This is a genomic window from Acinetobacter baumannii (genome assembly GCF_009759685.1).
Lineage (GTDB): Bacteria > Pseudomonadota > Gammaproteobacteria > Pseudomonadales > Moraxellaceae > Acinetobacter > Acinetobacter baumannii.
Genome location: NZ_CP046654.1, coordinates 1,959,974 through 2,075,316, shown reverse-complemented (window position 1 = coordinate 2,075,316; position 115,343 = coordinate 1,959,974). Strand labels below are relative to the sequence as shown.

The 115,343-nt window shown below is 39.9% G+C and carries 103 protein-coding genes, 6 tRNA genes, 3 rRNA genes and 2 pseudogenes (2 of these 114 running past the window's edge); 33 read left to right on the top strand and 81 right to left on the bottom strand.

The annotated features are described in order from the left end of the window. From GO593_RS09855 to GO593_RS09835, 5 genes are all read right to left on the bottom strand, one after another. Positions 1-357, bottom strand: partial view of a TetR/AcrR family transcriptional regulator gene (locus GO593_RS09855; RefSeq protein WP_001142565.1) — the 5' portion only. It extends 204 nt beyond the left edge of the window; 357 of the gene's 561 nt are visible here — the first part of the coding sequence; it begins with the start codon at positions 355-357; its stop codon lies off the left edge, out of view. A 684-nt stretch (positions 358-1,041) separates the two neighbouring features. After that, a complete protein-coding gene (locus GO593_RS09850; RefSeq protein WP_000249482.1) occupies positions 1,042-1,533 on the bottom strand; it encodes a flavin reductase in 492 nt (163 codons plus the stop codon). 185 nt (positions 1,534-1,718) lie between these two features. Then, positions 1,719-2,762 (bottom strand): methionine synthase, encoded by a 1,044-nt coding sequence (locus GO593_RS09845; protein WP_000735357.1) that lies wholly within the window; start codon positions 2,760-2,762, stop codon positions 1,719-1,721. A gap of 21 nt (positions 2,763-2,783) precedes the next feature. Continuing rightward, positions 2,784-3,770: a DUF1852 domain-containing protein gene (locus GO593_RS09840; RefSeq protein ID WP_000031355.1), complete on the bottom strand. Its 987-nt coding sequence runs from the start codon at positions 3,768-3,770 to the stop codon at positions 2,784-2,786. A 367-nt stretch (positions 3,771-4,137) separates the two neighbouring features. Next, positions 4,138-5,010: a LysR family transcriptional regulator gene (locus GO593_RS09835; protein WP_000572817.1), complete on the bottom strand. Its 873-nt coding sequence runs from the start codon at positions 5,008-5,010 to the stop codon at positions 4,138-4,140. A gap of 255 nt (positions 5,011-5,265) precedes the next feature. On the opposite strand from GO593_RS09835, the gene GO593_RS09830 reads away from it, so the two are divergent. The 7 genes from GO593_RS09830 to tcuB all read left to right on the top strand — a co-directional run bounded on the left by GO593_RS09830 (position 5,266) and on the right by tcuB (position 13,091). Next, positions 5,266-5,874, top strand: a complete 609-nt coding sequence (locus tag GO593_RS09830; protein ID WP_000807300.1) for a LysE family translocator — start codon at positions 5,266-5,268, stop codon at positions 5,872-5,874. A gap of 117 nt (positions 5,875-5,991) precedes the next feature. Next, positions 5,992-6,921 (top strand): LysR family transcriptional regulator, encoded by a 930-nt coding sequence (locus GO593_RS09825; RefSeq protein WP_000403826.1) that lies wholly within the window; start codon positions 5,992-5,994, stop codon positions 6,919-6,921. Between the two features lie 278 nt (positions 6,922-7,199). After that, positions 7,200-8,510, top strand: coding sequence for an MFS transporter (tcuC, locus tag GO593_RS09820; protein WP_000383636.1), 1,311 nt, complete (start codon positions 7,200-7,202; stop codon positions 8,508-8,510). Between the two features lie 92 nt (positions 8,511-8,602). Beyond that, entirely contained in the window at positions 8,603-9,397 is a 795-nt protein-coding gene (locus GO593_RS09815; protein ID WP_000749500.1) for a substrate-binding domain-containing protein, read from the top strand. Positions 9,398-9,528: 131 nt separating this feature from the next. Further along, positions 9,529-10,458 (top strand): LysR family transcriptional regulator, encoded by a 930-nt coding sequence (locus tag GO593_RS09810; RefSeq protein ID WP_000421143.1) that lies wholly within the window; start codon positions 9,529-9,531, stop codon positions 10,456-10,458. Between the two features lie 103 nt (positions 10,459-10,561). Continuing rightward, on the top strand, positions 10,562-11,968 hold the full coding sequence (gene tcuA, locus GO593_RS09805; RefSeq protein WP_000543959.1) for an FAD-dependent tricarballylate dehydrogenase TcuA: 1,407 nt from the start codon (positions 10,562-10,564) through the stop codon (positions 11,966-11,968). Next, positions 11,958-13,091, top strand: coding sequence for a tricarballylate utilization 4Fe-4S protein TcuB (gene tcuB, locus GO593_RS09800; RefSeq protein WP_000994376.1), 1,134 nt, complete (start codon positions 11,958-11,960; stop codon positions 13,089-13,091). Before tcuA ends, tcuB begins: the two co-directional genes overlap by 11 nt. Before the next feature lie 78 nt (positions 13,092-13,169). Here tcuB and GO593_RS09795 read toward each other — a convergent pair whose 3' ends face one another. Then, on the bottom strand, positions 13,170-13,703 hold the full coding sequence (locus GO593_RS09795; RefSeq protein ID WP_000491374.1) for an HPP family protein: 534 nt from the start codon (positions 13,701-13,703) through the stop codon (positions 13,170-13,172). 97 nt (positions 13,704-13,800) lie between these two features. Between GO593_RS09795 and GO593_RS09790 the strand changes: the two genes are divergently transcribed. Then, the gene (locus GO593_RS09790) at positions 13,801-14,352 is read left to right on the top strand and encodes a TetR/AcrR family transcriptional regulator (RefSeq protein ID WP_002061576.1); all 552 of its coding nucleotides are present in this window, start codon (positions 13,801-13,803) and stop codon (positions 14,350-14,352) included. A 40-nt stretch (positions 14,353-14,392) separates the two neighbouring features. Here GO593_RS09790 and GO593_RS09785 read toward each other — a convergent pair whose 3' ends face one another. From GO593_RS09785 to GO593_RS09775, 3 genes are all read right to left on the bottom strand, one after another. After that, positions 14,393-15,622, bottom strand: coding sequence for a CaiB/BaiF CoA transferase family protein (locus tag GO593_RS09785; protein WP_000501124.1), 1,230 nt, complete (start codon positions 15,620-15,622; stop codon positions 14,393-14,395). Between the two features lie 52 nt (positions 15,623-15,674). Further along, the gene (locus GO593_RS09780; protein WP_001058260.1) at positions 15,675-16,997 is read right to left on the bottom strand and encodes an MFS transporter; all 1,323 of its coding nucleotides are present in this window, start codon (positions 16,995-16,997) and stop codon (positions 15,675-15,677) included. Positions 16,998-17,225: 228 nt separating this feature from the next. After that, positions 17,226-18,446 (bottom strand): acyl-CoA dehydrogenase, encoded by a 1,221-nt coding sequence (locus tag GO593_RS09775; RefSeq protein ID WP_001984166.1) that lies wholly within the window; start codon positions 18,444-18,446, stop codon positions 17,226-17,228. A 245-nt stretch (positions 18,447-18,691) separates the two neighbouring features. Between GO593_RS09775 and GO593_RS09770 the strand changes: the two genes are divergently transcribed. Further along, positions 18,692-19,639, top strand: a complete 948-nt coding sequence (locus tag GO593_RS09770; RefSeq protein WP_001254603.1) for a LysR substrate-binding domain-containing protein — start codon at positions 18,692-18,694, stop codon at positions 19,637-19,639. A 92-nt stretch (positions 19,640-19,731) separates the two neighbouring features. On the opposite strand, the gene GO593_RS09765 is transcribed toward GO593_RS09770, so the two are convergent. Further along, positions 19,732-20,907 (bottom strand): zinc-binding dehydrogenase, encoded by a 1,176-nt coding sequence (locus tag GO593_RS09765; RefSeq protein ID WP_000843792.1) that lies wholly within the window; start codon positions 20,905-20,907, stop codon positions 19,732-19,734. Positions 20,908-21,309: 402 nt separating this feature from the next. Here GO593_RS09765 and add point away from each other — a divergent pair, with 402 nt between their 5' ends. After that, positions 21,310-22,305 carry an adenosine deaminase gene (add, locus tag GO593_RS09760; RefSeq protein ID WP_000629030.1) on the top strand — a complete coding sequence of 332 codons (996 nt, stop codon included), beginning with the start codon at positions 21,310-21,312 and terminating at the stop codon, positions 22,303-22,305. 253 nt (positions 22,306-22,558) lie between these two features. On the opposite strand, the gene GO593_RS09755 is transcribed toward add, so the two are convergent. From GO593_RS09755 to rpe, 14 genes are all read right to left on the bottom strand, one after another. Next, positions 22,559-22,635 (bottom strand) — tRNA-Pro (locus tag GO593_RS09755). 4 nt (positions 22,636-22,639) lie between these two features. Further along, positions 22,640-22,715: transfer RNA gene (locus GO593_RS09750), tRNA-His, on the bottom strand. Between the two features lie 33 nt (positions 22,716-22,748). Continuing rightward, positions 22,749-22,825, bottom strand: a tRNA-Arg gene (locus tag GO593_RS09745). Between the two features lie 56 nt (positions 22,826-22,881). Further along, positions 22,882-22,958, bottom strand: a tRNA-Pro gene (locus tag GO593_RS09740). A gap of 142 nt (positions 22,959-23,100) precedes the next feature. After that, the gene (gene nadA, locus GO593_RS09735; RefSeq protein WP_001278259.1) at positions 23,101-24,165 is read right to left on the bottom strand and encodes a quinolinate synthase NadA; all 1,065 of its coding nucleotides are present in this window, start codon (positions 24,163-24,165) and stop codon (positions 23,101-23,103) included. Positions 24,166-24,311: 146 nt separating this feature from the next. After that, positions 24,312-25,532, bottom strand: coding sequence for a bifunctional glutamate N-acetyltransferase/amino-acid acetyltransferase ArgJ (gene argJ / locus GO593_RS09730; RefSeq protein ID WP_000268123.1), 1,221 nt, complete (start codon positions 25,530-25,532; stop codon positions 24,312-24,314). A gap of 136 nt (positions 25,533-25,668) precedes the next feature. After that, a complete protein-coding gene (locus tag GO593_RS09725; RefSeq protein WP_000927480.1) occupies positions 25,669-26,148 on the bottom strand; it encodes a methylated-DNA--[protein]-cysteine S-methyltransferase in 480 nt (159 codons plus the stop codon). An 11-nt stretch (positions 26,149-26,159) separates the two neighbouring features. Beyond that, positions 26,160-26,480 (bottom strand): DMT family transporter, encoded by a 321-nt coding sequence (locus GO593_RS09720; protein WP_000312237.1) that lies wholly within the window; start codon positions 26,478-26,480, stop codon positions 26,160-26,162. Between the two features lie 149 nt (positions 26,481-26,629). Further along, on the bottom strand, positions 26,630-27,625 hold the full coding sequence (locus tag GO593_RS09715; RefSeq protein ID WP_001131889.1) for a cation transporter: 996 nt from the start codon (positions 27,623-27,625) through the stop codon (positions 26,630-26,632). Positions 27,626-27,653: 28 nt separating this feature from the next. Further along, a complete protein-coding gene (locus GO593_RS09710) occupies positions 27,654-28,409 on the bottom strand; it encodes a copper resistance protein B (protein ID WP_001223266.1) in 756 nt (251 codons plus the stop codon). Beyond that, positions 28,396-30,330 (bottom strand): copper resistance system multicopper oxidase, encoded by a 1,935-nt coding sequence (locus GO593_RS09705; RefSeq protein ID WP_000018539.1) that lies wholly within the window; start codon positions 30,328-30,330, stop codon positions 28,396-28,398. The genes GO593_RS09710 and GO593_RS09705 overlap by 14 nt, the downstream gene beginning before the upstream one ends. A gap of 40 nt (positions 30,331-30,370) precedes the next feature. After that, on the bottom strand, positions 30,371-30,766 hold the full coding sequence (locus GO593_RS09700; RefSeq protein WP_000174929.1) for a hypothetical protein: 396 nt from the start codon (positions 30,764-30,766) through the stop codon (positions 30,371-30,373). Between the two features lie 101 nt (positions 30,767-30,867). Further along, a complete protein-coding gene (locus tag GO593_RS09695; protein WP_000216420.1) occupies positions 30,868-31,689 on the bottom strand; it encodes a Cof-type HAD-IIB family hydrolase in 822 nt (273 codons plus the stop codon). Between the two features lie 356 nt (positions 31,690-32,045). Continuing rightward, entirely contained in the window at positions 32,046-32,732 is a 687-nt protein-coding gene (rpe, locus tag GO593_RS09690) for a ribulose-phosphate 3-epimerase (protein WP_000043046.1), read from the bottom strand. Positions 32,733-32,916: 184 nt separating this feature from the next. Between rpe and GO593_RS09685 the strand changes: the two genes are divergently transcribed. Continuing rightward, the gene (locus tag GO593_RS09685; RefSeq protein WP_000843456.1) at positions 32,917-33,189 is read left to right on the top strand and encodes a DUF2218 domain-containing protein; all 273 of its coding nucleotides are present in this window, start codon (positions 32,917-32,919) and stop codon (positions 33,187-33,189) included. A 5-nt stretch (positions 33,190-33,194) separates the two neighbouring features. On the opposite strand, the gene fghA is transcribed toward GO593_RS09685, so the two are convergent. The 6 genes from fghA to GO593_RS09655 all read right to left on the bottom strand — a co-directional run bounded on the left by fghA (position 33,195) and on the right by GO593_RS09655 (position 38,374). After that, entirely contained in the window at positions 33,195-34,040 is an 846-nt protein-coding gene (fghA, locus tag GO593_RS09680) for an S-formylglutathione hydrolase (protein WP_001176395.1), read from the bottom strand. Beyond that, entirely contained in the window at positions 34,009-35,460 is a 1,452-nt protein-coding gene (locus tag GO593_RS09675) for a C13 family peptidase (RefSeq protein WP_000566251.1), read from the bottom strand. The genes fghA and GO593_RS09675 overlap by 32 nt, the downstream gene beginning before the upstream one ends. Positions 35,461-35,596: 136 nt before the next feature. Beyond that, positions 35,597-36,388 carry a class I SAM-dependent methyltransferase gene (locus GO593_RS09670; RefSeq protein ID WP_000548444.1) on the bottom strand — a complete coding sequence of 264 codons (792 nt, stop codon included), beginning with the start codon at positions 36,386-36,388 and terminating at the stop codon, positions 35,597-35,599. Between the two features lie 11 nt (positions 36,389-36,399). Then, complete coding sequence (tsaB, locus tag GO593_RS09665) at positions 36,400-37,065, bottom strand: tRNA (adenosine(37)-N6)-threonylcarbamoyltransferase complex dimerization subunit type 1 TsaB (protein WP_000770254.1); 666 nt, start codon at positions 37,063-37,065, stop codon at positions 36,400-36,402. Positions 37,066-37,197: 132 nt separating this feature from the next. Then, positions 37,198-37,725: a gamma carbonic anhydrase family protein gene (locus GO593_RS09660; protein WP_100223355.1), complete on the bottom strand. Its 528-nt coding sequence runs from the start codon at positions 37,723-37,725 to the stop codon at positions 37,198-37,200. Between the two features lie 22 nt (positions 37,726-37,747). Next, the gene (locus tag GO593_RS09655; RefSeq protein WP_001984149.1) at positions 37,748-38,374 is read right to left on the bottom strand and encodes a CoA pyrophosphatase; all 627 of its coding nucleotides are present in this window, start codon (positions 38,372-38,374) and stop codon (positions 37,748-37,750) included. Between the two features lie 114 nt (positions 38,375-38,488). Between GO593_RS09655 and GO593_RS09650 the strand changes: the two genes are divergently transcribed. Next, the gene (locus GO593_RS09650; RefSeq protein ID WP_000006663.1) at positions 38,489-39,037 is read left to right on the top strand and encodes an NUDIX hydrolase; all 549 of its coding nucleotides are present in this window, start codon (positions 38,489-38,491) and stop codon (positions 39,035-39,037) included. A 48-nt stretch (positions 39,038-39,085) separates the two neighbouring features. Here the strand turns inward: GO593_RS09650 and filF are convergent, their stop codons facing one another. The 6 genes from filF to filA form a co-directional block, all read right to left on the bottom strand. Further along, positions 39,086-41,011 (bottom strand): putative pilus system protein FilF, encoded by a 1,926-nt coding sequence (gene filF, locus GO593_RS09645; protein ID WP_001034582.1) that lies wholly within the window; start codon positions 41,009-41,011, stop codon positions 39,086-39,088. A gap of 19 nt (positions 41,012-41,030) precedes the next feature. Beyond that, positions 41,031-42,344, bottom strand: coding sequence for a putative pilus assembly protein FilE (gene filE, locus GO593_RS09640; RefSeq protein ID WP_000251994.1), 1,314 nt, complete (start codon positions 42,342-42,344; stop codon positions 41,031-41,033). After that, positions 42,338-44,002, bottom strand: a complete 1,665-nt coding sequence (gene filD, locus GO593_RS09635) for a putative pilus system OmpP1/FadL family transporter FilD (RefSeq protein WP_002134753.1) — start codon at positions 44,000-44,002, stop codon at positions 42,338-42,340. Before filD ends, filE begins: the two co-directional genes overlap by 7 nt. Positions 44,003-44,014: 12 nt before the next feature. After that, a complete protein-coding gene (gene filC, locus GO593_RS09630; protein WP_002134755.1) occupies positions 44,015-45,196 on the bottom strand; it encodes a putative pilus system protein FilC in 1,182 nt (393 codons plus the stop codon). Positions 45,197-45,240: 44 nt separating this feature from the next. Further along, positions 45,241-46,074, bottom strand: a complete 834-nt coding sequence (gene filB, locus GO593_RS09625; RefSeq protein WP_000889482.1) for a putative pilus system C39 family peptidase FilB — start codon at positions 46,072-46,074, stop codon at positions 45,241-45,243. Positions 46,075-46,367: 293 nt separating this feature from the next. Next, entirely contained in the window at positions 46,368-47,243 is an 876-nt protein-coding gene (filA, locus tag GO593_RS09620; protein ID WP_000781576.1) for a putative pilus system protein FilA, read from the bottom strand. A gap of 318 nt (positions 47,244-47,561) precedes the next feature. On the opposite strand from filA, the pseudogene GO593_RS09615 reads away from it, so the two are divergent. Beyond that, positions 47,562-48,949 (top strand): annotated as a pseudogene (locus GO593_RS09615) (anthranilate synthase component I family protein). Between the two features lie 3 nt (positions 48,950-48,952). Here GO593_RS09615 and hisC read toward each other — a convergent pair. The 12 genes from hisC to GO593_RS09555 all read right to left on the bottom strand — a co-directional run bounded on the left by hisC (position 48,953) and on the right by GO593_RS09555 (position 61,381). Then, positions 48,953-50,038 carry a histidinol-phosphate transaminase gene (gene hisC, locus GO593_RS09610; protein WP_000218888.1) on the bottom strand — a complete coding sequence of 362 codons (1,086 nt, stop codon included), beginning with the start codon at positions 50,036-50,038 and terminating at the stop codon, positions 48,953-48,955. A 69-nt stretch (positions 50,039-50,107) separates the two neighbouring features. Then, positions 50,108-51,397: a histidinol dehydrogenase gene (hisD, locus tag GO593_RS09605; RefSeq protein ID WP_001253719.1), complete on the bottom strand. Its 1,290-nt coding sequence runs from the start codon at positions 51,395-51,397 to the stop codon at positions 50,108-50,110. Between the two features lie 105 nt (positions 51,398-51,502). Next, complete coding sequence (gene hisG / locus GO593_RS09600) at positions 51,503-52,186, bottom strand: ATP phosphoribosyltransferase (protein WP_001000724.1); 684 nt, start codon at positions 52,184-52,186, stop codon at positions 51,503-51,505. Next, positions 52,186-53,442, bottom strand: coding sequence for a UDP-N-acetylglucosamine 1-carboxyvinyltransferase (gene murA, locus GO593_RS09595; protein WP_000357157.1), 1,257 nt, complete (start codon positions 53,440-53,442; stop codon positions 52,186-52,188). The genes hisG and murA overlap by 1 nt, the downstream gene beginning before the upstream one ends. 6 nt (positions 53,443-53,448) lie before the next feature. Further along, the gene (ibaG, locus tag GO593_RS09590; protein ID WP_001083680.1) at positions 53,449-53,700 is read right to left on the bottom strand and encodes a BolA family iron metabolism protein IbaG; all 252 of its coding nucleotides are present in this window, start codon (positions 53,698-53,700) and stop codon (positions 53,449-53,451) included. A 138-nt stretch (positions 53,701-53,838) separates the two neighbouring features. Then, a complete protein-coding gene (hpf, locus tag GO593_RS09585; protein WP_001167461.1) occupies positions 53,839-54,177 on the bottom strand; it encodes a ribosome hibernation-promoting factor, HPF/YfiA family in 339 nt (112 codons plus the stop codon). 168 nt (positions 54,178-54,345) lie between these two features. Further along, positions 54,346-55,794: an RNA polymerase factor sigma-54 gene (locus GO593_RS09580; RefSeq protein ID WP_000778198.1), complete on the bottom strand. Its 1,449-nt coding sequence runs from the start codon at positions 55,792-55,794 to the stop codon at positions 54,346-54,348. Between the two features lie 251 nt (positions 55,795-56,045). Continuing rightward, positions 56,046-56,160, bottom strand: a 5S ribosomal RNA gene (gene rrf / locus GO593_RS09575). A gap of 184 nt (positions 56,161-56,344) precedes the next feature. After that, positions 56,345-59,237 (bottom strand): 23S ribosomal RNA (locus GO593_RS09570). A gap of 340 nt (positions 59,238-59,577) precedes the next feature. Continuing rightward, positions 59,578-59,653: transfer RNA gene (locus tag GO593_RS09565), tRNA-Ala, on the bottom strand. Between the two features lie 55 nt (positions 59,654-59,708). Further along, positions 59,709-59,785, bottom strand: a tRNA-Ile gene (locus GO593_RS09560). Between the two features lie 59 nt (positions 59,786-59,844). After that, positions 59,845-61,381 (bottom strand): 16S ribosomal RNA (locus tag GO593_RS09555). The 16S, 23S and 5S rRNA genes sit together here with 2 tRNA genes alongside, the layout of an rRNA operon. A gap of 571 nt (positions 61,382-61,952) precedes the next feature. On the opposite strand from GO593_RS09555, the gene GO593_RS09550 reads away from it, so the two are divergent. The 7 genes from GO593_RS09550 to GO593_RS09520 all read left to right on the top strand — a co-directional run bounded on the left by GO593_RS09550 (position 61,953) and on the right by GO593_RS09520 (position 66,919). Beyond that, positions 61,953-62,852, top strand: a complete 900-nt coding sequence (locus GO593_RS09550) for an MlaA family lipoprotein (RefSeq protein WP_001109856.1) — start codon at positions 61,953-61,955, stop codon at positions 62,850-62,852. Positions 62,853-62,967: 115 nt separating this feature from the next. Then, complete coding sequence (gigA, locus tag GO593_RS09545) at positions 62,968-63,936, top strand: RsbU family protein phosphatase GigA (protein WP_000273590.1); 969 nt, start codon at positions 62,968-62,970, stop codon at positions 63,934-63,936. A 102-nt stretch (positions 63,937-64,038) separates the two neighbouring features. Then, positions 64,039-64,560 (top strand): anti-anti-sigma factor GigB, encoded by a 522-nt coding sequence (gigB, locus tag GO593_RS09540; protein ID WP_000103066.1) that lies wholly within the window; start codon positions 64,039-64,041, stop codon positions 64,558-64,560. 26 nt (positions 64,561-64,586) lie between these two features. Beyond that, on the top strand, positions 64,587-65,411 hold the full coding sequence (locus GO593_RS09535) for a carbon-nitrogen hydrolase family protein (RefSeq protein WP_000177091.1): 825 nt from the start codon (positions 64,587-64,589) through the stop codon (positions 65,409-65,411). Between the two features lie 14 nt (positions 65,412-65,425). Beyond that, positions 65,426-65,803 (top strand): DUF4951 domain-containing protein, encoded by a 378-nt coding sequence (locus tag GO593_RS09530; protein ID WP_000266123.1) that lies wholly within the window; start codon positions 65,426-65,428, stop codon positions 65,801-65,803. Between the two features lie 159 nt (positions 65,804-65,962). Further along, positions 65,963-66,400: a MarR family winged helix-turn-helix transcriptional regulator gene (locus GO593_RS09525; RefSeq protein WP_000371731.1), complete on the top strand. Its 438-nt coding sequence runs from the start codon at positions 65,963-65,965 to the stop codon at positions 66,398-66,400. Between the two features lie 87 nt (positions 66,401-66,487). Then, a complete protein-coding gene (locus GO593_RS09520; RefSeq protein WP_000051124.1) occupies positions 66,488-66,919 on the top strand; it encodes an organic hydroperoxide resistance protein in 432 nt (143 codons plus the stop codon). A 54-nt stretch (positions 66,920-66,973) separates the two neighbouring features. Here GO593_RS09520 and gspE read toward each other — a convergent pair whose 3' ends face one another. Continuing rightward, a complete protein-coding gene (gene gspE, locus GO593_RS09515; RefSeq protein ID WP_001166321.1) occupies positions 66,974-68,464 on the bottom strand; it encodes a type II secretion system ATPase GspE in 1,491 nt (496 codons plus the stop codon). Between the two features lie 96 nt (positions 68,465-68,560). Here gspE and GO593_RS09510 point away from each other — a divergent pair, with 96 nt between their 5' ends. Continuing rightward, positions 68,561-69,382, top strand: coding sequence for a hypothetical protein (locus tag GO593_RS09510; RefSeq protein ID WP_000462729.1), 822 nt, complete (start codon positions 68,561-68,563; stop codon positions 69,380-69,382). A 9-nt stretch (positions 69,383-69,391) separates the two neighbouring features. After that, complete coding sequence (locus tag GO593_RS09505; RefSeq protein ID WP_000785635.1) at positions 69,392-70,309, top strand: mechanosensitive ion channel family protein; 918 nt, start codon at positions 69,392-69,394, stop codon at positions 70,307-70,309. On the opposite strand, the gene GO593_RS09500 is transcribed toward GO593_RS09505, so the two are convergent. Next, positions 70,299-73,100: a DUF2339 domain-containing protein gene (locus GO593_RS09500; RefSeq protein WP_000276871.1), complete on the bottom strand. Its 2,802-nt coding sequence runs from the start codon at positions 73,098-73,100 to the stop codon at positions 70,299-70,301. The genes GO593_RS09505 and GO593_RS09500 overlap by 11 nt on opposite strands. Positions 73,101-73,254: 154 nt before the next feature. On the opposite strand from GO593_RS09500, the gene polA reads away from it, so the two are divergent. Next, on the top strand, positions 73,255-76,026 hold the full coding sequence (gene polA / locus GO593_RS09495) for a DNA polymerase I (protein WP_001134672.1): 2,772 nt from the start codon (positions 73,255-73,257) through the stop codon (positions 76,024-76,026). A 60-nt stretch (positions 76,027-76,086) separates the two neighbouring features. On the opposite strand, the gene GO593_RS09490 is transcribed toward polA, so the two are convergent. The 5 genes from GO593_RS09490 to ppx are packed head-to-tail and all read right to left on the bottom strand — an operon-like array spanning position 76,087 to position 81,186. Next, complete coding sequence (locus GO593_RS09490; protein WP_000501183.1) at positions 76,087-76,656, bottom strand: YggT family protein; 570 nt, start codon at positions 76,654-76,656, stop codon at positions 76,087-76,089. Between the two features lie 21 nt (positions 76,657-76,677). Beyond that, a complete protein-coding gene (gene proC / locus GO593_RS09485; RefSeq protein ID WP_085916948.1) occupies positions 76,678-77,514 on the bottom strand; it encodes a pyrroline-5-carboxylate reductase in 837 nt (278 codons plus the stop codon). After that, positions 77,486-78,769, bottom strand: coding sequence for a tRNA lysidine(34) synthetase TilS (gene tilS, locus GO593_RS09480; protein WP_000377915.1), 1,284 nt, complete (start codon positions 78,767-78,769; stop codon positions 77,486-77,488). Before tilS ends, proC begins: the two co-directional genes overlap by 29 nt. A gap of 56 nt (positions 78,770-78,825) precedes the next feature. Continuing rightward, the gene (locus tag GO593_RS09475) at positions 78,826-79,647 is read right to left on the bottom strand and encodes an acetyl-CoA carboxylase carboxyltransferase subunit alpha (protein ID WP_000710403.1); all 822 of its coding nucleotides are present in this window, start codon (positions 79,645-79,647) and stop codon (positions 78,826-78,828) included. An 18-nt stretch (positions 79,648-79,665) separates the two neighbouring features. After that, a complete protein-coding gene (ppx, locus tag GO593_RS09470) occupies positions 79,666-81,186 on the bottom strand; it encodes an exopolyphosphatase (protein ID WP_001279273.1) in 1,521 nt (506 codons plus the stop codon). A 279-nt stretch (positions 81,187-81,465) separates the two neighbouring features. Between ppx and trxA the strand changes: the two genes are divergently transcribed. Together trxA and rho are read left to right on the top strand one after the other, a co-directional pair. Continuing rightward, positions 81,466-81,792 (top strand): thioredoxin, encoded by a 327-nt coding sequence (trxA, locus tag GO593_RS09465; protein WP_001276875.1) that lies wholly within the window; start codon positions 81,466-81,468, stop codon positions 81,790-81,792. 321 nt (positions 81,793-82,113) lie between these two features. Next, positions 82,114-83,382 carry a transcription termination factor Rho gene (gene rho, locus GO593_RS09460; protein WP_001054522.1) on the top strand — a complete coding sequence of 423 codons (1,269 nt, stop codon included), beginning with the start codon at positions 82,114-82,116 and terminating at the stop codon, positions 83,380-83,382. A 194-nt stretch (positions 83,383-83,576) separates the two neighbouring features. Here the strand turns inward: rho and GO593_RS09455 are convergent, their stop codons facing one another. Then, positions 83,577-83,702 (bottom strand): hypothetical protein, encoded by a 126-nt coding sequence (locus tag GO593_RS09455; protein WP_002127429.1) that lies wholly within the window; start codon positions 83,700-83,702, stop codon positions 83,577-83,579. 94 nt (positions 83,703-83,796) lie between these two features. Between GO593_RS09455 and GO593_RS09450 the strand changes: the two genes are divergently transcribed. Beyond that, the gene (locus tag GO593_RS09450) at positions 83,797-84,042 is read left to right on the top strand and encodes a hypothetical protein (protein WP_000897685.1); all 246 of its coding nucleotides are present in this window, start codon (positions 83,797-83,799) and stop codon (positions 84,040-84,042) included. A gap of 170 nt (positions 84,043-84,212) precedes the next feature. Here GO593_RS09450 and GO593_RS09445 read toward each other — a convergent pair whose 3' ends face one another. From GO593_RS09445 to pheS, 3 genes are read right to left on the bottom strand one after another with little or no spacing between them, the layout of a single operon-like run. Then, a complete protein-coding gene (locus tag GO593_RS09445) occupies positions 84,213-84,509 on the bottom strand; it encodes an integration host factor subunit alpha (protein ID WP_000126166.1) in 297 nt (98 codons plus the stop codon). Next, positions 84,506-86,887, bottom strand: a complete 2,382-nt coding sequence (pheT, locus tag GO593_RS09440; RefSeq protein ID WP_000703089.1) for a phenylalanine--tRNA ligase subunit beta — start codon at positions 86,885-86,887, stop codon at positions 84,506-84,508. The genes GO593_RS09445 and pheT overlap by 4 nt, the downstream gene beginning before the upstream one ends. Before the next feature lie 33 nt (positions 86,888-86,920). After that, positions 86,921-87,901: a phenylalanine--tRNA ligase subunit alpha gene (gene pheS, locus GO593_RS09435; protein ID WP_000050952.1), complete on the bottom strand. Its 981-nt coding sequence runs from the start codon at positions 87,899-87,901 to the stop codon at positions 86,921-86,923. Positions 87,902-88,058: 157 nt separating this feature from the next. On the opposite strand from pheS, the gene GO593_RS09430 reads away from it, so the two are divergent. Next, positions 88,059-89,060, top strand: coding sequence for a hypothetical protein (locus GO593_RS09430; RefSeq protein WP_001207256.1), 1,002 nt, complete (start codon positions 88,059-88,061; stop codon positions 89,058-89,060). Between the two features lie 6 nt (positions 89,061-89,066). Here GO593_RS09430 and GO593_RS09425 read toward each other — a convergent pair whose 3' ends face one another. From GO593_RS09425 to GO593_RS19245, 5 genes and pseudogenes are all read right to left on the bottom strand, one after another. Further along, entirely contained in the window at positions 89,067-89,570 is a 504-nt protein-coding gene (locus GO593_RS09425) for a GNAT family N-acetyltransferase (protein WP_000771519.1), read from the bottom strand. Between the two features lie 58 nt (positions 89,571-89,628). After that, on the bottom strand, positions 89,629-90,186 hold the full coding sequence (locus tag GO593_RS09420) for an NADAR family protein (protein ID WP_000650942.1): 558 nt from the start codon (positions 90,184-90,186) through the stop codon (positions 89,629-89,631). A gap of 90 nt (positions 90,187-90,276) precedes the next feature. Then, on the bottom strand, positions 90,277-90,636 hold the full coding sequence (rplT, locus tag GO593_RS09415) for a 50S ribosomal protein L20 (protein ID WP_000124858.1): 360 nt from the start codon (positions 90,634-90,636) through the stop codon (positions 90,277-90,279). Between the two features lie 11 nt (positions 90,637-90,647). Continuing rightward, entirely contained in the window at positions 90,648-90,842 is a 195-nt protein-coding gene (gene rpmI, locus GO593_RS09410) for a 50S ribosomal protein L35 (protein ID WP_001096359.1), read from the bottom strand. After that, positions 90,830-90,961, bottom strand: a pseudogene (locus GO593_RS19245) (hypothetical protein); the annotation flags it as partial. The pseudogene GO593_RS19245 and the gene rpmI, both read right to left, overlap by 13 nt. Before the next feature lie 129 nt (positions 90,962-91,090). Between GO593_RS19245 and nreB the strand changes: the two are divergent. Beyond that, the gene (gene nreB / locus GO593_RS09405) at positions 91,091-92,341 is read left to right on the top strand and encodes a nickel resistance MFS transporter NreB (protein ID WP_001169059.1); all 1,251 of its coding nucleotides are present in this window, start codon (positions 91,091-91,093) and stop codon (positions 92,339-92,341) included. 39 nt (positions 92,342-92,380) lie between these two features. On the opposite strand, the gene GO593_RS09400 is transcribed toward nreB, so the two are convergent. From GO593_RS09400 to thrS, 4 genes are all read right to left on the bottom strand, one after another. Next, entirely contained in the window at positions 92,381-92,809 is a 429-nt protein-coding gene (locus tag GO593_RS09400) for a YqaA family protein (protein ID WP_000954162.1), read from the bottom strand. Between the two features lie 52 nt (positions 92,810-92,861). Next, entirely contained in the window at positions 92,862-93,482 is a 621-nt protein-coding gene (locus tag GO593_RS09395; protein ID WP_000566575.1) for a glutathione S-transferase N-terminal domain-containing protein, read from the bottom strand. Positions 93,483-93,687: 205 nt separating this feature from the next. After that, positions 93,688-94,239 carry a translation initiation factor IF-3 gene (infC, locus tag GO593_RS09390; RefSeq protein ID WP_012297364.1) on the bottom strand — a complete coding sequence of 184 codons (552 nt, stop codon included), beginning with the start codon at positions 94,237-94,239 and terminating at the stop codon, positions 93,688-93,690. Positions 94,240-94,244: 5 nt separating this feature from the next. Then, complete coding sequence (gene thrS / locus GO593_RS09385; RefSeq protein ID WP_001121795.1) at positions 94,245-96,167, bottom strand: threonine--tRNA ligase; 1,923 nt, start codon at positions 96,165-96,167, stop codon at positions 94,245-94,247. Positions 96,168-96,578: 411 nt separating this feature from the next. Between thrS and GO593_RS09380 the strand changes: the two genes are divergently transcribed. Beyond that, a complete protein-coding gene (locus GO593_RS09380) occupies positions 96,579-98,207 on the top strand; it encodes an acyl-CoA synthetase (RefSeq protein WP_000253055.1) in 1,629 nt (542 codons plus the stop codon). Positions 98,208-98,267: 60 nt separating this feature from the next. On the opposite strand, the gene yjgA is transcribed toward GO593_RS09380, so the two are convergent. The 9 genes from yjgA to mazG all read right to left on the bottom strand — a co-directional run bounded on the left by yjgA (position 98,268) and on the right by mazG (position 104,906). Continuing rightward, positions 98,268-98,804: a ribosome biogenesis factor YjgA gene (gene yjgA / locus GO593_RS09375; protein ID WP_000124014.1), complete on the bottom strand. Its 537-nt coding sequence runs from the start codon at positions 98,802-98,804 to the stop codon at positions 98,268-98,270. Positions 98,805-98,806: 2 nt separating this feature from the next. Beyond that, positions 98,807-99,076: an HPr family phosphocarrier protein gene (locus GO593_RS09370; RefSeq protein ID WP_000567533.1), complete on the bottom strand. Its 270-nt coding sequence runs from the start codon at positions 99,074-99,076 to the stop codon at positions 98,807-98,809. After that, entirely contained in the window at positions 99,073-99,924 is an 852-nt protein-coding gene (gene rapZ / locus GO593_RS09365; RefSeq protein WP_000821671.1) for an RNase adapter RapZ, read from the bottom strand. The genes GO593_RS09370 and rapZ overlap by 4 nt, the downstream gene beginning before the upstream one ends. Before the next feature lie 22 nt (positions 99,925-99,946). After that, complete coding sequence (gene panC / locus GO593_RS09360) at positions 99,947-100,795, bottom strand: pantoate--beta-alanine ligase (RefSeq protein ID WP_000846362.1); 849 nt, start codon at positions 100,793-100,795, stop codon at positions 99,947-99,949. Positions 100,796-100,798: 3 nt separating this feature from the next. After that, the gene (gene panB / locus GO593_RS09355; protein WP_000624763.1) at positions 100,799-101,608 is read right to left on the bottom strand and encodes a 3-methyl-2-oxobutanoate hydroxymethyltransferase; all 810 of its coding nucleotides are present in this window, start codon (positions 101,606-101,608) and stop codon (positions 100,799-100,801) included. A 45-nt stretch (positions 101,609-101,653) separates the two neighbouring features. Next, a complete protein-coding gene (folK, locus tag GO593_RS09350) occupies positions 101,654-102,136 on the bottom strand; it encodes a 2-amino-4-hydroxy-6-hydroxymethyldihydropteridine diphosphokinase (RefSeq protein ID WP_000219224.1) in 483 nt (160 codons plus the stop codon). Then, positions 102,133-103,596 (bottom strand): polynucleotide adenylyltransferase PcnB, encoded by a 1,464-nt coding sequence (gene pcnB / locus GO593_RS09345; protein WP_001194201.1) that lies wholly within the window; start codon positions 103,594-103,596, stop codon positions 102,133-102,135. The genes folK and pcnB overlap by 4 nt, the downstream gene beginning before the upstream one ends. Positions 103,597-103,720: 124 nt before the next feature. After that, on the bottom strand, positions 103,721-104,131 hold the full coding sequence (locus tag GO593_RS09340) for a ComEA family DNA-binding protein (protein WP_001200144.1): 411 nt from the start codon (positions 104,129-104,131) through the stop codon (positions 103,721-103,723). Beyond that, positions 104,100-104,906, bottom strand: coding sequence for a nucleoside triphosphate pyrophosphohydrolase (gene mazG / locus GO593_RS09335; protein ID WP_000359488.1), 807 nt, complete (start codon positions 104,904-104,906; stop codon positions 104,100-104,102). Before mazG ends, GO593_RS09340 begins: the two co-directional genes overlap by 32 nt. 111 nt (positions 104,907-105,017) lie before the next feature. Between mazG and GO593_RS09330 the strand changes: the two genes are divergently transcribed. Next, positions 105,018-105,791: an SDR family oxidoreductase gene (locus GO593_RS09330; RefSeq protein ID WP_000682841.1), complete on the top strand. Its 774-nt coding sequence runs from the start codon at positions 105,018-105,020 to the stop codon at positions 105,789-105,791. 44 nt (positions 105,792-105,835) lie between these two features. On the opposite strand, the gene GO593_RS09325 is transcribed toward GO593_RS09330, so the two are convergent. From GO593_RS09325 to cysM, 4 genes are read right to left on the bottom strand one after another with little or no spacing between them, the layout of a single operon-like run. Further along, positions 105,836-108,142 (bottom strand): RelA/SpoT family protein, encoded by a 2,307-nt coding sequence (locus GO593_RS09325; protein ID WP_000259109.1) that lies wholly within the window; start codon positions 108,140-108,142, stop codon positions 105,836-105,838. A gap of 30 nt (positions 108,143-108,172) precedes the next feature. Next, complete coding sequence (rlmD, locus tag GO593_RS09320; protein WP_000813057.1) at positions 108,173-109,564, bottom strand: 23S rRNA (uracil(1939)-C(5))-methyltransferase RlmD; 1,392 nt, start codon at positions 109,562-109,564, stop codon at positions 108,173-108,175. A 9-nt stretch (positions 109,565-109,573) separates the two neighbouring features. Further along, positions 109,574-110,392 carry a 3'-5' exonuclease gene (locus GO593_RS09315; RefSeq protein ID WP_001212165.1) on the bottom strand — a complete coding sequence of 273 codons (819 nt, stop codon included), beginning with the start codon at positions 110,390-110,392 and terminating at the stop codon, positions 109,574-109,576. 22 nt (positions 110,393-110,414) lie between these two features. Next, positions 110,415-111,329: a cysteine synthase CysM gene (gene cysM / locus GO593_RS09310; protein ID WP_000072604.1), complete on the bottom strand. Its 915-nt coding sequence runs from the start codon at positions 111,327-111,329 to the stop codon at positions 110,415-110,417. A gap of 172 nt (positions 111,330-111,501) precedes the next feature. On the opposite strand from cysM, the gene GO593_RS09305 reads away from it, so the two are divergent. The 3 genes from GO593_RS09305 to GO593_RS09295 form a co-directional block, all read left to right on the top strand. Next, a complete protein-coding gene (locus tag GO593_RS09305) occupies positions 111,502-114,309 on the top strand; it encodes a GacS-like sensor histidine kinase (protein WP_000064534.1) in 2,808 nt (935 codons plus the stop codon). A gap of 96 nt (positions 114,310-114,405) precedes the next feature. Beyond that, the gene (locus GO593_RS09300; protein WP_001196726.1) at positions 114,406-115,194 is read left to right on the top strand and encodes a crotonase/enoyl-CoA hydratase family protein; all 789 of its coding nucleotides are present in this window, start codon (positions 114,406-114,408) and stop codon (positions 115,192-115,194) included. Positions 115,195-115,204: 10 nt separating this feature from the next. Next, positions 115,205-115,343 carry the 5' end (the start) of an NAD(P)-dependent oxidoreductase gene (locus tag GO593_RS09295; protein WP_001008368.1) on the top strand. Its footprint extends 728 nt past the window's final position, so 139 of the gene's 867 nt are visible here — the first part of the coding sequence; the start codon lies at positions 115,205-115,207; the stop codon falls past the right edge of the window.

Below are 115,343 nucleotides of genomic sequence, written 5' to 3'. Positions count from 1 at the left end.
GTAGGCTTGCGGATATAGCCGTTTTATTTCAAAAACTGCTTTAAGCAGCAAATGATATAGGCTGTTTAAATTGGTATGTAAAACAATAATTTCTTTGAGTTTATCTTTTTGGGTGTAGTAACGGCTTGAGTAAATAATCGAGAGCACTTCTTCTTTGAGTAGGCTTTTTTGAAAGGCGATGCACATTTCAATCAGGCGTTCTTTGGAGTGGAAGTAGTTGTAAAACGTGGCTTTCGGTATTTTGGCTTCTTTGATAATGAGGTCCACGCCTGCATTATGAAATCCATGCGTGGTAAAGAGTTGGATGGCGGTTTGGACTACCTGTAATTTTTTGGAAGATATTTCTAAAGTTGGCATCGTTTTACCGTTATAAATTCTTGTTGTTTCTAAATGAGATAAAAAGCCTGTGCCCTTTCTGGGAGAAAAAAAGGCACAGCAAAGCCGTAAGACGGTGCTTGGCACATCTCAAGTGTTATTGTTGATATAAGTTTTTAGCCGTAATGACTTAAAGTCTGAAAAGCGGTTAAGCCTTCAAACTGTTTAAAGATGAATTAAGTGGTGTCGTTATAGCTTTTGGCGCTTAAGGCCAAGAAATGGTGGATGTGCATAGCCAACTCCTGATTTTGGGAGTTCTGCCAAAGCATTCATTTGGAATTATGGTGGCAGAACGAAAGAGGGTTGACAGACTGGCTTCGAGAACCCAGCACGCACAAAGGCGTCCCCCTTCCGTCCTACCGCTACAAAAAGGGAGACGAGTGGGTCTACATCAAAAAAACGAGTTTTTTCAATGTTCTCAAAGATCAGCCTGTCAAAGCCGGCTGGCAATGTGGCCAGCACGCAAAGCATAATCTGAGAGCTGAGATGTGTCAATGTGGCTTTAATGACAAGTGTTTAAATTTCTTATTGTTTTTCATTAGATTAACTTAATTATAATTTAAGATATTATATTTAATTGTATTTTTAAAAATAAACAGAAGCGATCCGTGCTTATTGATTTCTTAATGAGTCTTTTATTATGAAATAACGAAATGATAAGTAGGATTAGACAGTCTCTGTCTGCCCCACTTGGTGATAAGCACGGTTAAAGTAAACCAAACTTTGGTCATGTTGGCTTTGTTTAATCGCCACAATCGGGCATATAAAAATCGTGTGTGTGCCGACTTGTTGAATTTGCTCAATCTCACAATCGAAGCTCACCAAAGCATCTTCCAACACAGGTGCGCCTGTTTCTAACTCAATCCATTCGCCATGTTTAAAGCGTTCTTCGGGTGTGAGCTTAGATGAAAATGCTTTTGAAATATGTTCGTGGTGCGCGCCTAACACATTTACGGTTAAGATTTTGTTATCTAGGAAATGTGCATGTGAACTCGCAGCTTGGTTCATACAGACCAATAATGTCGGCGGTGTGTCAGTCACACTACAAACAGCAGAGGCAGTAAATCCAAAACGGCCAGACATGCCTGCCGTGGTCACAACACTAACCGCACTTGTGAGTAAAGACATTGCATTTCTAAAGTCTGTTGCTTGAACCATGACATTATTCCTAAATTGAACCGTACCTTTTCCTGTGGGTTTGCTATACCGCCCAACTCCATCAGGAAGGTACTATCGACATGCGTTCTGATTAGAGCGACATGTAGTAAGTAAAATGAGGGTTACTTGTTTGATTATCAACCACCATCAAAAAAGTAACCCTTTATACCACTTATTGGTAAATATTAAGCAGTAAGATCAAAACCCGTAAGTTCTCGGCGAACGATTTCTGCACCTGCACTTAAAGCATTTAGCTTGCCGCGTGCCACTTCACGAGAAAGAGGCGCCATACCGCAGTTTGTGCACGGGTAAAGCTTGTCTGAATCTACAAACTGAAGCGCTTTACGTAGTGTGTTGGCAACTTCTTCCGGTGTTTCAATCTGGTTCGTTGCAACATCAATTGCACCCACCATGACTTTTTTACCACGAATGAGTTCAAGTAAGTCGATTGGCACACGAGAGTTGTGACATTCTAACGAGATGATATCAATGTTAGAAGTTTGAAGTTTCGGGAAAGCTTCTTCGTACTGGCGCCATTCTGAACCGAGTGTCTTTTTCCAGTCAGTATTGGCTTTAATACCGTAACCATAGCAAATGTGCACTGCAGTTTCACATTTTAGACCTTCAATTGCACGCTCTAAAGTTGCAATACCCCAGTCATTTACTTCGTCAAAAAACACGTTAAATGCAGGTTCATCAAACTGGATAATATCTACACCAGCAGCTTCTAACTCACGCGCTTCTTGGTTCAAGATTTTGGCAAATTCCCAAGCAAGCTTTTCACGGCTCTTGTAGTGACCATCATAAAGCGTATCAATCATGGTCATTGGGCCGGGTAACGCCCATTTAATTGGCTGATCAGTTTGCTGACGTAAAAACTTTGCATCTTCAACAAACACAGGCTTTTGACGAGACACCGCACCTACCACAGATGGTACGCTTGCATCGTAACGGTCACGAATACGAACTGTTTCGCGCTTCTCAAAATCTACACCATTTAAGTGTTCAATAAATGTCGTCACAAAGTGTTGGCGGGTTTGTTCGCCATCGCTGACAATATCAATGCCTGCAAGTTTTTGTTCGTGAAGTGCTAAACGTAACGCGTCTTTTTTACCTTCGACTAAGCCTTCGTTTTCGAGTTTCCACGGCGACCAAAGTTTTTCAGGTTCTGCAAGCCAAGACGGTTTTGGTAAGCTGCCAGCAGTTGAAGTCGGTAATAACTTTTTCATAATAAATGACCTATATGTTGATTAATTAGGAGCGTAATTCGCAGACCACTGCTCAAGAATCGCTTGGTATGGTTTGATAAATTGCTCTTCAACAAACTTCCCCTGCTCTATAGCCAGACGGCTACGTTCTTCACGGTCATACACAATTCGAGTAAGTGAATAATCTTGGTGCTTCAAGCTTGGTTGATAAGACTTTCCAGCCACTGAATTTGCATTGTAAATTTCAGGACGGTAAATCTTTTGGAAGGTTTCCATCGTACTAATGGTACTAATCAACTCAAGGTTGGTGTAATCACTCAACAAATCGCCAGTAAAGTAGAACGCTAACGGCGCAACGCTATGCGGCGGCATGAAATAGCGAACCTTTAAGCCCATTTTTTGGAAATATTCATCGGTTAATGAATAGTCTTCTTGCTTGTATTCGACACCCAAAACAGGATGTTCGTTTTCAGTACGGTGATACACCTTACTTGTTGAAACGCTTAAGCAAATGACTGGTGCCTTTTTAAAGTTGGCTTTATAAGTCTCAGAGTTAATAAAGCTCTTAAACAAGTTGCCGTGCAATTCACCAAACTTTTCTGGCGTGCTAAACGTAGACTTGTTTTTGTTGTGATCTAACAACAGCACACTAAAGTCATAGTCACGTACATAAGACGAGAAGTTATTACCTACAATGCCTTCGATGCGTTCATTGGTCTTTTTATCAACAATATTGGTTTTCAATATTTCGATGAGAGGAAGCCCGCTAGTACGGTTTTCGGCATCAATGTTCATTTCAACTGAAATGATTTCAAGTTCAACGCCATAGCGGTCGCCCTTAGGGTTGTCCCAATGAGCTAAGGCATTGAAACGATTGTCGATCATCCGTAATGTGTTGCGCAAATTTTCTTCGCGGCTCATCCCTCTCGCCAAGTTAGCAAAGTTGGTTGTAATACGCGTATTGTCTGCTGGACGATAGTTCTCATCGAAACAAATACTCTTAATCGTAAATGTAAATTCTTTACTCATTGTGATCAGTACCCTAATTTCTGAGATAAACCTAAAAAATCTTTTTGCTCTTTTTGAACTTTCCAGCCTTGTCAGTTTTGTGCCTGTTGGTCTTATCAAAAGTGAATAACTGGAGCGCTTCAGAGCATGGATAGATTTATACCGCAATCACAACATGAATAAAAATGATTTAGTCTCATTCAAAACTGAGTAGAATTCATGTTTAGGGTTTTATAAATAAGTATGAAGTTAAATATTTTTCATCTTAGGGAATTTTAGATGGTACAAACGAGACATACGGTACTCTCGTTTTAATGTCTGTAATTTTTATAATTAATGATTATTTTCAATTAATTAAATCATTTTTCTTTGAATAAAACAGATAAGCCTAAAGCAATTTATGTTGACTCTCATTCATCTCTGCTTTTAGCCATTCTAAAAATAGGGTTTTGCGTGGATCTTCCTCAAAAGCACGATGAGAAAGTAGAAAATAGGCTGAACCATCTTGAACGACTGGTGAATTTTTTTGCAGTAAGTTCCATTCAAGCTCTTTTTCAATCATATAAATTGAGATGACTGTCGCGCCAAGTCCCGCCAAACAACCTTCTAAACATAAATAAAAATGTTCGAGTTCAACTTTGGTGTAGCCTTTTAAACTTTGCTTTAGCTCAGCAATGCGACTCATACTTTTGAAAAAATTTGGTCTAGAGGTCGAAATGAGTACGTCGTTGGTTTCCGATGGCTTGGTTGATTGAACTAGAGCGATATATTCATCGGCAATTTTTTCGCTATAAATATGCTCTCCCCAATCAAAGTCATTTCGGCGAATCGCGATATCAATATTATCTTTTTCAAAATCGACCACGCCGCCTGCTGTGAGTAGCACAACCTCAAAATCATGACCGAGCTTTTTAAATTTTGATAAGCGTGGAATGAGCCATTTCATAGAAAGAGTCGGTTCACACGACAAAACCAGTTGCTTGTTTTCGGTTTCGGATTGGCTGAGTTGTATTAAACATTCATCGAGTTGACCAAAAACTTGATGGCAACAACTCAATAAAGTTTCACCCTGCTCCGTCATCACAAGTGTTTTATTTTTTCGGTCAAACAAAGTCGTATTTAAAGCTTCTTCTAAATTATAAATCTGTTTACTGACCGCACTTTGCGTCACAAATAATTTCTTTGCAGCTAAAGTCACGCTGCCATACTTCGCTACAAAATAGAAAAATTTTAATGAATTCAGCGATATTCTTTCAATCATTCCAAAAACTCATAGTTATGTTGTCGTTTTTATCGATTTTTATTTTTAAGTTTCTGTTCAAAATAAAAATCATCTTTATTAAAACCTATTTTAGATGATGAAAAATATTTTAAATATCTATATCTATCTTCATAAATGTAAAGACCCAATCTTTCTCACGAAAAGAATAATAGCTTTCAGTAAAACAGCTCTCCTCTTGAATACATTCCAAAAAGTACAGATAAAACCGTTCGTTTTCAATGAGGGTGCAAGATAATGGCTGAGTTTATTGCGGTTATTCTCATTACGATTTTGGCAGTAGTAAGCCCCGGAGCAGACTTCGCGATTGTTACTAAAAATAGTTACTTGTACGGTCGAAAAATAGGTGTGTTCACTTCACTTGGAATATCGCTTGGCGTGTTGGTACATGTAACCTATACGTTAGTTGCCGTTGCCTTTGTGATGACTTATACGCCGCAAATTTTGACTATTGTTAAGTACATTGGCGCACTTTACCTGATCTATATTGGTTATAAAACCTTTACGCAAAAACCTGTTTTAGATGCTGTTGCTTTAAACGCTATAGGCACTTTTCAAGCCATAAAATACGGCTTTTTTACCAATGCCCTGAACCCTAAAACCACGCTATTTGTGATTAGTACCTATACCCAAATTGTGAGTTTAACCACGCCTGAAAGCATTCTTTTAGCTTATGGCTTTTTTATGTCATTTGCCCATTTTATATGGTTTTCACTGGTGGCTGTGCTTTTCTCTTCAATGCTCTTAAGACAGAAAATGTTAGCCAAACAAGCTCAGATTAATAAGGTAATTGGTTCTATTTTATGTGTGTTGGGTGTGATTCTGCTTTTTACTAAGTTTCAGTAGAGCTAGTTAATTTTTAAGAAACTTTTTTATATATTGCTGTTAGTATTAAAACGCATGATAGATTTCCCAATCCTTCATATCTCTATAAATCAAGGATGATGAGCGAATACATTTATTATGGAAATCAAGCAAATAAAGTATTTTTTGACGGTCGTTGAATCAGGCAGTATTGGAAAAGCTGCTCAAAAACTCGATGTGGGTGCTTCGGCAATTAGTCAGCAAATTAGTAAGCTCGAACAAGAGTTAAGCATTCGCTTATTACAGCGTAATGCTTTTGGCGTCACGCCTACACCCGCAGGTCTTGCCTTTTTAAAGCACTCTCAACTTATTTTGCGTCAAGTGAACTTCGCCATAGATGCTGCACATTCAGCACGGCTTTCCGGTCATGTCAGCCTTGGTTTTCCACCGACCATTACCGCTTTAATTGGCATCCCTTTAATGAAACTAATGTCTGAACGTTATCCAGATATTCGTTTAGAGATTGTAGAAACCCTGTCGGGGAACCTGATTCAGTCGATTAATTCGCGTCAGCTTGATATTGCCATTATTTTTACCAATGAAATTGATAAACAGTGGTCTATACAGCCTTTAGTGCGCGAGCAAATGTATTTAATGGCACGCAAAGAAGTGCTCGAAAAATACGGGCTTAGCGAATGTATTAAAAGTGGAATTATTCAGTCGCAGCAAATTGGCGATATTCCTTTAGTGCTGCCACGTCAACGCCATAGCTTAAGAAAACTGCTTGAGCACAAGATTGGACAGCTCAATGTCGTCTATGAAATTGATGGCTTGCATTTGCTTATGGACAGCCTGATTCATCTTGACCTTGCAAGTGTGAGGCCCGGTAGTGCTTGCTTACAAGAGTATAAACACAAGCTGCAATTGCTTAAGGTCGTCGACCCTGAAGTTGAACGAATTAACTATTTGGTGAGCCTTGCCGAAGAAGAATTATCACCTGCCGCACTTGCTGCCAAGTCAGCCATTAAGGCATGTGTGAAAGAGTTGATTCAAAACCAGATTTGGCCATGTTCTGAAATTATTTTATAAAGGGTCATTAATTTTTCTAAATACCTAATTAATTTTCTCCTCTCACTCCCTCCTGCTTTTTAAGATTACATTTTCCTTCGAATGATAAGTGGTTTTCTGTTTATCGAAACATAGATGTGTAGTTTGAACTGGAAACAAGGCATCACATTTTCTACGAAGGACACCTTTAAATCTCATCTCTAACCCATTTCCTATTTAGGTTTATTGATTGAATCAGTTTACGTCCAAACCTTGAAGATCATGAATGTTTCCATTTTGTTAGGCCAAGGAGGTCTCCAATGGATGTCGTTAATAACCGTAGGGCTACTTTTAAAAAAATATTAAATGTAACGAGTGGCAACTTTTTAGAACAGTACGATTTTTTTCTTTTTGGTTTCTATGCCACCTATATCGCAGCAAAGTTTTTCCATTCTGATAATGAATATGTCTCTTTAATGATGACATTTACCGTGTTTGCTGCGGGTTTTCTTATGCGTCCTCTCGGCGCTATTTTCTTGGGTGCCTATGTCGACAAAGTCGGTCGTCGTAAAGGTTTGATTGTCACTTTAAGTCTTATGGCTATTGGCACCATATTAATTACCTTTGTGCCCGGTTATGAAACCATTGGTATTATCGCACCAATTTTGGTGGTGATTGGGCGTCTATTACAAGGCTTCTCGGCAGGTGTTGAATCTGGCGGTGTTTCAATTTACCTCGCTGAAATTGCAACCGATAAAAATCGTGGCTTTATTACTAGCTGGCAGTCTGGTAGCCAACAAATTGCGGTTGTGTTTGCGGCCTTACTTGGTTATTGGCTCAACACCATTTTAACTCATGCTCAAGTGGGTGAATGGGGCTGGCGTATTCCGTTCTTAATTGGCTGTTTAATTATTCCTTTAATCTTCTTGTTCCGTCGTACTTTAGAGGAAACTGAAGACTTTAAAGCGCAAAAAACTCATCCATCTTCAAAAGAAATTTTCAGCACACTTGTAAGCAACTGGCGCATTGTACTTGCCGGCATGATGATGAGTGCGATGACTACGACAACTTTCTACTTTATTACGGTTTACACCACGGTGTATGCGAAACGTACTTTAGAAATGTCGGTAACAGATAGCCTTTTAGCAACCGTGTTTGTAGGTTTGTCGAATTTCTTCTGGTTACCAATGGGTGGCTTGCTTTCAGACAAAATTGGTCGTCGTCCAGTATTAGTGGGTATTACGACTCTTGCGATCTTTACCAGCTATCCGGTTTTAAGCTGGTTGGTGAGCGACATTAGCTTCTCTAACCTACTTATTACCCTTGCTTACTTCTCGTTCTTCTTTGGTATGTACAACGGCACTATGGTCGCAACGCTTGCCGAAGTGATGCCAAAACGTGTACGTACCGTTGGCTTCTCTTTAGCATTTAGTCTTGCAGCCGCGATTTTTGGTGGTATGACGCCAATGGCTTGTACCTTCCTTGTCGAAAATACAGGTAATGCAAGCACACCAGCGTTCTGGCTCATGCTCGCTGCGGTATGTAGTCTCATCTCAAGCTTGTATTTATGTCGTGGTTCTAAACAGAAAGACCCTGATGCAATTGCTGAACCTGCAAAGGTTAGCGCTTAAAACAACTCATTCCTTAACCTGAAATTTTAATAAACAGTACGGCAGACCTTAAATCTCCGTACTGTGCTTTCTTGCAATTCAAGTGAGGCACCATGAAAAAGTCCCCTATCTTCATAACCATTTGCCTAGCTGGTGCAGGCTTAGGTTCTACATTTGCCAATGCAGATACGCTCGAAGTAATTAGCTCAGGCGGTTTCTATTCATCTATGGAAAAACTCATTCCAATATTTGAAAAACAAACTGGTCACACTGTTCACCTCTCATCTGGTTCGTCTATGGGGGAGTCACCGACTGCAATTCCAAATCGACTTGATCGTGGTGAACGTTTTGATGTCGTTGTGTTGGCTGCTCCTGAACTAAGCAAACTCGCAGAAAAAGGTTATGTTGACCCAAACTCACAAAGCGCTTTGGTGAATTCAAGCATTGGCATGGCTGTGCCTAAAGGCGCACCAAAACCAGATATTAGCTCTGCGGCAAAATTTGAAAAAGTTTTATTAAATGCCAAGCACATAGGCTATTCTGCAAGTGCGAGTGGTACGCATCTTGAAAAAGATGTTTTCCCAAGCTTTCCACCTGTCGAATACAAAGTAATTTCGAGTAAAGCAGAAAAAGTGGTAGGCGACCGCGTTGCAAAACGTATTGCCGAAGGCCAGTTTGATATTGGTTTCCAGCAAATTAGTGAAATCAAACCTTTTACCGGCAAATATGGTCAAGTTGAGTTAGTTGGTCCAATCCCTGCGCCTTACCAAAAAGTTACCGTATTTGCTGCTGGTATTGGTAAAAACTCGGAACATGCAAAAGTCGCAAAAGAACTTATTCAATTTGTGAAATCGCCTCAAGCAACACAAATTATTGAAGAACAGGGTCTTGAGCAGGTTAAACAATAAAAGCTCTAAAAGGCAGCATTTTGAGAGGATGTTGCCTTTACTCTTTGAACGGTTTACTCAAAGCAATAGAACAAAATGTAGAGTAATAAATCAGTGTAGAATAATTAACAAAGGTCAAAGTAGAATTTGCCGTGGAACTTAAACAATTAAAGTATTTTATTGCAGTGATCGAGTCAGGAAGCTTGGGTAAAGCTGCAAAAAATCTCGATATTGGAACGTCTGCATTAAGTCAGCAAATCTCAAAATTAGAAAGCGAGCTTTCTATTCGCCTTTTACAACGTACTGCTTTGGGTACGGTTCCCACCCCTGCGGGTTTAGCTTTTTTTCAACAGGTTCAACTGGCACTTAGACACCTAGACCATGCCGTAGACTCTGCGCACTCCTCACGTTTAAGTGGTCATGTCACCGTCGGTTTTTCACCGAGTGTTGCGGCTGTTATAGGCACGCATTTTTTAAAACTCATGAGAAGCCGTTATCCCGACATTAAAGTCCGTTTAATCGAAGGCTTATCGGGTGACTTAAAAGCTTTAGTTAATGCAAGACAGCTCGATGTGGCTATCATCTTTAGTGATGATGTCGACCCACAGTGGGCCATACAACCTTTAGTCAAAGAACAGATGTTTTTAATCTCGCCTAAAGAAGTACTGGGTCAGTACCATCTTGAAAGCTGTATCGACACTCAAACCATTACTCATTCACAGCTTAAAGAACTTCCCCTAATTTTACCGAGCCAACGACATGGGCTGCGCTTGTTGCTTGAACAGAAAATTCATCAACTTAAAGTGGCATATGAAATTGATGGGCTGCATTTGTTAATGGAAAGTATTAGCCAACTCGAAATGGCAACCATTCAACCTGCGGGTGCATCGTTAAACTCGCGGCAAGACCTGTGTTTACTGCGCGTTGTAGAACCTGCTATTGAACGCATTAACTATTTAATTAGTCTCTCTGAAGAAGAACTCTCGCCTGCTACTTTAGCCACCAAAGTAGTAATTCGTGCCTGTATCACTAACCTGATTAATGAAAAGCGCTGGCCTGGTGCGGAACTCGTAAACACTTAAGCCATTAGTGTTTATTTTTACTAAACACCCATTCAAGCCTAGCCTCTCACTTCATCTTCCCTTTTGAAGCTACATTAGCCCTAGCTGAGAAAGGGAGAAATCCATGCATGATGTAATTGTGATTGGTGGTGGGAATGCCGCACTGTGTGCCGCGCTCACAGCAAAAGAAAGTGGTGCTTCTGTACTGGTAATAGAGGCAGCGCCCAAAGAGTGGCGTGGTGGTAACTCACAACACACTCGTAACCTCCGTTGCATGCATGATGCTCCTCAAGACGTATTGGTCGATGCTTACCCCGAAGAAGAATATTGGCAAGACCTACTTAAAGTGACTGCGGGCAAAACCAATGAGCACTTAGCCCGTCTAGTCATTCGTAGCACGGCAACTTGCCGCGACTGGATGCGTAAACATGGTGTGAATTTTCAGCCACCGCTATCGGGTGCTTTGCATGTTGCACGCACCAATGCCTTTTTTATGGGTGGCGGTAAAGCCCTTATTAATGCCTACTACCGTAGCGCCCAAGAACTTGGTATCGAAATTTTATACAACACAAAAATCAAAGATCTAAAGTTAAATCAAGGACATTTTGAAGCTGCAATTGCTGAAGATGGACGTGTATTTAAAGCAAAAAGCTGTGTCTTGGCCGCAGGTGGTTTTGAGTCAAATCTCGAATGGTTAAGAGAAGCATGGGGACAAAATGAAAACGGCGAATGGCCTGCCGATAATTTTATTATTCGAGGTACCCGCTTTAATCAAGGCAACTTACTCAAATTTATGATAGATCAAGGCGCCGATATTATTGGTGACCCATCACAATCACATTGCGTCGCTGTAGATGCACGCGCACCGTTATATGACGGCGGCATCTGCACTCGTATTGACTGCGTTTCATTGGGTATTGTGGTCAATAACAAAGCCGAACGTTTTTATGATGAAGGCGAAGACTTCTGGCCAAAACGTTATGCGATTTGGGGCCGCCTTGTTGCTAAACAACCCCAGCAAATTGCCTATTCGATTATCGATTCAAAAGCCATTGGTCGCTTTATGCCACCTGTGTTTGCGGGTGTGAAAGCAAATAGCATTCAAGAACTGGCCGAAAAAATCGGGCTGGATGCAAAAACCTTATGCCATACCGTAGAAGAATTTAATCAAGCCTGTGTGCAAGGCACCTTTAACCATACCGTTTTAGATGACTGCACCACCGAAAATATTGTTCCCAACAAAACTCATTGGGCCGTTCCTCTCGACCAACCACCCTTCTATGCCTATGCGCTTAAACCCGGCATTACCTTTACCTATTTAGGCTTAAAAGTCGAAGACGATGCTGCGGTACGTTTTAACAATAAACCAAGCCGTAACCTGTTTGTCGCAGGTGAAATGATGGCAGGTAATGTACTCGGTCAGGGTTATACCGCGGGCGTGGGTATATCGATTGGCACGACCTTTGGACGCATTGCCGGAAAAAATGCCGCCCACTATGCACTTTCACAAGGAGTTGAACATGAATGCTAGTACCAAAGCCCTAATTCCAGTTGTTCAGCTCTCTGACCATGAGCAGGAAGTTCAAAGAGTGCTACAGATTTGTAATGCTTGCCGTTACTGTGAGTCATTTTGTGCTGTTTTTGCGGCTATGACCAAACGTCTTGAGTTTAACCAAGCCGATATTCATTACATGGCAAACCTCTGTCATAACTGTGGTGCTTGTTTACATGCTTGCCAATATGCTCCACCACACGAGTTTGGGGTAAATATTCCAAAAGCGATGGCACAAGTACGTTTAGAAACTTATCAAGAATTTGCTACACCTCAGCCTTTAGGTCGAATTTATAAGTCTGTAGGTATTCCTTTTGTCTCGGCTTTAACACTTATTTTCTTTTTTTGCATGTTAGCTGTGGTGTGGTGGAAAGGCACTGACTTATTTGCAGGTTACCAAGGTAATTTCTATGCGATTTTCCCGCATAACTTTTTAGCCCTATTATTTGGAGCGACCTTTACAGTTGCGATTGTTTTGCTCGGCATTGGAATTAGCAAATTCTGGCGACAGACGTCTAAAGTCATTCATGGCAAAGTTGAGAAACCCGATCTGGTTCAAGCTACCCAAAACGTATTAACACTTAAATATTTAGATGGTGGTCATGGCAAAGGCTGTAATGAGCAAGATGACCGGTACACACAAATCCGCCGCGTGTTCCATCACCTGACATTTTATGGCTTTATGCTCTGCTTTGCAGCCACAGGTGTAGCGACTTTATATCATTATTTTCTTGACCTACATGCACCTTATCCTTACCTAAGCTTGCCTGTCATTTTAGGAACTTTGGGTGGAATCGGCTTAGTTGTCGGACCATCTGGCTTGCTCTATTTAAATCTTAAACGTCATCCGTTGCATGGTGACCGTGAGCAAAAACCTGTAGATCGAGGCTTTATCTTCCTTCTGCTTATCGTTAGCGCTTCAGGGCTAGCTCTCATGGCATTTCGCAATGCCCCTTACATGGCACTTTTACTGATTTTCCATTTAGCTACGGTCATGACATTCTTTATTACCATGCCATTTGGAAAGTTCGCACATGGTTTTTACCGCAGCGCTTCTTTACTCAAATTTGCCATCGAAGAGCGTATTTCGAAGAAATCATAAGTTCATTCAAAAGTATTCACTATCTTGACATAGTGAATACTTTTATTATTTTTAAGCTCAAAACACTTCATACCTTCCCTACTTTTTACTATTTAAAATTCCTAAACCATACATTGGCCACTTCGTACTCGCTTTAATATTATTAATGAGCATCGCCACTAAAACTAAAAACACTGCACCGACCAAAACAGGGAAAATTAAGAAATTCCACTCATAATGTATGCTGCTTGCGGTGAGTAAAATAACCAAAGGATTGGCTCCAGCAGGTGGATGAACACATTTAAACACTTGCATGAGCGCAATTGCACAGCCCACTGAAAAAGCAATTGTAAAAATGGAAACACCGACAAATTTTAGAAAAAACAAACCCACAAAAGCCGAGATAAGATGTCCAAATATAATATTTCTGGGCTGTGCTAAAGGTGACTGCGATACGGTATAGAGCAACACACAGGTCGCACCAAACGGTGCCATGATAAAGATATTATGTGTGAGCTTACTTAACCACAGAAGTATAAAAATACTGACCGTCCCCCCAATAAGGCTTCTTAAAACATCAACTTTACTGGGCGATGGTGCTAGTTTTTCTTTGCCATAAAAGATCGAGAACATGGTTTTTTCCTCAAACAAAAATTTGCTTTTTAAAAAGCATATAGATAAAATCTCAAATAGTACAGATCTGTACTATTTTATTTTTTGGAAAAGTTTTATGTCTAAATCTGCCTTAAAAATATTAGATACAGCCGAGAAGTTATTTAATGAAAATAGTTTTGTTGGTGTGGGCGTTGACCTGATTCGCGATGAATCTGGGTGCTCTAAAACCACCATGTACACGTATTATAAAAATAAAAATCAATTAGTTAAGTCTGTGCTCGTTGCGCGTGATGAACGGTTTAAGCAAAGTCTTTTAGGTTATGTTGGAGATGCAACAGGGTTAGAAGCCATCAATAAAATTCTGGATTGGCACACCAACTGGTTTAGACAAGATTTTTTTAAAGGCTGTTTATTTGTAAGAGCAGTCGCAGAATCTAACCAAGATGATCAAGACATTATTTCAATTTCAAAAGCCCATAAACAATGGATTAAAGAACTCATCGCCGCAAACTGTAATATGCCGAATGGTGAAGCTTTATCTGAGCTGATCTATACGGTGATTGAAGGCTTAATTAGCCGCTTTTTAGTCGATGGTTTCGATGAAACACTTGCGATAAACATGAAAAATTCGATTAATCAATTATTTAATATTAACCAAAATTTATAATTGCAGCCCTAGAGCTGCAATTGAATAGATGAGATTTTGATTAAGCAATCTTCCCATCAATAATGCCTTTCTCTTTTAACACAGCTAGCTCTTCTGCTGTTTTAAATCTTGATAAGATTTGAGCGGTATGTTCACCAAGCTCTGGAGGTGCATGATGATATTCAACGGGAGTATCAGACAGTTTGATGGGTGAGCCAATGGTTTGGAAGTTTTCATTTAAACGATGAGGAATATTGACCACCAAATTACGATGCACGATTTGTGGTTCAGCCAAAGCATCTTCAATAGAATTGATAACACCTACGGGTACTTTAAGTGCATGAATCCTCTCGACCCACTCTTTAGCAGTTTTCTGCAAAAAGTGTTCCGACAATAAAGGAATCAGTTCATTTCGATATTTTACGCGGTCTTGGTTGCGCACAAACTTTTCATTTTCGAGTAGCTCTGGATAACCAATCGCAATACACAAATCTTTAAACTGCTTGTCGTTACCACAAGCAATAATAAATTCTTTATCTTTAGCCTTAAAAGTTTGATACGGCACAATACTTGGGTGTTGATTACCCATGCGCTGTGGTGCTTTACCCGAAGCTAAATAGTTCATTCCCTGATTTGCCAGTGCCGCGACCTGTACATCAAGGAGTGACATATCAATATACTGACCGCGTCCCGTGTGCGAACGAGCAATCAAGGCTGCTTGAATGGCAATGGTGGAATATAGACCAGTTTGAATATCTACCACAGCCACGCCAACCTTTTGTGCACCACCACCAGCCACATCATCAGGCTCACCGGTAATGCTCATTAAGCCTGACATACCCTGAATAATAAAATCATAACCGGGTTCTTCTGCACGTGGGCCATCTTGTCCAAAACCGGTAATCGAGCAATAAACAATATTGGGGTTTAACTCACTTAAGGAAGCGTAGTCCAAACCATATTTAGCCAAAGACCCTGTCTTATAATTTTCAATCACCACATCGGCAGTCTTTGCAATTTCATAAATTAAGGCCTGACCTTCGGGTGTGGTAATGTCTACCGCAACAGAATATTTATTACGATTGGTACACTGAAAATAGCCAGATTCACGGGTCATGTTTCCGTCTTGATCGGGCATCCATGGTGGTCCCCACATACGGGTGTCATCACCGACTCTAGGACGTTCAATTTTAATCACTTCTGCGCCAAGGTCTGCCAAGATTTGCCCACACCACGGCCCAGCAAGCACACGACTTAAATCTAAAACCCGAATTTCTTGTAATGCACCCATAACGATACCTTTATCTTTTTAGAAGGTACTTAGAGCACCTCCCTGTCATTGTTTATGATTGTTTTTGCGGATCGTATTGACGATCTTTAATAAATAAGCCCGGCAATACACCCGCAACAAAATACGCAGCGCCCATCACAATAAAGGCCATGGTAAACGTACCGCCCGATGCCAAGAAACCAATGGTAGCTGGTGCAATCGCTGCCCCGACACGACCAATGTTGTAAGCACCGCCAATGGCTGTTCCGCGCACATCGGTTGAAAAACTTTCAGCCATATAAGTCGCATTCACACCGTATGGAATGCCATATAAGAAGCCAAAAGTGATTAATAAATACAGAATATTGTCAGGGGTATTGAAGAAAATAATGATTGGCAAAAACACTGCGCTGGCTATTGTTCCAAACACAAAAACAGCACGGCGGTTAAATTTGTCTGCAAGATAGCCCGCTAAAATTTTTCCTAAAATCATTGCGGTATATGAACCCACCATATAACTGGTTAAGTTTTTAAAGTTCATATGCACTTCTGTTTCTAAATAACTTGGCATCCAGTTGTTAATGCCGTAATAACCAAACTGTAAGAAGAATGCTGTGGTCATCCATAACAAAAACATTTTACGGTGCTTAAAGTTATTAAAGATTTGCTTATAAATGCTGCTACTTTTTGGCTTTTCAACTACTACTCTTTCTTTAGGCTGTCTTTTGCCTTGCAAGCTTTCAATTTTAGTGAGCTGCCAAGATTTTGGCTCTGGCACAAACCGTTGCAGGAAAATATTAACGAAAGCAGGTACTACGGTCAGAAAGAATAAAACGCGCCAGCCATAATCTGGAATAATTGCGCCAGCTAATAACGTTGCAGCAATATAACCTACGGTCTGACCAGTCTGTAATGTGCCCAAGACCGTTGTACGGTAAGTAGTTGGCACATATTCAGCCATTAAGGTATTACACGCCATATAGAGTGCTCCGATTCCTAAAGCACCAATAAAACGTAGAGCCATAAATTGCTCAAAGCTTTGCGTAAAGCCCAATAAACAGGTCGCTACCGAAAAGAAAGTCACCGAGTTGGCAATGGTCCGTACGCGACCAAACTTGTCACATGCCCAGCCACCCAAAATACCGCCAATCCCCATACCTGCTAAAGAAGCACTGCCTAATGCACCAGCCTGAAAGGTACTTAAACCAAACTCTGCCTTTAAACTGGTCAAGCTATAAGACAGCAGCATAATATCAATGCCATCGACCACCATCGCAAAATAGGCAAATAACAACGCCCATTTCCATGTATTTGGTCCAATCTTTTCATATGTTCCAAGGTTACTTGGAAATGTGGTTCTTAATTCTTTCGATATTACTTGAACGTCATTGTTCATCTTTAGTTCCTCATTTTTCCCAAATGAGTCATCGATAGCTTACTTATGTTTTCTGTATGACTTAATCTTTTATATTTTCAACATCTTACATTTGGTTTTAAGTACACAGAGGCACATCTTCACATGAGTATCCTTACGATGAATCTTGTCATTATCCATAAATTTTTGTGTAAAAAATCCCTAAAGGTGCTCCCGAAAGAACACCTCTATCTTAAAAAAATGAGTGAGTTAGTTACTAAATGCGGCAATGCCTGTTTGTGCACGACCTAAAATCAAGGCATGAACGTCATGTGTGCCCTCGTAGGTATTTACAACTTCAAGATTGACCAAATGACGTGCTACGCCAAACTCGTCACTAATGCCGTTTCCACCCATCATGTCACGTGCCATGCGGGCAATATCAAGCGCCTTTCCACAGTTGTTACGCTTAATGAGAGATGTACCTTCAACCGATGCAATACCTTCATCTTTCATACGGCCAAAACGTAAAGCTGCCTGTAAACCCAAAGCAATTTCAGTTTGCATATCTGCCAGTTTCTTTTGAATCAATTGATTTGCAGCCAGCGGGCGACCAAATTGTTTACGGTCCATGGTGTATTGATGTGCAGTATGCCAGCAGAACTCGGCAGCCCCCATTGCGCCCCATGCAATACCATAGCGGGCGCTATTTAGACAGGTAAATGGGCCTTTTAAGCCTCGAATTTCAGGGAACGCATTTTCTTCAGGTACAAAAACGTTATCCATCACGATTTCACCCGTAATCGAGGCACGTAAACCGACCTTGCCATGAATAGCTGGCGCAGATAGGCCTTCCCAGCCCTTTTCTAAAATGAAGCCGCGAATATCACCGACATTGCCTTCAGCAGAAACTTCTTTTGCCCAGACGACAAATACATCGGCAATCGGGCTATTGGTAATCCACATTTTTGCGCCAGTTAAACGGTAACCACCTTCAACTTTTTTAGCACGGGTAATCATACTGCCCGGATCTGAACCATGGTCAGGTTCGGTCAAACCAAAACAACCAATGTATTCACCAGTAGCCAGTTTAGGTAAGTACTTCTGCTTTTGCTCTTCAGTACCAAATTCATGAATCGGAACCATGACCAATGAGCTTTGCACGCTCGCCATAGAGCGGTAGCCCGAGTCGACATATTCAATTTCACGCGCAACCAAACCATAACTCACATAGTTCAAACCCGCGCCGCCATATTGCTCAGGAATGGTTGGGCCAAGTAAGCCAAGCTCTCCCATTTCACGGAAAATAGATGGATCTGTTGTTTCATGACGAAATTGTTCAAGTACACGTGGTTGTAAACGTTCTTGACAATAGGCATGAGCCGCATCACGAATCATGCGCTCATCTGGGCTAAGCTGTTGCTCAATTAAAAATGGATCTTGCCAGTTAAATTGAACTTTTGCTTTTTTTGTTGTCACCATGTGATTCATCGCATCCTCTGCTTGATTGGATCTTCTTTATTTAACTCGATGTTATGCGTGAAAAATGCAGTAATCAAACGATAAATGTTCATGCAGATATGCGCTTTACGCATATTTAAAATAAGAGGCATTAAATTTACATATTTAATTCGTTGTATTTCATTAAAAATGACTTATTTTTATACTAAACTCGGATTTCTGCATTTAGGTCATATGCTGTTTTGAAATATGATGACAAATAAAAGGATTTATTTATGCGAAGAAGTATCCCGTCCATTCAGGGTCTAATTTGCTTTGAAAGTGCAGCAAAACATCTAAGTTATACCTATGCTGCGCAAGAGTTATGTATTACCCAAAGTGCAGTCTCGCGCCAAATTCAGCAATTAGAAGATTTCTTGGCCGTTGAACTCTTTATACGTACTCGGCATGGTGTTGAACTCACCATTGCAGGTCAGCAATATTTTAAAAGCATCAGGCCCTACTTATTGGGTTTAGAGAAATGTACAGCCGATGTGATTTCTCATAAGGGTTTAGGTGGAACATTAAAGTTAGGCGTAGTTCCTACCTTTGCAACACGCTGGCTATTACCCAAGCTTCATCTTTTAAATCAAAAACACCCTGAAATTACGGTTCATTTAGAAACCAGTACTAAACCTTTTTTATTTAATGACAATATTTTTGATGCTGCGATTTTTGCAGGTACGCAGCAGCAAATTGACCACTGGCCCGGCATACAAGCGCATTATTTAATGGATGAAGAAATTGTACCTGTGTGCTCGCCAAGGCTAATCGAAAAGTATTTTCCAGATGCGGTCATGATTAATGAAAATACCTATGATTTAAGCCCAGAAGATCTGCTGAAAATCCCCCTACTTCAACAAACCACTCGACCTAGCATTTGGCAAGAATGGTTTCTCACTCATCACATGCAGCACCCTAAGCCTTTTGATGGACAGCGCCATGAGTTATTTTCGATGCTTGCCGTTGCTGCCAGTCATGACATGGGAATGGCTTTAATTCCACAAATGTTGATTGAGTCTGAACTACAAAAAAAAGAACTGGTGATTGTTTCCAATAAAAAATTAAAAGGCAGCCGAAAGTACTACCTCATCCATTCGAGCCAAGACATCTCACCGACTATTCAAAAATTTGTTGAGTGGATTTATCAAGAACTAGAACAACTAAAGACTAATACGAATTAACTCAGCAGCTTTCATTTACGCCCAATACTCATAAAAAAGGTTGTGATTAATCAAATCACAATCTTTTTAGTTAAGCGTAAATGACTTTGAAATTAATGACTCATTAATTGAATATCTGAACCACTACGTTTCGGATCAATCAGAATCTTGGCATGCTGTTCAGGGTCACGTAATGCTTCAAATGCATTAGTTACGCCTTCTAGGCCAACAACACCTGTAATGAGCGGTGAACAGTTCACTTTACCTTCTGCAATCATATGCAGCGCATCTCTAAATTCAAGCGGTGTATAGCCCAACACAAACTGAATTTCTAGCTCTTTATTAATCGCAAGTGCGGGCTCGATTTTGTCACTTTGCATGCACACGCCCACCCCGACAATTCGGGAAAACAGAGGTGCACCTTCAATAATTTGCTGCAAAACACTCGGCACGCCGACGCACTCAAAAATAACAGGACGTTTTGGCAGAGCGCCCAATTTATCAATCATGCGCCATCCATGCCACCACGGTAAGCGAGTCGCTTGCAACTTATCAAACAGCCCCATGCCCATGTTAATCGCATCTGATACATTGCCAAGCAAACCAAACTCCTTCCAGTTGGCAAATGGCGATGTCTCTTTAGGGTCTACCACAATATCCGCACCACATTGCTCGGCAAGCTTACGGCGGTTTGGTGAAAAGTCACTTGCAACTACGGTTTTAACCCCAGCAGCTTTAAGCATTAATATGACACCTAGCCCGACAGGACCACAGCCAATCACAATCGCAGGTTCACTTGTTTTTACACGGCTGCGGCGAACAGCATGCAATGCAACCGCCATAGGTTCGGTCATGGCAGCACTATCCGCATCTAGACCATTCGGGACTTCAAACATCAAGCTTGATTGAGCCAATACTTGCTCGGCATAACCACCCGAAGCATTTGGCGAAAGTCCCGTAGACAAATAACCATGCTGATCTACATTCAAAAGCGGCATTGCACAAACGAGTGTGTCGGCTTTAAATTTATGGCGTGTTTTTGGACCGTAGTCTAAAACCTTGCCGCAAAACTCATGTCCTAGTACAAATGGGTCTGTAGACTTGGCTAAACCATTAAACCCGACACGTGCAGCCAAATCATGCATGTGGTCGCAGTGGTGCTGCATATGTAAATCTGAACCACAGATCCCACATCGCACCACTTCCAATAAAACTTGTCCTTTTGCAGGCGTTAAGTTCGGTTGGTCTACTACTTGCAATGTTGCTTGATGACAAAGTACCGACTTCATTTGAGTGCTTCCTATTTCTTCTTTTTCATTTACTTGCCAGAAATAGATTTCTACAGATAAATTAATCGCTTTATCGGTTTGGTCTTTAGCAAGCCTTTATTCATCTTTACAAGTAAAAGGCAAAATACCAATGACCATTCTTCAGCCAATCCACTCTTGAAGAGTCAACAAAAAACAGGCTCAGCGAAATTAAAAACAATAAAAATCTTGGTGCTTGTATCTTACACAGACTGTGTTGTCTTCTTAGGCCAGAACAATGTCATCAAAATTAAAACTTATACAAATATAGTAAGTTCAAAAAACTCAACTCAACCATTTTCACAAAAACATAGCAAATCCAAACTTTTATCAGTGCATCTAAACAGGCATGATGAATTGATGCAAACAGATAAGAAGAAATCTATGATTACAAAAACGCTCCCGCTTACAGATATACACCGCCACCTTGATGGCAACATCCGCATTCAAACCATTTTAGAGTTGGGGCAACAATACCATTTAGATTTGCCTGCTTACGACATTGAATCTTTACGACCACACGTACAAGTGATGGATAACCAACCCGACTTATTAAGTTTTTTATCTAAGCTCGATTGGGGCGTAAAAGTATTAGCCAGTTTAGATGCCTGTAAACGTATTGCTTTTGAAAACATGCAGGATGCAGCACAGCAAGGACTAGACTATGTAGAACTACGTTTTTCACCGGGTTATATGGGAATGACCCATCAACTTCCACTTGAAGGCGTAGTTGAAGCTGTGATTGCTGGAATAAAAGAAGGTAGTCAGGCGTACGGCGTAAAAGCGAATTTAATTGGTATTATGAGTCGTACTTTTGGTCAAGAAGCCTGCGAAAAAGAATTAAATGCCCTCCTTGCCCATAAAAATGATATTAAAGCATTGGATCTTGCTGGAGATGAGCTTGGTTTTCCGGGCAATTTATTTATTGAGCACTTTAAAAAAGCGCGTGATGCAGGTTGGCACATTACGGTACATGCAGGCGAAGCTGCCGGCCCAGAAAGTATTTGGCAAGCCATTGAAGAATTAGGTGCCGAACGGATTGGACATGGTGTTAAAGCAGTTCAAGATTTAAAACTTTTAGATTATTTGGCAAAACACCAGATTGGTATTGAATCTTGTCTCACCTCAAATATTCAAACCAACACAGTGCCTTCTTTAGCAGAGCATCCATTAAAGACTTTTTTAGAACATGGTGTGCTTGCCACTATTAATACGGACGACCCTGCCGTAGAAGGCATTGAGATACAACATGAATATTTAACTGCTGCCCCATTGGCAGGTTTAAGTCCTGAGCAAATTTATACAGCTCAAGAAAATGGACTTAAAATCGCATTTTTATCACATCAAGAAAAAGATGAGTTAAGACAGAAATATCAATAACAGAGAACAGAGAACAGAGAACAGAGAACAGAGAACAGAGAACAGAGAACAGAGAACAGAGAACAGAGAACAGAGAACAGAGAACAGAGAACAGAGAACAGAGAACAGAGCTTATATAAATAAGTTCAGATATTGGAGCAATTTGGAATTAAAATTTTATTATAGAAAACAAAAAAATTCCTTCTATCCATAAGATAAGAAGAAATGATTTTAATATATGGGATATTTTAGAAAGCTTGAACGCTTTTAAATATGGTCGGAGCAGTAGGATTCGAACCTACGACCCCCTGGTCCCAAACCAGGTGCACTACCAGGCTGTGCTATGCTCCGAAATTGGGGTGAATGACGGGATTCGAACCCGCGACAACTGGAATCACAATCCAGGGCTCTACCAACTGAGCTACATCCACCATCAAATAAGTTCTACGTACCAAGCTACCAAATGGCGCGCCTGACAGGATTCGAACCTGTGACCATCCGCTTAGAAGGCGGATGCTCTATCCAACTGAGCTACAGGCGCTTAACCGATGATGCTTATCATGCGATACTTCGCCGATCTTAAAATATTCTTTTAAGTGGTCGGAGCAGTAGGATTCGAACCTACGACCCCCTGGTCCCAAACCAGGTGCACTACCAGGCTGTGCTATGCTCCGATCTATCTCAGCTTTTGCTGTATCGCACATCGTGCGGTACGGTGTGCATTCTAGGCGCGACGCCCTCAGACGTCAACACCTATTGTCAAAAAAAGTTAAAAATCCTTATCAAATGTATATTTAACAAGCATTTTGAGGCTTTTTAACGTTTTAATGATGCACTAAAGGCTAACATTCGGTCTAAAGGCATTTTGGCACGTTCAGCAAGTGCTGGGTCAACGTGTATTTCTTGATCACCTTTTTGTAAAACTTCTAAAATTCCATCAAGTTCATTCATGGCCATCCACGGACAGTGTGCACATGAACGACAAGTTGCACCCTCACCCGCTGTTGGGGCTTCAACCAGAATCTTATCTGGTACGGCTTGCTGCATTTTGTAGAAAATGCCACGGTCCGTTGCCACGATTAAATGTTGGTGTGGCAAAGTTTGTGCAGCTTTAATCAATTGAGATGTACTACCCACTGCATCGGCAATTTCTACCACCGACTCTGGTGACTCAGGATGCACCAATACAGCCGCATCTGGGTACAGTGCTTTCATGTTAGCAATGCCACGTGCACGGAATTCTTCATGCACAATACATGCGCCATCCCAAAGCAACATATCAGCGCCGGTTTTCTTTTGAATATAGCGACCTAAGTGCTGATCTGGTGCCCAAATAATTTTTTCGCCTAAGCTATCTAGATGCTCAACAATTTCAACTGCACAACTTGAAGTCACCACCCAATCCGCACGAGCTTTAACAGCAGCCGATGTATTGGCATAAACCACTACGGTGTGATCAGGGTGCTGATCACAAAATGCCGTGAATTCATCAACTGGACAGCCCAAGTCAAGTGAGCAGGTTGCTTCAAGTGTTGGCATCAGAATTGTTTTTTCAGGAGACAGAATTTTTGCTGTTTCACCCATAAACTTAACGCCAGCCACAACCAGTGTAGAGGCAGCATGATCTCGCCCAAAACGTGCCATTTCTAAAGAGTCAGAAACGCATCCACCTGTTTTCTCGGCAAGTTCTTGTACATCTGGATCGCAATAGTAGTGAGCAACAAGGACAGCATCACGTTTTTTGAGCTCTGCTTCGATCTGTGCAAACTTTTGTTGTTTTGCTTCTTCACTTAGGCGGTTGTCTTTTGGTTCACCTAAACGGTCTAAATGCGCTTGTACAATGTTTTTTGCATCGTTGGCAATTAAAGTCGCATCACTCATAAAACGTCTTCTCTATCCTTCATGCTGGCATACCTGCTCGCATATAACGTTACTGCTTAAACGATTTACTAAATTCAATCATTTAATATCAAAAGATGGGGCTAATAAAAAAGCCTCTTTGTCGAGGCTTGATTATAACTGAATATTTACGAACGGTAATCTGCATTAATCTTGACATAGTCGTAAGATAAGTCACACGTATATACCGTGTCTTTGGCTTGTCCGCGGCCTAAGTCAACACGAATGGTAATTTCGGTTTGTGCCATTACACGAGCACCTGCTTCTTCGGTATAGTCCTCGGCTGCGCCACCATCTTTACAGATTTGCACGTCGTCTAACCATACCTGAATTTTAGACACGTCTAAGTCTTTCACTCCAGCATAGCCGATTGCAGCTAAAATACGTCCCCAGTTCGGATCCGATGCAAAAAGTGCAGTTTTAACAAGCGGTGAATGCGCAATGCTATAAGCAATGTCACAACATTCTTGAGTATTTGCACCGCCTTCAACAGCAACAGTAATAAACTTCGTCGCACCTTCTCCATCACGGACAATTAACTGTGCTAAACGGTTCATTACACGAGCAAGTACTTCTAACACTTTAGCGTAGCGTACATCGCTTTCCGATGTAATTTCAGCGCCACCCGCCTGACCAGTTGCTACAAAAATACAAGAGTCATTTGTTGAGGTATCACCATCAATGGTAATACGGTTAAATGAATGCTCAACTGTAGTCTTTAATAGCTTTTGGACTAAATCACGGCGAATAGGCGCATCTGTTGCCACAAAGCTCAGCATAGTTGCCATGTTCGGGCGGATCATCCCAGCGCCTTTACTAATACCGGTCATGGTATAAGTCATACCATCAAGCTCAAATTGTTCAGATGCGCCTTTAGGCACTGTGTCTGTTGTCATAATGCCAGATGCCGCATCACTCCATGCAGCGTCCTGTACACTATTTAATGCAGGTTGTAAGCCAGCGAGTAAACGTTCCATCGGAAGCTGCTCACCAATCACACCTGTAGAAAATGGAAGTACTTCGAAACTGTTAACGCCAGCAAGCTCCGCTAACTTTGCACAAGTATCCTGAGCATTTTTCAAACCTATAGGACCAGTACCAGCATTGGCATTACCTGTATTAATCACTAAATAGCGCGGATTGCCTTCGGCAAGATGAGCTTTAGAGACATGAACAGGTGCCGCACAGAATGCATTTTGCGTAAATACACCTGCAACATTTGAACCTTCTGCAAATTCAAAAATGACTAGATCTCGTCGGTTTGGGTAACGTACATATGCTTCTGTTGAGCCAATTTTTACACCTTTTACCACATGCATTTGTGGCATTGTTACGTCACCGACAGCCATTTTTAAAACATCCAGAGTTTGTTATGAAAAGATTAATATTTCAGTAAATAGCGAGATTATAAAACACGCTTTATATGAAATATCAGAATTGACAGCTTATTAGAAAAGCCTGAAAAAATCGAGCGCTAAAAATAGCTTATTTTTGCTCTAATCTTAATAAAATATCTTTCTTATCAAGACCACCGGCAAAACCAACCAAAGCGCCACCTACCCCAATGACTCGGTGACAAGGTGCAATAATTGAAATCGGATTTTTGCCATTTGCAGCACCCACTGCTCGCACTGCTTTTTCATTTCCGATCTGAACAGCAATATCTTTATAACTTCTTGTTTCACCATACGGAATCGTCAGTAATGCCGCCCAGACCTGCTTTTGAAATGCAGTCCCTTCAAAATCTAGTGGTAATGTAAACTCACGGCGTTTGCCTTCAAAATATTCTTGTAATTGTTGTTCGGTCTTTAATAAAACTGGATGCTCAAGTTGTTCGACCAGCTCTGCCAGTCGAACACGTTTTGGATTTTCATTGTCCCAAAGTACTGCTACCAAAGCATTTTCATTCGCAACCAGCTTTAATTGCCCAACAGGCGAATTGATATACTTATAAGACAGCAACATACTTGATCCTCTTAGGATGGAGATGAAATTTTCATTAGAACCAGTCCAGATACAATCAGTACAGCGGCAATCATTCTCATCGCACCAATAGGCTCATGAAGAAAGAAAATACCAACTAAAAATGATCCAATTGCACCAATGCCTGTCCAAACCGTATAAGCAGTACCAAGGGGTAAAGTTTTCATTGAAATTGAAAGTAGAACTACACTCAAAATCATAAAAACTACGGTAATAATACTAGGTGTTAAGCGTGTAAAACCTTCAGACATTTTCATAGAATATGCCCAAATCACTTCAAATACACCTGCTAAAATTAAAATAGCCCAAGCCATAACATTCACTAATTTTTATAGTGTCAGGTCGTCCCGACATGATTACCCATTATGGGGGAGGTCGTTCCTCCAGTATGTGAAGACTCAGTTTACTTTAAAATAAAAAATGAAGGCAAACCCGAACTCAAGCTTGCCTCTATCAGAAAATATTATTCATTTTTTAACTGTAAAATTTTTCGTGCACTATTTAAAACGAACAAAACAATAATCAATCCAATAATTAAATCAGGATAACGAGAGCCTGTGATTGCAACCAGTATTCCCGCAATAATGACACCTAAGTTTACGATGACATCATTTGCAGAAAATATATAACTCGCCTTCATATGTGCCCCGCTCTCTTTATGGTCACTCATTAAGTAAAGACAACTAATGTTGGCTGCAAGCGCTAATCCCCCAATTAAAATCATTAAAATTGAAACTGGTTCACTGCCATATATAAAACGGCGCAGCACATCAATTAAAACGATTATGGCTAAACCAAATTGAAACCATCCGGAAAGATGCGCAGCCTTTAATTGAGCGTCGAGGTTTTTACCCACCACGAATAATGCAATACCATAAATTGCAGCATCGGCAAACATATCGAGCGAGTCAGCAATTAACCCTGTGGAGGAGGCAATGATGCCTGCCATTAACTCAATGACAAACATGACCCCATTAATGAGTAACAGCCATTGTAGTACCTGTTTTTGTGCTGCATTAGTTGAGGAACTTGATCGAACCTTTTTGGGTTTTTCAACAGGCTCATAATGTGGTTGGGTTTGTTGTAATTCGGCTCCTAAACCTAGACGTTGCAGGCACTGAGTAATCTTTTCGTCTTGAGTACTGTGATACACCGCTAAGTGGCGGGCGGGCAAATCAAAATAAAGTTCTTGAATATGTTCAGCATAAGAAGCTAAAGCCATTCGTACCATTTGTTCTTCGGCTGCACAATCCATACGGGGGATATGATAATAACTCACCCATTGGGTTTTATTTACCCTAGGTTCACTTGCCACAGAAAAGTCCTGAGCTGCTACATTTGAGCACCCACAGCTAGAACAGCTTTTATTTACATTTATTTGATTCTCTTGTTTTTCTAAAGCCATCTTTGCACCATAACTGACACAAAAAACAATGCCATCAGTATAAACCAATGGCATGTCATTAAGCTTACTTTTTGTTCGGCAATTAGAATTTTAGTGTTAACCCAGCTCCATAATACCAACCATGTTCTGAGTCGGTTTCAGTTTGCCAAGCGGTTTGTTTTAAACCTTTTTCATAACCATAACCGAAATCAACAAATGGCATTACCTTTTTATTGATTTCATAACGGGTTTGAAAGCCAGCTTGTAAACTCGACAGGCCTGTTTTACTGGCATAGCGAGATTCATCTTGTAAAACAACATCTGCTTTTAAATAGGGCTTACCAATCAACTTTTGAGTAAAAAGCAAATCTCTTTCTGTCTCTAGGCTTAACTTCCATAACTGATCTTCACCTACATAAAGATAAGCATCGGTTTCAAAAAAGTAAGGTGCCATGCCATGTAAGCCCACTACACCAGCCCAGCGATCTTCCTTTTCGTCTTCCCGTTGTAAACGTTCATAGTTTATCCCGGCCTGTACATCCCAATAGTCAGCTACATTGCGGCTATAAAGTAATGAACCGCCATAATTAGCATCTTCTGACTCTGCTTTTTCAACGTGGGCTTTAATGAACAATTTATTTTCATCTGTTCCCACCCAAGTTTCTAATTCAGAAGAAAAACTGCTTTCACCCTCTTCATTTTGAGTCCAGCCAGTATCAATCTTTGTTGCTTGATAAACCTGTCCACCATGTTCGCGTAAATGATCGTGTGTTAAAGGTTCTTGAGCAAAAGCAAATACAGATATACCCGAGAAAGCACCGCAACATATCATTTGAGAAAATAACTTAGTGATGCGCATGACTAGCTCCTTTCTCATTTTCAGATTGAACAGTTGGCTGGGTCTGAGCGGGTTGTTGTCCATCGTTGACTTGAGCAACAATTAATTTATTCATCATTCCAGCACTCATGTGATAGAGCAGATGGCAATGAATCGCCCATTCTCCCAAAGCATCGGCTGTCAATAACGCCGTAACGGTCTTTCCGGGTGGAACAATAATGGTATGTTTATTTGGTAAGTTTTCAGCTTGTTGACCATTTTCCAATTGCATAAACATGCCATGTAAATGCATTGGATGAGCCATCATACTGTCATTCACAAATTTCAAGCGTATGCGTTCACCATACTTAACTTGTAAAGGTGTCGTGTCACTAAATTTCTTGCCATTAATGGTCCAGATATAACGCTCCATGTTGCCGCCTAAACGAATGACTAACTCACGTTCCGGTACACGGGTATCTGGCTGAGGTGTTAAAGATTGCAAATCGCTATATTGCAGTGCTTTCATACCCGCTGGCGTTGAAGCATTTGCCCAGCCATAAACTGGTTCATCCTTTTTAGGCTTATTCTCAGATTGAGCAGGCATCTCATGATTCATATTCATCATAGCGTGGTCATGCTCGCTAGATGACATTACCTGCATATCATGGTTCATTTCAGACATCGCTGACATATCATGCTTCATGTGCATCATGGAATGATCATGTTCGCCAGATGACATATTTTTCATGTCATGATCCATTTTCATCATTGTGTGATCATGATTAGCCTGACTCGTCTCTTTTTTCATTTCAGGCATGGCCGACATGTCATGTTGCATGTTCATTTGATGGCCAGCATGTTCATTACTTCCATCACCATGACTCATGCCCATATCATCCATGGTCAATAAAGCACGTGGACGTGGTGCTGGCATTTGGATTGGCCCGACAGCTTGGGTATTTTCATCATGCAGAGTAGCAATGGCAAAACCACTACGGTCAATAGACTCTGCTTCAATCTGATAATTTGATTGCGTAGGTTCCACAATGACATCGTAGGTTTCGGCTGTACCAATACGAAACTCATCAATTGCTACAGGTTTAACTGGCTGCCCATCTGCACTTACAACTGTCATTTTCAAATTTGGAATTCTGACATCAAAAAATGACATTGCTGATGCATTAATAAATCGCAATCGAACCTTATCACCAGCTTTAAAATTAGCTGTCCAGTTTTGCTGAGGAGTCTTGCCGTTGACTAAGAAGGTATAGCCCGTCACATCAGACATATCGGTTTTTAACATCCGCATCTGATTCCACATCGAACGATCTTGCCAAGTTGCTTTTAAGCCCTGTGCTTTAACTTGCTTCCATACATCAGATACAGTTTCACGGCGGTTTTGATAATACTCAGCAGATTTCTTCAAATTCTTCATAATGCTATCGCTAGAAGAATCATGGAAATCTGAAAGCATCACTACATAATCACGATCAGTTTTTTCATGCGCCGCAACTGGTATTTTGCCTTTTGGGTAAATCACAAGCGGCCCATATAAACCGTCTTGTTCTTGGCCTTTACTATGGGCGTGATACCAATATGTGCCATTTTGTTTCACCTTAAAGCGGTAAACAAAATCTCCATTTGGAGCAATCCCTTTAAAATTATTAAAACCCGGCACACCATCCATTAACCCTAGCAGTAACAACCCATGCCAGTGTAAAGAGGTATCTTGATTCTTTAATTGATTATGGACGTGAATAACAGCCTCATCCCCCTCTTCAAACTCAAGGAGTGGTGCTATAAATTTTCCATTTACGGTAATTCGTTTAAGGGGTTTGCCCGTAACATTGACCTGTTGTTCATTAATATTAAGGTGATATTCCTTAATTGCCGCAAGAGTCCATGGTGAAACCAATAGACCAAATACAGCGACGAGGCTGCTAATCGTTTTATGAGACATTGCTTTAATCCTTTTAACTAAAAAAATAAGTAAGAAAGGATTAAACTTTTGGTGGACGTAAGATTTCTTGCCAGTATCCGGCTAAATGCTGTGCCTGATAAATACTACTAAATTGAGATGGAATAGGAATAAATGATGATTCAATACCTGGTACAGCTTGCTGTAAAGCCAGATTTACCATCTGACAATGAACCGGATTACAGTCTTGGCAGTGTTCACCATGTTGGTGAGAAACCTGAGCCATAGATTGATGACACGTTGTCTGCTCATCAGCTTGAATATGCATAGAGTGATGTTTCATTTGCTCACTATGACACGGCATAGTATGAAGATCATGCTGCATAGGTGTCTGAGCAATAGATACACCACTCCACCCAATAACTAAAGTCATCAGGAACACAAACCAAGCATACTTGCGTAAGTGTTGCAGTGTCATCATTTATTGCCTTGAGCAATCTATTTATCTTAGTTGTATTAGCATAACCAAGTTTTTAAACAGATACAATTTTCCATCTTAGTTGATTGTTGTTAAGGTCATTAAGCAAATGGAGGTTGATGCTGAAGAACCAAGTCAATCACCTGTAATGCACCTTCTTGCTCATTATTTGCAGTTGTGTAAGGAGCAACGGCTTTTAAGGCTTCAACTGCATTTTCGACTGCAAACCCATAACCTGCTGCTTTAATCATCTGGATATCATTATTGTTATCACCAATCGCAACGACTTGATCGGGTTGAACCTGCCATTTTTGCAATAATAGCTTCAAACCATGTGCTTTGTGCTGGCCCGGAAGAATCAAATCGATAAAATTAAAGCCACTTGAGACTGGTACCAAAACCTTATCTTTTACAAAACTTTGCTTCTGAAAATGCTCAAAAATTGTAAAACTTTCATTTTCCTGCGCAGTAAAAGTAATTTTACACACCAAGTCATCTAGTGCATAAAAGTCATCTATAACCGTCAGCTTTTCAAAATAGCGAGCGACTTTAGCATAATCTTCCGCGTTCATACTGCTATGCACATAAGCACTCTGTTTTCCGCAGATCACCATTTTAGAGGTATACACTGGGTCAATCGCATTTAAAATCTCAATGAATTGCTCTTTGCTTAAATGGGCAAAAGCTAACTCTTGCCCCGCATCTACAACATGAGCACCATTTTCGGCAATAAAAGCAATCTCATGATTAATTTCTGGAAAATACGTAACAAGCTTTGCAAGCTGGTTACCACTAGCGACTACAAAACGGATATTATTTTGTTTTAGTTGTTCATACTGTTTTAAAAAACGTGCTTTGTTGTACTGCTTCTTAGAATTAAGAAAAGTTCCATCCATATCTACCGCTAAAATTTTTACTGTCATTAATAATCTAGGTCTCTTACTAAAATCTTATTAAATCAAATTTAGCTTTATTTTTCATGACACTTTTACAGTTTTCTATTCAATATATTTTAAAAAGTTTTACACAAGCCCTCTCGTTTTTTGCACAGGTTATTTTTTAGCAAAGCTTAATAAAAAAACAGATCCCAAAATATCCCGATAGAATAGAAAAAGAACGCCAAAGCGTTCTTTTTTCATACATTTTGCTTAGAGAATAAACGGTTGATCTCATTTTGTTTATTTTACCAACATCTTATCCATATGGTTATCAACACAGTTATCCATACAGTTATAAACAAAGTTATCCACAAGTTTACTCTCAGCTTAATATTCTTTTTTTAAGCGTCTACACTACCGACTTTTGCAAGCTCTGCACGCATTTGATCAATCACAACTTTATAATCTGGTTGACCAAAAATTGCCGAACCAGCAACGAACATATCTGCACCAGCTTCTGCAATTTCACGGATATTTGCAGGACCAACACCACCGTCTACTTCTAAACGGATATCACGGCCACTTGCATCAATAATTTTACGCGCTTCACGTAATTTTTCTAAAGTCATTGGAATGAACTTTTGCCCACCAAAACCTGGGTTTACACTCATTAATAAAATTTGGTCAACTTTATCAAGAACATAGTCTAGATAATGCAATGGTGTTGCTGGGTTAAAAACTAATCCTGCTTTAGCACCACCAGACTTAATAAGCTGTAATGAACGGTCAATGTGATAAGAAGCTTCTGGGTGAAACGTAATGATATCTGCGCCTGCTTCTAGGAAATCACCAATAATACGGTCAACTGGAGATACCATTAAATGCACATCAACAGGAGCAGTAATTCCATAATTTTTTAAAGCCTTACACACACCTGCACCAAAAGTTAAATTTGGAACATAGTGATTATCCATCACATCAAAATGCACTACATCGGCACCTGCAGCTAACACTTTGTCTACATCTTCGCCTAAACGAGCAAAATCGGCAGATAAAATAGAAGGAGCAATCAAATAAGGCTTGGACATAGGTGGATGACCTGGCTAAAAATTTAAGGAGAGGCTAAAAATTATAACAAAAAAGAACCTACTTGGCCCGCTCTTCCTTGCTTAAATGACAACATTTCAAACTTGCAACGTAACGTTGCTACTATAGAATGCCAAGTGCCAAACGAATTTGTTAAGGTACATTAAACCAATGTGAGGATTGATAATGAAAAGCACAACTCATCTATTAACAAACGATGGAAAACGCATTGCAAAACGTCTAGTTAATCATTGGAAACATAAATTTGAAGTACAAGAAACTGAACAAGATTTTAAAATCTTAATGCCTACCGCAACCATTACGCTTGCACCAGAAACAGAGCAGTTAAATGTTGCTATTGATAGTCAGTTAGATGACCACAACCACTTAGAAAAAGTTGTTCTTGATCATCTAAACCGCATGGCTCAACAAGAATTTCAAGTTGAATGGCAACACTAAATTAATTAACCAGATACCTTTTCTAACTGGATTGCATGAAACTGTAAGTGCTCATCCATAAAGGTCTGGATAAAATAATAGCCATGATCATAGCCAGCATGTTGTCTTAAAGTTAAAGGCTGTCCTGCCTTTAAACATGCTTGTTTAAATTTTTCAGGGTGAAGTTGTTCATAAAATTGATCATCTAACCCCTGATCAACCAAAATTTCGTCAAATACTGCCCCATTTTTTGAGACCAACGCTGTGGCATCATGAGCCAACCAGCTTTCACGGTCTGCACCCAAATAATGGCTAAAGGCTTTGTCTCCCCATGCACATTCAGTTGGTGCACAGATCGGAGCAAAAGCAGATACCGACTTAAACTTTTCTGGATATTTAAACGCTAAAGTTAATGCACCGTGACCACCCATTGAGTGCCCAAAGATACCGACTTGTTGAGCATTGACTGGAAAACTTTTTAAAATAAGTGGATATAACTCATCGATTAAATAGCTTTCCATCTGATAATGCTCAGACCAAGGTGCTTCTGTGGCATTAATATAAAAGCCTGCGCCTTGACCTAAATCCCAATTGTCACCTACTGCAACTTGTTCACCACGAGGTGAAGTATCAGGTGTAATCAGTATAAGACTAAGCTGGGCAGCCATATGCTGTGCATGTGCCTTAATGGCAAAAGTTTCTTCAGTACATGTTAAACCCGCTAAGTAAAACAAAGTTGAGCAAGGTTTACCTTCTAAAGCAGCAGGTGGCAAATAAACCCCAAACTTAGTAGAGCCTTTTAATAATTGAGAATCAAACTGATAAATGCGCTGCTCACCTTCAAAGCAGCGGTTTTTTTGCAGGAGTTGCATCGTTTTTAGCCTCTGTTTGTGTCTGAGCAATATTTACGCTACCAGTATTTGGTTGAGGAAAAAGATATTTTTCCAACTGAGGTAGCATAAGTTCCATATTCTTACCAATCATCCATTGTGGCTCTGAAGGTTCTACACCTTGAGCTACTTCCCATTTGGTTACGGTTTGCTTAGCGGCATTAAACGAATCTTTCATAGAAGACTGCTCTCGCATCGCCAAATCAAAGAAAGCTCGTCCAAAATAAGTATAGTCAGCTTCGTTATTACAACCGAACGAAGTTTTATCCGCAGCAGATGCCGTAATAATTAAAGTATCAGGTGACTGTAACGCCGGAATAAAACTTCCTGAGTAACAAGCAGAAATGACAATCACACGCCAACGTATCCCCGCTTTATCGAGCGTTTCACGTAACCATTTCGGATCGACTTGCCCCAAATCTAGAGGTGCATTTTCAATTTCAAAATGGTTTTGTTCACCGTGCGATGTCATATATAAAAATAACACATCACTATCACGGTTCATTTGCTGGCCCATACGGCGTAAGGCCAACTCTATACTGGTTTTAGATGCAATCGGGATTTCGGTTCGGGTATCCGGATTATTAACCAGCATCATTGAACGCCCGACTGTACCAAAACGCGTATCAAATTGTTCTTTAATACGAACCACTTCCGATTTAAAAACGTCTTGATAACTATCGCCTGCAACACCCAAGAAATACCAATGACTTTTAGCTAACTCACCATATTGAACTTGCTCTAAAGCATCATGAAGTAATTTACTTTGTGCATAAAAAGCATCTTCGGCAAAAGTAGGTGGAGAATCTTCCACTTTCCAAATAGGCTGATCTTTTACGGAAAGCTGCCAAACCACCATGGTCGCAATGGTCGCAACCATAACCAATGCCCGCTCCCACCAAGGCCACTTAAGCTCACGTGAGAAAACCCAAATGACTGCCAAACTTTGCCACACAAAAAGTGCTACAAACAAACCAGGTAAAATACCGTTATAAATAGCATCCGGAATAAAGTTTAGATAACCATTAGATCCCAAATATTGAATTAAACACTGTATTAATAAAATATTGGTATCTAAAACCAACCACAATAAGGCTGGAACCAACATTAAACGCGGCTGATTAATACGCTGTGATAAGAAAATGCCAACAATAAGCGCAATAAAAGGCCAAAGTGCGTATCCAATTAGACCTTGTGAGTTGAAGTCGCCAATTTGACCGGCAACAAGCCAACTATAAAGTGAGTTGGTACACCCACCTAATATTCCCCAAACAATGAGCTGAAGAATAGAGGGATGTACGATCTGTAAGGAACGTCTTGACCCCAAAAATAACCACATTCCGGCAAGCTGGTTACTTTTAAAATCATGCCAAAAGTTAATGGAAGGTTTGAGATCAATCATAAAAAGGTTTCAAAAATTTCGTTTTTGTCAGGCACCATAAGTGTATGCCTGCTAAGAATTTTAGCAATCATGCTTTTGAACTATATCACATATATTTGTGCATTATTCAAGCAATAAAACTTAACCTTACATAAGCTTACTGAAAGTAAGCATCAAAACGACAAGCATCCCCCTGCCACTGATGGGCTGGCTCTTGATTTGCTAAAAAAATAGCATGTCGTGGACGTTTTACAATCACTCGCTTTGCAACTTTTTTGGCTAGCTCAAGCAAATGATCACCCAAATCCATTTCTCCATCTTCGGGTAAAAGTAAATGCAAAAGCTGCATCTGCTTTTTGACTTGGGCTTGTTTTTTAATTGCTTGTTGATTTTGATCGCGCTGTGGGAACATCGGGTCAAGGTAGACCACATCCACTGTTTTTTCTTCTTGATCTAATTGCTGTAAATAGCTTGCAGAGTCAGCGAAGATCAGTTGAATACGATCCATAAATTGGCTTAAAAATGGATCACGCTGTGCCTGAGCTTTTGAATCCTCAAGTAAAGTAAATAAAATCGGATGGCGCTCAACGAGCTGAATTTGAGCACCTAGATAAGCCATAAGTAAGCTGTCATGACCTAAGCCCGCTGTAGCATCGACCAGTACTGGCTTTTCACCTAACTGACAAGCACGAGCAATCATTTCCGATTTAAGACTTGCTCGTTTTAAACGCGGAATTTCAGCTTTCCAGTCAGGCTGCATTTTCATGCCATTAGCAGATAACCAAAGCCCGTTTTCATCTACACAAAGAGCCAGGTCAGGATTTAAACGTAAAAAACGGGCATTGAGTTTTTCAATAGGCTGTAAATCGACAGTCACGCCTCTAGAATAAAGCACAGCTTGGTAGTGCTGTGCTTGTTCTTGAAAATCTACTTCAAAATATATGTGCATGCGCAGTGCCTTTAATTTGCTTTACCCTGATCCGCAATTTTTTTCCATGCATCATCACGTAAGTAAACTGGTAAAGCATGTTCAGCATCAACCCACTGCTTTTGCGCTGCATACACACGTGCAATCGAAGCAATGTCTTGTGCAGTGGCAATGATTGATTGATGTTCTGCATCAGTTTGAAGGAGCTTAGCACCCGAACCGATTAGGCAATGCTTTGCATAGGCAGCCGCTTGCTCGTAGTTCATTAATTTTTCTTCATCTATACACTGCATGATGCCTTGCTCATCTAGAACAAAACTTGCAATGTAAACTTCATTCATACGTGCATCGAGTACCGCAGTCACCTGCTCTAAACCTTCAAGTCGGTAAGCCGCTTGTGCTAAAGCCTGTAAGGTAGAAACTGGAATTACTGGTAAATCTTGTGACCAAGCTAAAGCCTGAGCAACAGCAGCATTAATTCGAACACCACTAAAAGAACCGGGCCCTCGACTAAAGGCAATTGCATCTAAACCAGCTACGTCAAGTCCGGTTTGTTGTAACCCTTGCTCAATCATTGGCAAAATGGTCTGGGTTTGTGCTTTCGCTCGCGTATCGAGTTGGAAAAAGAGTTCTTGGGTTTCATCGATTAATGAAATGGAACATTGCTCGTTTGCAGTTTCCAACGCCAGCAGTTTCATGCACAACCTTAGTATTCAATCAGATTAAAAACGGAAGTTATGATACCCCACTCGGCTCTGATAGGCGAGTTGTTCCTATCTAAATAAAAATGCCAAGCTGGTGCTTGGCATAGAAAATATCTCGCTAAAATTTTAAAAGTGGAATTCTTTCAAATCGGTATAGCTTTTAAAGTGTTCAGCATAATGTAGTGCGCTCAAGCGTATTTTTGCTGCGCCTTCTTCATCTAAAGTTTTTACAATTTTTCCAGGTGAGCCCATTACCACTGAGTTATCTGGAATCACTTTACCTTCCGGTATTAAAGCATTAGCACCAATAATACAGTTCTTACCAATCACAGCTCGATTTAAAATGACAGCATTCATACCGATCAAACTGTTATCGCCAATTGTACAACCATGCAACATGACTTTATGACCAACGGTGACGTATTCGCCAATATTTAGCTCAAGGCCCTCATCAGTATGTAATACCGAATTTTCTTGAATATTAGAAAAATTACCAATCCGAACAACACAATTATCGGCACGCACTACAGCACCAAACCAAATACTGACCTGACGGCCTAGTTCTACTTGTCCAATAAGCGTTGCGGTTGGAGCAACCCAGCCATCCCATGGCTCATGTAAGGCTTTTGGATGCTGCCCTTGATAGCTATACATCATAATTTATCAGTCCTGATCTTTATTTTTTATGAGAAAATTTTGGCATTCCAAACGTTGGTGCATTCAGTAGAAATGGCCATTCTTTTTGGTAGCCTAAACCATATTTAAATAAGGCAATTAACATTCGCGCTGTGAGACCCCAAATAATTTCATTATCAATCTGCAAGCTTGGGAAGTATAAAGATTGATGAGCATATCGCACTTCATATGGCGTCGGACGTGTCTCTATAAGTTGCTGTAAAGGCACAAAGAAAATTCGATCAATTTCAGTGGGCTGAGGAATTAAAGTTACCTCAGGAGGAATAAGCCCAACAATTGGTTTTACAGACAAGCCACTTCTTGCACGTTGCATCGGCAAATCGCCTAACAACTGCACATCAAATGGATTTAAAGCCGTCTCTTCTTGAGCTTCTCTTAGCGCTACAACAATATTACTAGTATCACTAGGGTCACGCTTGCCACCAGGAAAAGAAACTTCCCCCGCATGGTTGTTCATATGTATTGAACGGCGTGTAAGCAGTACCTTAGGATTATTTTCATTCGTAATCGCAATAAGTACCGCAGCTTGTGCTTCTTGCATGCGGGTGGAAAAGCGCAATCTTTGCTGTAACTTTTGTGTTAGCAAGTGCTCTTCCATACCATTCACCTATTATTCTGTCTCTCTTTGCATCATATCTGAAAATCAAACTTAGGGAATAGAGTTGATGCGTAAGTCTAAAAATTCAGTTATGCTGAGGCATCTCTATACTCGATGATAATTATGAGTTTCTGTGTAGCGTGTGGGCATAAAACCGAACAAAAAATTCCTTTAGGTGATCATAAAGTACGCCGTGTTTGTACTCATTGTGGAAATATTCACTATGAAAACCCCAAAGTAATCTGCGGTGCCTTAGCGTTATGGGAAGACAAAGTATTACTTTGTCGTCGTGCGATTGAACCTCGTTATGGCTTATGGACTTTGCCTGCGGGTTATATGGAATTATTCGAAACCATGGAACAAGGTGCGGCGCGTGAAACTCGTGAAGAGGCAGAAGCCGAGATTGAAATAGAACAACTTTATTGCATGTATAATATTCCCCGTATTGGGCAAATTTATGTGTTGTTCAAAGCACAGCTGAAAGATGGCATTTTCGGTGCTGGCGAAGAAAGTATCGAATGTCGACTGTTTGAAGAACATGAAATCCCATGGGGTGAACTTGCCTTTCCTAGTGTTGAACACACATTAAGACATTATTTCGAAGACCGTAAACAACAAGTTTTTCCAACACATCTAGAGACGTTAGGAACTCGTTTAGACCATACAGGCTAATGAGCTAGATAATAAAAAAGACCGCATTTGCGGTCTTTTTTTAAACCCTTATTTTGTCTTAATTTGATAACAATCAGCGGTTCTAAGGGTTACTGTTCCAGCCATACGCTGTCCCAGTGCTTTTTCAGCTTCAGTTGGTGCAGGTGAGACATTTTCAATATTGTTATAAACTTGTTGATAAAAGGCATATGGATTCAACCAATTAACTGTTTTATTATCATAAGTCGTAAGATTTGCACCACTTGCCTGACCTTGTAATAGATTGGCAACGTTAATTTTTGCCCCACTTACTGTTAAAGATTGGCTACCTGTTTCTTTAATTGCTTGTATGACATTTGAGTTAAGGCCTACCACAATCCCATTCAGATTCCCTAATTGAGGCTCAGCAAGAATCATTCTTACAGTAACGGATTTATCATTTGTGGAAGATTCTGTTCCTCCAGTTGTTCCTATACGATACTGTTGAACCCCATTGTTATCGATCATAGTATTATCAGAAACAACTCCACATTGCCCAGACATATCAGTCGCCGTTGCATTAGGTTTGATATCAGTCCGAATGTTCCCATATTCATCAACCACAATACCTAAATCAATTGGTGCAATACCAGCCGTATTGAACTGGAATCTTAATGTTGCATATAAAGGGAAAATATATGTTTGGCCTGTTGATACATTTTTAGAAGTCTTAAAAATATCTTTTAAGAGGAAACTAGCAGGGCTCACCTTATAAATATCCATAGAGCCATTATAATTTTGGGTACCTACGGACTGTCTCCATAATGCATAATGTTGTGGGTTCGGAGTTTCAGTATTGGTTAAAGCTAAATACGAACTATCATGTCCGGCAATAAGTGAATCATTTAATAATTTACCTTGGTAAATTACTAAATCTTCATTTGTATTATTAGAAGTTTTCAAACGGAACGGCTGAGTTGATCTAATTTCTGTTTTTATTGGGTCAAGCCAAGTAGTCTGTGCATTGGCAATCATTTGAGTTGGCTTAGCTTTTGTTAATACCTCCAACACAGCTCCAATTGCTAGCTGGCTTGAGGTAGTGCTGGTCCCTTTCCATTGTAACCCATAACCAAATGTATAACCTTGACGGTCAGACAGCAAAAATAAGTTGCCAAATACATGTTGGGTATTCGCACTATTTTTTGAGCAATCTTTTAAATTCGTTAAATTACATCCATAAAAGTTTTCAGCAACTAAATTAGGTTTTGCCAAAGTAATATAATCTGATTGATATAATCCAACCAAACTTAAGTTTGCTAACTGGGTTATAAGGTCGAAAGCCTGCTCATCTGAAATCTGGCTTACATCTAACCATGGTTTTAACAAATTGACATAGGCCCCATTTTTCCATTCCGTTGCCGTGATATTTTGCAATACAACATTTAATGTATTTTTCTTATCTTCAGTAAATTGCGTTGGTTGTAAATCACCAACTACATTATCTCCTCTTTCCAAGCCAATGCTTTGGAAAACTTTTACTAATGCCATTGCTACGCGAATAGTAGAGTCACTAGGACTAAGCGATGTTGGAGTCTGCCCTGTTAATCCTATTGCCATATCTATGACTTTTAGACGAGGTGGCACAGTCATTTGAATTTTTGAGACTGAATCTAACTTAACTGAACCTAATTCTACTTTTCTTGGATTCTTAGCACCTTGCAAATAGAAGGTCGCTGTATCACCAACTTTACAAGAACCGATGACAATATTTCCTGAAGCTTTAGTAATAAAACTTTGGCTTCCAGTACTACTACAGGTAAAATTAAGACCAGCAATAGGGTAATCTAAAAAAAATTGTAGACAATCGCTATTCGTTACAGAACAGCTTCCACTAGAACTAGCTCCTCCTGATCCATTAGAAGGATTCTCATTAATTGTCGAACTTCCTCCACCACAACCATTTAACATCAATGCAATTGTGGTAAGAGCAAAAGGCCATAAAAATTTTTTATTCATTTAGTTACCCTACTTATTTTTAACGTAATACCGAAATTTGAATTTGTCCCTGATTTGTTAACTCTTTTTCTGTAACATCCACGGCAGAAGATAAAGGCGTCATCATAATATAATGTGCTGAAGGCGGTACTTTTAAAACTCCTTGAATCGATGCATGCTGTAACATAGTCGAAGGATAAGATTTGCTTTTAAATCCACTCACTCCTTCCAGAATACAGCCTTTATCATCCAAAAATACAACGAGTGGCCAATAATATAGAGGCTTCTCATTACTAGAAGCAAAAGACATAACTTTTAAATGCTGAACAGAAGGATTTAACTGTATCAACTCATATTCGAACTTTTCTTTCAATGGCTTCCGTGGCCATAAATTTACTTCCTTATTTGTGCTAAGCGTTTTAATTGATTTTTTATAATCTTTAATAAAGCACTTATCTTGTTCAAAAGCTGCTTCTAGCTCTTGTGAGGACAAACGCATATAGGTCGGCGCTAAAACAACAGTAGAGTCTTGATCTTGAGTATTTCGATTGAAAAGCTGATCTAAAGTTGATCGACTTACACCCTTTTTCCGCTCTACTGATTCAGTGCGCCCCAAACCATCAGGCATAAGGTAAAACCGCTTCTTACCTTCAATGTTAAATTCTTGATCTTCAAGATATTCATTATTGACATACTCTACGCCATCAATAGTTGTAAATTTAGATTTATCGAGTGAAGAATCGGGGGATGGTGCAGCTTGAGATGTACTCTTTATTGGTGGAGGAACGAGAACTAACTTTTTTTGCCATTCATTATTAGATACTGAAGGGGCATTTCCGCTCTCAATAATTTTATTTTTTTCTGTGGATGTTTTTAAATCATCACTGACTACTGAAACAGTTTTTGTATTTTTCTGAGTTTTTTGCGGTGCAGTCGGTGCAGTCGGTGCAGTCGGTGCAGTCGGTGCAGTCGGTGCAGTCGGTGCAGTCGGTGCAGTCGGTGCAGTCGGTGCAGTCGGTGCAGTCGGTGCAGTCGGTGCAGTATTTAATTTTTCTTGGACATGTTGTTCCAGTTTTTTCGGTAAATTTTTAGTTTGTTCTTTTTCTTTAGATGTTTTTTGTACAGCATCTACTATAGGTTGATTCTGCTGAGTTTGTGGTTTTCTTTCCTCTATTTTAGGGATAGGTTGTTTTTTCTGATCAATTCTTTTACTCGGTACAATCATAGGCCGCCCATCTGGCCCAATAATTGTATAAAAACCGTCTGCATAAGATACAGAAATACTTGCTATCGCAACGCATAAAGTTGTGATAGCAAATTTAGGGCTAAACATCCATTTATATAGTCTTACCATTTCGTTCTATAGCTCAAACCAAGTACTGTAACTTTGGTATTAGTTTTCACATCCAAACCAGCGTATGGGTTTAATAAGATATTATCGACACCACATTTATTCGATAATGTACTCGTACAAGCTGGAATATTGTCACGACTACGTAGGAAACCGACTGAAAGATCTAGATCTGTATCCGCATCAAAACGATAACCCACGCCGAGACCAAATAATTGTGCATTATTAATTGGGACCATGGTATTACGTTTATCATCAGGAATAGCACTAGCACGCGGTTCATAACCTGCACGTAATTTTAAACGATCTGTTGCGGAATACTCTAAACCGATACCCCAACTCCATGGGGAAGTAAACTTCAATGGTAATGCCAAGGAGTTATCAGTCACATTATTAGATAGTAATTTTGCAACTTTAAGTAATGAAATCTGGCGATCAAATTCAAATTTAAATTTATCCCATGCTGAATAGTCAGTCCATCCAACATCTAAGTTCAATTGTAAATCTGGCAATATCTTATATTTAATACCCGCCTGAAAATGGGCTGGATATTCTAAATCCATTGCTACTAAGCCTGACTCAATATCAGGAACATAACCTGGCAACCCAAGAATTCTAGCTAAAATTTGACCCGTAGCAGATGAGTTAAGTCCTGATACAAGTTGCTGGGGCGCTTTGGCATTGTCAATCATATACTTGCCTTTTAAACGCATCTTGGCAGAGCTCTGGTATACCATACCAAACCCAAAATTATCTGTTGGCTCCCAAAGCAATCCTAAGTTGTAACTTGGGCTTAAAGATTGTTCTAATGAAACCTGTAGTGCTCCCATCTTACCAAATGGATTCATGCCTTCTTGTGTGTTACAAATCCCAAATAATAGTAAGTCGGTGATCATGTCATTATTATTTTTAAAAGGCTTACAAACCACCTCATCAACCATACGTAATACCCCTATCATCTCATTAGGGAAACGTAAGTCGGTTTTTAATGCAAGGGCGTTATATGACATCCCTACAGAAGCGCCAATCGATAAATGATCATTTACCTGATAACCAAAAGATGGTGATAAATAGGTGATCCGCTCAACAGCAACTTGCTGACCCATGTAGTTACCAGGGTTTCCATTTTCAGCTCCAAATCCTGCAACCAACGGTGCATACACGGCTGTTGCATAGGTTACTTTTGATCCTGGTGGCTTATAGGCAATTCCTGCTGTAGGGGCAACTAGTGGATAACCAGCTCCGAGATCTACCATTTTTTTAAGAATAGGTACATACAGGCTCGCGTACTCCACATCACCGTGAACAGAGTCTTTAAAATCTGTACAAATATTGGCTGAAACTTCTGGGCCATCATTACAAACAATCGGGTCATCTGAATAACCAAAAACGTTATATCCAGGCGGTGCTGAGAATTCTCTTTGAATATCAAAGTTTGCAAGAATCCCTTGTACATCTGTTTGCAACCCATCAATTTTTGCTAAAGCTGCAGGGTTAAAATGAACTGCACTAATACCAGGAGGGTCTGCAGTTACTGCATTCCCCATGGATAAGGAGCGAATATCAACAGCTAGGTTTTGTCCTAATTGAGCATTGGCAAAGCTAGAAAAACCGGAGATAACAATTGCCGCCGTTAAAGGACATAATTTAGGATATTTCACCTGCATATCTCCTTATTTTTGTTTTTTATTAAAACCTAAAATATCTAACGGAAATGACAAGCCAAGTGAAACATCTGGCGCATCTTCAGTTAAACCAAAGCCAACAGTACCGTTAACAATTGTTTCAGGTGAAACACGTACGCCTAACGCAAAAGCCATCATGGCACTGCTCTGGTCTGGAGATTTATAAGATTCACCACTTGTAAACTGAAACTCGGAATTAAAGTTAAAGCTCTGTTGATATGACATCGTTAAAGACACGTCATAGTTAAATGAATATGCAAAGCCGAAAGAAAAGCCACCGCTAATTCCTGGATCAAAAGATTCTAAAGTACGATTATTACCACGTACCTGATTTAAACCAGACTCCTTAAAACCATAATTAGCAGATATGGAAGCGAATAACACAACAGGATCAATATACTTACGGGTACTGGCTCCTAACCCAACTGAATAATAACCTTTACCTGTTGAAAGCTCTTCTGAACCAACCTCATAAGGGCTATCACCTGTTTTAGTTGATACGCTACCAAAAAGAACGAGTGGTAAACGCCCTTGCTTTAATGGGAAAGGTTCCCAACGCGCACCAAAAGAAATATCACCTAACCCAGCTGTAGTTGAATCACTAGCGATATCAGATTTAGCAACTAAAGGTAATGTTGCCGAAAGTGTTAAATTATCCAAAACACCATATTGTGCTGTAAAACTATTTGTTAATGTATGTTGAGCATCTTCCCTGATTCTTAAACGGCTGATTCGTGAGTTATCGTCTGCTAATGCCAAGTCCAATATACTATCCCGATAATAAGTATAATCAATATCATAATAAGAAGAGATTACGCCCTTCTTAATCAAAGAATATTGGCGCTCATTTGAAGTAAAAACTTCTTGTAGGTTAGTCTCTTGGCTAGCATCACCTTCTTTTTTCTGTAATGCACTTGCAGCTTGATGTGCCTCACTATTAGACCCTGGTGCCACCCCGTTAGTATCCATTATATTGGAAGTTGGTGTATCACTATTGTTGGTGGCCGAACTAGTAGCTGCTGAAAATTCAGCGCTTTCCGTTTCCTCTGCTACAGTTTGATTTAAGCCAGATACTTGCGCTTGTTGCACTTGATCTTCAGCATAGATTGTCCCTGTAATGGCACTCATACTTAAGGCCAACATACTCATCTTCATCCAAAGTTTATTCATGTTTTTCCCACCCAATTTATTTATTTTATTAAATTAAAATCTGACTATTTACGCTTGTAATAAAGACGCATATAAGTATCTATCGGCTGATTATAAGTTGAGGAATGAGTATCAGTATCCAAAACTCGCCGCATCGTAGAAGCCTTATTTGCTAAACGGTCATATTTATATGTGGGATATTGCACATCAACAAAAGCATATCTATTGACTGTTGCATCCTCTACATGACGCATATCCGAATCTTTTAATGCTAATAAGTCTTTACGCTGAGATTCAGGAACTAAAATTACAAATAACGTATTATTATCCCAAATTTCCTTAAAACGATTTTCGTCAAAACTGATATTCCCTAAAGCTGGATCAGCTACATATACTCGTCCATCTTTATAAGCTTTATATACGACAAAATGTTTAAAACCAGCATATGAAATCGGAACAATTGCAGGTTGACCGAGTTTAACTAAATCAGAAAACTCCCCTCGGTAACCACCACTCTCTAAGCCAATTGCTGTGACAAAGCGTTTCATATCAAGTAGCGAAAAGCTTCGGCGTTCAATAATACGTTGATACTCACCGTACTGTAGCAAACCACTCATTGTTTGCTGTTCCGTTAAACTCGTACCAACATAACCATTTAATAAAGTCGTAAGGGCAGCAGACCCACAACTATAATCGTAGGCTTGTCGAACAATTCCACGAAACTGGTCTTCAACAGCTGGTTTTATAGTAACTGGTTCAATATGATTTCGATGAAATGATAAATTACGTGAATCGGCAGTCTCTGTATAATAAACAGTTCCCGGCGGTTTTTTTTCTATTTCGAAGGCTTCTGTTGCAAAGTAATATATCAATGCTGAGCCTAAAGCAATCTCTAACATAAGCACTTGGTCTAAATGGTAGCCTAACTGGCCTTATTCATTTTATTCTTAGAGCAATAGCTCTACATCCCTGTGTGTTGAAGATACTTTTTTTATGTAAAAAACAGCTTTTTTTTAATCTTTTTGATGAATGTATAGTTTTACTATAGATAGAATGATAATTACCCCTCATTTTTCTATAAATAATTTAAATATATTTAAAACTTATATAATAATTTTTATTATAACCATATGAAGAAGCTTTTTATTTTTATAAAAAAAGCGCGTATAAAACGCGCTTTTTTATATTTAAATTAATGGCCCGCGATTGTAATCGTAGAGGTACCTACATTTAAACCTTGAATTTCTACATCACCAATCGAAGCAGCAGTGTTAGAACCTAAATGTACTCCTTGTACATAAACATTCATACCTTGAGCACTATTATTTTGAATTTTTAAACCGGTTGGAACAACTGAAATATTAGCATTAACATCTAAATTCCCAGTTGTATTGCCTGCACCACGAACCATAACCTTATCAAGGAAGATTTGACCACCACCTGCAGCATCATTAATACCAAAGTTAGATAGTGTTAAGCCCCCTTGCAAACTTGAATTTACTTTGATCATTGCACCTTGTGGTGTCGAACCTAACTGAACATTAGCTGAAATTGCACCTAAAGATAAATCTAAACCAGAAATAATTTCAGTTGGAGCTGCTTCTGTAATACCACGAACAGCAGTTGTCTCATTTAAAGTATTAGAAGAACCTACGCCAATTGAGCCAACTTTTACATTAACTGCACCAACATTTGCAGCTACATTTAAAAATGCGCCATTAGTACCTGATGCACCAACACTATCAATTTTAAGATCTAATAAATTAGTAGTTGGATCAACTTGTGTAAGAGTTATTGCTTTACCACCAGTTGCAGTTGTACCCGTAATTGTAATTGCACCAGCAGTTGCTGCTGCACCTGTAATACCAGTAGCCGGATCCAAGCCATCATTGTCATGAATAAATAATTTGTCGATAGAAATACCACCTGAACCTAGAGCGATACCAATATTAATACCATCTTGACCTGTAGCAGCACTAAGCGCAGCATCATCCATTGATTGCATCGCCATTGCATTTGCACTGATAGCTAAAGAAGAAACTAAAGCAAGTTTAGTGAACATTTTCATTGAGCACTCTCCCAAGAGCATTTATTTTTTGACTTTAACCACTCTCACTGTCTCAAGTTGCATTTTTCTTTTATGGCAACCGAAACTTCCAATCCTTGAGTAGTTTTGCTTAGCAATTACTAAATTACAGCTACGTTAATTTTTGTTCAACTAGTGTAATGCATTTTTTGCCAATTACCCGACAAACGGTACGGCATCAAACTGACTAAAAAGATTTATTACTATTCTGAAATCTGAAGGATAATTCGGTTATTTTTTCCACGAAATGTTAGGGTCTTTTCACTCAACTGCCTGTTGAACTCTAACTTGTAGTAAACTATGCCACCTCTTCCAAACTCTCACATGTTTAAAATGTCTCATTTAAAGAAAAAAATCTCTTTAGAAAGCTATTACTCTGCTGCCGATATTTTAAATAAATTAGAAGAGTTAACTGGACTTGTATATCTTCAAGATGATAACAATCCTGTTATTGGTTTTTTACCAAAAAATTATTTAATCACTCAAAATAACCAAAAATTTTTATTTACTAAAACTGATTTAAACAAATATAAGTTTTCATCTTATATAGAAAATCTTTTAGATTTTACACAATTCCAATCTCAAGAAATAGAAAATAGCAATAGAGAAAAAATAAGTTTTAAGGGGGGTATATTGGTTTTATTAGCTATGACTTTTCTGCACATCAATTTATAAATAATCAATCACATAAACAACCGTCTTTATTTATAGGTTCCTATTATTCTTTTATTAAAAAAATAAATAATGAATGGTATTTTTTTAGCGATGAAAATAATGCTTTTGAAATTTTTAACTATCTTTCAGCTCTACTCAATAAACCTTCTAGCAAACTACAAAAAAACAATTTTAAACTAGAACAAAATATTCATCCTCGCTGGTCTAAGAATACATACTTAACTGTTTTTCACAAAATACAAGAATATATTAAGGCAGGAGATTGTTATCAAATTAACCTTACTCAAGAATTCAAAGCGAATTTTACTGGTTCATTATTAAATAAAGCAGATGAGCTATGGAATTTAACCAATGCACCATATTCTGGTTATTTAAAATTAACAGAATTTGAGTTGTTAAGTTGCTCTCCTGAATTATTTATTGAATTTAATGTAGATAAGCAAATTAAAACCAGACCCATTAAAGGTACAATGCCTCGTTATGAGAATAAAGAGCAGGATTTACTTTCAAAACAAACTTTAAAAAATTCTAAAAAAGATCAAGCAGAAAATGTGATGATCGTTGATCTATTACGTAATGATTTGAGCATTTATGCCAATACAGGTTCGGTAAAAACAACAAAACTATTCGAAATTGAGAGCTTCAATCAAGTTCATCATATGGTGAGTGAGATTACGGCTACACTTAAAAATGATATTAATCCTATGCAGATGTTACTCACTGCTTTACCAGGAGGTTCAATTACAGGAGCTCCTAAAATTCGGGCAATGCAAATTATTGAAGAGCTAGAAGGCGCACCTCGGGGAGCATATTGCGGCACTTTAGGATATTTTAATTTCGATGGTACTGGACGCTGGAATATTTTAATTCGTAGTTTTCAACAATATCAAAACCAGCTCTCTATTTGGGCAGGCGGCGGTATTACTATTGCTTCAGAGGCTGAGGCTGAATATCAGGAAAGCCTTGATAAAATCTCTGCTATGCTGAACTTGATGAACAGCACAGCAGAATAAGTATTAAAGAATATCTTGCTTCAAAGTTTGAACTAAACGCGCGTTTTGCTCATCAGTTCCAACCGTGATACGTAAAAACTGATTAATGCGAGGCTTATTGAAGTAACGAACAATAATGCCCTGCTCACGTAATTTTTGTGCAAGTTGCCCAGCATCATGCTGTGAATGCGTAGCAAAAATAAAATTCGCTTTCGATGGCAAAACATTAAAACCAAGTTCAGTTAAATCACGAACAAGTTTCTCTCGACTTGTTATAACTTTTTGGCACTGCTCTTCAAAATAAGCCTGGTCTTCAAAAGAAGCTACTGCTGCTGCAATAGCAAAGCGATCAATTGGATATGAATTAAAACTATTTTTTACAGCCTCAAGTGCTGCAATCAAGTGCGTCTGAGCAATCGCAAACCCGACTCGTAGGCCTGCTAAAGAACGGGACTTTGAAGTCGTTTGGCATACCACAAGATTTTCATAGCGGTTTATCAAACTTACAGCTGACTCAGCACCAAAATCAACATAAGCTTCATCAATCACAACCACGCGGTCCGGATTTGCCTGTAATACTTGTTCGATTTCTGCCAAGCTGAGCGCAATACTTGTTGGTGCATTTGGGTTGGTAATAATAACCCCACCATTTGGCTGGGTATAATCTCGCACATCAATTTCGAAATTCTCATTGAGAGGAATTTCTTTTGTTTTTGTGCCAAAAAATTGGCTATAAACTGGATAGAAACTATAAGTGATGTCCGGATACAGGATTGGTTCATCTTGAAGAAAAAATGCTTTAAAGATATGAGCCAATACCTCATCAGAACCGTTACCTACAAAAACTTGAGATACATTAATATTCTGTTGTTTCGCAATTGCTTGCTTTAACGCTGTCGCATCCGGATCTGGATATAGACGCAGCACATCGGCTTGTTCATGTAACACCGCTTGAACTGCTTCTACTACTTTTGGTGATGGTGGATACGGGTTTTCATTGGTATTTAACTTTAATAGATTCTGGATTTTAGGTTGTTCACCTGGCACATACGGCTCTAATTCACGAACCTCAGGACTCCAAAAACGCATTTGTGCTGTAGATACAGTCATAGTCTTATCTCAAAAAAGGGCTGAAAGTCAGCCCTGAATAATCATGAAAAACACTGATAGGCTTAAAACTTATTGGTAACGATAACGCGCCGAGCGTGCATGGGCATCGAGATTTTCTTGAACAGCAAGTACATCAGCTGTTTTAGCCAAAGTCTTAACACCATCTTTTGAACACATGATCAAACTAGAGCGCTTTTGAAAATCATATACACCAAGTGGCGAAGAGAAACGAGCTGTGCCAGATGTCGGTAATACGTGGTTTGGGCCAGCACAATAATCACCAATTGCTTCAGGTGTATAGCGCCCCATAAAAATTGCCCCTGCATGACGAATATCTTGGCTCATCGCTTCAGCATCATCAAGACATAGTTCCAAATGCTCTGGTGCAACCTGATTAATTAAATCAACTGCTTCAGCACGGTCTTTTACCAAAACTAATGCACCACGATTTTCAATCGATGTACGCGCAATCTCGGCTTTAGGCAATTCATTTAAATGTTTTTCAATTGCAGACTCTACTGCTTCTAATAATGCTTCATCTGGAGTAATGAAAATAGCTTGAGCTACTGTGTCATGTTCAGCCTGAGATAATACATCCATCGCTAACCATTCAGCATTATTCACACCTTCTGCATAAACTAATATTTCAGAAGGTCCAGCAATCATGTCGATACCCACCTGACCAAATACAGCACGTTTAGCAGCTGCCACAAATCGGTTTCCAGGACCCGTAATTTTATCAACACGTGGAACAGTTTGAGTACCATAAGCTAAAGCAGCAACAGCTTGTGCCCCACCAATGGTAAATACTCGGCTAACACCAGCTAGATAGGCGGCAGCTAAAACGAGTGGATTTAGTTCACCATTTGGCGCTGGCACAACCATAATAATTTCAGATACACCGGCCACATGTGCTGGTACCGCATTCATAAGTACAGATGAAGGATAAGATGCAAGTCCGCCTGGTACATAAATACCAACACGGTCAAGTGGAGTCACTTTTTGTCCTAGGGTATTACCCAAATCATCTACATAAGTCCAGCTATCTTGTTTTTGAGCTTCATGAAAAGTACGAATACGATCAGCTGCAAGTTGCAGGGCTTCACGAATCTCTTGATTTAAACCATCAAAAGCAGCTTTAAGTTGTTGTTGAGACAATTCTAGATCGGAAAATTGATGCGCTGGATGTCGATCGAACTGTTGAGTAAGTTTTAAAACATGATCATCACCATACTGACGAACATCAGCAATAATTTGATCTACTATTTGAACTAAATTAGGATCATTAACGGTTTCAAAAGCTAAAAGCTCAGCAAAAACCTGTTTAAAGTTCTGATCTTGAGTCGATAAACGTCGCATCAATTTACCCACAAGGCGAAAAAGAAAAACCAAGTTTACTCTTTTTCTAAGCTCTTGTGGGCATCATATCTACAACTATCGCAAAAGCATGATAGGAAATTACTTTTAACGTGATTGAACAGCTTGTTCAAGTTGGGAAATGATTGGGTTCAATAAAACCTGTTTACGCTTAAAGCTCGCTTTATTGACAATAAGACGTGAAGATACTTTGCAAATTTCTTCCAATGGCTCAAGACCATTTGCTCGTAAAGTATTTCCAGTATCCACTACGTCAACAATATAATCGCCCAAACCAACTAATGGTGCTAACTCCATAGAACCATAAAGTTTAATAACATCCACCTGCTCGCCTAAGCTTGCATAATATTGACGTGTAAGATTGACATACTTAGTGGCAATTTTTAAACGACCTTTTGGGCGTTCCATTCCTACTTTACCAGCAGTCATTAATTTACATTTCGCAATCTGCAGGTCCAATAACTCATAGACATGCTGAGCGCCATGTTCCATAAGTACATCTTTACCTGCTACACCTAAGTCAGCTGCACCATTCTCAACATAAGTTGGCACATCAGATGCACGTAAAATTAAAATACGAACCTGCTTATGTGTGGTTGGAAAAATCAACTTACGTGATTTTTCCGGGTCTTCAAGCAAGTTAATACCAGCTGTAGCAAGTAAAGGTAAAGTTTCTTTTAAAATACGTCCTTTACTCAGTGCCAAGGTCAAACCATGATCAAAATTACCCATTACGTTAAAATTAGGATCATCGTTTCTTACGTCATTCATTAACTTACTCGCTTAATTTTGGCACCTAAACCTTGAAGTTTTTCTTCGACATGCTCATAACCACGGTCAATATGGTAGATACGGTCAATTAATGTATCACCTTCAGCAACCAAAGCCGCTAAAACCAAAGAGAATGAAGCACGTAAATCTGTTGCCATTACAGGTGCTGCTTGTAATTTTTCAACACCCGTCACAACAGCATCATGGCCTTCAACCTGAATATTAGCACCCATACGTGACAATTCAGGAACATGCATGAAACGATTTTCAAAAATGGTCTCGGAAATCGTTGCAAACCCACGACCAATTGCATTTACAGCCATAATTTGTGCTTGCATGTCAGTCGGAAATTCTGGGTGAGGTAGTGTTCTAAAACTTACTGCTTTAGGACGCTTACCCAACATATCCAATTCAATCCAGTCATCGCCACGGGTAACTTCAGCACCCATTTCTTCAAACTTATCTAAAACAGCCTCAAGCAATGAAGGATCTGTATGGGTGGTTTTTACACGTCCACCAGTAATCGCAGCAGCAGCTAAGTAAGAACCTGTTTCGATGCGGTCTGCAACAACTGCATATTCACAGCCATGTAGACTTTCTACACCAGTAACAACCAATGTATCCGTATCTAAACCTTCAATTTTTGCGCCCATTTTAATAAGCATTTGCGCAAGATCAGTAATTTCAGGTTCACGTGCAGCATTACGGATTGTGGTTACACCGTCTGCCAAAGCAGCTGCCATTAAAATATTTTCGGTACCACCAACGGTAACCATATCAAAAACCACTTCGCCGCCTTTCAGACGACCATCAACAGTGGCATGTACATAACCATTTTCAACTTCGATATGTGCACCCAATACTTCTAGGGCTTTTAAGTGTTGATCTACTGGACGAGAGCCAATAGCACATCCACCAGGTAATGAAACCTTGGCATTTCCGTAACGCGCTAATAATGGCCCTAATACCAAAATAGATGCACGCATTGTTTTGACAAGCTCATAAGGAGCAAACTGGTTATCTAAAGTAGAAGTATCCGCCTTAACCGTGTCATTTTCATAACTAATTGTGACACCCAGTCCACCAATTAATTTCACCAAAGTATTTACATCTTTAAGATTTGGAACATTGGTTAATGTAATTGGAGAGTCAGCAAGAATCATTGCCGCAAGTAACGGTAAAGCCGCATTTTTAGCACCAGAAATGCGTACTTCCCCTTCGAGCTTAACACCGCCCGTGATTAAAAATTTATCCATTAATATTTAAGCTCCGAAAAGGCTTGCTTTGCGCCATTCATCTTTGGTCATCGCACGAATTGTTACGGCATGAACTTCGCCACTTGCAATATAAGTATTTAATGGTGCATAAACTGCTTGTTGGCGGGCAACAGTACGCTTACCTTCAAATTGATCATCCACAATACGGAGGTCAAATTTTCCAGCCTGTCCGCTCACCACTACTTCCGCTTCAGGAAAAGCTTCTTTTAAAATTTGAGTGAGCTGTTCACTATTCATTGCAAAGACCTCTGACACAACCTACGGTGTAAAACGAAGTATTTTACTATAACTTTTTCAAAGAATTCAGTACGTGTTTATATTTTATCAATAAAAAAGAGGCTATATTTCAAGCCTCTCTCAATTATTAAAAACTTATTAAATAGAAACAGCAACTTGAGAATACGTACATTGCATTTTCCGATATTTTAACAATTGTTTTTTTAATTTTTCAGTCAGTTTTTTTATTGAAGTATACATATCATCCGCTGTTGCTTGAGCAAACAGCTCAATTCCAGGTAATCGAACTATTGCTTCAGCCACATGATTAGAACTACCTTTATGTGAGCGCTTATCAATCTGATGATCTTTCGTTAATTTAATCTGCATACTATTCACCTGATCAAGATGTTTCGTTAACTGATTAAATTTTGCTTTAATATTTTCTTCTATAGCTGGTGTAATTGCTAAATGATGTCCACGAATCGTTATTTGCATAATTCTATCCCTCACCTTTTTGGGTTATATAAAGAAGAACTAAAACGATTTAATGCAATCTAAAAAGATGATTTGGGACAATTAAACCATTTTAGCTACTCCTCTTGGTGAAAATGAAATTTCATTATTTCGTCATAATGAATGAGTAGAATAGCCATACTTCAAAATTTAGATCAAGACTTTTCTCTCGGATGACGATGGAATATGTAACGATTCTCTATATTTTGCTACAGTCCTTCTAGCTACTTCTATTCCCTCCTCTTTCAATAAAGCAGCAATTGCATTATCAGACAAAGGTTTACGCGGATTTTCATTAGAAACTAACTTTTTAATCATTGCCCGAATTGCGGTAGAAGAAGCCTCACCTCCTGTGGTTGTCCCCACATGACTAGAAAAGAAGTATTTCAACTCAAAAAGTCCACGTGGAGTAAGCATATACTTATTTGTGGTAACGCGAGAAACGGTCGACTCATGTAATTCTACTTCTTCTGCAACATCCCTTAGTACTAAGGGTTTCATTGCTTCGGGACCTATTTCAAGAAATGCTTTTTGATGCTCAACAATACAAGTCGCAACTTTCAATAATGTTTTGTGTCGTTCATCAATACTTTTTATAAAATTTTTAGCCTCAAGCATTTGATTACGTAGATATAAATTATCATCACTTTGATCTGCTCTACGAATCATACTCGAATAAAAAGAATTGATTCTTAATTTTGGCATTACATCAGGATTTAACTGAACTTGCCAATGCAAGTCCTTCTTGGCAACGACTACGTCAGGAATTTGATATTCTGATTCTTGCTTTTCAAAATCCATGCCTGGATAAGGCTTTAATGTTTTTAATAAATCAACTGCAAATTTTAATTGTTCCTTGGAAAGCCCTGTTTGCTTCAATAATTTATTAAGGTCATTCGCAATCAGTAATTCATAATATTGAAGTAGACTTCTAGCTTCTTTCAAATATTCAGTTTCTCTAGGCAAGAACTCCAACTGAACTTTTAAACATTCAGCTAAATTACGAGCTCCAATACCAATTGGATCAAGACGTTGAATATGTTTTAAGACTACTAAAACTTCATCCTCTTCCACTTCCTCGTCTATATCCATCTCACTTAATAAATGCTGTACTGCCAAAATAATCTCTTCTAATTCAGCATCCAGAAAACCTTTATCATCTAAAGCATCAACTATGCAATAAGCAATCAACTGATCTATTTTTGAAAAATGTAGTAAGTTCACTTGCTCCAAAATATGTTCTTTAAGCGTCAGGTGAACGTGGCGATTATCTTCACGCTCTTCGAACTCAGGAGTACCCAAAGCAGTGGATTGATGTGTATAAATGTCATCCCATTCAGTATCAACAGGCAAGTCATCAGGTAAGTGATCAGCATTCAACTCTGTTGTAAGGTCATCAGTTTCTTTGTGTTCTAAAGTAGATAAACTTTCTGCTAGTGATTCATCTTCTACTTTTTCAAGTAATGGATTACTATCTAATTGAATTTGGATTTCTTGCTCTAACTCTAGGCTAGAAAGTTGTAGTAAACGGATTGCCTGCTGCAATTGAGGCGTTAACGATAATGAATTCGCAACTTTCAATCCAACAGATAATTTCATATATTTCTCTTTCCAAAAAACAAGCAAAAATCATGCCTATTAATTATTTATAGCATAGAGTAATGATTTATCCTATACATTGACTCATCAATTCATGAGAAAAATAGAAATTTATTTATTAAAAACGATAGGATTTTTATTCTGTCTTATTCTTTAGTATCGATGATTCTTTGAAATAATTCTTTATTGATTGCTTTCCCATATAAAAAAACACCCCAACCTCTTTTGAGATTGGGGTGTTTAGAATAATGAGCTGGCGATGACTTACTCTCACATGGGTAATCCCACACTACCATCAGCGCTAAGAGGTTTCACTTCTGAGTTCGGGAAGGGATCAGGTGGTTCACTCTTGCTATGGTCGCCAGCACAACTGTTTATGGATACTTGCTTGGGTCTTATTTGATGCCGAAGCGTTTTCCAAATCTGTAACAGACTGGGCTGATTGAATCTTACTTTATCTGTTCATTTTAGCTAGAGGTATAACTAAATCAAGTTGTCTTGCATATTTAAGAATCGATTGATGCTTCATATACAACTGCTTGGGTGTTGTATAGTCAAGCCTCACGAGCAATTAGTATTGGTCAGCTTCACATATCACTATGCTTCCACATCCAACCTATCAACGTCCTAGTCTCGAACGGCTCTTTAGAGGACATAAAGTCCTAGGGAAATCTTATCTTGAGGTAGGCTTCCCGCTTAGATGCTTTCAGCGGTTATCCCTTCCGAACATAGCTACCCGGCGATGCGACTGGCGTCACAACCGGTACACCAGAGGTTCGTCCACTCTGGTCCTCTCGTACTAGGAGCAGATCCTCTCAAATTTCCAGCGCCCACGGTAGATAGGGACCGAACTGTCTCACGACGTTCTAAACCCAGCTCGCGTACCTCTTTAAATGGCGAACAGCCATACCCTTGGGACCTGCTTCAGCCCCAGGATGAGATGAGCCGACATCGAGGTGCCAAACACCGCCGTCGATATGAACTCTTGGGCGGTATCAGCCTGTTATCCCCAGAGTACCTTTTATCCGTTGAGCGATGGCCCTTCCATACAGAACCACCGGATCACTAAGACCTACTTTCGTACCTGCTCGACTTGTGGGTCTCGCAGTTAAGCGCGCTTTTGCCTTTATACTCTACGCGTGATTTCCGACCACGCTGAGCGCACCTTCGTACTCCTCCGTTACTCTTTAGGAGGAGACCGCCCCAGTCAAACTACCCACCAGACACGGTCCTCGTCCCGGATCACGGGACAGAGTTAGAACCTCAACATTACCAGGGTGGTATTTCAAGGACGGCTCCACTGGAACTAGCGTTCCAGCTTCAAAGCCTCCCACCTATCCTACACAAGTAAGGTCAAAGTTCAGTGTCAAGCTGCAGTAAAGGTTCACGGGGTCTTTCCGTCTAGCCGCGGGTACACTGCATCTTCACAGCGATTTCGATTTCACTGAGCCTCTGCTGGAGACAGCGCCGCCATCATTATGCCATTCGTGCAGGTCGGAACTTACCCGACAAGGAATTTCGCTACCTTAGGACCGTTATAGTTACGGCCGCCGTTTACTGGGGCTTCGATCAAGAGCTTCGCTTACGCTAACCCCATCAATTAACCTTCCAGCACCGGGCAGGCATCACACCCTATACGTCCACTTTCGTGTTTGCAGAGTGCTATGTTTTTAATAAACAGTTGCAGCGGCCTGGTTTCTGCGGCTGTCGTCAGCTCAGGAAGCGAGTTCCATCACCAACAACAGCGTACCTTCTCCCGAAGTTACGGTACCATTTTGCCTAGTTCCTTCAGCAGAGTTCTCTCAAGCGCCTTGGTCTACTCGACCTGACCACCTGTGTCGGTTTCGGGTACGATTCCTGTGTAACTGAAGCTTAGAGACTTTTCCTGGAAGCATGGCATCAACCACTTCGCTGTACAAGTACAGCTTGCTATCAGATCTCAGCATAGAGTACCCCGGATTTGCCTAAGATACATGCCTACATCCTTTCACCTGGACAACCAACGCCAGGCTGATTTAGCCTTCTCCGTCCTCTCATCGCATTACACAGAAGTAATGGAATATTAACCATTTTCCCATCGACTACGCCTTTCGGCCTCGCCTTAGGGGTCGACTCACCCAGCCCCGATTAACGTTGGACTGGAACCCTTGGTCTTTCGGCGAACGGGTTTTTCACCCGTTTTGTCGTTACTCACGTCAGCATTCGCACTTCTGATACCTCCAGCATGCTTCTCAACACACCTTCATCGGCTTACAGAACGCTCCCCTACCACGTATACAAAGTATACATCCGCAGCTTCGGCACATAGTTTTAGCCCCGTTACATCTTCCGCGCAGGCCGACTCGACTAGTGAGCTATTACGCTTTCTTTAAAGGGTGGCTGCTTCTAAGCCAACCTCCTAGCTGTCTATGCCTTCCCACATCGTTTCCCACTTAACTATGATTTTGGGGCCTTAGCTGGCGGTCTGGATTGTTTTCCTCTTGACTACGGACGTTAGCACCCGCAGTCTGTCTCCCGGATAGTACTCATAGGTATTCGGAGTTTGCATCGGTTTGGTAAGTCGGGATGACCCCCTAGCCGAAACAGTGCTCTACCCCCTATGGTATTCGTCCGAGGCGCTACCTAAATAGCTTTCGGGGAGAACCAGCTATCACCAGGCTTGATTAGCCTTTCACCCCTATCCACAAGTCATCCCCTGGCTTTTCAACGACAGTGGGTTCGGTCCTCCAGTTAGTGTTACCCAACCTTCAACCTGCTCATGGATAGATCGCCTGGTTTCGGGTCTATACCCAGCAACTAAACGCCCTATTAAGACTCGATTTCTCTACGGCTCCCCTATACGGTTAACCTCGCTACTGAATATAAGTCGCTGACCCATTATACAAAAGGTACGCAGTCACACCACAAAGGTGCTCCCACTGCTTGTATGCATGCGGTTTCAGGATCTATTTCACTCCCCTCACAGGGGTTCTTTTCGCCTTTCCCTCACGGTACTGGTTCACTATCGGTCAGTCAGGAGTATTTAGCCTTGGAGGATGGTCCCCCCATATTCAGACAAGGTTTCACGTGCCTCGCCCTACTCGTCATCATTATGTGTGCCCTTTCGTGTACGGGAATATCACCCTCTACGTTCGCACTTCCCAGAGCGTTCCACTAAAACACACATAACTTAATGGGCTGATCCCCGTTCGCTCGCCGCTACTGAGGGAATCTCAATTGATTTCTTTTCCTAAGGGTACTGAGATGTTTCACTTCCCCTCGTTCGCCTTGCAACACTATGTATTCATGTTGCAATACCTACCTTAAAGTAGGTGGGTTCCCCCATTCAGACATCTCCGGATCAAAGGATATTTGCCGCCTCCCCGGAGCTTTTCGCAGGCTATCACGTCTTTCATCGCCTCTGACTGCCAAGGCATCCACCACATGCACTTAATTACTTGACTATACAACCCCAAACAGTCGATGTTACCTACAAGTTAGTAACTTCAACATTTCAGTTTAGAGCACTGTGCACTTAAGCACTGTACAGCTTCAATCTAAATTCACATACCAAAACGCTTGATTCAGTTAATTTGCTAGTTCTCAATTCATCTAGATTAATTGCTTAACCTAAACTCTTGAGTGAACAATTTATTTCAGACTCAATTTTGCCAATCTGTTAATGAGTTAATGTGTCTTCGTCAGATCACACTAATTACCGTGATAATGAAATCACAGAAGTTAATAAACCAAGATCTCAATCTTTATTTACTAATTTCTGTAATCCGAACTTATCTTAAGTTCTGGTGGAGACTAGGAGAGTCGAACTCCTGACCTCCTGCGTGCAAAGCAGGCGCTCTACCAACTAAGCTAAGTCCCCAGCTTACATCATCAATCATGTATCTTTTATCTATAACTTCAACCAGTCAAAGTCATGGTGGGTCTGACAAGACTTGAACTTGTGACCCCACGCTTATCAAGCGTGTGCTCTAACCAACTGAGCTACAGACCCTCAGATACATCTATGAAGAACAACTTGTTGTGGATTCTTACCAATCGTCAATCTTTCGTTAAGGAGGTGATCCAGCCGCAGGTTCCCCTACGGCTACCTTGTTACGACTTCACCCCAGTCATCGGCCACACCGTGGTAACCGCCCTCTTTGCAGTTAGGCTAGCTACTTCTGGTGCAACAAACTCCCATGGTGTGACGGGCGGTGTGTACAAGGCCCGGGAACGTATTCACCGCGGCATTCTGATCCGCGATTACTAGCGATTCCGACTTCATGGAGTCGAGTTGCAGACTCCAATCCGGACTACGATCGGCTTTTTGAGATTAGCATCACATCGCTGTGTAGCAACCCTTTGTACCGACCATTGTAGCACGTGTGTAGCCCTGGCCGTAAGGGCCATGATGACTTGACGTCGTCCCCGCCTTCCTCCAGTTTGTCACTGGCAGTATCCTTAAAGTTCCCATCCGAAATGCTGGCAAGTAAGGAAAAGGGTTGCGCTCGTTGCGGGACTTAACCCAACATCTCACGACACGAGCTGACGACAGCCATGCAGCACCTGTATCTAGATTCCCGAAGGCACCAATCCATCTCTGGAAAGTTTCTAGTATGTCAAGGCCAGGTAAGGTTCTTCGCGTTGCATCGAATTAAACCACATGCTCCACCGCTTGTGCGGGCCCCCGTCAATTCATTTGAGTTTTAGTCTTGCGACCGTACTCCCCAGGCGGTCTACTTATCGCGTTAGCTGCGCCACTAAAGCCTCAAAGGCCCCAACGGCTAGTAGACATCGTTTACGGCATGGACTACCAGGGTATCTAATCCTGTTTGCTCCCCATGCTTTCGTACCTCAGCGTCAGTATTAGGCCAGATGGCTGCCTTCGCCATCGGTATTCCTCCAGATCTCTACGCATTTCACCGCTACACCTGGAATTCTACCATCCTCTCCCATACTCTAGCTCACCAGTATCGAATGCAATTCCCAAGTTAAGCTCGGGGATTTCACATCCGACTTAATAAGCCGCCTACGCACGCTTTACGCCCAGTAAATCCGATTAACGCTCGCACCCTCTGTATTACCGCGGCTGCTGGCACAGAGTTAGCCGGTGCTTATTCTGCGAGTAACGTCCACTATCTCTAGGTATTAACTAAAGTAGCCTCCTCCTCGCTTAAAGTGCTTTACAACCATAAGGCCTTCTTCACACACGCGGCATGGCTGGATCAGGGTTCCCCCCATTGTCCAATATTCCCCACTGCTGCCTCCCGTAGGAGTCTGGGCCGTGTCTCAGTCCCAGTGTGGCGGATCATCCTCTCAGACCCGCTACAGATCGTCGCCTTGGTAGGCCTTTACCCCACCAACTAGCTAATCCGACTTAGGCTCATCTATTAGCGCAAGGTCCGAAGATCCCCTGCTTTCTCCCGTAGGACGTATGCGGTATTAGCATCCCTTTCGAGATGTTGTCCCCCACTAATAGGCAGATTCCTAAGCATTACTCACCCGTCCGCCGCTAGGTCCGGTAGCAAGCTACCTTCCCCCGCTCGACTTGCATGTGTTAAGCCTGCCGCCAGCGTTCAATCTGAGCCATGATCAAACTCTTCAGTTAAAATCATTTTGCACCTTATTTATAGACAAGGTGCCAATTCTGGCTCATCAATTACTGACTTAAATTTCGCTCAAATAAACTTCGAGTAATTTAAACCAATCAATCAATGAAAATTATTTCGATTAATCAATCAGTAAAAATCCACACAAGTTGTTCTTCAATTCTCTTAATGATCTTCTTACTGGTTCGTCACCAGCAAGCTAGGTCGGCTATATTACTCTTAATCTCTTAAAAGTCAACAGGTAATTTCGATATTTTTAAAACTCATTCTCTAAACCAACTTGCCATCAAATTCATCACTTAAAGCAACCAATCTAATCACAAGTAACTGTTTTTCAACAAGTTTCTATCTGCATCACCGCCGATGGATGTGCATTATAGACCATCTCTTTCCCTTTGCAACCCCTTTTTCTAGCATTTCATATCAAGCGTACATTTTTTAGGCTTTTTGGCTATATTTCTATATAATTTGATCAATTTTACATTGATAATAGCTTATCGCTTCTGTATTAAAATATATCTCTACCCAACTGCATATTGAATATAGCCTGGCTAGCGGTTAAGGAATTATATGAATTATTCTAATTTACTTTTGTCGAGCTTATTAACTGTAGGTCTTTACACCTCAGCCCATGCTCAAGAAAATCTTACTGAAGAATCTGCCGCTAGTTCGGAAGATGTTACTTCAACCCAGACTCAGCATAGCCGACCTCACTTACAAATTATTAAAGATTTGAAAGGCATAAAAGTTAAAGATTTAAAGATCAACGCAAATGCTGCCCAACCGGATACAGTGAAAGATCCATTACAGTCACTGAACCGTCCAATTTATTCTTTTAACGATATGTTAGACCGCCATGTTTTGCGTCCCGTTGCTGTTGAATATAGAGAAAAGACGCCAGAAGATGTACGTGGTTCTTACCGACAATTTCGTAAAAACCTTGGCGAACCATGGAATGCTGTTAACCAGCTAATTCAAGGACGTCCTGGCCGCGCCGCAAAAACTTTAGGTCGTTTTACTATTAATACGTTAACAACTTTAGGTTTAGCCGATCCAGCGAGCCGCTTAGGCTTACCTCCTGAAGAAGAAAGCTTTGGTGTAACTCTCGGTTACTATGGCGTTCCTTCTGGACCATTTCTTATGCTGCCTTTCTTTGGACCAAGCACTTTACGTGATGGCGTTGGCTTGGCTGTAGATGCTCAGGCCCGTCCACAAAAATACATTATGGATGATCAAGATGGCCTGTATTGGTCAACTAATCTATTACAAGCCGTTGATACACGCGCTCAATATCTAGATTTAGACCAAACTATACAAGGCGATCAGTATGCGATGATTCGTGATTTATATCTCCAACGTAAAGCGTTCCAGATTGCCGAGAAAAAAGGTGATTCGGCAGATGTGTCTTTTATTGATGATGACGAATCTGAAGATGTACCAGAAGATAACACTGATAAAACCGAAAAATAATTAAAGGACAAATCAAGGTATTGCATTTTTCTTATAGTAAGGCAATACCTTGATTTTGGTCATACATCCTCTATGATGGATAAAGTGATCTTGAAAAAGGACTACCATATCTTCTATGTATTTTATTAAACCGACACGCTCTATCCCTTTCGTAGAGCAAGCTCTGGAAGCATTACCAGACTTACAAGTCATTCACATAGATGATCTCGATTTATACGACCCAACAATTATTGCAATTGCTGATGTACAAGATTTCCTAACTTATAAATGGCGTTTACCTACAATCGTGATTGCTTTTGAGCATGAAGGTAGTGCTTTAGCTCAAGCATGGGAAGCTGGTGCTCTTGCAGGATGGGTATGGAACCAGTTACCTAAAGATCTAAATAAAGCTTTAACAAGAATTGATGCACAATATAAACGTAATCAGGATAGCCGTGATTTACCTTCGGCGGCAGAATTACAAAAACGTTTATTGCCAAATCCTATTGATTTATTAAATTATGAGGTTGAAACTTTTTTCCAACCTTCTGCCTATTTATCAGGCGACTGGTACGACTACTGGAAGCTCAATGATAAAGAGGTTTTATTTTATCTCGCCGATGTATCGGGGCATGGTGTAACAAGTAGCTTATTAACTTCTTGGATGGCAGCCTTTCATGGTCGCTCCAAAACACCACGACAGTTAATCAAAAAGTTAAATGGGATGCTGGTTCAAGAGAATATTGAAAAACATATTACAATTGTGGTCGGTATTCTAAATCTTGAAACTCATAGTCTTCGCTGGTCTAGTGCAGGTCATTACCCTCCTCCAATTATTTTTGAACCTAATCAATCCCCAAAAATTTTAACCACCAGTAGCTTCCCATTAGGATTAACTGATGAGTTAGAAGTTGAAGAACATGTATGTACATTAAATCGTCATGCACGTTTCATTATTTGCTCAGATGGAGCACTAGAACCATTTGATGGCGGCTTGAATGATCAGTTTCAACAATTAGTCCAACATTTGCAAAATCAATCATTCCAAGCCCCTGATCACGTTGCTGATGACATTGCCATCTTTAGTCTTTGTCGAATGAATTAATTTAAGAATCAATTAATTACATAATATACGACTTAAGGACTCTTGAGTCTGAGATGGCACTATGTGATAATTTTTCTATCCTTCTCTGAAAATGGCATTTATATGTCAACAGGTCATGTTGAATATGCAAGTTTAAATGGAACGCATATTTTCAGGCTTATTGGTGAAGTGCGAGCCCATTCTTGTATAAGTCTAGACAAACTTTTAAACAGAATTGAACAGCAAGAAAATGTTGTTGGTGCAATCGTTGATTTAACCCAAACAACATTTATTGATAGTACTGTATTAGGTATCCTAGCTAAGCTAGGTTTAAAACTGAAACAGACTCATCATATTCAAGCTGTGATGCTATCTACCAATCCAGATATCACAACCTTAGCCAACAGCATGGGGCTAGGGCAGGTTTTTGTCATCCTGAATTATTGTGGCGATCCTAACGTTTGTACTTTAACGTTAACTGACGAGCACATTACTCATAATGCGATGCTAAGAACCGTTCTGGACGCACACAAGACATTGATGAAACTCAATGCAAATAATCAGAACATGTTTGAGCCGCTTGTTAAGCAATTGCAAAAAGAACAAGACACGCTTGAACAAGTATCTGATAAGCAAAATGCCTAAACTTTATTGCTAATCTGGATGTGTATATGACTCTTGTTTCAGTTGTTCAAATGAATTCTCAAGATGACATTGAAAGCAACTTTCAAGTGATTGAGTCATTGATTCAGCAAAGCAAGGCTCAAAATGCCAGCTTAATTGTTTTTCCCGAAAACTTTGTTTGTTTTGCAGCTGGCAAACAGCGTGAAACAGCAGAGCAATTTGAGTCGATTCAACAAAGACTTGAGAAACTTGCGCATCAGTATCAAATCTGGATTGTTGCAGGCACTCTACCGTGTCCATTTCGTCCAGATGGTTCTATCATACAAGATGGCCGAGTGCGTACAGTGAGTTTATGCATCAGTCCTGAACGTACCGAAGCACGTTATGACAAAATACATTTATTTGATGTACAAGTTGGCGATGCTGTGGGTGGATATCAGGAATCTCGTTTCTTTGAACCAGGAACAGACGTTGTAGTCACATCTACCCCTTTTGGCAATATTGGCCTAATGGTATGTTATGACTTGCGTTTTCCTGAGTTAGCTTTAACCCTTAGACAGCAAGGTGCTCATCTATTAACTGCTCCTGCTGCATTTACCTATACAACAGGTCAGATGCATTGGCAGCTTTTGCTGCAAGCACGTGCAATGGATAGCCAATGCTATGTTTTAGGGGCTGCGCAACAAGGTTGGCATGGGGAAAAACGCCAAACTTGGGGGCATGCAGGAGCAACTGATAGTCGTGGTCAAGTTTTAAGTATGATTGGTTATGAAGGGAACGGTTTAATTACGGTACCTTTTGATTTAGCTGCTCAAGAACTTGTGCGTACATCAATGCCTTTAATGATGCATCGTAAATTAATTCACTATTAAAAGCTTAATTATTCATGTGGAAATACTTATTTAGCATTTTTTGCTTAGGGGCAAATATTCACTGTTATGCGACTGATTTCGGGACAACGAATAATTTTGTCTCTCCAAATTTGCAGCTTAAACAAAATGTACTACCTCCTACTCCAAAAAATATTCCTCTGCCTGCTTTTGGCCAGCGGATTATTGGTTGGGGGACAGGTGCAGAAGGTGCCAGACAGCGTTTAGAGAATATTCAGCCTGCCGATGTTTCTATGATTAAAAAACAAGGAACAACTTTAGAAATGATCACGGCCTGGCAAGATTTTTATGAACAAGAGCAACAACGTAATGAAAATAACCCAACTGCAAAATATCGTGCTCGTTTAATGAAAAAAATTGCCGACCTTTGGTAACCATTTTAAATTAGTATTTTTAAGTGATGGAGTAATGTTTAGATTACTCCATTTTTTACGTTATCTTATTTTTATCAATAGCTCTAAATTATGAGCATTTAAGAAATTAAACATAAAGCGATATACTAGAAAAGCACCCATTAGTTTTCTGAGGAATATATGGACCAAGACTGTCAAAATCTAAAGCTTGAGAATCAATTATGTTTCCTCATTTATTCAACAAATTTAGCCCTTAATCAACTTTATCGCAAACTTTTAACTCCATTAGGGATTACTTATCCTCAATATTTGGTGATGTTGGTGTTGTGGGAAAAAGATGAGATTACTGTTTCAGAAATTGGCAGCAAGTTATTTTTAGAGTCTTCAACTTTAACCCCAATTTTAAAAAAGTTAGAAGCATTGCAGCTTCTTAATCGTACTCGATCAAAAGAAGATGAAAGACAAGTCATTATCACGCTTAGCGAAAAGGGGAAAAAACTTAAAGAACAGGCCGTAAATATTCCAACGCATATCTTAGAGGCCAGTTCTTGTGATACGGCTACCCTTCTCGGTCTCAAAGATCAATTAACACAGCTCCGTACAAATATAGCTAAATAATCACCAATTTTTTTACAAAATTGACTTGTTAAAATAATTAAGTCGTGTACGATATATTTGCATTCAATTTAATTTAGGAATAAAAAGATGTCATTAGAAAAAGTTGTGTATCGTGCAAAAGCTAAAGCAACAGGTGGCCGTGATGGTCGTGCAACTTCATCAGACGGTGTATTAGACGTACAACTTGGTGTACCTAAAGAAATGGGTGGCGCTGGTGGTGCCGTAACTAACCCAGAACAATTATTTGCAGCTGGTTATTCAGCATGCTTTTTAGGTGCTTTAAAATTTGTTGCAAATCGCGATAAATTCAATATTAGCAAAGATGCGTATGTTGAAGGTGAAGTCGGTATTGGTCCAATTCCAACAGGTTTTAGTATTGAAGTTACTTTAAATGTTTATTTAATCGGTATGGACCGTGAAGAAGCTGAAAAGTTAGTTGCAGCAGCTCATATCGTTTGTCCATATTCAAATGCAACTCGTAACAATATTGATGTGACGTTTAATATTGTGACTGAATAAGTTTTAATATAAAAAATGCCCGAATCATATCGGGCATTTTTTATATCTTACAAATTATGCTTCACTTGCTTCATTGGTTACACGAAGCACTTCTTCAAGTGTAGTTTTACCTGAGAGCACCTTACGTAAACCATCATCGCGAATAGAACCAGAATACTGACGAGCATGATTTTCTAATTCAAATTCAGCTGCATTACCATGAATGAGACGGCGCATAGGTTCATCAATAGGTACAATTTCATAAATCGCTGTACGGCCATTAAACCCTAAATGAGAACACTGATCACACCCTTGAGCCTCTGGTAACTTTAAACTTGGTTCATGGGAAATATGCTGAAAAACTTGCTTCTCAAAAGTATCGGCTTCACGCCATGTCATACAATGTGGACATAAAGTACGAACCAAACGCTGCGCAACCACCCCAATTAAAGAGCTTGAAAGCAAGAAAGGTTCAATCCCCATATCTTTAAGACGAGTCACTGCACCAATAGCAGTATTGGTATGTAGCGTCGATAAAACCAAATGACCTGTTAAAGATGCTTGAACTGCAATTTCAGCAGTTTCCAGATCACGAATCTCCCCCACCATCACCACATCTGGATCTTGACGTAACATTGCCTTTAAAGCACGAGCAAATGTCATATCCACTTTGGTATTCACTTGAGTTTGGCCAATACCTTCAAGCTGATACTCAATTGGATCTTCAGCAGTTAAGATGTTACGGGTATTGTCATTTAGATCAGATAAGGCAGCATATAAAGTCGTTGTTTTCCCCGAACCAGTAGGCCCTGTGACCAAAATAATACCGTGCGGACGATGTACTAACTGAGTTAAACGTTCATAGTCATTTGCCATTAAACCTAGGTGAGTCATATTAAGGCGACCCGCTTGTTTATCGAGTAAACGCATGACCACCCTTTCACCATGTGACGATGGCAAAGTTGAAACACGGACATCGACTTCACGACCAGCAAGACGTAAAGAAATACGTCCATCTTGCGGTACACGCTTTTCGGCAATATCGAGTTTCGCCATAACTTTAATACGCGAAACAAGTAACGGGGCTAGTTCACGGCGTGGCTGCACAATTTCACGTAATTGACCATCTACCCGTAAACGAACTGATAGCTTTTTCTCAAAGGCTTCAATATGGATATCTGAAGCTCCAACACGAATTGCCTCGGAGAGAAGTGCATTGATTAGACGAACAATAGGCGCGTCATCCTCTTGATCCATTAAGTCTTCTGTTTCAGGCACCTGATCTGCAAGGCTTAATAAATCTGGATGGTCTTCTAAGCCTGCGGCGACTTGTTGGGATTCACCTGTATCCCCTGCATAACTGGTACTTAATAGACTATTAAATTCTTGTTCAGTGCATAATTGATAGTGTGCAGGTTTCCCCAAAATTCGTCTTGCTTCCTGCAATGCAATTTTTTCTGTATTTTGACGTCTAACAATAAAAACTTGATCACCGTCATAACGAAATAAAACACCATGACGCTTGGCAAAACTATATGGAACTTGTATTTGTTTCAATATTTGCATCACAATTTATAATGATGAGTAAGATGATTTTGAGTGTACTCTAAGCAGATTACAGCGTGAAGTCTGTTTAACAACTCGGTAGAGGAATTTTACGTCTTGTTTGAAAATAATGAATATCAGCCTCACCCCCAGAATTCTTTAAAATGGTGGGGTGAACAGCACTTTGAAATTAACCAGTCCAAAGCATGGCAATTCGGTTCAATGCTCTTTCGTTTAACACGTGGCATAAAAGAATGGCGTATCGAATATTATCGCCCGACTCTCCAAGATGATAATGAGCAAGATTGGCACATCATAACGGATGCAAATTTTGGTTTTCCACATTCTGTGCAAGTCGAACGTTATATGTTTCGGAAAACTAATCCGAAGTTTCTACTCATGCCACGTTTGGCGGACCGATCAGTGGTAATTAAACCAGTTGATCCAATCTACATTCCAGCGGGTCAACGTGGGACACTTTATATTAGTACCCCCCTATGGATTGCCGGTTTAGTTGAAAGTCAGCATGAACCTTTATTTGAGATTCCTGTAATTCAACCCAAAGATACATGGTTTGGTCCTAATGCCCAACAAGGTGAAATTTGTTATGCAACCTCTGTTGATGGTCGTACCGATTTAAATCTATTAACCCCACGTGCTTTTCGTGCAGTTACGCCGATCGATTTTCATAATACCAGTAATCATCAATTACGCTTTGATCGTATGAATGTACCGGTTACTGCCCTACCACTATTTTATAGTGAAAGTACGGGACGCTTATGGACATCACAAATCAAAGTCTACTATGAAGGCTCTGACCGCCCAGCCCGTATTCGTATTGAAAACCGTACTCCCCCTCTGGCAGGTGAAGTGACTTATGTTCACCCACCACGTTCACCGGGTGGTGCGCTATTTAATATGTTTGATTCATTCTTTTAAGGGGGTTTTATGGCCGATTCAAGTATTCCAAAAGATATCGCTGATAGCCTCAAAAGCATATTTACCAATATCAATACCGAACGAATTAGTGAAATTTTAGTCGGTGTTGTGCTTTGTTTTATTGGTTTTGTCCTTGCCCGTATTATTTCAAATACATTTATTAGAACCGTTGGCTCACGTTTTAATGCTCACCAGCGTCTGGTATGGCGCCGCGGTATTTTCTATTTTATTTTCTTACTCTTCATTATGACGAGTTTAAAAGAAGCCGGGTTCAAACTTAGTGTATTTCTGGGGGCAGCGGGGATCTTAACAGTAGCACTCGGTTTCGCATCACAAACATCTGCCAGTAACTTGATTAGTGGTTTATTTTTGATTGGTGAAGGTTCATTTGAGGTCGGTGATACGATTCAAATTACACTTATTCGCGGGAATACAATCGAAGGCGAAGTTATCTCAATTGATTTGCTTTCGGTAAAGTTACTTACACTCGACAACGTCTATATTCGTTTACCAAACGAACAACTCATTCGTGCTCCTGTACACAACTTATCAAAATATCCAATACGGCGTATTCCAATTACTTTGGCAATTAACTTTCATGAAGACATTATTAAAGTTCGTGAGGTTCTACTTAACGTCGCAGCGAATTATCCACTCGTGTTAGATGATCCAAAACCTGCTGTTACAGTTACTGCCTTCAGGGAGTCATCGATTGAGCTTTTATTTGCAATGTGGTGTCGTCAAGAAAACTCTTTAAAAGTTCGAGATGAAATGCAAGAACGTATCCGAAATGGTTTTTTAGATAACCAAATTGAAATTCCTGTTCCGAAAATGGGCTTAATTGATCGACCATCTACTGCTTTTGCTGAAGATGATATCGATCAATACAGCAATCAAAAAGAGTTAAAACGAGAGCCTAAAGCTTAGGCTCTTGATTCTTCTGTACAGAGGATGACGGTGGTAATGGCGCAAGATAAGCAATAATCAACATTACCCCACCTGCTCCAATAAAAGAAATGACCCGAGTTAATGTCGCACTTTGTGATAGATCAAGCAAAATTAGTTTTAATACAACAATCCCTAAAAGTGCAGCGCCTACAAACCAGAGTTGACGAATCATTTTTCGACTAGAGTATGTAGTCAAAATAAATGCCAATATAACCCAAAGTAACGTCAAACTTAGCTGTACTACACCATTTGTCCAAATTGAAGCACTCCATAGCGGTGCTGCCCAGTAATAGTGCAAGCCTCTGACGACTACACTACTAAATACCAGCAAGCCCACTAAAATTGTTGTAATTTTAAAAGTCCATTCCAGCGATTTATCTTGATCAAAAGCATGCTGATAAATAATAAAGAGTAAGCCAGCAAATACCAAAATTGAAAAGAAGTCAGTTAAGTTAATTAAAGGAACAAAGTAAAGATATTCAGCAGAATGAACATCAACACTCACTACAAGCAACCAAATGAGGCTTAAACACCACACCGGAATTTGATGCAATAGTGTCGTTTTATGAGTTTTATAAGCCCAAAGCGAATAAATCACAGGAACAAAAGCCAAAGCGACTATTGGCATTTTTGGGAAAATAGCCACGCCAACTATCGCTAACGCTAACCAGCTTAAACCCGCCCATACCCTGACGTAACCCAAATGACTTGACTGCGGTTGAGCCATACTAAATAAGCCACTAAGAATAATGGTAGAGACTAGGAAAGTAGTTTGTTGTAATGAGTCTACCCATTTAAACAGAGTGAAGACCTGACTCATAAAAGCCTCACCCAAAACTAATAACAGTAACAGGCTAATTAAAATTAACTGCAAACTTTGCCATTGCACACGAAGTTTATAGTGAACAATCGCACTAAATATTGCGATTAGGGCTACGGCGAAGATCAAATACGGACTTAAAGCATGTTGATGCCATGCCATTATTTCTACACCTGCTACGGCGCCCGCATACATGCCTAAACATAAGAAAATACCGCTAAACATGCTTGCGCTAAAATAGCGTTGTTCTTTGCTGTTGTATTGCAATAAATAAAAGGCCGAAATGAATTGGGCAATTGCATAAATGCTAGTGCTTAGCGTTGGAAACTCTTCATTTGCCCAAACCTGATAAAACAGTGCAAGTGAGCTGAGTAAAACTAAAATCACACCAATATATCGGCTTAAACGGTAGCGTTCAGTTACTCCCCAAACGATTAAAGCCGTTCCTTGTGCAACCCAGCCAATAGCAGTCCAGTGCGCCCCTTTTGCGAGTGGAAAAATTAAGGCAAAAAAAGCAACCGCGAGAATGAAAAAACTTTTTGCAAGGACTGAAAGCTGGGGATGAGTTTTTTTAATCCAGAACGTTAACACCGCATAAGTGCCTGCTAAAACAACAGCACCAATTGTTAAAGCTTGGGTCGACTCATGAACTAAATAAGCATGAAGCGTAAAGCCTAATACAGGAACACTAAAAATAAGACCAACATCTAAGAGCGGCGGTAAACGGATCTCCTCTTGTTTTTCATGTTCTGAAACCCGAGAGATATTTTGGCTATAACGAACACTTAACCAAATAAATAGCGCTATATGGAGCCATAAAATCCAGTCTAATGTGCCAAATTTTGCTGGCTCTGCATAAAATGCGATTGCACTACCGCCAATAAACATTGTGGCAAAGAAAGCGATCTGATTTAGGATTTTCCAAGGCTGAATAAAATTAACAGCAGCGACTGCAAGATTAATAACAAGATAGTAACTAAATAAAAAAACCACATCAGGACGATATTGCGGAATAACTAAAGGAGCCGCATACGCCATACCCAGTGCGAGTATTGCCAAATAAATAGCTTGTTGTTTTAAACTCAGGAATACTGTAATTGCTAATAAAATCGTAAATAGAATACTGGCTGTAGTTAGGCTCGTGATTACACCAAAATGATGTGAGAACACAAGCGTTAGAAAGACAACAGCTAGCCCTACACCTTGCAGTGCCACAGCAAATAGCTGATTTTTCTTTTGCAAGGTATATCCAAATGCTGTTAATACACCTCCTGCAATCGCAATAAAACCAAGTTTTACACCTAAGCTCAACTGCCAGTGCTCACTTGCAAAACGCAGTAAGAGCACTACCCCAACCATAAGCACAGCAACAGCAACCCTTAAAATTGGATTACCATGAATCATCCAATCGACTGCTGGTTGCCACCATGCGGTGGTCTGTGTACGAACTATTTGTTCTTCTTGATTTAACGCTGTTGTTTCAGGTAAAGCTGGCTCGGTAATATTGTTTGGATCAACTTGCTCTAATACAGGCGTTATCACTTCTGTATGTATAGATTCATTTACTGTTTGCTTGGCTGTCTCGAGGAACAATAAACGAGTATGAAATGCACTGATGGTTTGAATCAAACATAACAGTAAAACCAGTAATGCCCCTCCAGCAATCCACATCCAATGATTGATATAAGCAACTAATGCAACCAAAGCGGCGGTATAAATTACCGTTCTTTGTATATGAATAGAATAAAGTGGCGTAGTCTGGTGAGAAAACTGTTGTTCTAAATGAGTTAAACGTTGATGCAGACTTGATAATGACTGAACCAGTATGACAGTGAGCGCAATAGATAAAGCAACAACGGCACTCTGAAATTTAAAACCAATTGAAATGGCTAAAAACAAAGTCAAAGCGATCAAAACGATGATCATTCCCTGTTTGTCTTTTTTATACATGGGCTTAGCAATATGACACCTTCATTACAGGCCATCTTACTTCAAGCCAATACATGCGTATATTTATACATACAAAATACTGCAAAAATCATAAACCTGCATTCATAGCCGTTTTCACGTAAAATACCCATAATTCAGTTTAAGGAATTGTTCAATGCCACCATTTGTCTTGGTTGATGGGTCCTATTTTTTATTTCGTGCATATCATGCATTACCACCATTGACGACCTCTACAGGGTTACATACCAATGCAATACGTGGAGCAATTTCTGCCATTCAAAAATTGATGCGTCGTATGCAACCGACACATATGGCCGTTATTTTTGATACACCTGAACCAACTTTCCGTCATAAGCTTTCACCTATTTATAAAGGTGATCGCCCAACTATGCCGGAAGAGTTATCTCAACAGATTCCATATTTGCATGCATTGATTAAAGCTCAAGGTATTCCTTTATATAGCCTTCCGGGTGCAGAAGCCGATGACATTATCGGGACTCTCGCTAAACGCGCCGTAAAAGAAGGTCATCATGTGCTTATCTCAACCGGAGATAAAGACATGGCCCAGCTGGTTAATGACTATGTAAAACTTGAAGATAGCTTTAAAGATCGAGTACTAGACACCGAGAGCGTATTTGAAAAATTTGGTGTTTGGCCAAACCAGATTATCGATTACTTAACCCTTATGGGTGATGCATCTGACGGCATTATGGGTGTACCTGGCGTAGGCGCAAAGACGGCTGCCAAATTACTGACTGAATATGGGACATTGGATAATATCATTGCCAATGTAGACCAACTTAAAGGCAAACTGAGCCAAAATATTAAAGATAATTTAGACAATATTAAGCTTGATCACCAGTTGGCAAGCATTGTCTGTGATCTTCCTTTAGAACTCGACTGGCATGAATTAAAACTTACTGATCCAAATGTAGATGCCTTACGCAATCTCTATACGGAGCTTGAGTTTAGAAACCAGTTACAGTCTCTCGATCATCCAAACAATCCAAATAACTCAAGCTATAAGCAGCAAGCTTCACAAACTATTGTCCAAAATGAAGTGAAACCTGCTCAAACAATTGAAACAGAAGATCAAGCAAGCTTGACTAGTCAAGATGACCAGCTTGGAACTGCAAACTATCACACTGTTTTAACACAAGAAGCATGGGATCAGCTCTGGCAACGCATGCAGAATGCCGATCATTTTGCTATTGATACAGAAACCACAAGTCTTGATTACCGTATTGCCGAGATGGTTGGTTTTTCAATCGCATTTGATGCGAAAGATGCCTACTATATTCCTTTAGCACATAATTACGAAAATGCGCCACAACAACTGAACCGTGAACAAGTTTTAGCGCAAATCAAACCTGTACTTGAAAATGAAGCAGTTAAAAAAATCGGTCATCATCTTAAATATGATGCGCACATTTTTGCTAATCACGGTATTGAACTTAAAGGTTGGTATTTCGATAGCATGCTGGCATCTTATGTACTGAATGCAGCAGCTACTCGTCATGGCATGGATGATGTTGCTCGTGTTTACCTAAGCCATTTGACCACTACTTTTGAGCAAATTGCTGGCAAAGGTGCAAAACAGAAGACTTTTAATCAAATTGAGATTGAAGTTGCAGCACATTATGCAGCAGAAGATGCACATGTGACTTATCGTTTATATGAAGTACTTTCAAATAAACTTAAAGCACATCCTGAATTGGAAAATATTTTATATAACATCGAGATGCCAGTTGCCCGAATTTTATCGGGTATGGAAGAAGATGGAATTCGTTTAGATCATGCTTTCTTAGATAAATTAAGTGTTGAATTTGCGAAAACTATGGAAGACCTTGAAAATCAGGCCATGGAAATTGCAGGTGAAACTTTTAATATTGCTTCGCCTAAACAAGTAGGTGAAATTCTATTTGATAAGTTAGGCATTAAAGGTGGTAAAAAAACTGCAACTGGACAATACAGCACCAGTGAAAGTGTTCTTGAAAAAATTGAGCATCCTTTAACGGAAATTATTTTAGAACACCGTGGATTAGCAAAATTAAAGAGCACCTATACTGACCGTTTAATTGAGCAGTCGCATAATGACACCCATCGTGTACATACCAGCTATCATCAAGCACTAACGGCAACAGGTCGCCTATCCTCTTCTGACCCTAACTTACAAAACATTCCAATTCGTAGACAGATTGGCCGTCAAATCCGTAAAGCATTTATTGCACCGGAAGGACGAGTTTTGTTAGCAGCCGATTACTCGCAAATTGAACTTCGTTTAATGGCTCATTTTTCTCAAGATGATGCCCTAGTTCATGCATTCCAACATGGTCAAGATGTACACCGTAGAACAGCGGCAGAAGTGTTAGGTATTGCAATTGAAGATGTGACCAATGATCAGCGCCGTCAGGCTAAAGCTGTGAATTTCGGTCTACTTTACGGCATGTCCGAGTTTGGTTTAATTCGTCAACTTGGCTTTACTCGTGAAGAATCGCAAAACTATATCAAACAATACTTCCAACGCTATCCTGGCATTTACGAATACATGCAACGTACTCGCCAAGTAGCATCGGAACAAGGGTTTGTTGAAACTATTTTAGGTCGCCGTCTGTATACACCGGATATTGACGCCCGAAATGTGATGGTACGTAAAGCTGCTGAACGTGCTGCAATTAATGCACCTTTACAAGGTAGTGCTGCTGATATTATTAAGTTAGCAATGATTGAAGTAGATAAAATCCTGCCAAAAGATCAAGCAAAACTATTACTTCAAGTTCACGATGAATTGGTGTTTGAAGTTGATTCAAACATTGCAGATGAACTTTCAAAACAAATTGCGGATGTCATGCAGTCTGTTCTGGAAATTTCTGTACCGTTAGTCGTAGAAGTAGGCCAAGGTAAAAACTGGGATGATGCCCATTAATTTATCGATAAACCAATAAAAAAAGGGCTGTAATACAGCCCTTTTTTTAATCTTACAAAATTAAAGTCCAGTTAATAAAACTTTAGCGACTTCATTCATTAAGATCTCGGCAATATAGAGTGCCAAAAATGCCAGAATTGGAGATAAGTCAATCATCCCCATATTAGGTAATAAACGACGGAATGGGGCGAGTAACGGTTCAGCTAAATCTTGAATCACCTCAATATAAGGTGAACGAGATTGAGTAAACATAACGACCCAACTCAAAATGATTGTTGCAAAAATTAAGTAACGGCAGAAACGAATCAAATCCTGAATCATGGTCACAAAAGTCAAAATCACTAAATGAACCGGACTATTTGGCATGGAACCCGAAAGATACATTACACCGAAAATTTTCAGTAAATATAAAATAATTAAAAGAACCAACGCTGCCAGATTGAATCGGCCTTTTGCGACCGTTGGAAAAATTCGGCCAAAAATATCAACAATCTTAGTCGCCTTTACTGTCGATAAAACCACAGGATTATAAGGACTTACTGCCGCCAATTGCATTAAAAAACGGAAAAAGACCAATAAAATCGCGACGTTAATTAAAATTCCAAAAATTAGCGCAGAATTTGCACCCATAGTTGTCTTATCCTATTAAAGCTATTTTGCACTGTCACTCAGTTCTTGAGCCAATTCTTGGCTACGTTTCTGTGCAGCAGCTAATGCAGATTGAATATTTTGAGAGATTTGTGCACGATCAAAAACTTCAAGTGCAGCTTGGGTTGTACCATTCGGTGAGGTCACATTTTTACGCAGCTCAGACGGAGTATTTGAACTCGTAATTGCCATTTGAGCTGCACCTAATGCTGTTTGAAGAGTTAAAGCAGTTGCAACTTTTTCATCCAAGCCTAAATTTTTACCTGCACGAATCATACTTTCCATGAGGTAGAAGAAATAAGCTGGACCTGAACCTGAAACCGCCGTTACGGCATCAATTTGAGCTTCGGAGTTTACCCAAATTGTTAAACCAGTTGCTGCTAAAATCTGACTCGTTAATTCACGGTCCGAGGCACCAACCACATCAGTCGCGTAAATACCATGAGCACCAGTTTGAACTAATGCAGGTGTATTTGGCATAACTCGCACAATACGTTCGCTATCAATCAGATTTGATATTGTCTTAATTTCCGCACCGGCAATAATTGAAATAACTAATTTATCCGATAATAAACCTTTTAACGGACGTAGAACATTTGCCAGAACTTGTGGTTTTACAGCAAGAACAACTACATCGGCATTCTGGATAGCAGCCGTATTATCTTGAGTTACATGAACTTCTTTTTCTTGCAATAGTTGACGAATTTGTTCGACAGGATCTGAAACGGTAATACGTGTTGGTGGTAACCCTCTTGAAATGAGCCCGCCAATTAATGCTTGGGCCATATTACCACCACCAATAAAACAGATATTACAATTCACTGCTGTTGCCATAACTATATTCGCCATTTACCAGATTACAAGAATGAGAAATTAAATCTGGTTGCCACCCTCCTTCCTCACAATATGGAGACTGAGCCAACCAAAATCCTTTCGGTGTAAAAACCCCAAGCATAACATTATCTAAGACTAATATTTGAATTGTATGACGAAGCCAAGGCAAAATATGTGCTTCTTGAATTGCTTTTTTTAAAGGCCATTGCCCAACACGACCATATAGGTGAATCTTTTCCCCACCTTGACGTCGAATGATTTTTAATTTTTTATTCAATAAAGAATGACTTAAACCAATTTTTTTACACTCAACATGGAATAGTCCAGCTGCGCCCTGCCATCTTTCTTCTAATTTAAATGAATGCTCTAGTTCAGCATCAACCGGATTTAAAGTTTCAGCGAAATAAATCTGTTTACTCAACCTATAGAGTATATTTTGATAACGGACATAGTAAAACTGGTTCCAATGTAAAGCGGCTTGAGCATCTGACTTAGACTCAATAACTTCTGCTCTTAGCCGTTCGACCATTTCAAATGCAGGTCGATATTGCCCTTGGCCTTTCATCCACGCAGAAAGTAACTGGCGCTGCCGCGCAAAAGATAACTCGGATAATTTCGTTAAATCTAAATAGTCAGCTGAACCAGAATATTGCCAATCATCTTTAAGAACTTCTTCTAAAATTTCAGAAGCATCTTGCATCAGATAACTGGTTCGGCTCAAAGCTTGCTGCATTTTTGGAAAACGGCTTGTTAAAAATGGCCACAGTGCTTCACGACACCACACCCTATCGTAATGGTTGTCATAGTTCATTGGATCGTCAATATATTTAACTTCAAGCTGAGCAGTCCATAAGGCGATTTGCTCACGTGTTAAATCCAAAAAGGGGCGCCAAATTGTCATATCTTTACGGTAATCAATAGCCTGCATCGCAGCAAGTCCATCTACTCCCGCACCTGACAATAATCGCAAAATAACTGTTTCTGCCTGATCTTGTTGATGATGAGCAAGCAACAGAATTTCATTTTCTTGTAAATGTTGCTGATATGCTTGATAACGCGCTTGACGTGCTTGTGCTTCCAGATTGCCGTTTGCGATCTGAACTTTTTGAATAATATAAGGAATATTTAATATTGTTGCCTGTGTGGCAACCACTTCCGCCCACTCTGCACTTTGATCTTGCAGTTGATGATCAATATAAATTGCTCGGATCTTTTGAGGGAAAATTTGAGCCATTAAATGTAGCAGTAGCATTGAATCCATGCCACCACTACATCCAATAAGAAAAGAACTTTTTTCAGAGAACTCTTGAGCTTGCTTTAAGACGCCATGCCTAAATTTTCGCTGCCAAACTTCATTAAACGTTGATAACGTGCTTCGCATCGTTCATTTGCATCCATTGGTAGCAATTCATCCAAAGCCTGCTTTAAAACTACTTTTAAGTTTTGCATCACACGCTCAGGATCTAAATGCGCACCTTCACCTTCATCTACTACATATTCAACAATACCTAGCGATTGTAGTTTATCTGCTGTTAAACCTAAAGCTTCACTCGCTTGAGCTGCTTTCTCAGCAGTTTTCCACAAAATAGATGCACAGCCTTCAGGCGAAATCACAGAATAAATACTATGTGACAACATAATCACTCTGTCAGCAACACCAATACCTAAAGCACCACCAGAACCGCCTTCACCAAGTACTGTTGCGATTACAGGTACTTTCAGACTTGAAAGTTGAGCAAGGCTAGTCGCAATTGCTTCTGCCTGACCACGTTCTTCAGCACCAACACCCGGATATGCACCCATAGTATCAATAAAGGTGAAAACTGGTAGATTGAAACGCTCAGCCATATCTAAAAGGCGCTGAGATTTACGGTAACCTTCTGGGTTACACATACCAAAGTTGTGCTTTAATTTTTCACGGGTACTACGACCACGGTGTTGTCCAATGACCATCACAGGTTGACCGTCAAAACGAGCAAGACCACCTACCATCGCACCATCGTCACCAAACAAACGATCACCATGCAATGCATCAAACTCTGTAAAGATTTCACCGACATAATCTAGAAACTGCGGACGTTCAGGATGACGTGCAATTTGAACCGTTGTCCACGCTTTGGACTGAGTAGCTTTTTTCATAGGTCGAATATTATCCCTTTAATCGATAAATTTTTCCGACTGAATATTCAATTCAATGTCCCAATGCTTAAACTGCTCTTGCTCATCATGCAAGTCGGCAACTAACAATGGCCATTGTTTGGCATCACCAGAAACACTAAGTTGCCATTGTTGATCATTTATGATGGTCAATTCAATGGCAGGAAGCATCTGATCACTGCGGCTATGGTTGAGTAAAACTGCTAGGCGAAGTAACAAACTTAAATAAACTAATTTATGACCACCAGCCTTTAAAACTTCATTTTTTACATCATTTCGCAATTTACGGCGGTGATGAGCAACCAAATGTGAAAGATGATTTTGGTCAATTTGTGAGAAACCAGGAATATCGGAATGTTGCAATAAATAAGCACCATGACGATGATAGCCACCATGACTAATCGCTAAACCAATTTCATGCAAATATGCTGCACGACGCAGTAAGTCACTGTCTTCACTCGTTAAATTAAGCGGTTTAGCGACACTGTCAAATAAGTGTTGAGCCGTATTTACAACTCGTTCTGCCTGTTTCGGATCGGCGTTATAACGTCCCATTAACGCTTGTACACTACGGTCGCGGATATCCTCATGCTTAAAACGGCCTAACAGGTCATACATGACTCCTTCACGTAATGCACCATCAGAATATGCCAAACGTTCAATTTCTAAAACTTCAAAAACAGCGTACAAAATTGCCAATCCGGCTGGCAAAACTGCTCGTCGGTCTTCTCGAAGTCCTTCAAAATCAATTTCAGAAATATTTTTGAACTTGAGTAACTTATCTTTAAGTTTATGGAGACCTTCACGTGTGACATTTTCTTGCTCGTCACTTAGCCCCATATTCACCATAATCTGGCGGCAAGCTTTAATGGTCCCACTTGAACCTACAACAGTATCCCACCCTTCCATCTTATAAGTGGTGGCGATTGCTGAAAGCTCTTTACGCGCAGCAACAACTGCTTTATCAAATGCTTTTTGTGTGATTTCACCATCGGCAAAATAGGCTTTTGTATAGGCTACACAACCCATTTGTAATGATTCAGTATAAATTGGCTCAAATTCTTCGCCAATAATAAACTCGGTAGATCCACCACCAATGTCAACCACTAAGCGGCGTCCACCATTGGCCATCGTATGTGATACACCAAGATAAATCAGGCGTGCTTCTTCACGGCCTGCAATAATCTCAATAGGTTTGGGTAAAATTTCAGCAGCTTTTTGAATGAACTCATGGCCATTTTTAGCCTGACGCAAAGCGTTCGTCGCCACAATTCTTAAACGATTAGGTTGAACTGAGCCTAAACGCCCAACAAAACGAGCCAAACAGGCTAAACCACGTTGCTGTGCTGCTTCTGTTAAGTTTTTATTTTCATCAAGACCAGCTGCAAGCTGTACTTTTTCTGACATTGAAGCCACTTTTTTAACTTCACCGTGATCTACCCGTGCAATGGCAAGGTGAAAACTGTTCGACCCCATATCTATGGCAGCAAGTAATTCTTCATCAATCAGAAAGTCAGACATTATTGAACTAAACCCATAACAATTCACGCCTAGAGTAATTCACAAGAATGCAATTGAAAAGCCATTTTCATCAACAATTAATAGCCTTTGATATTTTTCTATTTGTTAAACGATTGTACAAGCCGATGATGAATATCGTGAGCATCCATTAGACAAATTTACTTAAGCCTTGAATAATAGCATCAAACCCTTACATTGAACTAAGTAGCTATGTAATACTGATAGAGATTATCTCCTCCTATAGTGATAGCACTTTTTTCTAAAAATTGGAGCCGTACCATGTCTGCGACTATTGTAAATACAACTGATGATAACTTCCAAGCAGATGTTCTAGATGCTGAAACACCTGTACTTGTTGACTTTTGGGCAGGTTGGTGTGCACCTTGTAAAGCCATCGCACCTGTTCTTGAAGATTTATCAAGTGAATATGCGGGTAAAGTAAAAATCGTTAAAGTTGACGTGACTTCTTGTGAAGAGACGGCAGTGAAATACAATATCCGTAATATTCCTGCTCTATTACTTTTCAAAAATGGTGAAGTAGTAGCTCAGCAAATCGGCGCTGTGCCTCGTTCTAAACTCGTTAGCTTCATTGACGAAAACGTTTAAGACGTAACGTTACAGATGAAAATACGCTATACCTTTATAGCGTATTTTTTTCGGCTATAAATTGACAAATTAGCTGATCTCACTTATATTGCATGCTCAAGAGGCACTGAAGGGAATCGTCTTCTGTCCGGCTTCTTACAAGACACAAACATAAAGATCGCCACTCGGCAACAGAAATTGTTTTTTCACATTTCTCTTCGAAACAGTTAATCAGACTTCTGAATTGTTATTGTGTAAATACAATTGCGATACTCTTTTTTGTATGCGAGCGATTTTTCTTCTTTTTAAACCACACTCTACTCTTTCCTAATTCTGACCCTTATGAACTTAACTGAACTCAAGAAAAAACCAATCGGCGAACTAATTAAAATTGCTGAATTTATGGGCCTTGAAGGTATGGCTCGTAACCGAAAGCAAGATATTATCTTTGCCATCTTGAAACGCCATGCGATGAATGGCGAAGAAATTTTTGGTGACGGCGTTCTTGAAATTCTCTCTGATGGTTTTGGTTTTTTGCGCTCTGCCGCAGGTTCGTATTTAGCTGGTCCGGATGATATTTATGTGAGTCCTTCACAAATCCGACGCTTTAACTTGCGTACAGGTGACACCATCACAGGTACCATTCGTCCACCAAAAGAAGGTGAGCGTTATTTTGCTTTGCTCAAAGTTAATCAAATTAACTATGACACGCCAGAAAATTCTCGTAATAAAATCTTATTTGAAAACTTAACTCCACTTTTCCCGACCGAACAACTGGTTATGGAACTTGGTAATGGTACAACAGAAGACTTGACCGCGCGTGTAGTCGATTTAGTTGCACCAATCGGTAAAGGTCAACGTTCTATTATTGTCGCTCCGCCAAAAGCGGGTAAAACAATGTTACTTCAAAACATTGCTCAATCTATTGTGAGAAACAATCCGGAAGTTTTCCTTATTGTTTTATTAATTGATGAGCGCCCAGAAGAAGTAACTGAGATGGAGCGTACCGTACGCGGTGAAGTCGTTGCTTCAACATTTGATGAAGCACCAGCACGTCACGTACAAGTTGCAGAAATGGTCATTGAAAAAGCAAAACGTCTTGTTGAGCACAAAAAAGACGTTGTGATTTTACTTGACTCCATTACACGTTTAGCCCGTGCATACAACACAGTAATTCCTTCATCAGGTAAAGTATTAACTGGTGGTGTGGATGCACATGCTTTAGAACGTCCAAAACGTTTCTTCGGTGCTGCTCGTAATATCGAAGAAGGCGGTTCTTTAACAATCATCTCTACTGCTCTTATTGAGACTGGCAGTAAAATGGATGATGTCATTTACGAAGAGTTTAAAGGTACAGGTAACCAAGAAATTACACTTGATCGCCGTATTGCTGAAAAACGCGTCTTCCCTGCCATGAATATTAAGAAATCTGGCACACGTCGTGAAGAACGTTTAATGGATGAAGATAAATTACGTAAAGTTTGGATTCTCCGCAAACTTCTTCACCCTATGGATGAGTTGGCGGCTATGGAGTTCTTACTTGATCGTATGAAAGAAACCAAAACAAATGATGATTTCTTTGATCAGATGAAACGTAAAGCTTCAACATAAACATATTATTTATTCTAAAAAGGCCGCTCTATTGAGTGGCCTTTTTTATTTGGTTGACAAGCTTTACACAAAAATACATTTTGCTGATTTTTATGTAAAATTATTTATAAGTTTTTGAAAACAAATATTTTTAATATAAAAAAGCCATGTTTTTTAGTAGCTTACTTATACCTTTTCCAATATATCTCAGCTGATTAATTGTTTTTTTCTGTTAAAAAACAGGCTTTTTTCACTCTTTTCCCGATCTTTTTTGACAGCCAACAGTAGTATTTCAACATTTGCAGTGATAGCATAGCGGCAGACCAGTTAGACTGCTCCATGCGTTGTTACCTAGCTACGTTTTAGGAATAATAAAAGCAAAACAGTCCAACTTAGGTTTTTTTAATCTCAAATCTTTTTTGTGAGAGTGATGCCATGTTATTCAAAAAATTCGCTGTTGCTGCTGCTGTTGCTGCTACTTTAGCTTTCGTTGGTTGTTCTAAGAAAGAAGAAGCTCCAGCTGCTGGTGCTGCATCTGAAGCTGTAGCTGCTGCTTCTGAAGCTACTGCTGCTGCTTCTGAAGCTGCTGTAGCTGTTGACGCTGCTGCTTCTGAAACTGCTGCTGCTGCTTCTGACGTTGCTGCTGCTGCTTCTGACGTTGCTGCTTCTGCTGCACACTAATCTACACTCTAGATTAGCTAAAAAAGAGGACATTTTGTCCTCTTTTTTTATACCTAAATTTTATGTTTACACATCAAATAGCTTTAATGTATTAATGGCTAAGCATACTTTTCTAATATTAAGAAAAATTTATTCTAGGTTTATTTAAAATTATAAATAAAAAAAGCAGATCAATCGATCTGCTCATTTCCAACGCGTTGTCTAAATTTCTGACCCGCTCTGAAGGTAACTACACGGCGTGCAGAAATCGGAATTTCTTCGCCAGTCTTCGGATTACGTCCTGGACGCTCGCGTTTATCTCTAAGCTCGAAATTACCGAAACCAGAAAGCTTAACCTGCTCGCCCGCAATAAGCGCTTGGCTAATTTCGTCAAAGAACAACTCGACCATTTGTTTTGCTTCACGGCGATTTAAGCTGGTTAACTCACTTAAATGATCAGCCATGTCTGCTTTAGTTAATGCTGTCATGAGGCCCTCAATGTCGCTTGATAAGTGTTTTCCAACACTTGGATTATATTGTCCATACCAGATTTAATTTCAGCATCTTCAAGCGTACGTGAAGGATGTTGCCATAATAATGCAAACGCTAATGAGCGTTTACCTTCTTCGACACCCTGCCCCGTATACACATCGAATAACCAAGTAGAGTCTAAAAGCTCTCCACCAGTTTTTTCGATTAACTGCTGAATATCTCTAACATTTATATTATCAGAGATTAAAAGCGCAATATCACGTCTAACCGAAGGAAAACGTGATAATTCTGTAAAATTAGATACATAAGATTGCAAAACAGCAGCCTGGTCAAGCTCGGCAACCCAAGTTGTGCTCAAATCTAGTTCGTTTTCTAAAGATGGATGCAAGCGGCCTAGGTAACCAATTGATTGGCCATCAACTAAGATTTCAGCAGATTGCCCTGGATGCAACCATGGACGCTCTGAACGTACATACTCAACTTTGACACGTCCAGCAGCTAAAATCTCTTCTACTTCACCTTTAAAATCGAAGAAATCCATTGGCTGTGGCTTAGCATGCCATGATTCAGGTTCACGAGAACCTACGGCAACTAAAGCCAATGTAGGAATTTGCTTCAGATCCTGAATAGAATTAGCATTTTGATAATCAAAACGCAAACCTAGTTCAAAGAAACGTACACGGCTTTGCTGACGGTTTAAATTATATTGTACACAAGGGATTAAACTCGAAAGCAATGTGCTGCGCATTGCAGCCAAATCACTAGAGATTGGATTTGCCAACATTAACGGACTTACTTGCGGGTTCAATTGCTTTTCAAGTTTTGCATCAGCAAAGCTAAAGCTAATCGCTTCTTGATACCCTAAAGTGGCTACCGTTTGACGTAACTGCGCGATTTCAAAACGATCTTGGTACTTAGCAAGTTGAACATCCATACTTGGTAAGCTGATCTGAATATTGTCATAACCATCAATACGTGCAACTTCTTCAATCAAATCTTGATAAATTGCCATATCGTAGCGATGTGATGGTGGAACTACGCTCCATTCACCATTCGCTTGAACAGTGACTTCACAACCTAATCGAGTTAATGCATCTGTAATGAACTCTGCCGCTACTTTGTAACCCAACAACTGGTCTACTTGAGCTTGCTTAAGTTCAATCGCTTCACGTTTCGGAAGTAAATCAGATTTTTCAGCTACAGTAATTGGACCGAACTCACCACCCGCCAACTCTTGAATAAGCTGAGAAGCACGGTTCATCGCAATTACTGGCAATTCAAAATCTACACCGCGTTCATAACGTTGTGAAGAATCTGTATGTAAACCAAAGCGACGAGCACGTCCAGCAATCGCAAGCGGAGCAAAAAATGCGCTTTCCAAGAAGATATCAGTCGTATCATCAGTTACGCTTGATGCTAGACCACCCATGATACCAGCGATTGCTAGTGCTTTTTGGTCATCCGCAATAACCATCACATCTTCTTGCAACTCAACTTCTTGATCATTCAAAAGCTGTAACTTTTCTTGCGGCTTAGCTTGGCGAACATGTACAGTCCCTTCGATTTTAGCTAAATCGAAAGCATGCATTGGCTGACCCAATTCCATGAGGACGTAATTCGTTACATCAACTAAAATACTATGAGTACGAATTCCTGAACGTGCTAAAGCTTGTTCCATCCATTCAGGAGTAGCAGCTTTAACATTTACATTTTTAATGACACGACCTAAGTAGCGTGGAGCACCATCAGTGTTGATGACTACTTTTTTCTCATCAGTGATTGTCGCATCAACCGATTTAATTTCAGGCTCATTCATTTGCAGTTGGTTAATCACTGCAACTTCACGTGCGATACCACGAATACTAAAGCAGTCACCACGGTTTGGTGTAATACTAATATCGATGACATTATCATCAAGTTTTAAGTACTCACGGATGTTTACCCCTACTGGAGCATCGGCAGGTAGCTCAAGTAAACCATCGATTTTATCTTCAAGGTCAATTTCAGAAGCACCGCACAACATACCTTGTGACTCGACACCACGAAGCTTACCTTTTTTGATTTTAAAATCACCCGGTAATACTGCACCAATAGTTGCCACAGGTGCTTTCATTCCAGCACGAACGTTAGGAGCACCACATACAATTTGTAAAGGCTCACCTGAACCAATATTCACTGTTGTTACACGCAGACGGTCTGCATCAGGGTGCTGTTCAACTGTTAGAACTTCACCAACTACAACGCCAGTAAATGGCTTAGCAACAGATGCCAGCTCATCTACTTCAAGACCAAGCATAGTCAACTGATCAGATAATGTATCACTATCAATTGCTGGATTAACCCATGTGCGTAACCAATTTTCGCTAATCTTCATCTTTATAAAACCTTATTTAATCCTGAAAAAATGTTAGGCAAATTGGCGTAAGAAACGCACATCATTTTGATAGAACATACGCAAGTCATTAATGCCATAACGCAACATTGCAAAACGTTCTACCCCTAAACCAAAAGCGAAGCCTTTGTATTTATCAGGATCAATCCCCGCAGCACGCAATACATTTGGATGTACCATGCCACAGCCTAATACTTCTAACCAACGTCCACGCTCATCCATGATATCCACTTCCGCACTAGGCTCTGTGAATGGGAAATATGATGGACGGAAACGTACTTTTAAATCTTTCTCAAAAAATTCATTCAGTAGGTTAATCAATAAACCTTTTAATTCAGCAAAGCTGGTGTTCTCAGCAACGTACAAACCTTCAATTTGATGGAACATTGGCGAATGCGTTTGGTCTGAGTCGCAGCGGTATACACGGCCTGGACATACAATACGAATTGGCGGCTGGCTTGTTTCCATGGTACGAATTTGCACACCAGAAGTATGCGTACGCAACAAATGGTTTGCATCGAAATAGAAAGTATCATGCATAGCACGTGCAGGATGGTGCCCAGGAATATTTAATGCTTCGAAGTTATGATAGTCATCTTCAACTTCTGGTCCTGTAGCAACCGTAAAGCCAGCTTTAGTAAAGAACTGGCAAATACGTTCTTGCACTTGAGTAACAGGATGAACTGTACCAATGCGCTGTCCACGGCCTGGCAAAGTAATATCAATGGTTTCACTTGCTAATTTTTGCGCCAGTGCAGCTTGTTGTAATGCTGTTTGACGTTCAGTTAAAGCGTTATTAATTGTTTCTCGAACAGCATGAATCGCAGCACCTTGTACTTTACGTTCTTCAGGGTCCATTTTCCCTAATGCTTTCGATTGTTCTGCAAGCTGGCTTTTTTTCCCTGTAAATTGCACACGCACCTGATCAAGTGCAACAAGGTCTTGAGCTGCTGCAATGGCAGCAAGCGCTTCTGTGGTCAGGGCTTCCAGTGACATAGTAACTCTCAAAGCAACAAATTTAAAAATATAATAAAACACTGCATTCTAACAGTTTTTCACCGTATTGATGAAGTTTATCCATCATGAAAAATGTATTAGGCAACAAAAAGATAAAACGTATAAAATAATAGCATCGTCAATGAGATCAATTATTATGGCGCTTAATCAGATTTGGAAACAACAACTTACACTTGTGACCTATGGTAACGAATACCTACGTCAGAATTTAAGTTTTAGCCAATGGCGACAACATCATATTTTTGACCAGCATAGTTTTCAATTTCGTGACTTAATTTCACAACATTTACTTGCTCAACATTTCCAAGTTTGGTTAGAAGCACTCAAAAAACAAGGGACGACTCAAATCTCTCTTCACCTATCTACTATTTTAAATGAAGAGCAAAACCCGAATAGTAATGTCGAACTTTTACCTTATGCTCATTTTATTGTAAGTCATCAAAACAATAAGAAAATCGCATGGATTTTTGGACATGAGCTTGCCGAATGGTACAGCAGCGATAACGAGTTTGAGCCGCCTCTGACTCAACGCAGCGATTTACGCTTGGAGACTTTCTGGCGTTTTGAATTGAATGAAAAATTATCTAAGAAAGTTGAAGCTGACTTAAAAGCACCTCAATGGGACGAAATTTCAGACTTTATGGAAACTGAGTTATTTCGAAGTAAGTATGCAGCAGGTTTTGAAGAACCAGAATTTCAGAAAAAATATTTTGATGGGTCAACACATCAAATTTCGGTAGAGCATCAACCAACTCTTGCTCTTATTCCTGAAAGCTACCCAGCAGATTGTGCACATCAACTCCTCTACCGCACTCAGGCCTTATCAGATTATTTAGAGCAGAAAAAACGCACCGCAAATGATCCTTTAGGGGAAGACTTAGACCAAGAACAAATTATTAACTTAAGAAACTTTACCCACAAAACTGACGACCTATTTGCAAAACTTATTGTGAAAGCAGCAAATCACTATCAAACAGCTCAATTAAAACCTGTTGAGAAACCTTCTCCTTTTGATGCAACGAATGAGTCCGCAGCTCATTTAAAAGCACCTCATCATAAGGCTGGAGGAACAGGTGTAATCAAGCTTATTGTTCTGACAATAATTATTTGTGCCTTAGCTTATTATTTTGGTCTTTAATCAAGATTAAAGTTCCCATTCATAAAATAGTTCTGTTATTCCGAGGCCGAACTCTGGTAGTTCGGCTTCACCAGTTAATTTGGCTCCCATTTTTTCATAGAAGAAGCGACTTGGATTTTTATTAAAAACTTCTAAACGAATAAAAGCATAACCTTGATTTAAAGCGCATTGATAGAACTTTTGGAATAACGCACGCCCTACTCCTTTTCTTTGAATTTCTCCTAATAAATAAAAAGCACGAATTTCAGCAATATTATTTTCCGGATTTAAATAACCATCGAGAAAGCCTTTCACTACTCCATTTTCAGTATAGATAAATAACTTATGATCAGGACTTCTACTTATCTCTTTCCATAACTGTTGTTTATCTAGTACGTTAAGCTTATTCAATATTTCTTGCTTAATCATACCTGTATAGGTTTCTTTCCAACTCTGTACATGTACTTCTGCAATAGACAATGCATCCTTAAATGATGCTATACGAATATCTGTGTCATTTAATAGTTTCAATTCACTTCCCTCATGTCACTACTTTTTAGAGTGAAGCATTAATTCGTCTCGTACTAACCTACTCAGTTAAAAGTAACTCTCGAACATGTATTAAAGCAAAACCCAACAAATTTAGTCCTTGCCATAGAGATGGATCTTGAATGTGTGGATGGTCTTGCGCCATACCCACCCCCCAAATTTTATCGACTGGAGATGCTTCAACCAAAATACGCTCTCTCGTTGCTAATAAGAATTTTTTTAACTCAGGATGCTGTGAAAATTTAGCAAAATTCGCCTGCACCACTATGTCAAAACGTTTTTCTCGCCATATCTGTTCATCATAATTACGTACTTTACGGCCTAGTTGCTTCGCTTCATTCGGATGTTTAACCTGCAAAATCTGTGCAAAAATTTCTTTATCATTAAATAATTTTGCTTTTTGCGCCATCATATAGTGCTCAGCAGTAAAGTATTCAATACCTTCTACATTAAATTGCGCGGGAAACCACTGGCTAAAACAGCTTTTATCAATAAGATTAGCTTTCTTAGGAGTATGTCCCCAGAAATATAAATATTTGAACTGGTGACCTTGCTGTATTTTTTGAATTAAGTCATTTAGAAATTTTTCGTCTTTCATGATTTATCTCTGATTATTTTCTTTTTTAAAATAGAACCACTAAAAATAAAAAAGACCGCTAAAAAGCGGTCTTTTTTTGAATCTCTAAGCTTATGCAGCTAATGCACCTTTAGCTTTTTCAGCTAAAGCAGCAAATGCTACTGCATCATGCATAGCGATGTCAGCTAATACGCGACGGTCGATGATCACTTGAGCTTTTTTCAAGCCATCGATCATACGGCTGTAAGACAAACCGTTTTGACGAGCACCAGCGTTGATACGCGCAATCCATAGAGCACGGAATTGACGTTTCTTCTGACGACGGTCACGGTAAGCGTATTGACCAGCTTTGATTACCGCTTGGAACGCTACGCGGTAAACGCGTGAACGAGCACCGTAGTAACCTTTAGCGCGAGCAAGAATTTTTTTGTGACGGCGATGAGCCACTACACCACGTTTTACACGAGCCATTTATAATCTCCTTAGATGTATGGGCACATACGACGAACTGAAGCAACGTCACTTACGTGAACCATTACACAGCCGCGCAATTGACGGATACGCTTAGCAGATTTTTTGGTCAAAATGTGGCGCTTGAATGCTTGTTTGCGCTTAAAACCGTTTGCAGTCGCTTTGAAGCGTTTAGCTGCACCACGGCGAGTTTTTAACTTAGCCATAGTAACCTCTTTTGGGCACCTGTTCGGCACGATTGCACCATTGCAAAATCGACCTGCAGGTAAGGAAGCGCGTATTTTATAGTATGCTGACTAAAATTAAAACTATTCCTAGAATTTTTTTAAATTAACCTCTTTAGAAATGAGAAAAACCTATCTCTTTTTTAGATGAATATAATCGGCAATAATTTCAGCATCGCTGCTTATTTACCCCTATAATATGGGCAAATTATCAACATACGATATTTCAAATGCAGAAACATGATGCATTCGCTGCCCTGCGCTATAGAGATTTCTCAATTGTCACCATTAATCAATTTTGCTTAACATTAGCAATTTTGATTCAAGAAATTATTGTTGCCTATTCACTTTATCAAATTACCAAAGACCCTCTAACTTTAGGTTTAATTGGACTAGCAGAAGCCATTCCATTTATTGCCCTATCGCTTTGGGGTGGTTATTTTGCTGATAAATTTAATAAACAGGTCATCATGAAAATCTGTTTATTTTTCTCAGTACCTCTTCCTTTAGTTTTATGGTTACTGTTCCATCTGCATGGGTTGGGTCATATCAGTGTAAATTTCCTTTCTTGGGGCATTTATGCGGTTATTTTTGGTTTGGGCACCATACGTGGTTTTTACAACCCTTCTGCTACATCCCTAAAACCATTTTTAATTCCACGTGAGCTTTATGCAAATGGTGCAACATGGACAACCATTGGTTGGCAGAGTGGTGTAATTATTGGGCCTATGCTCGGTGGGTTCATGCTCGCTTATTTAGGCAGAGAAACCAGTCTTTTTAGTGTTGCCGGTCTACTTAGTATCTGCTTTATTCTCATTAATTTATTACATAAACGTAGCTTTCCTAAAATTGAAACTGCCAATGTTATAGAAAGCTTAGGCGATGGCTTTCGCTTTATTTGGAAAACCAAAATAGTTCTTTGGGCGATTTCTTTAGACCTTGCCTCTGTTTTATTTGGTGGTGTAATCGCTCTACTCCCTATTTTTGCCGAAGATATTTTAAAAGTCGGTCCTGAAGGCTTGGGTTACTTGCGTGCGGCTCCTTCTATTGGTGCGCTCATTACTATGATTGCTTTAACTCGTTTTCCGCCAACTCAGCACGCATGGCGTAATATGCTACTTGCAGTTGCAGGGTTTGGTGTATTTACAATCCTTTTCGCGTTCTCGAACAACATGTGGTTATCACTATTTGCGTTGGCGATGACGGGTGCTTGCGACAGTATTTCGGTGGTAGTTAGACAAACCATTTTGCAAATATTCCCACCAGAGAATATGCGTGGTCGCGTAGCGGCTGTAAATGGAATGTTTGTCTCATCAAGTAATGAGCTGGGTGCATTTGAATCAGGCTTGGCTGCCAAATATTTGGGAACTATTGCAGCGACTATTTTTGGTGGTTGTATGACTCTTGCAGTAGTAACCTTCTGTTGGCTAAAAACCAATGATCTTTTTAAAGTCGATATTACTAAAAGCTCAGAAGATTAGTTAAATCATTTTAATAAAGCATCTTCGGATGCTTTTATTTTAAATAAAACCTGTAATTACCCAATAAATGAAGATATAACGCCCAGCCTTAGCAATAAGGACCATAAATAAAAAGCGCCAAAAATTTTCTTTGAATAAGCCAGCAACCAAAGTAATAGGGTCACCAATCACAGGTGTCCAACTTAAAAGCAGCGAATAAAAGCCATATTTATGATAAAAGCGTTGGGCTTGTTCTAAACGTTTTTCAGAAACCGGAAACCATTTTTTATGTTTAAACTGTTCTATTTTTAAACCTAACCACCAGTTTATACATGAGCCCAATACATTTCCGAAAGTAGCAATCAAAATGAGAAGAAAAGCTGAATGCTCACCTTTTAATAGTAAAGTAGCGAGTACAGCTTCTGATTGTAGCGGTAATAAGGTAGCCGCCCCAAATGCACTCAGAAAAAGTAAAAAGTAACTTAGCATGTTAAATTAGACCAAATCACCTTTCACCTTATTCATTACCCTACCAATAAACTTAGATGACTTTAATTGATAATGCTTTTTGTACTGCAGGGCGTGCGGTTAAGCGAACAATGTATTCTTGTACATACGGGTAATCCTCTAATTGAATCCCCTGCCATTCATAACGCAAAATCCAAGGTAGAATTGCCATATCAGCAATTGAGTATTCCCCTGCAACAAACTTCTGACCAATGAGCTGTTTATTCAACACACCATATAAACGCTTAGTCTCATTTACATAGCGGTCTATAGCATAGGGAATTTTCTCTGGCGCAAAGCGGTTAAAATGATGATTTTGTCCCAACATAGGACCTAAGCCACCCATTTGCCACATAAGCCATTGTTCCACTTCAACTCGCTCTTGCTCGTCTGTCGGGTAGAACAATCCAGTTTTTCGTCCTAAATACTGCAAGATCGCGCCTGATTCAAATACTGAAATTGGCTCACCACGTGGACCATCTTGGTCAACAATGGCAGGAATTTTATTATTCGGAGAAATTTTCAGGAAGTCTGGTTGAAATTGATCATTTTCTAAAATATTAATTGGGTAAAGGGTGTAATCCAGTCCCATTTCTTCTAAGGCAATTGTGATTTTATGTCCATTGGGTGTGCCCCAATAATATAGATCAATCATTCTATTTTCCTATTCATCGTTATCATGACTGCGTCTTGCGTTATATCATGTTTTGGGTAATACAATGATATTTCCAACACCAAAAAACACATAAAATTTGAGAATAACTTTGGATTAAAACGATATTAAACGTCAGTTTAAGAAAATAGAGCTAAAAGATGAGAGGCATAAAAAAGCACTGCTTTTGCAGTGCTTTTTTTGAGTGTTACTTTTTCTTTTTCGGTCCAAGTAACATACCCATTTGTCGACCTTCCATTTTCGGTGCTTGCTCTACAACCCCTAACTCAGCTACGTCTGCTTCAATTTTTTGCAATTGAGCTAAACCAAGTTGTTGGTGAGCCATTTCACGACCACGGAAACGTAAGGTGATCTTAACTTTGTTGCCTTCTTCAAGGAACTTCAGAATAGCACGAAGCTTAACTTGATAATCACCTACATCAGTTGCTGGGCGTAGTTTGATTTCCTTCACTTGCACTTGATGCTGTTTTTTCTTGGCATCTTTTTGCTTCTGTTTCAGGTCAAACAAGTGCTTGTTGTAATCCATGATTTTACAAACAGGCGGCTCAGCGTTTGCGACAATCTCAACAAGGTCAAGATCTGCATCCTCAGCAGCACGCAGTGCTTCATTTAATGAAACAATTCCTTTTTGCTCACCATCAGCACCGACAAGGCGTACTTCTTTTGCACGGATCTCATCATTAATTGCTGGACGGTTACTCTTTGCACCTTGTTGTTGGTTACGGTCAGGCTGTTTAATCTTTCTTACTCCACAATATACCGGCCACGTTCGGCGACGGCAGATTTCACTAAGTCAATGAAAGCATCCACTGACATAGTACCTAAATTTTTTCCTGAGCGAGTACGTACATTCACTGTACCTTCTTCAACTTCTCGATCACCAAGAACTAACAGGTAAGGAATGCGCTCTAGAGTACGCTCACGAATCTTAAATCCGATTTTTTCATTTCTCAAGTCAGAAATAGCACGAAGACCATTTTCCTTGAGTTTTGCCACAACTTGCTCACTTGCTTCAGCTTGAGAATCAGTGATATTCATGACACATGCTTGTACAGGTGATAGCCAAGGCGGCATAAAACCAGCGTAGTGTTCAATTAGTATACCAATAAAACGCTCAAAACTACCAAGAATTGCACGGTGCAACATGACAGGTTGATCACGCTCGTTTTCTTCAGTTACATAAGAAGCATCTAAACGAACTGGCAAGTTGAAGTCACACTGAATGGTACCACATTGCCATACACGACCAAGACAGTCTTTTAAAGAGAACTCAATCTTTGGACCATAGAATGCGCCTTCACCCGGCTGCAATTCCCATTCAAGACCAGCTGCATCTAAAGCATCTGCCAAAGATTTTTCAGCTAAATCCCAAAGTGCATCATCCCCTACACGCTTTTCTGGGCGAGTAGATAATTTCATTTGAACTTCTTCAAAGCCAAAGTCTTTATAAACATCTAAAGTGAGTTTAATAAAGTCTGCAACTTCTTTACCGATCTGTTCTTTAGTACAGAAGATATGCGCATCATCTTGAGTAAAACCACGAACACGCATAATACCGTGTAAAGAACCAGACGGCTCATTACGGTGACAAGAACCAAACTCAGCTAAACGAATTGGTAAATCACGGTAAGACTTTAATCCTTGGTTAAACACTTGAACGTGACAAGGACAGTTCATTGGTTTTACAGCATAGTTACGACTTTCAGAATGAGTCGTAAACATGTTTTCTGCATAGTTTGCCGCATGACCAGATTTCTCCCAAAGCGTAAAATCTACGATTTGCGGAGTTTTGATTTCTTGGTAACCATTGTCTTGCTGAACTTTACGCATGTACTGTTCTAGTACTTGATAAATAGTCCAGCCATTTGCATGCCAGAACACCATACCCGGTGCTTCTTCTTGCATATGGAACAAGTCTAACGCTTTACCAATTTTACGGTGATCACGCTTTTCAGCTTCTTCAATACGCTTGATGTAAGCTGCTAACTGTTTTTTATCAGCCCAAGCAGTACCATAGATACGTTGAAGCTGTTCATTCTTCGCATCACCACGCCAGTAAGCACCAGAGATTTTAGTAAGCTTGAATGATTTTAAGAATTTTGTGTTCGGTACGTGCGGACCACGACACATATCTACATATTCTTGGTGGTAGTACAAGCCCATTGCTTTTTCTTCAGGCATGTCTTCCACAAGACGTAATTTATATTCTTCGCCGCGGTCAGTGAATACTCTGATGACTTCATCACGCGGTGTCATTTTTTTGATAACGTCATAATCTTGATCGATGAGCTTTTTCATACGCTCTTCAATCGCAGCCATATCATCTAGTGTAAAAGGACGTGGCATCCAGATATCGTAATAGAAACCTTCTTCGATGACCGGACCAATCACCATTTTTGCTTCAGGAAAAAGCTGTTTTACTGCGTGCCCTACAAGGTGTGCACAAGAGTGGCGAATGATCTCAAGACCTTCTTCATCTTTTGGAGTGATAATTTGTAAGGTCGAGTCTTCGGTAATTAAGTCACATGCATCAACTAAGCGATCATTTACTCGTCCAGCAACGGTATTTTTTGCTAAACCAGGCCCAATACTTTGAGCGACTTCCATAACAGATACAGGGTGATCAAAACTCTTTTGATCGCCATTTGGCAATGTGATAATTGGCATAAAAAAATCCTTAAGGAGTGATGCCCTATACGAAGGAGCATTTCACCGCGAGATTATGATCGAGGCAAGCCTCAAAATATAAAAACGGTGTAAATCAAAATTAAAAAACCTGAAAGATTTTACACTTGTTCAAGCCAAGTGAAAACCTTTGTACTCATAAAATCATAAATACATTTTGCTTATACGGTAAACAGCAATAAATGACTTTAATAAGAACCTAGCTAAATTTTCAGAAATACATAAATAGGATAATTATTCATCAGAACTGATTTAAGATGTTGAAAATAGCATTTCTGCTCATTTTCTGACTGAGAGGTATTTCTCTTTAAGACTAAAGCATTAATGCTTTGATTACTATTAAGCCATATTTTCAAAGAATGAATTAAAAAATAGAACACGGAGTTGTTTCACATGGTTAGTGCCTATAACGAATTACCACGCACACCCGCAAACTTTGTTGCGTTATCCCCTCTGCGCTATTTAGAGCGCGCAGCTTATATCTATCCAGACCAAGCTTCTATTATTCACGGCAACCGTCAGATTTCATGGAAACAAACTTATCAGCGCTGTCGTCAATTTGCATCTCAGCTTCAACAATTAGGCATAGTTAAAAATGATACGGTTTCAGTTTTACTGCCAAATGTACCAGCAATGATTGAAGCACATTTTGCTGTACCAATGGCGGGTGCTGTTCTTAATACCCTAAATACCCGTTTAGACGCTAAAACCATCGCTTTTATGCTAGAGCATGCTGAAACTAAAGTGCTTTTAGTTGACCCCGAGTTTGTTAATTTAGCAAGAGAAGCTTTATCACTCATTCCTAACCAACATATTATTGTGATTGATGTTGCTGATGAAGAGTATGAAGGCGAAAACCAATTCCTTGGTTCTTTCGAATATGAGGAATGGTTAGCTCAAGGCGATGCCAATTTTGAATGGCAATTACCTGAAGATGAGTGGGATGCAATTAGTTTAAATTATACCTCTGGAACCACTGGAAATCCTAAAGGAGTGGTTTATCACCACCGAGGTGCTTATTTAAATGCGGCTAGTAATATTTTAGCTTGTGGCATGAAACCTCGAGCCGTTTATTTATGGACACTTCCTCTGTTTCATTGTAATGGTTGGTGCTTTGCATGGAGTATTACAGCAAGTGGCGGAACCAATATTTGTCTACGTAAAGTTGACCCAGAACTGGTGATGCAGCTTATTGCAAAACATAAGGTGGATTACTTCTGTGGTGCTCCAATCGTCCTATCTATGATTATTAATCTGCCTAAGGAAAAGCAGCCAAGCATAGAACATCATGTTGAAGTTATGGTAGCAGGTGCTGCTCCACCTGTCGCTGTCATTGAAGGTATGCGGAATATTGGGATTAATGTCAACCATGTGTATGGTTTAACCGAAACCTATGGACCATCTGCGCTTTGTGCTTCTCAAGCGGGATGGAGCGACCTCTCCATTACCGAGCAAGCGCAACTACACTCTCGTCAGGGTGTGCCTTATCCTTTACAAGATAGTATGCGGGTGTTAAATCCTGAAACGATGCAGCCAGTTCCAAATGACGGTGAAACCATGGGAGAAATTATGTTCCGTGGCAATATTGTCATGAAAGGATATTTAAAAAATCCAAAGGCAACTGAAGAAGCCTTTGCAGGTGGCTGGTTCCACACGGGTGACCTAGCTGTTTGTCACCCAGATGGTTATGCAAAAATTACTGATCGCTCTAAAGATATTATTATTTCAGGTGGAGAAAATATTTCATCTTTAGAAGTCGAAGACGTTTTATATAAACATCCAGCAGTTTTAACAGCCGCTGTTGTGGCAAAACCTGACGAACGTTGGCAAGAAGTACCATGTGCATTTATTGAATTAAAAACTGGGGCTAGTGTCACGCCTGAAGAAATTATTGAGCACTGTCAAAAAGAACTGGCGCGCTTTAAAGTTCCTAAAGATGTGGTGATTACTGAAATTCCAAAAACTTCAACAGGTAAATTGCAAAAATTCATCTTGCGTGAATGGGCAAAAGAACGTGCTTAACCCGAACCCTATAAAAATAAAAAGCGGCGTATCTAACGCCGCTTTTTATTTAAAACTGTATTAACCTTGATCTGACAATAGAGCAACCTGTTGTACATAGTTAATAAATTTCATTTTAGTTGCTTCAAGATCTGCTTCTGCAACTTGCTGGGTTTTATCACGATTAATTCTTAACACATGCTGGCGTAAAGTATGTCGCTCGGATGCATTATAGATTTTGCTAAATTCATTGATTGCAGGGTCGCCCTGCTCGATCATACGATCTACCCAACGCATGAGTTGAGCTTGTTTCTTCGCGCCTTGCTGAGGAGTTAAATAAGATAAAATGACTGTCTCATCTTCATTGCGCAAGAGTTTACCAACACGCTGAAACTGACGACGGCGCGCTTCGAATGAACTAATATTCTGAACTTCCAAAAGAGCATCAATTAAACGCTCATCAACAGGAAGTTTTTGAATTTGTTTGATAGAAAGTTGTGCTAACTGCTCACCTAAAGCAGCCATACGTTGAACTGCTTTTTTCTGTTCGGTTTTACTTGCACGTCCTTCTAAAGAATCAAAATCTTCTTCAGTATAACGCTTGGGACGACGTGCCACGATTAATCTGCCTCATAAAATTTTGCGGCGAATAACGCCTGTACTTCATTTAATGCCTGTTCTTCGTCAGTGCCATCAATGACTAAACGTAAAGTAGTCCCTTTACCTGCACCTAACATCAGTAACGACATAATATTCTTTGCATCTACTAAATGATCGCCCTTACCAATTTGAATTGACGAACGAAACTTTGTAGTGACCTCTATCAGTTTTCCTGATGCACGTGCATGTAAACCGAGTTTATTAATTACATCAACAGTTGTGTCTATCATGACCAGTGCTTCATTTCTCTGTGTAAGACCTGAACAGACCATTCTGCCTCAAGTGCTTGTTTTAGTCTATCTACCATATAAACTGAACGATGCTGGCCGCCTGTGCAACCTATTGAAATCGTCATATAGTGACGATGCCCTTCAGCAAATGCCGGCAGCCATTTTTTTAAGAAGTGGAGAATGTCCTCAAACATTTCATTTGCTTGTGGACTTGCTTCTAAAAATTGTTTAACTGGCTCGTCTAAACCAGAAAAGCGGCGTAATTCTAAATCCCAATGCGGATTTGGTAAATGCCGTACGTCAAAAACATAGTCGGCATCTAAAGGAATGCCATGTTTATAACCAAATGACTGCAATATAACAATCAGATTATCTGACTGCCCTAGTTTTGATAGCAAGATATGTTTTAAATCGTGAACACTTTTATCTGTAGTATCAATGTGAACAGTGGCACGAAACTGAATTGGAATCAGCAACTGCTTTTCTTCATGAATACACTGTAAAAGGCTTTTGAAACGATTTGCTAACGGATGTGGACGACGTGAAGCACTAAATCGTGCAATCAAATCTTGGTCTTGTGTCGTCAGATAAATCACATCAACCGTACCATGTTTCTGTAATTGCTCAAAAACATGGTCGAACTCTTGCATATCTGCCCGAGTACTTCGTACATCCACTCCTAAAGCAAGCTGCTCAAGATTATTTTCATGATCTAGCTTTGCCACAATTTCAGGCAGCAATGCCAAAGGTAAATTATCAATACAGTAGTAGCCCAAATCTTCTAATACTTGAAGAGCTGAAGATTTTCCTGAACCAGACTGTCCTGTCACGATAAGTATACGCTTCATGGCATGGCTGTCCTTTTATATATTATTGAGGTGTAAAGGCAACTTGTAGATTATCAATTAAACGCGTTCCACCTAATTTCGCCGCGACAAACAACACAATATCACGATCAAATTGAGAAGCAGCTAACAAATTAGGTTGGCGAGCCTCCACATAATCCACAACAAAACCATTGTCTGTCAACAGTGTTTTCAAATCTGCCAAGACTTGTTGTAAATCTTTACCTTGGTGTAATTGCTCTTCGGCTTGTTTTAAACCTTGATAAATGACTGGTGCAACCTGACGCTGTTCAGGAGTCAAGTAACCATTTCTTGAACTCAGTGCCAAACCGTCTTCTGCACGAACAATTGGTACGCCAATAACTTCTAACGGAATATTCAAATCCTGTACAAACTGGCGAATCACTGCTAATTGCTGGTAGTCTTTTTGACCAAAGAAAGCATAATTCGGTTGCACAATATTAAAGAGTTTGGTGACAACCAGTGCTACGCCATCAAAGTGCCCCGGACGTGAGCTTCCACATAAATCATCAGTAATTTGACTGACGCTAATGTTAGTTAAGCGAGGTTGTGTACCGTACATTTGTTCAACTGATGGTGCAAAAATAATGTCACAGCCAACATCTGCAAGTAGACGACTATCCTGCTCTAACGTACGCGGATAATTATCAAAATCTTCACCCGGACCAAACTGTGTTGGGTTCACGAAGATACTCACAACCACAACATCACATAACTTTTTCGCTTCACGAACAAGAGTGAGGTGGCCTTCATGTAGATTTCCCATCGTTGGGACAAAACCAATGATTTTACGTGCAGCTCTAGCAGGATTTAAAGAAGCAGCTAAGCCTTGTATAGTGGTTTCTGTTTTCATGAATTACAGCTCAACTTGGAAAGTGTGTTCTTTAGCTGGGAACGACTGATCTTGTACAGCAGCATGAAAAGCTTTAAAAGCATCTAAAATCGCTGTTTCACCAGATTGCTCTTTCATAAAGTTACGTACAAAACGCGCAACTCGACCAAACGTTAGTCCTAACATGTCTTGTACAACCAATACCTGACCATCAGTCGCATTACCTGCCCCAATACCGATCACAGGAGTATTTGGGAACAATTCGGCAATTTCTTGACCTAATTGTGCCGGAACGCATTCAAGTAATAAAACTGCCGCGCCCGCTTCAACCACCGCCGTACAATCGGCAATAAGCTGATCAGCTGCTTCACGCGTTCTAGCTTGTAACTTGTAGCCACCAAATACATGTACAGACTGAGGAGTTAAACCTAAATGTACACATACAGGCACACCATTACGTGTTAACACTTGGACAGTTTCACTTAGCCATGCACCACCTTCGATTTTGATCATTTGGGCACCAGCTTGCATAACTGTTTTCGCATTCTGCAAAGCATCGTTTAAAGTGGCATAACTCATAAATGGTAAGTCAGTCATAATTAAAGCATGCTGATTACCGCGACGGACTGCCGCTGTATGATAGGCCATGTCTTCAACAGTTACAGGTAAAGTTGAGTCACGCCCCTGAATTGCCATTCCAAGAGAATCACCAATTAAGATCGTATCAATTTCAGCAAGTTCCATTGCTTTTGCCATACTTGCATCGTAACAAGTTAGGCAAGAGAACTTACGTCCTTCGGCTTTAAATTTTCTTAAGTCACTTAGACTAATCATGATGGTATCCTCTACAGGAGTTTGCAGAACGTAATAAGTCCGGCTTTAAGCCCAAGACTCATCAGCAAGTACAGTCAGCGTTGGCTGCTGTATGAGTTCTAAATTTTTAAGTGGCTGATCATTAATATGTAGATCAGCATCTAAATCTAATAAAGGAATCACAACAAAATCTCGTTGTAATATCCCTACATGCGGCACCGTTAAGCGCTCATTTTGTATTTTTTCATTGCCATAAATCAGTAGATCAAGATCTAAAGTTCGCTCCCCCCAATGACGGAGTCTCACCCGCCCAGCTTCCTGCTCAAAACGCTGTAACTGATCAAGTAATTCAAGCGGAAGTAACTCGGTTTTTAGCTGAGCGACTGCATTTAGATAATTCGGCTGATCTTGGGGACCCATAGGGGGACTTTGGTAAAGTTTAGATACTTTCACTTCACCAAGAGATTTAAGTTTGGCTATCGCTTCAGACAGCATCTGGCGTGAGTCACCTAGGTTACTTCCTAAGCCAATATATGTGGTTACTGTCATTGTGTCGGCCCAAAAATAACTTGGCTCAAATCACGTTGTACCCGCTTGCGCTTTAAAATTGGATGATCACTCATCACATTCGTTTGTGCTGCGGAAGATTTTTCAATAAAACGGTCAATAGACTGCTCTTGTCGTGCACGCTCTTTTTTACCACGACGGCTTCGAGGCTCTGGAACATCAACCAAAGGCTCAATTTCCGTATCAACTTTATTGCTTTCAACAGGCTCAGCAGCAACCTTACGACGACTTTTCGCCTTCTGACGATTATATTGGCTAATCGCAGCTTCTTTTTCGTCGTTTGACATTTCTTGGTAAGCTTCCCACCAGCTTCCCATTCCCTGTGTTGTGTCATCACCTGACTTTTCACGAAGTAATAAGAAATCAAATCCAGCGCGGAAACGAGCATGGCTTGCCAATGCTTCAATTTGCTGTGGTTTTGGATTAAGCAAACGGGTTTGCATTTCCCAAACTTCACGAATAAAAGTTTCGGCAAAACGAGGAATAACTGTGCGTGTTGCTTGACGTTTTAAAACATCCAAACCTGCTTGAGCACGTGCTTCGGCCGGAACAACGCCTTTTGATAAATAAAAATCACAACGCTCTAAAAATGGCTGCCACAATAAAACCGCATAGAAAAATGCCGGATTAATCGTTTTACCCACCTGAATACGTTGATCAGTATTTTTTGCTGCACGTTGAATAAATGGAGTGAGATCCGGACGAATATCAGCAAAAAGCTGTTTCCACACGCCAAAGTCAATCAACATTGGTAATACGCGTGCCAAATGCCCCATTGTGAAAAGCTTTTGAGACTCATCATATAAACGGTGTGGTGAAACATCACGAAGTAATTGCGTCATCTCAACATCAAAAATGTCGAGAATTGCCGGATCAATTTTAAAGTTGAGTTTAGCTGCAAAACGTAATGTCCGAAGCATACGCACCGGATCTTCTTCAAAACGTTGCACAGGATCGCCCAATAAACGTAAAGTCTTACTTTTGACATCATCAATTGCTTTACAGAAATCGAGCACAATACCCTTACGCGGCTGGTAGTACAGAGTATTGATAGAAAAATCGCGTCGAGCAAAGTCCTGTTCGATGGTTCCCCAGTTGTTGTCACGTAAAATCATGCCCGAAGCACTGGTCACCGCTTTTTTAGGAGGAGCACGGAAAGTGGCAACTTCGATTAGCTCACGTCCTGAATAGACATGTGCCAATTCAAATCGACGGCCAATAATTCGGCATCGACGGCCAAAAACTTCTTTAATTTGAGAAGGTGTTGCATTGGTGACTGCATCGAAATCTTTAGGATTGAGTCCTAGCATTAAATCACGGACACCACCCCCAACAATATAAGCTTCATAGCCTGCTTTAGTCAGACTATCGATCACATCTAAAATCGAAGAAGGAAGTTGGGCTGTGGACAAACCACATTTTGACGCTCGCAAGGTTTGCAAAAGACGCTGTCTCCTACGTCAGGACGTAAATAACAAGTTGTCGCTAATCATAGCTCTAACACACACAAAGGGCAATTTGATTCTCTTAGATTGCGCAGGAAATGATAATTGACGAATAGAACTTTTATAAGGCTAAACGCGATTTATTTTTTTCAAAAATAGCTGGTCCAATTCCTTTAACGTTTTTAATTTCGTCAATATTTTTAAAGCTACCGTTCTTTTGCCTGTATTCTACAATCGCTTGAGCCTTTTTCTCACCTACACCTTTTAATTGCTGAAACTCATTTACATTCGCCTGATTCAAATGAATTTGCCCTGTAAAGTCATTAAAATTTTTAGTTTGAGAAATTTTAGAACCATTAGAATGAGAAGACTTAGTGATCTTTAACTTTTGGTCATACATCTGCTGTTTAGCCTTCCATTCTTGAAAGTTTTGATCAAAAGATTGAGCGTAAACTGAAGGTGAAACTACTCCCAAGCACAACATTATTAAAATAAAATACTTATTTTTCCAAAATCTCATGCTGTATTGCATGTGGTTTTTCCCCTGATTTTAATTGTCGTTTTGCCTGATTCCACAATTCATCCATTTCGGACAAGGTCATGTCTTCCAATGTTCTTTGCTGTTTTATGGCTTGCTCTTCAATAAAAGCAAAACGACTTCTAAATTTATGTATGGTTGATAAAAGTGAACTTTCACTTGAAATGCCAAGTTTACGTCCTACATTGACTAATGAAAACAGGCAGTCTCCAAATTCATCTTGAATTTCATCACTATTTTGATTTTTAAGCGCCTGTTTAAACTCATCTAATTCTTCTTCTAATTTTGTATAAGCATCTTCTACCGTTTCAAAATCGAACCCAACTTTTGCAACATTTTTTTGAATTTCCTGCGCTTGAGATAGTGCTGGTCCATGTTTAATTTCATCTAATCTTGATTGTGGTTTTCCTTGCTTTTCTTGTTGTTTAATTTGTTTCCATAACTCACTTACTTGTTCTGGTGTTAAGTTGTTAAATTGGTCTGCTTGAAAAACGTGCGGATGACGTCGTACTAATTTTTCGCTAATTGCCTCAACCACATCTTGAAAATTGAACGCCCCCTGCTCGCTAAACATTTGCGATTGAAATACCACTTGTAATAACAGATCACCCAATTCATTCCGAATTTCATTAATGTCACCTTGACGAATGGCAGCCTCGACTTCATATGCCTCTTCAATCGCATATTTAGTCAGTGACATTGGAGTTTGCTCTTGGTCCCACGGACATTTTTCACGTAGCTCTTGCATAATTTTAAGCAATTTATCCATGTAACCCTCAAGTTCAAAAAATTGGTCAGTAACTTTAAAATCTTAATTTGCTATGATCAAAATTAAAGCGGCAAATCATTCGTCATATTGTAACGATAAAGAGAAAAAAAGATGAAACATAGCATTCTGATTAGTGGCGCAGCTCAAGGTATTGGAGCAGAAATTGCACGGGTATTTTATCAGCGGGGTTATAAAGTCGGCATTTATGACATTAATGAATCGCTTGCTCAAAATTTAGCGCAGGAATTAGGGCCGAATGCATGCGCAGGGTATCTAGATGTCAGTGACTACAGCCAGTGGCAACATATATTAAAAGAATTTACCGACTGGGCTGGCGAGCTTAATATTTTGGTGAATAACGCAGGGATTTTATATTCCGGAGCCTTTGAAAATATCGATATCAAGTCACACCAAAGAACAATCAATATTAATGTAAACGGCGTAATCAATGGTTGCCATGCTGCACTCCCTTATTTAAAGCAAGCTTCTTTTGCACGAGTCATTAATCTCTCTTCAGCTTCTGCAATTTACGGGCAAGCTGACCTCATTTCTTATTCGGCCAGTAAATTTGCAGTGAGAGGAATTACCGAAGGTTTAGATGTGGAATGGAAAAAATACGGTATTCGTGTTTTAGATGTGATGCCTTTATTTGTACAAACCGCAATGGTCAACAATATGGATGCAGGTTCTATTCAAAACATGGGAGTCGATTTAACGCCTAATGATATTGCTCAACAGGTGCTTTCACTTGTAGAGAAAAAAGCTCATTTCTGGACACCTACTCACACTCCAGTTGGTATAAAAACCAAATTGCTTTATCAACTCTCAACAATAAGCCCCCAGTTTTTAAATCGTTTAACTAATATTTATCTATCAAGAAAGTAGCTTATAAAAAAGGCCGTCAATTGACGGCCTTTTTCTCAATTTAGTTAAACACCTTGAATCATGCGTCGTGCGCTAATAATCCCCGGTTGTTGCTCTAAACGAGCTAACAAACGTGAAAGCTGAGCCAAGCCTTTCACCTCAATGAGCAACTTCATATTAGCAATACCATCTGCCTCAGAAATTGTGTTCACCTGACGGATATTAATCTGGTCAGAAAAAATCACTTGAGTTAAGTCTTTGAGTAAGCCACGACGATCATAAGCCTCAACTACAATTTGAACACTTTGACCACGAGTTGGCTGCATTTCCCAATCGGCTTCAACAGCACGTTCTGGCTCTTGCTTGATCATACGTTGATAATCAGAACATAAGACTTTATGAATACTTACCCCACGGTTCAACGTGATATAACCGGCAATTGATTCACCATGAACTGGTTGGCAACACTGCGCAATATGTAGCTCAACATTGTCTAAACCATCAATTAAGATGCCATGCGCAGACAGAGTATGACTAGCACGTGGGTTTAATGTTGGTTTAAGTACCAGTTCAGGTTCATCCTGATCCAGATGCATTTGACGATTAATCTGATTAATCAGAGCATGCAAACTAATATCGCCGCTGACCAGACTAACCAAAATATCATCCCCTGTTTTCACATTAAAATGTGACGAGTAATCGTTGAGATCGATACTCTTAGGGTGAATCGCCAATCGAGACAATTCTTTGTTTAGTAACTCACGGCCAACTTCAAGGTTCTTACTACGGTCTTGCTGTCTGAACCAATGACGTAATTTGTCACGGGCACGAGCTGTCTTGATATAACCTAAAGAGTTCACCAACCAGTCACGGTTAGGCTCACGATCCTTCTTGGTTAAAATCTCAACCTGCTCACCTGTTTTTAACGTATAGGTTAATGGTACATAGCGCTGGTTAACACGTGCTGCATAACACTTGTTTCCTACCTCTGTATGCACATGATAAGCAAAGTCTAAAACTGTTGAGCCACGTGGTAGCTCTTTAATATCACCATCACGACTAAAGACATAAATCTTTTCAAAACCTTCAAAGTCTTGAAGCTGATCAAAACCTTCCGTCTCATCTTCATTTTGATGTACTGTTGTTTCATTACGTTCTTGGTAATGTTCCAAAACAGCACGAAGCGAATGCAAACGGTGGTTAAAAGAGTGGTCGGTATTCTTTGAACCTTCTTTATAGTTAAAGTGCGAACATACCCCTAACTCTGCTTCGTCATGCATCTCATGAGTACGGATTTGTACCTCTAAGGATTTATTCTCAGCAATAACAGCAGTATGTAATGAGCGATAACCATTGGCTTTCGGGTTAGTAATATAGTCATCGAACTGATGTGGGATATGACGCCAAATCTGATGAACAATACCTAATGAGTGATAACACTCAGGTACGCTATTCACCAATACACGTAAAGCACGAATATCATAAAGCTGATCGAAACTTAGGTTTTTGCTTTTCATCTTTCGATAAATCGAATAAATGTGTTTTGCTCGACCTGTAATTTCAGCTTCAATACCATGCGCCGCCAATTCACTTTTTAAACGGTCTATCACGAACTGGATATAATGTTCACGCTCAAGACGTTTTTCATTGAGTAATGAAGCAATCTCTTTATAACGGTCTGGCGCCAAATAACGAAACGCTAAGTCTTCAAGTTCCCACTTCAGCTGTGCAATACCAAGGCGATGCGCTAATGGTGAATAAATAGTTAAAATTTCACGCGCCACACGCTCTTGACGTTCACGTGATGAGTTTGCCAACTCACGTAAAGAGTAAGTACGTTCAGCTAACTTAATTAAAACGACACGAACATCTTCGGTCACTGAAATCAGCATTTTATAAATGCCGCTTAAATGTTCCCGTTGGTTGTTATTAAAATGGTCTTCTAGTCGTTTATTTTTTTCAATAAGCTCTGAAAGCTTACCCATTGCCAAAGTACCTTTGACAAGGTTATAAACTTGCTCACCAAACTTTCGCTTTACTTCTTCTATATCAGTAATGTCCTCACGAACACTACGATAAAGCATTGCAGCAGATAAAGTATCTTCATCTACATGTAAATGCGCCAGAATATCAGCCATTCCAACACCAGTAGCAAATGTATTGGAACGATGATTAACCGTTGAATCTAACTCTTTTTGTAGGGTTAAATGCGCAACCTCTTCGAGTTGTTTAAGCTCTGCCCCATCTAATATTTCACGAACCCGATCCAACCATGAGGCTAAACCGACTTGTGTTTCGGCGGCATGCTCTACAGTCGTTTCCTCTGACAACTCAGTTAGTTGTTCAGGTAACTGTTCACGTACTGTGACCATACCATTCTCCTGGATATGTAACTCATGTTTTTAATCGTTTATCTCTTGAATTTTCTCAAATAAAGCAATCGATTCAACATGTTCTGTGTGCGTAAACATGTCCATAACCGCTGCTTTTTTTAACTGGTAACCATGTTGAACCAAAACACCTGCATCCCTTGCTAATGTTGCTGGATTACATGATACATAAACGATTCTTTTTGCTCCAAAGTTCGGCACATACTGCATAATTTCATATGCACCAGCACGAGGAGGATCAATCAATAATGCATCAAATCCTTGATTTGCCCAAGAATGATGCGAAAAATCTTTTGTTAAATCTTGTGAAAAGAAGCTTGCCTGCACCAGATTATTACGCTTTGCATTATCTGTTGCCCGCTGCACCATTTCTTCACTTGCTTCCACACCAACAACCACACCCTTTGCACCAACACATCGTGCAAGTGGAAGCGAAAAATTACCTAACCCACAAAACAGATCCAGTACTCTTTCACCCTGTTGCAATTGAAGCAATTCACATGCCAATTGCACCATTTGTTCATTTACTGTGGCATTGACCTGCGTAAAATCCAATGGCGAAAAAGCAAAATTTACATCAAATGCATTTAAAGCATAATGTAATCGCATAGGTCCTTGTTCTTCATCAATACGACGAAGACTTTCGGGTCCTTTAGGTTGCAAATACAACTGCCAGCCTTTGTGTAACGCAAATTGTCTTAATTGGTTGACATCAGCATTGTTTAGTTTTTCGATATGACGAACTAATAAAGATGTTTCATGATCACCTTTTGCTAATTCTACATGACCAATATGCGCTTTGCCTTTTAGACTTTGGAGTAAATTACGCAATTCCGGCAGACTATCTGATAACTTTTTATCCAAAACGCTACAAGTATGGATAGATGTTAAACGATTACTATGATGCTCACGGAAACCTAGAATCAAACGGTCCTGTTTTGGCAAATAGCGCACACCTATTCGAGCACGACGGCGATAATCACTTTGCAAAGAACGAATTGGCTCTAACCATTGTTCAGGCTGAATACCAGCAAAGTGTTGCAAGTGTGACTGAAGGACATTTTGCTTTAAACGGATCTGCTCATCAGGGTGGATGTGCTGCATGCTACATCCCCCGCAAATACCATAATGAGGACAAACCGCCTCTACACGATTTGCTGAAGGTTCTGCTAAAAGCGCTACCATTTCAGCTTCTTCAAGCCGCTTAGCCTCATGCGTAATTTGGGCTTTTACTGTTTCTCCAGGCAACGCATAACGAATAAACACTTTTTTACCATGCTTATCTGCCGGATGGTCTGGATGAGAACCATAATGCGCAATTCCCCGCCCCTCATGAGAAAGAGTTTCAACCTGAAAAATATGTTCGGGTTGTTGAGGTTTACGAGATTTGGCTTGCTGTTTCAAAGAATGAACCTAAAAATTTAAAGGATTAAAATAGTGGGACGTAAATTCGGTATGCTTCGATGTACGTTGCCACACCTCAAGAAAATCGGCTTGCTGAGGCATAGTCTGTAAATACTCAATACTCGAACTAATCCAGTGGTTATGCTCATCTACATTCATTTGGCCTTTGAGCAATAGCCAACGCAAATAAATAAACCATGTATTGAGCACATCACCTTCACAATAACTGGTTAACTTTAACCATTGTTCTGTACGTACATATTCAGGCACATGATAACCCGACTCACCACGTTTACCTGGTAAACCTAAAATACAGGCTACATCATCGAGTTTCTGGAAATTACGGCCATTAAACATTGCCATAACATCCATTAAATCAATATGACGGTGGTGATAACGGTTTTGGTAATTATTAAAACGCTTCTGACTATCAAGCTCGCCTTGATCAAATAACCCGGGTGCCGAAAGACCATGATACATGGCACGGAACAAAATGACGGGCAAATCAAATTGCGAACCATTCCAGCTCACTAAAGTTGGATGACGCTTATCAAAAATGGATAAAAATTTCTGTAAAATTTCAGCTTCCGAATAGTGTTCCCGACTAAAAGAAAATAATCTGAAACCTGATTCATCAATCCACAAACCAGAAATACAAACGATTTCATGTAAAGGCAAACGCTGAAAATCCATGCCGGATTCTTGGCGACGGATTTTTGTGAGTGCCTGCTCAACATCTGCCTCTGGCAAATCAAGATGATATAAATGCGCTCCCGCTTTTAAATCAGTTAAAGTTTCAATATCAAAAACTAAAGTAGGAAAACGCATTTTTTCTCTCAATTATGAGTCATCAGTCCTGTACTGAGAACAGACCTGTAGACAAGTAGCGATCACCACGGTCACAGATAATGCAAACAATCACAGCATCCGGATTTTCTTCTGCAATTTTTACTGAAGCCCATACCGCCCCGCCAGAAGATGTACCTGCACTAATTCCTTCCTCACGTGCTAAACGGCGAGCCGTTTTTTCCGCTTCAATTTGCGGAATATCCATAATTTGATCAACACGCTTTGGTTCGAAAATTGTAGGTAAATATTCCTGTGGCCAACGGCGAATACCGGCAATATTTGAACCTTCAGAAGGTTGTAAACCAATAATTTGAATATCTGGATTTTGTTCTTTTAAATACTTAGAAACACCCATAATGGTACCGGTTGTACCCATTGAACTTACAAAATGGGTAATCTTTCCACCTGTTTGTTTCCAAATTTCAGGGCCAGTCGTAAGGTAATGAGCTTCCACATTATCTGGATTGCCAAACTGATTGAGGACCAAACCTAAACCTTCAGCTTGCATTTGCAAAGCCATATCTCGTGCAGCTTCCATATTCGGCGCTTCAATCAATTCTGCGCCATAAGCACGCATGGCGTCCTTACGCTCCTGACTTGAATTCCCAGGCATAATCAGTTTCATTTTATAGCCGCGCATCGCCGCAACCATAGCTAAAGCAATACCTGTATTACCACTGGTAGCTTCAACCAATGTATCACCTGGTTTAATTTGACCACGCTTTTCAGCCTGCATAATCATGTTATATGCAGGACGATCTTTTACAGAACCTGCTGGATTATTACCTTCCAATTTTGCTAAAACCGTTGCCTGCGTATGACAAGCCAAGCGCTGCAAACGGACCAGAGGTGTTTTACCTACATAGTGATCTAACAAAAATTCGTCGGCTAAAAAATCAGGTTGTGTATTACTCATGATCAACACCTAAATCGGGGTGGCACTATTGTATGAAAAAATGATCGGTACTGCATCCATTTCACTATGCTTTTTAATGAAAGTGATTAAAGCCCAGTCAGTTATAAAATGCCGTCTGTTTTAAAATAAAGCGTGATAATATGCCCTACAGAGAGATCAATCTGATGTAGCTATGTCTAATTTCAATAAAACCTTATCGAAACGCTTACGTCTGAATCATGCATATGGGCAATTAATTGCTCTTATTTTTGTGCCCATTATGATTTTAACGTGTGTTGGGGCTTTTCTGGTTTTAACTGAAACATCACGTTCTGCAAAGCAACAACAATTGCATCATGCCTCAGCGATTTTGGCACGCTACAATCAAATTGCTAAAGATCTCTACACATTAGTAGAACTACAACCAGATGAATATGATCATGCTCAACATATTATGCAAAGTATGTTTAGCGAGAAAAATCTAAAGCGTGCTGCTTTAATTGATAGTAATGGTCAGACTTATTTAAGTATCGGTTATCGAGATAATCGTTACTGGCCTAACTTCACACAAAACAATAACTTTTTTGGTCCGATCTCTTATAACCATAATAATATTTATGGAGTCCGTATCATTGATACCGCAGGGAAGCCCCCTGTCTGGCTCTTGATTGAAATGGATAATCAACCACTTGAATTAGCGCGTTATCGCATTCTGATTGCTTTGGTCATTACCGGCCTAATGACTTTATTATTACTTTTGCTCTGTCTTAACTTTTATTCTCGCCGCTGGATTGCACCCATGTATGAAATACGTATGCAATTACAGCGTCTCAATGCAGACACTTTAGACCAACACATCGTGATTAACAGTTCCGGTGAGTTAAGATTACTCCAGCGCGATATCGCAAACGTGGTGAAACGCTTACACTTTAGTTTTTTAGAGTTAAAAGAACATACCGAGCAAACAGAAGAAGACTTACGCAGAACTTTAGATACTTTAGAAGTTCAAAACATTACTTACCGTCAAGCACGCGACCAAGCCATTTCATCTAATCAGGCAAAATCGGTTTTCCTTGCCAATATCAGTCATGAACTTCGTACACCGCTTAATAGTATTGATGGCTTTATTCATTTATTACTTCGCCAACAAAATTTAAGTAACGAACAGAACCTTTATTTACAAACTATTCGCAAGTCCTCTGCCCATTTATTAGCATTAATTAATGATGTATTAGATTTCTCAAAAATTGATGCAGGTAAACTGGAACTTGAAACAGCACCTTTTGACTTAGAAGAAGCTGTATTTGATGTCATGGATATGTTGTCACCTTTGGCTGCACAAAAGCATATTGCCATGGCTTTTTATTATGCAGATAACATTCCTCAACAGGTGATTGGTGATGCTTTACGCTTTAAGCAAATTTTGACCAATTTGATTTCCAATGCCATCAAGTTCACGCCAGATGGTGAAATTATTGTTCGTGTGCGTATGGAACATGATGACATCGGTCAGTGCTTGCTTCATTTTAGTGTTCAGGACAGTGGTATTGGTTTAAGCGGTACAGACCGTAAAAAATTATTTGAGTCGTTTTCGCAAGGCGATGCATCTGTTACCCGCCAATTTGGTGGTACAGGCTTAGGTCTGGCAATTTCTAAACAATTGGTTCATCTCATGCATGGCCAAATTGGCTTTGAAGATAACCAAGAACGTGCCCCAACAGAAAAAGGTTCAACATTCTGGTTTACTGCACAGTTTGCTGTAGATGAAGAACATGAGATTGAACATCCTCACTTCGAACATTTACAGGTGGTGTCTTATTTAGCCCACCCTGCAACAGCCAGTGTTTTACGCTACTATCTTGAAAATTATCAAGTACCACATATCGAAACTCAATCTATTCTGGACTTGTTTAGCCGCTTAAAACATCTCGACCAGAAAGACAATACATGGCTCATTGTTGATCATAGTGGTGATACTGAAGCTCTACTCAAAGAAATTCGTAGCCGCTATCAAGGTAACTTAGCAGTTTACGGCTATCAAATGACTCTTGAGCCAAACATGCTCACCGAATATCGCGCTCGCCCACTTTATCAACCATTAAGCCGTAGTGGCCTCATTCAATTATTAAGTGACCAACCTATCTTTGAAGAGGAACAACAAGACTTTAATGGGCAGGGTTTACATATTTTGGCGGTTGATGACCATTTACCTAACTTAATTGTTTTAGAAGCATTATTAGGTGAGTTAAATGTCAAAACCACTAAGGCTTTAAGTGGTCAAGAAGCGCTTAATATTATTCAAGAAAGAATTGATCAGAAGCTTAAACCATTTGATTTGGTATTTATGGACATTCAAATGCCGGTTATGTCGGGCATTGATACCACACGTGCGATCCGCTCTTTAGAATCCACTTTAGATGGGGAAATGCAACTTCCAATTATTGCTCTAACAGCCCACGCGCTTGCAGATGAAAAGCAAAAGCTTCTTAAAGTTGGTATGAATGACTATGTCACCAAACCAATTCAAATGGAGCAAATCATTCAAATTTTAACGCAATGGACAAAAAACAACTTCACTGCGCAAAATCTAGCTAAAGATCATCATGTGGTTGCAGAAGCATTAGATCCAGAAATTTTAAATTGGCAGCAAAGTTTACAACTAGCAGCAAACAAAGAAGATTTAGCTCAAGATCTTCTCAAAATGTTGGTAGATAGCTTCCCAACCGAGCTAGAAGAAATGCAGCAACTCATTGAGCTTGAAGACTTTCCTCAGCTTGAGCATGTACTACACCGTCTTTATGGAGCTACACGCTATGTAGGCACACCAAAACTTCAACAAGTGACAGGTGACTTTGAACAATTTATTTCTACGCTACGCAAAGAACGCCGTAGAGCTGACGATGGCTTCATTGAAGAAGTCATGAGACGTTTCGATGAATTAGGTCTTGTCATTAAAGAAGTTGAGAGTGCAGCTCATCAAATTTTAGTCATACCAGATTAAATAATAGTTGTTAAATAGGCATGACTGACCTGTCATGTTTCCAATTTCCAGCCATGCTATGCTCCGCTTATCGATAAAAAAATAAGCGGGAATTTCATGGCACTTTTACGTATTGAAAAAAATAATGGCATTGCAACAGTTTATCTAAACCGTCCTGATAAACGTAACGCTATGAGTTTTGCTCTACTCAAAGAACTTGTAACAACGGCTAAAGCTATACAAAAAGACCGAGATATCCGCTGTGTAATTTTGACGGGTGAAGCACAAGTGTTTAGTGCTGGTATTGATTTATCTGACTTAAACAACCCTAAGAACTCTGCATTTGCCATTTGGGAACTTGTTAAACCAGGACAAAGCCTTTTCCAAAAAGCTTTTCTTATTTGGCAAAATTTGCCCGTCCCTGTTATTGCCGCTCTTGAAGGCTATTGTTTTGGGGCAGGTATGCAACTTGCACTAGCTGCCGATATCCGCATTGCCCACCCAGACACTAAAATGTCGATTATGGAAAGCCGCTGGGGCTTAGTACCAGATATGGGTCTTACCCGTTCGCTCAAAGGCTTGATTGGAGTTGACCTTGCAAAAGAGCTGACTTTAACTGCCCGTGTTTTTGACGGAAATTATGCAAAAGATATTGGACTTGTGACTCACTTAAGTGAGAACCCATTAGAAAAAGCAAATGCGATCGCTTCGGAAATGTTACAGCGCTCACCTGATGCATTGACTGCTGCAAAACGTGTACTAGATGCAATGGAACATCAACCAGAAAAATCATTACGCTTAGAAAAAATCTGGCAACTTAAATTATTACTTGGTAAAAATAGCAAACTTGCTCGTAAAAAAGACAAACATCCGGAAGTTAAATTTTTACCACGCCAATATAGATAAGAGCTTTATTATGAATTTTGATCGTAATACTCCTATTGCTTTTTTAGGCATAGGACTTATGGGAAGCCGTATGGCAAGCCGTCTTATACAAGCCGGCTTTCAGGTCGCAGTATGGAATCGAACAGCATCTGCTTGTGAAGAACTTATTG

What these genes read in the sequence shown, in the direction of transcription:
- rplT (WP_000124858.1), bottom strand. Translation starts at nt 90,636, where the DNA reads ATGGCTCGTGTAAAACGTGGTGTAGTGGCTCATCGCCGTCACAAAAAA.
- hisG (WP_001000724.1), bottom strand. Translation starts at nt 52,186, where the DNA reads ATGAATGACGTAAGAAACGATGATCCTAATTTTAACGTAATGGGTAAT.
- GO593_RS09660 (WP_100223355.1), bottom strand. Translation starts at nt 37,725, where the DNA reads ATGTATAGCTATCAAGGGCAGCATCCAAAAGCCTTACATGAGCCATGG.
- GO593_RS09815 (WP_000749500.1), top strand. Translation starts at nt 8,603, where the DNA reads ATGAAAAAGTCCCCTATCTTCATAACCATTTGCCTAGCTGGTGCAGGC.
- GO593_RS09305 (WP_000064534.1), top strand. Translation starts at nt 111,502, where the DNA reads ATGTCTAATTTCAATAAAACCTTATCGAAACGCTTACGTCTGAATCAT.
- tcuA (WP_000543959.1), top strand. Translation starts at nt 10,562, where the DNA reads ATGCATGATGTAATTGTGATTGGTGGTGGGAATGCCGCACTGTGTGCC.
- filF (WP_001034582.1), bottom strand. Translation starts at nt 41,011, where the DNA reads ATGAATAAAAAATTTTTATGGCCTTTTGCTCTTACCACAATTGCATTG.
- GO593_RS09500 (WP_000276871.1), bottom strand. Translation starts at nt 73,100, where the DNA reads ATGTATAAAAAAGACAAACAGGGAATGATCATCGTTTTGATCGCTTTG.
- filC (WP_002134755.1), bottom strand. Translation starts at nt 45,196, where the DNA reads ATGAATAAACTTTGGATGAAGATGAGTATGTTGGCCTTAAGTATGAGT.
- GO593_RS09525 (WP_000371731.1), top strand. Translation starts at nt 65,963, where the DNA reads ATGGACCAAGACTGTCAAAATCTAAAGCTTGAGAATCAATTATGTTTC.
- rpmI (WP_001096359.1), bottom strand. Translation starts at nt 90,842, where the DNA reads ATGGCTAAGTTAAAAACTCGCCGTGGTGCAGCTAAACGCTTCAAAGCG.
- GO593_RS09780 (WP_001058260.1), bottom strand. Translation starts at nt 16,997, where the DNA reads ATGAACAATGACGTTCAAGTAATATCGAAAGAATTAAGAACCACATTT.
- GO593_RS09785 (WP_000501124.1), bottom strand. Translation starts at nt 15,622, where the DNA reads ATGGGTGCATTACAAGAAATTCGGGTTTTAGATTTAAGTCGTGTGCTT.
- GO593_RS09380 (WP_000253055.1), top strand. Translation starts at nt 96,579, where the DNA reads ATGGTTAGTGCCTATAACGAATTACCACGCACACCCGCAAACTTTGTT.
- hpf (WP_001167461.1), bottom strand. Translation starts at nt 54,177, where the DNA reads ATGCAAATAACGATTCGTGGACATCATTTAGCAATTACACCAGCTATA.
- rpe (WP_000043046.1), bottom strand. Translation starts at nt 32,732, where the DNA reads ATGTCCAAGCCTTATTTGATTGCTCCTTCTATTTTATCTGCCGATTTT.
- tcuC (WP_000383636.1), top strand. Translation starts at nt 7,200, where the DNA reads ATGGATGTCGTTAATAACCGTAGGGCTACTTTTAAAAAAATATTAAAT.
- panC (WP_000846362.1), bottom strand. Translation starts at nt 100,795, where the DNA reads ATGAAAACAGAAACCACTATACAAGGCTTAGCTGCTTCTTTAAATCCT.
- GO593_RS09685 (WP_000843456.1), top strand. Translation starts at nt 32,917, where the DNA reads ATGAAAAGCACAACTCATCTATTAACAAACGATGGAAAACGCATTGCA.
- GO593_RS09705 (WP_000018539.1), bottom strand. Translation starts at nt 30,330, where the DNA reads ATGTCTCATAAAACGATTAGCAGCCTCGTCGCTGTATTTGGTCTATTG.
- GO593_RS09430 (WP_001207256.1), top strand. Translation starts at nt 88,059, where the DNA reads ATGGCGCTTAATCAGATTTGGAAACAACAACTTACACTTGTGACCTAT.
- GO593_RS09370 (WP_000567533.1), bottom strand. Translation starts at nt 99,076, where the DNA reads ATGATAGACACAACTGTTGATGTAATTAATAAACTCGGTTTACATGCA.
- GO593_RS09840 (WP_000031355.1), bottom strand. Translation starts at nt 3,770, where the DNA reads ATGAGTAAAGAATTTACATTTACGATTAAGAGTATTTGTTTCGATGAG.
- rho (WP_001054522.1), top strand. Translation starts at nt 82,114, where the DNA reads ATGAACTTAACTGAACTCAAGAAAAAACCAATCGGCGAACTAATTAAA.
- GO593_RS09770 (WP_001254603.1), top strand. Translation starts at nt 18,692, where the DNA reads ATGCGAAGAAGTATCCCGTCCATTCAGGGTCTAATTTGCTTTGAAAGT.
- GO593_RS09445 (WP_000126166.1), bottom strand. Translation starts at nt 84,509, where the DNA reads ATGACAGCATTAACTAAAGCAGACATGGCTGATCATTTAAGTGAGTTA.
- cysM (WP_000072604.1), bottom strand. Translation starts at nt 111,329, where the DNA reads ATGAGTAATACACAACCTGATTTTTTAGCCGACGAATTTTTGTTAGAT.
- GO593_RS09650 (WP_000006663.1), top strand. Translation starts at nt 38,489, where the DNA reads ATGAGTTTCTGTGTAGCGTGTGGGCATAAAACCGAACAAAAAATTCCT.
- gigB (WP_000103066.1), top strand. Translation starts at nt 64,039, where the DNA reads ATGTCAACAGGTCATGTTGAATATGCAAGTTTAAATGGAACGCATATT.
- pheT (WP_000703089.1), bottom strand. Translation starts at nt 86,887, where the DNA reads ATGAAGATTAGCGAAAATTGGTTACGCACATGGGTTAATCCAGCAATT.
- murA (WP_000357157.1), bottom strand. Translation starts at nt 53,442, where the DNA reads ATGGATAAATTTTTAATCACGGGCGGTGTTAAGCTCGAAGGGGAAGTA.
- nreB (WP_001169059.1), top strand. Translation starts at nt 91,091, where the DNA reads ATGCAGAAACATGATGCATTCGCTGCCCTGCGCTATAGAGATTTCTCA.
- gigA (WP_000273590.1), top strand. Translation starts at nt 62,968, where the DNA reads ATGTATTTTATTAAACCGACACGCTCTATCCCTTTCGTAGAGCAAGCT.
- GO593_RS09775 (WP_001984166.1), bottom strand. Translation starts at nt 18,446, where the DNA reads ATGAATCACATGGTGACAACAAAAAAAGCAAAAGTTCAATTTAACTGG.
- GO593_RS09505 (WP_000785635.1), top strand. Translation starts at nt 69,392, where the DNA reads ATGGCCGATTCAAGTATTCCAAAAGATATCGCTGATAGCCTCAAAAGC.
- GO593_RS09715 (WP_001131889.1), bottom strand. Translation starts at nt 27,625, where the DNA reads ATGCCATTGGTTTATACTGATGGCATTGTTTTTTGTGTCAGTTATGGT.
- folK (WP_000219224.1), bottom strand. Translation starts at nt 102,136, where the DNA reads ATGACAGTAACCACATATATTGGCTTAGGAAGTAACCTAGGTGACTCA.
- GO593_RS09700 (WP_000174929.1), bottom strand. Translation starts at nt 30,766, where the DNA reads ATGACACTGCAACACTTACGCAAGTATGCTTGGTTTGTGTTCCTGATG.
- GO593_RS09710 (WP_001223266.1), bottom strand. Translation starts at nt 28,409, where the DNA reads ATGCGCATCACTAAGTTATTTTCTCAAATGATATGTTGCGGTGCTTTC.
- GO593_RS09340 (WP_001200144.1), bottom strand. Translation starts at nt 104,131, where the DNA reads ATGCAATACAGCATGAGATTTTGGAAAAATAAGTATTTTATTTTAATA.
- GO593_RS09795 (WP_000491374.1), bottom strand. Translation starts at nt 13,703, where the DNA reads ATGTTCTCGATCTTTTATGGCAAAGAAAAACTAGCACCATCGCCCAGT.
- rapZ (WP_000821671.1), bottom strand. Translation starts at nt 99,924, where the DNA reads ATGAAGCGTATACTTATCGTGACAGGACAGTCTGGTTCAGGAAAATCT.
- GO593_RS09670 (WP_000548444.1), bottom strand. Translation starts at nt 36,388, where the DNA reads ATGCACATATATTTTGAAGTAGATTTTCAAGAACAAGCACAGCACTAC.
- GO593_RS09535 (WP_000177091.1), top strand. Translation starts at nt 64,587, where the DNA reads ATGACTCTTGTTTCAGTTGTTCAAATGAATTCTCAAGATGACATTGAA.
- GO593_RS09830 (WP_000807300.1), top strand. Translation starts at nt 5,266, where the DNA reads ATGGCTGAGTTTATTGCGGTTATTCTCATTACGATTTTGGCAGTAGTA.
- GO593_RS09835 (WP_000572817.1), bottom strand. Translation starts at nt 5,010, where the DNA reads ATGATTGAAAGAATATCGCTGAATTCATTAAAATTTTTCTATTTTGTA.
- filB (WP_000889482.1), bottom strand. Translation starts at nt 46,074, where the DNA reads ATGTTAGAGATTGCTTTAGGCTCAGCATTGATATATTACTTTGCAACA.
- pheS (WP_000050952.1), bottom strand. Translation starts at nt 87,901, where the DNA reads ATGTCACTGGAAGCCCTGACCACAGAAGCGCTTGCTGCCATTGCAGCA.
- GO593_RS09675 (WP_000566251.1), bottom strand. Translation starts at nt 35,460, where the DNA reads ATGATTGATCTCAAACCTTCCATTAACTTTTGGCATGATTTTAAAAGT.
- fghA (WP_001176395.1), bottom strand. Translation starts at nt 34,040, where the DNA reads ATGCAACTCCTGCAAAAAAACCGCTGCTTTGAAGGTGAGCAGCGCATT.
- GO593_RS09315 (WP_001212165.1), bottom strand. Translation starts at nt 110,392, where the DNA reads ATGCGTTTTCCTACTTTAGTTTTTGATATTGAAACTTTAACTGATTTA.
- GO593_RS09530 (WP_000266123.1), top strand. Translation starts at nt 65,426, where the DNA reads ATGTGGAAATACTTATTTAGCATTTTTTGCTTAGGGGCAAATATTCAC.
- tilS (WP_000377915.1), bottom strand. Translation starts at nt 78,769, where the DNA reads ATGGATTCAATGCTACTGCTACATTTAATGGCTCAAATTTTCCCTCAA.
- GO593_RS09400 (WP_000954162.1), bottom strand. Translation starts at nt 92,809, where the DNA reads ATGCTAAGTTACTTTTTACTTTTTCTGAGTGCATTTGGGGCGGCTACC.
- polA (WP_001134672.1), top strand. Translation starts at nt 73,255, where the DNA reads ATGCCACCATTTGTCTTGGTTGATGGGTCCTATTTTTTATTTCGTGCA.
- hisC (WP_000218888.1), bottom strand. Translation starts at nt 50,038, where the DNA reads ATGACTGTATCTACAGCACAAATGCGTTTTTGGAGTCCTGAGGTTCGT.
- GO593_RS09330 (WP_000682841.1), top strand. Translation starts at nt 105,018, where the DNA reads ATGAAACATAGCATTCTGATTAGTGGCGCAGCTCAAGGTATTGGAGCA.
- GO593_RS09520 (WP_000051124.1), top strand. Translation starts at nt 66,488, where the DNA reads ATGTCATTAGAAAAAGTTGTGTATCGTGCAAAAGCTAAAGCAACAGGT.
- GO593_RS09475 (WP_000710403.1), bottom strand. Translation starts at nt 79,647, where the DNA reads ATGAAAAAAGCTACTCAGTCCAAAGCGTGGACAACGGTTCAAATTGCA.
- GO593_RS09300 (WP_001196726.1), top strand. Translation starts at nt 114,406, where the DNA reads ATGGCACTTTTACGTATTGAAAAAAATAATGGCATTGCAACAGTTTAT.
- argJ (WP_000268123.1), bottom strand. Translation starts at nt 25,532, where the DNA reads ATGGCTGTCGGTGACGTAACAATGCCACAAATGCATGTGGTAAAAGGT.
- GO593_RS09450 (WP_000897685.1), top strand. Translation starts at nt 83,797, where the DNA reads ATGTTATTCAAAAAATTCGCTGTTGCTGCTGCTGTTGCTGCTACTTTA.
- ibaG (WP_001083680.1), bottom strand. Translation starts at nt 53,700, where the DNA reads ATGAATAGTGAACAGCTCACTCAAATTTTAAAAGAAGCTTTTCCTGAA.
- GO593_RS09580 (WP_000778198.1), bottom strand. Translation starts at nt 55,794, where the DNA reads ATGAAATTATCTGTTGGATTGAAAGTTGCGAATTCATTATCGTTAACG.
- filA (WP_000781576.1), bottom strand. Translation starts at nt 47,243, where the DNA reads ATGAAAATGTTCACTAAACTTGCTTTAGTTTCTTCTTTAGCTATCAGT.
- trxA (WP_001276875.1), top strand. Translation starts at nt 81,466, where the DNA reads ATGTCTGCGACTATTGTAAATACAACTGATGATAACTTCCAAGCAGAT.
- panB (WP_000624763.1), bottom strand. Translation starts at nt 101,608, where the DNA reads ATGATTAGTCTAAGTGACTTAAGAAAATTTAAAGCCGAAGGACGTAAG.
- filE (WP_000251994.1), bottom strand. Translation starts at nt 42,344, where the DNA reads ATGGTAAGACTATATAAATGGATGTTTAGCCCTAAATTTGCTATCACA.
- GO593_RS09720 (WP_000312237.1), bottom strand. Translation starts at nt 26,480, where the DNA reads ATGGCTTGGGCTATTTTAATTTTAGCAGGTGTATTTGAAGTGATTTGG.
- GO593_RS09765 (WP_000843792.1), bottom strand. Translation starts at nt 20,907, where the DNA reads ATGAAGTCGGTACTTTGTCATCAAGCAACATTGCAAGTAGTAGACCAA.
- GO593_RS09695 (WP_000216420.1), bottom strand. Translation starts at nt 31,689, where the DNA reads ATGACAGTAAAAATTTTAGCGGTAGATATGGATGGAACTTTTCTTAAT.
- hisD (WP_001253719.1), bottom strand. Translation starts at nt 51,397, where the DNA reads ATGCGACGTTTATCGACTCAAGATCAGAACTTTAAACAGGTTTTTGCT.
- tsaB (WP_000770254.1), bottom strand. Translation starts at nt 37,065, where the DNA reads ATGAAACTGCTGGCGTTGGAAACTGCAAACGAGCAATGTTCCATTTCA.
- ppx (WP_001279273.1), bottom strand. Translation starts at nt 81,186, where the DNA reads ATGTCTGACTTTCTGATTGATGAAGAATTACTTGCTGCCATAGATATG.
- GO593_RS09850 (WP_000249482.1), bottom strand. Translation starts at nt 1,533, where the DNA reads ATGGTTCAAGCAACAGACTTTAGAAATGCAATGTCTTTACTCACAAGT.
- GO593_RS09790 (WP_002061576.1), top strand. Translation starts at nt 13,801, where the DNA reads ATGTCTAAATCTGCCTTAAAAATATTAGATACAGCCGAGAAGTTATTT.
- gspE (WP_001166321.1), bottom strand. Translation starts at nt 68,464, where the DNA reads ATGCAAATATTGAAACAAATACAAGTTCCATATAGTTTTGCCAAGCGT.
- tcuB (WP_000994376.1), top strand. Translation starts at nt 11,958, where the DNA reads ATGAATGCTAGTACCAAAGCCCTAATTCCAGTTGTTCAGCTCTCTGAC.
- GO593_RS09725 (WP_000927480.1), bottom strand. Translation starts at nt 26,148, where the DNA reads ATGTTGCTGTCTTATAAGTATATCAATTCGCCTGTTGGGCAATTAAAG.
- GO593_RS09455 (WP_002127429.1), bottom strand. Translation starts at nt 83,702, where the DNA reads ATGGAGCAGTCTAACTGGTCTGCCGCTATGCTATCACTGCAAATGTTG.
- GO593_RS09490 (WP_000501183.1), bottom strand. Translation starts at nt 76,656, where the DNA reads ATGGGTGCAAATTCTGCGCTAATTTTTGGAATTTTAATTAACGTCGCG.
- GO593_RS09325 (WP_000259109.1), bottom strand. Translation starts at nt 108,142, where the DNA reads ATGGTCACAGTACGTGAACAGTTACCTGAACAACTAACTGAGTTGTCA.
- GO593_RS09825 (WP_000403826.1), top strand. Translation starts at nt 5,992, where the DNA reads ATGGAAATCAAGCAAATAAAGTATTTTTTGACGGTCGTTGAATCAGGC.
- mazG (WP_000359488.1), bottom strand. Translation starts at nt 104,906, where the DNA reads ATGGATAAATTGCTTAAAATTATGCAAGAGCTACGTGAAAAATGTCCG.
- GO593_RS09420 (WP_000650942.1), bottom strand. Translation starts at nt 90,186, where the DNA reads ATGAAAGACGAAAAATTTCTAAATGACTTAATTCAAAAAATACAGCAA.
- GO593_RS09395 (WP_000566575.1), bottom strand. Translation starts at nt 93,482, where the DNA reads ATGATTGATCTATATTATTGGGGCACACCCAATGGACATAAAATCACA.
- nadA (WP_001278259.1), bottom strand. Translation starts at nt 24,165, where the DNA reads ATGAGTGATGCGACTTTAATTGCCAACGATGCAAAAAACATTGTACAA.
- GO593_RS09550 (WP_001109856.1), top strand. Translation starts at nt 61,953, where the DNA reads ATGAATTATTCTAATTTACTTTTGTCGAGCTTATTAACTGTAGGTCTT.
- add (WP_000629030.1), top strand. Translation starts at nt 21,310, where the DNA reads ATGATTACAAAAACGCTCCCGCTTACAGATATACACCGCCACCTTGAT.
- GO593_RS09845 (WP_000735357.1), bottom strand. Translation starts at nt 2,762, where the DNA reads ATGAAAAAGTTATTACCGACTTCAACTGCTGGCAGCTTACCAAAACCG.
- thrS (WP_001121795.1), bottom strand. Translation starts at nt 96,167, where the DNA reads ATGCCAATTATCACATTGCCAAATGGCGATCAAAAGAGTTTTGATCAC.